Here is an 89625-nt window from a genome sequence, read left to right on the forward strand (position 1 = left end):
GGCTGTGCCGGGCTGGCCCGAAGGCGCTGTCAGGACGGTGAAAATCGACGGATCCGGGTGGTCGAACAAGATTGCGCCGACCGGGCAATAGGTGCGCAGGTCGTATTTGTAGGGCGCATAGTTGCCGTGCCAGGCCACCACGTCCAGCGGGCTATGACCGATCTGAGTGACGTGGAACTGCCCGCACCATTTGATCGTCACGGTCGAGGGCACCTCTCGGTCCTCGAACGCAGCAACCGGCGCTTTGAAGTCGCGCGGATTGGCCATGCAATTGGCACCAATCGGGCCGCGACCCGGCAGTTCGAACTTCTGGCCGTAATTCTCGCAGACAAATCCGCGTGCCGGACCTTCCAGCACTTCAACACGGTAGAGCAACCCGCGCGGCAGGATCGCGATTTCCTGCGGCTCCAGATCAATGATCCCCAGCTCTGTCACAAAGCGCAGGCGGCCGTCTTGCGGCACCACCAGCAGCTCGGAATCGGCCGAGAAGAAATAGTCGTCCACCATCGAGTCGGTGACCAGATAGACATGGCTGGCCATGCCGACCTGCGTGTTCACATCCCCCGCCGTCGTCATGGTGCGCATGCCGGTCAGCCAGGTCAAAGAGGTGTCAGAATGCGGAACCGGGTCCCAGCGATACTGACCAAGGCTGATCACATCCGGGTCGATACAGGGCGCGGACTTCCAGTAGGGCAGGTCAATTTTCTCATAGCGATGCGAATGCTTGACTGACGGGCGAATTCGGTAGCACCACGTCCGCTCGGGTGGATTCGCGGTGAAGGCCGTGCCGCTGAGCTGTTCGCCATAGAGGCCATAGTTGCAGCGCTGCGGGCTGTTCATGCCCTGCGGTAGCGCGCCAGGCAAAGCCTCGGTCTCAAAATCATTGCCGAAGCCAGGCATATAGCCGGGACGCGTTCCTACAGGTGTGACAGCCTGCGTCAGGCCATGCGGTTCAGCCTTGTTGGTCATCTTGAACTCCTCGGTTTTCTGCTTGTGAATTATTAGTTGTTTTTGTAACTAACAAGCATGTCCCAAGAAAAAGATGATTTTGATCTGCAGAATTTTTTGCCGTTTCTATTGAATCAGGCAGCCGAGGCAGCCTCATTGGAGTTTCAGCGCCTCTACAAGGAACGCTATGGCATGCTGCGCAGCGAATGGCGGGTGCTGTTTCATCTGGGTGTCTTCGGCACTCTGACCGCGAAAGAGATTGGCAAGCGCGCGAAACTGCACAAAACCAAGATCAGCCGCGCGGTTCACAAGCTGGAACAAAGCCGCTACCTCAAACGCACAAGGGATGAGGATGACCGAAGGGTCGAATGGCTGACGCTGACGCCCGCCGGTCAGGCCGTCTATCTAGAACTGAGCGGTATCGCTGAGCGTTATGACGCGAAACTGGCGGGCGCATTCTCGGAAGAAGAGGCCGCCATGCTGAGGAAAATGCTGCGGCGACTGGCAGGTATGGCCTAAGGTCTGGTAATTTCCATCATGCAGCCCACATTCAGGGCAGTACTTTGACGGACAGTTCCATGACCTCTTCAGATCCCATCTTTGACCTTATCGACTGGCTTGTTTCCAAAGGGCTTGAAGGGGCTGGACAGGAAGAATTGCTGGACGGCTTTTGCAACCGCCTGATTGATCTGGGCCTTCCGCTGATGCGATTCCACGCGGCGCAGTCGACGCTGCATCCGCTTTATGGCGGCACTGGCTATAGCTGGTATCGGGATTCCGGCGGGGAATCTGAGCGGTTCGCAAACACCGACACCCCCAGCGAAGTCTGGCAAAGCAGCCCTCTCTATGCGCTTTTGCATGAGGACATGGATGACCTTCGTGTGCGGTTGGTGGACCAGAACGAACCAAGCCGTTTTCCTCTGCTGAATGACCTGCGAGAGATCGGAGCGACGGATTACTATGCAACGGGCGTGTCGTTTGAACGCTCCGAACAGGTGCGCCCGGCGGGTGAGAAAAAGATCGGTGATGGAGTGCTGATGTCCTGGACCAGTGACGCTCCGACCGGTTTTGATGACAGCGATCTGGGGAAAATTCACATAGCTCTGCCGCATCTGGGGCTTGCGTTGAAATCGGCCAAGAACCAGACCATGGCCAAGGATCTGATGCGCGTCTACCTGGGGCGCGATGCGGGGCGGCGTGTCCTGTCTGGCGAAATCCGTCGCGGTTCGTTGCAGCAGATTGATGCGGTGATCTGGAATTTCGATCTCGAAGGCTTCACCACCCTTTCCGAGGATATGCCGGGTCACGAGATCATCGACATGCTGAACGACTATCTTGCCGTTGCCGTGGGCGTGGTACACGACAATGGTGGCAACATCCTAAAATTCATGGGTGACGGGCTGATGGCCATGTTTGATGTGGGAGAGAGCGACGCTGATGCCCGCGCGGCTCTGGCCGCTGTCGCCATGCTGCAAAGCCGGATGGAAGAGTTGAACGCGCAACGACTGGCAGATGGGCAGAGGGCGGCGAATTTCACCCTGGCGCTGCATTCGGGTGAGATCCTCTATGGCAATATCGGCTCGGAAACCCGGCTGGATTTCACGGTGATTGGCCCTGCGGTCAATCAGGCAGCCCGGATTGCCGGGATGCACCGGTCGTTGGGCCAGAGGATTCTCGTTTCCGACGACGTCGCCCGCGCCGCACAACCCTGCAGCCAAGAATTAATTTCGGTCGGGCGCTACATGTTGCGCGGTGTGAACGAACCGAAAGAGCTTTTTACGATCTACAGCCCCACGCAGGACTCGGACGAGACAGAGACCAAGAACGCAACGTAACGGTGGCGTGGCTCGTGCCGTGGTGAAACCCTCTGGTCAAATGGAAAAAAGGGGCGGGCCGCTTAGGTCCGAAAGGGGCGCATGTTCAGGAAGGTTCTAAAATACGCGGTTGGGACGTTGGCATTGGCTGTTGTCGCAGCAGGCGGCTACCTGTGGATCGCGCCACCGGATCTGTTGAAAGTGGGCACCAACTATTCGGCCAAGATCGTCTGTTCGAACGTGTTCCTGGCCGGGCGCGATGCAGAGACTGTGTTGCAAAGCGATGTGCAGGCGCCGGGGCATCCGTTGCTGAAGCAGGTCTCGGTCAGCATCGACGAACAGGGCCAATTGGTCGAGACGCGTATGTTTGGCTTCCTCGCTCCGGCCACATCGCAGTATCGCCCCGGTTTGGGGTGCACCAACGTTCATGCGGCAAAACTGTCAGATCACACGCTACCCGAACCCGCGCCCGTACCCAACGGTCTTTGGCCGCATGGAAATGAGGTGGTTCTGTCCGAGAACCCCGCTCTGAGCGATATTTTGTCAGACCCGTCCTTGCTGGGAGAAGGCTACCGCGCTGTCGTGGTCGTCAAGGACGGGCGCATCATTGCCGAGGCCTATGCTGATGGCTTTGACGCAGAAACACCCTTGCTGGGATGGTCGATGACCAAGACGATCACTGCGGGGCTGATTGGTACGCTGATCCAATCGGGCGACATGGCGTTGGGCGATGATCTGACGGGTGTTTTCCCCGATTGGGCCCGAGACTCGCGCCGCGACATCACGGTCGAGGACATGTTGGCCATGTCCAGTGGTTTGCAATGGGATGAGGAATATGGCGACGTCTCGGACGTAACGCGGATGCTGTATCTCAAGGATGACATGGTCGATTTCGCCGCCGGACGCCCCGCTGCCCATCCCACCGCGACCGAGTTCAGCTATTCCTCAGGAACGTCTACAGTTCTGTCGCGTGTGTGGCAGGACCAGCTTGAAGAAGGCGACCTCGGCTACCCCCGCACGGCATTGTTCGACCCTCTGGGAATGCACTCAGCTGTGATGGAGACTGATGGGGCGGATACATTCGTGGGTTCAAGCTACATGTACGCCACCGCGCGCGACTGGGCGCGTTTTGGGCAGTTTCTGCTGCAGGGCGGTGTTTGGAAAGGCCAACAGATCTTGCCCGAAGGCTACACCGATTGGATGTTCGAACCCGTCGCGACCTCAGACGGGGCCTATGCCAAAGGACATATGTGGCTGGACGGCCCACGTGGTGAGCCTCAATTTGAGGACACCGTCTGGCTGCAGGGCCATGACGGCCAATCCGTAGGCATTTTTCCTTCGCAAAATATGGTCGTGGTGCGCTTGGGGCTGACGCCGTCACGGTTGGGATATTCGCCACTGCCTTTGGCCAAAGCTCTGATCGCGGCTGTGGGTGACGGCTGAAGTGCTGCAGCGTACAGACGGCGGTCACAGATTTTCCTCTTGCTCAGACCTGTTGGGTCGATCTCTGAAAAGAGATTCCAGAGCGGATTGGCCAAATTCGGGTTTCTATCCTGAAATAGAAACACCTGCTCGCAGGCATATCGGTCCAAACGCACTCCTTCTAGCCCTCGATGCTGACCAGTCCCGAAAACTCATTTCTGGCGACACTTAGAATAATCTCCGAAAGGAAGGCGAACGTCTTGTGGTGACCGCTGGACTTTCGCCAAACCAGACCGATGGACCTGTTCAACCGTCCCGGGCGATAGGGCACCAGAACCACATCTCCGCCGACCTCCGGAATTTCAGATGCGGCGTAGAGCGAGGGAAGAAAGGAAACGCCGATATTCACCGCTGTCATCTGCCGAATTGCGTCAAGACTTGTGCCCTCGTAGTCGTGGAGGAGGTTTGCCCCCAAAGTACTGGCGAGGTCCGCTACTTGGTTGTGAAGCGTGAAACGACGAGAGAGCGCCAGAATGCTCTCACCCTTCAGATCTTCGTCATTAGCTATTTCTTTTTGGGCTAGACGGTGATTTCGGGCCACGGCAAGCTTCAGAGGTTCCCGAAGCAGGCGCAGGATCGTGACGTCTGAAGAGTTCACGGGCAATTGCGTTAGAATGAAATCATGTACCCCGCTTAGAAGCTCCTGCATCAGTTCGGATGGCGCTCCGTCTCGAACTGTCAGTTTTAGGTTCGGGTGGTTTTCATGCAGGTGGTGAAAAACACGCGGCAAAAGGTACGGACCTAGGGTTGGTGATGATCCCAGTCGGAACGTGCCCGCAAGCTCGGATTTCATCCGGCCGGAAGTTTCTTGCAGCAAAGCGACCTCTGACAAGATGCTCCGGGTTTTTTCCAGTACTTCGCGCCCCTCTGGTGTCAGCACTGCTCCGGCTCTGCCGCGCTCGACCAGTTTCAGTTCAAGCGCTGCTTCGAGATTGGCAATCTGCAGGCTGAGAGATGGCTGGCTGATACCTATCCGCTCAGCGGCTTTTCTGTAGTGACCAGTTTCGGCCAGCGCTCGGAAGTAAGTCAGTTGTTTTAGTGTCAGCTGCAATTCCATTGATAGGTTTTTCCAATCAAAGTTTCTAACACAATAGGCTATTATATTGGGCCGAAACAACCATCATTACCATGTGGCCTATTTTAGAGCGCTTGTTTTTGGTGCGTTTGCTCGGAGGATTTCATGAATATTCAAAACGAATTTGCCAAAACGGACGATGTCCGCGCATTTCTAGCCTCAGTCCACTTGCCAACTTCGCGATCGCAGGGTGTCCTTTCACGGGACGAAATTGACTGGTGCAAGATGCGTGGCATCGAATTGGCATATGATCCTGTGCAAATCGGATGGGTACCTCTGCTTTGTGAGGACGACATATCTGAAACCTCCAGCCGGCCTCAATCTCGGCAAATTCAGTTGCGTCCTTGGCGGGCGCGGGATGCAGCTGACTATGCCGCCATGCTGTCGTCAGAACGCTTGTGGAAATATTTGCCCGATCGATACCCGGGTCCAATCAGCGAGGATGACGCGCGCCAGTTGATCGAGTTGACAGGTGAAGACCATCACGAAGTCTTGGCCGCCACGGAAGACGACATTGTCATCGGGCAAGCCAGAATGTTGAGGGTGGGACAAGACAGCGCCGAAATTAGCTATTGGATCGGCGAGCAGCATTGGGGCAAAGGGTATGCCAGCTCCATCGTAGCGCAATTCTGCACACAGTGCTTGCGTCTAAACCCTGAGATTAGTCGGCTTTTTGCGGTTGTGCACGAGAGCAATATTGCGTCTCAATCGATCCTCAAGAAGTGCCGCTTTACCGAGATCTCTCGTGACACTGTCTGGATAACATTCGAACGCTACCGCCGCGCGTCTTAGGCTGTAGTGCCCGATTGGGGTTGCCAGGTCTGGCGAGTAAGCGCTTCAAATAGCGCTTAGAAGTCGATCTCGACGCCGGGCAAGTTCAGCTCGCGCATCATGTCGCGCAGCTCCTGACGCGCAGCGATGTTCGAGATGTTCAGCTGTTTGACGCCAATATCTTTGAGGTCCAGCAAAGTAAGGCCGCGGGGAAATAGCTCGCGGAAGATAACCCGCTCGGAAAAGCCCGAAGCGACGCGGAACCCAATGCGTTGAGACAGCATCTCGATCGCGCGTTGCATCTTTTCCTTGTTGACCATGCGCTGAGTACCCACGCGGTTGCGTACGACGACCCAGTCAATCGGTTTCAAGCCAGCCTGCGCCCGCAATTGCCGCGCATTCCACACCATTTCGGAATAGACCGAAGGGCCGAGGATCTTCTCACCTTTGGAGTCAATCCGGGCCAGGAGATCGAAATCAATGAAACTGTCATTCAGCGGTGTGATAAGCGTATCAGCTAGGGAATGCGCCACTTGGCTGAGGCGGGTGTGTGAGCCGGGGCAGTCGATCAGGATAAAATCGCTGTCATTCTCAAGCTGCGAAACAGCCGCCGACAGACGATGGTCATAGATATTCTCGCCCGGTTTCAGGGTGCTGGCGTCGATCTCGGGCAGGTCGTGGTGGCGCGGGCTGGGCAGTGTCGCCTCAGCGTTTTTTAAGAAATTCGCCCGGTTCTCGAAATAGCGTCCCAAGCTTCGCTGGCGCAGGTCCAGATCCAGCGTGCTGACCTTGCGGCCCAGACGCGCCAGAGCGGTGGCCACATGCATGGAAACGGTCGATTTGCCTGCGCCGCCCTTTTCGTTCCCCACTACGATGATATGTGCCATGCCGTCGTTCCCAAGCCCTGCCGTGTTTGTCCACACGTTGTTATGAGCCACTATATGTTGTGTCAGCGGGGAAGAAAAGAACCTCGGAGCGTTGTTTCGACCAATATCAGGCTCTAATTTGGAAAACCCAATCGCTTTCGCAGTTTAGAACGCCATGCTTGCCAAAACCGGGTCCGTGATTCACTGTTCAATCGGGGATCGGACAGGAGGATACCGGTTGGAGCAGCTGTTCCTGAGCGTTCTGAATGTGGTTTTACCGGTCCTGATTTGCGTGGGCATCGGGTATGGGCTGGCGCTTACCAAGTCTCCGTTTGACAATAAGGTGGTCGGAGGGATCGTCTCGCGGGTCGGCTATCCGACCCTGATCCTGTCGCATCTTGCGGGCACCAAGCTGAATCTGGGCACGTTTCTGGATATGATGAGCGCCGCCGCGCTGGCTGTGGCCAGTTTTGGCGTTCTGGGCTTTGTGTCGCTGCGGTTTCTGCGCCTGCCTGTAAGGGCGTTTCTGACCCCTCTGATGCATGGGAATGTGGGCAATATTGGCCTACCGATCACTCTGCTTGCGCTGGGCGATGCGGGGATGGCCTACACAATGGCCTTTGTCGTCGTTGTGCTGATCAGCATCTTTACCGTTGGCATGTGGATCCCGGCGGGAGTGTTCTCGGTCAGAAAGCTGGTCACATCGCCGATCATTTATTCCGTGGCCCTGTCGCTGATCCTGATGGCTACAGGGACCAGCCTGCCGCAACCGATTGCCAAGTCCTTCGATATTCTCGGCGGGTTGTCGATCCCTCTGATGTTGCTAACACTGGGCCACACGCTGGCGACGCTAAGGATTGCCAGTCTGGGGCGTGCCGTCTTGCTGACCGGACTGCATCTGGTCATGGCTGTGGGCATCGCCATGGGTCTGGTCTGGCTCTTCGGCTTCACAGGTGCCGAGCGTGGCGCCCTGATCCTGTGCTGCCTGATGCCGTCCTCGGTGGCGACATACCTGTTCATCGACCAGCACGTGCCGGAATACGGCCCGGATGTCGCCGGGTTCATCCTAGTCTCCACCCTGACCACCATACTCGTCCTACCGCTGGCACTGACCTACTGGATTTGACGTGAACGCTATGCGTAGCTGCAAAAATCGCTAGTCTACTGATAAATTGCGGTTAAGAGCCATAAGCTCAGGGTGAAACGATGAACGGAAAGACGCCGACAGACGTAACCCCACAAGCCCGCGCCCGCGTGGTGCTGGCGATGACGGCAATCTGCATGATGGTTGTGGGATTCAACACCACCGCCGTCGCGACGATCCTACCTAACCTGAAGGCCGAATTCGACCTGACACCGTCCGGCCTGCAATGGGTAATGGCGATCTATACCGTCGCAAGCGCCTCACTTGTTACCATCGTCAGTCGTCTGGGCGATATCACCGGCAAGATGGGGGTTTTCTTCTTTGGTATGGTCGTCTTTGCCTTCGGATCTGGCTCGGTCCTGATTGCGCAAGACGCAACCATGCTGTTAATCGGGCGCGGTGCGCAAGGCGCGGGGGCGGCGGCGTTGTTCGGAACCTCTCTTTCCCTGCTGACAGCGGCGACTCCTGAGGAGCAGAGGGCAGGTGTCACCGGATTCTGGGGCGCTATCGTCGGGCTGGCTATCGGAGTTGGTCCCATCGTAGGCGGTGCCTTTGGGCATTACATTAGCTGGCGCGCGGTGTTTGCCGCCGATCTGGTTCTGCTGGTCGTGGCCTTCACCATTGGATTGCATGTCAGCAAACGGAAGTACGTGCCTGACACACGCCTTGCCGGGGCACGATTCGACTATCCTGGAGCAGTTGCCATTCTGTTGTTTCTCGGGCCGCTGTCCTTTGCGCTTAGCAATGGGGAAAGCGGCGGGTGGAGCACACCACTGACGCTAATACCGCTGGCTGTGGCGGCCCTGGCGACCGTCCTGCTGGTCATTGTCTCGCGTCGCAGTGATGACCCGTTGATCGAACTGCGGTATTTCCGCCATCCGCGTTACTTCATGGCCGCCGCGGGAATGTTCTTTACCGGTTTCACGCTTTTCTGTTTCTTTGTCTATTTCAACACATTTGTGCAATCGCCAGATGCCTTTGGCTATACCTCCATCGGAGCTGGTTTGGCGATCATGCCGCTAAGCCTCAGCATGTTTGTCATATCTGTCACCGCGCCCCGCTTTCTGGCACCCTACAGTTTTCAGTGGCCGGTTGCGATCGGACTGGGTGCAATGGCTTGTGGGTTCCTGTTGCTGACGACAGTTTCGAATACCACGCAATATTCCGAGATTTGGTGGAAGCTGCTGATCGTCGGCATCGGGTTGGGTATCTGTTTCTCGCTCCTGCCGCGTCTCGGCCTTCGCTTGCTGCCCGAAGAGCATGTTGGGCAGGGCTCAGGCGTGATCAACGCCTGTCTCTATTTCGGAGCCACCTTGGGGGCAGTGGTCGGTGGGTTGGCAGAGTCCATCACCATTCGTCGGGGCCTGTCCGAAGTGATTGACGCACTACCCGCTGGATCAACGCAGCGTACTGATCTGGCACATGCGCTAACCCACGGCAAACCCGGCCAGGTTCAGCAGTTACTCACCAGCTTGGAGCCGACAGCAGGAACTGCTCTGGCTGAGGCTCTAAGGGACTTGCAGGACAACGCCTTTGACAGCGCGATGGTGGTCGCCGCGATTGCCGCTCTGATCGGGATGGTTTTGGCGCTGCTGCTTCTGCGCGGACCAGTGCCGCCGCTACACAGTGCTGTGGAACTGACGAAGTAAGAAAGTCATCGATACGATCTTCTTTTGGAAACAGGTCCGCGTGGCGTGCATCACGCATTTGGTCGGAAACAAAAAAGGCCGCCCCCAAGGGACGGCCTTTCGAAATCGAACGGGGTGAGGCTTAGAAGCCCAGACCTTCGTATTTCTTTTTGAACTTCGACACGCGGCCGCCGGCGTCCATCAGGCGCGACGAGCCACCGGTCCATGCGGGGTGCACGGAGGGGTCGATTTCCAGAGCCAGCTGATCGCCTTCGCTGCCCCAGGTGGACTTCATTTGAACAACGGTGCCATCGGTCATTTTGACGTCGATGACGTGATAATCGGGATGGATGTCTTTTTTCATCTTTCCGTTCCTTACGCTTCGGCGCCAGCTTTGGGCTTGTAGTTGGTGACCTCTGCGATACGTGCGGATTTACCACGACGGGTGCGCAGGTAGTACAGTTTGGCGCGACGAACGCGGCCACGGCGAACAACGGTGATGCTGTCGATGTTGGTCGAATGCAGCGGGAATACACGCTCCACGCCTTCGCCGAACGAGATTTTGCGGACGGTGAACGAACCGGCGATGCCGTTGCCACCTTTACGCGCGATGCAGACACCTTCGTAGTTCTGCACACGGGTACGCGACCCTTCGGTCACTTTAAAGCCGACACGAACGGTGTCACCGGCTTTGAAATCGGGGATGTCTTTCCCCAGGGCGGCAATCTGTTCCGCCTCAAGCTGTGCGATCAGGTCCATCGCATTCACTCCTATCTGCTCGTGGTTGGTCCACGAAGTTTGGGCACGGCCTGAGAGCTCTTGGTCTTCACCGGGTCCTGCGCACAGCCCGCCAGAGGTCAGATCGAATGTTCCTTAAGTCCGGTCTGCCCTGACACGCGGTGGCCGAAGAAAGCCAAGCGGTGCGCCGTAAAACAAACCAAAACACCGGAGTCGCATCACGCGGCACCGGATTGCGCTGCTTTAGGGGGTTTGCGGACAGGGATCAAGCCCAAATCGCAGGCACCGGCGGTGGGATTTTGCCAATTCCCGAATGCGCCGTTGCTTTGTGCGTTGGATCAGGCATTCTGAGGTCAATTACAAGAGCAGTTATTTCAGGCTGAAACAATGACCCGATTTGCAATCATGCTGGCCCTGGCGGCTGCAGTTTTGATGTCCTGCGGACGCAGAGGACCTCCGCCGCAGGTCGTAGAGGCCACGCCGGGCGTGGACCGGACCGCGCCCGCAGTGATCTACCCCGATTTTGGCGATGCCGATCCACATGACTGGGATGGGCGACATCCCGGGCTGTACCCGGTTCACGGATTGGATGTGTCGCGTTGGCAAGGGCCGATTGACTGGCGTCAGGCCAAGGCCTCGGGCGTCAGCTTTGTGTTCATGAAAGCGACCGAGGGGGGTGATTTTACCGACCCGATGTTCGACGAACATCGCCGCGGCGCGCAGGCGGCGGGTGTGCCGTGGGGGGCGTATCACTATTACTATTTCTGCCGACCGGCCCGCGAACAGGCGCAGTGGTTCATTCAGAATGTCCCGAAAGGTGCGGACCTGCCGCATGTGTTGGACATGGAATGGACGCCGCATTCGAAAACCTGCACCCTGCGCCCTGATGGCAAAATCGTCCGGGCCGAGGCGCAAAAGTTCCTCGATATCCTCGAACGGCACTATGGTCGCCGACCCATCGTCTACACGACTGTGGATTTCTACCAGGATACCGACATCGGACGGCTGTCAAAGACCGAGTTCTGGTTGCGCTCGGTCGCGGGACATCCTCGCCAGGTCTATCCCGGCGCGGTCTGGAGGTTCTGGCAGTACACTGGCACCGGGCTGGTGCCGGGTGTTCAGGGCAAGGTGGACATCAACGTCTTCAGCGGTCCGCCCGAGATCTGGGCGCAGTGGAAAGGGTAGACGCCTTAGGATTGAGGCGCAGCGTAGCTTTCCACGGTGCCGCCCGCGACAAGGTGATCGAGCCTGCGCAAACGTTCCTTACCGTAGGCGTTGCGCAGCCAGAATGCTTCTCCTTGGGTCAGCACGCGGCGGTCAAAGCCGCGCTCGCTCAGGCAGCGGTCTACCTGATCCATCTCGCCTTGCGCTCTGAGTTCGTGTCGGCTGCCATATGCTAGCACGGAACCGACCAAAGGTGACGACATCAGGATGAAAGCTGGATAGGCTCCAATCACTGCGGCATTCCCGCCGATGTCTGCTTCGTTCGAGCAAGACAAAACCGCGTTTCTGGCGGAAGCCATATTATGTCCGGCCTGAGTTGGCACGGAGTTTTCCAAAGCACTGGTCGCGCATGCCGAGACAAGTGCGCAGCCCAAAAGTATTAGCTTTTTCATGAATTGCCGTTCTTTCAAATATGCGAATCTTTTGAGTCCATCGCAAAACTCAAGGATGAGTAGGTCACGATTTTCTCAACTTCAATTAGCATCGGCTTTATCTGTGGACCTGCGGTTTGCGGGCCACAGTCGCCTGTGTCATTTGAAAGATTTCTGCTTGGCGCGAAGGTAGTTGTCCCACACATCAGGCCGCCGTTCCCGCGTTATGTCCTCGGCCATTTGTTGGCGCCATTCGGCGATGCGGCCGTGGTGGCCGGACATCAGGACCTCGGGGATCGGGCGGCCGTTCCATTCTGCGGGGCGCGTGTATTGCGGGTGTTCCAGCAGGCCCGAGGAAAAGCTCTCTTCCTCGGTCGAGGCCTGATTGCCCAGCACGCCGGGGATCAGCCGCACGGTGGCGTCGATCAGAGCTTGCGCCGCGATCTCGCCGCCGGTCATGACGAAATCGCCGAGGCTGACCTCTTGCACGCCGTAATGCTCCAACACGCGCTCGTCCACGCCCTCGAACCGACCGCAGAGCAAGGTCATCCCATCGCAGCGCGCCAGGTTCTGCATCATCCGCTGGTCCATACGCTTGCCGCGCGGGCTGAGATAGATAAGTGGCCAGTTGCCTCGGATACCGGCCATGGTCTGTTCGATGGCAGGCCCCAGCACATCGGCCCGTAGCACCATACCCGCGCCGCCGCCTGCGGGTGTGTCATCCACATTGCGGTGTTTGCCGATCCCGAACTGGCGCAGATCAACTGTTTCCAGCTGCCAAAGCCCCTCTTGCAAGGCCTTACCTGTCAGGCTTTCGCCCAGAACACCGGGGAAGGCGCTGGGAAACAAGGTGATGATCTTGGCCTTCCACACGCCGTGCAGATCCGGCGTTGGAGTCATCAACTCGCGCGGTTGCAGAGTGGGTCGGATGGCCTTGCGACCGTGGGATTTGCTTGGTTTATCTGTCATGACTGGGAAACCAGATCGTCCTTGGCGCGTTTGATGAGGGCCTTCTTTTGCGCCATCAAGTCCGCATCGTCCAGCGCGGAACGGTTCAATTCCAGCAGTTCCAGCAGAACATCATCAGCCGGACGGGTCTTGTGTGGCTCCGGCGCGACCAATTTGAACATCTTGTCGCGCGGCAGGTTCAGAAATGCCGCAAACGGAGCGCCCGGACCAAAGCGCCGCTTGCGCAGGTCCTCCATCCACTCGGTCTGGACCTTGACCAGCGGCAGCCGGTCCTGAAGCATATCCGCCGTCTCTTTCGGGGAGGGCAGGTGGTTCAGCGCCTCCCGGAATTCGTCATAGTCCTGCACCAGCCGTGTCCGCCGCAGATCATGTGCCCAGAGGCTGCGCATCCAATCCTCTCGCTGTCGTAAGGACAAATAAATCGTAAGCTCGACCGGCCCCAGCCGTTCTGTCACCCGCTCAACCAGCGTTGTCGCCAATTCTGGGGTCGCCCCGTAGCCTTCGGCGCTGTTGCGACTGGGGCGCAGGCCGGCGAAGTTTTCCTCGCTGAGGATCAGGCCGCGACTGGTGCCAAAATCGATCGGGTCCAGAAGCGCGCGGACACCTGTTTCGAACTCGGCCAGTGTGCTGTTCATCCGATAGACCGAATGCCGCGTGGCGATGTCTGCAAGTCCGGTTTTGCGGGTCTTGTAGGGTAGGATCAGCGAAAAATGGGGCCAGATCAGCTGACGGTTCTTGTAGAGAAACGACTGCGCAACGGTGGTGCCGGTCTTGTGCAAACCCAGATGCAGCAGAACGCGCCGCATCAGATCAGGCCTTCAGGCGGATCGGCAACGATGCGACCGGCCTCCAGATCAACCGTCGGAACAGCTTCCAGCGTGAACGGCAGCAGGACAGTCGATTTCAGACCCGGCCCGTGCAATTCCAACAAATCCGCCGCGCCGTGATTTTGCACGGACTTCACCTTTCCCAGAAGGGTGCCGCCAGTGTCATATACCTCCAGCCCTATGAGATCGGTGTGATAGAACTCGTCATCCGGCAGAGAAGGCAGTTGATCCCGCCGGGCATACAGGCGCAGGCCGTTCAGGGCGTCCGCCTCTTCCTTGGTTTCAACCCCGCCCAGACGCGCCGCAAATCCGTTTTTGATCGCGCGGGTGAGTACCACGGGAAATCGCTCTTTGCCGTCTTCGTCGGTCAGTGGCGAATAGGCTTCGATGTCTTCCGGCACGGCGCAAAAGCTTTTCAGCCGCACCTCGCCGCGCACACCGTATGAGCCCGCAATGCTGCCGACGCAGATCAGATCACTCATTTGAGCCTTCCGTTATACATAATCCGTTTCGCCATTGCCCGATCACGTCGCAGGCTTCGCGCTGGTTGTTGCGTTCAAAGAACACGCCAACAATAAATGCGATCAGCAACAGGATGGGAAGCCGTAACAATCCGAACATCGGCCTATCGCACCTCGATCGGCAGAGTCTCGTCGCGGTCTTCCCAACCGGCCCTTTCCAACTCGGGCGTGTCGGTTTCTTCTTCCGGCCAGCCGACGCAGAAATAGCCGATAAGCCGCCAGTTGTCTGGCACGTTCAGGTCGGTGTTCATTTGGTCGGGGTCCAGGATTGAGACCCAGCCCAGCCCCAGCCCCTGCGCGCGCAGGGCCAGCCAGACCAGGGTGATGGCCGAGACAACCGAATAGCGCCGCATCTCGGGCATGGTGCCTGCACCCAGACCCTGACCTTTGCTGGTGGTGTCATCGCAGAACACCGCCAATTGCACCGGTGCCTCTTGCATACCCGAAAGTTTGAGGCCGCTATACAGCTGTGCTTTCTCACCGGAATACCCGGCCAGAGCGTCCGCATTGGCGGTTTGGAAATTCTTGAGCGCCGCGTCGCGCGCGGCCTTACTTTCGACGCGGATCACGCGCCAGGGTTCACTGAGCCCCACCGAAGGGGCCAGCAGAAACGCGTCGAGGCAGCGCGTCAGCACTGCCTCGTCCACAGGGTCGGTGCGGAACCGACGCACATCGCGCCGGAGCCGCATCAACAGATCGAACTGCGTGCGAAAATCCTCGGTGAAAGCCTGATCCTGCACGCGTCGGCCTGCTTATTCTTCTGCTGCAGCTTCTTCAGCCGGTGCAGCAGCTGCTTCGGCAGCTTCAGCAGCCTTTGCAGCTTTCTCTTCCGCGCGCTCTTGGGCTTTCTTGCCCGGAGTACCCTTGTTCGGGTTGTTGCGCTCGGCTTTGTCACGGGTGCCAGCAGCTTCGAGCATACGTGCGATACGGTCGGTGGGCTGAGCGCCCTGATCCAGCCAGTACTGGATGCGTTCCATGTTCATTTTCACGCGCTCTTCGCTGTCTTTCGGCAGCAGCGGGTTGTAGGTGCCCAGTTTCTCGATGAAACGGCCATCGCGAGGCATACGGCTGTCAGCCGCAACGATGCGATAGAAAGGACGTTTTTTCGAGCCGCCGCGGGCGAGACGAATTTTCATTGCCATGGTGTTATCTCCTTAAGATGGCGTGTGCCGGGAATTGCCCGGTCAATTCTGGTGTTTGTTGAACCGGAGGTTCACTCTTGATGTTTCCGGTGGTGACGGATGACTTCCTGAATGATGAAATTCAGAAAAGCCTTGGCGAAATCGGGGTCCAGATCGGCCTCTTTCGCCAGGTCTTCTAGCCGTGCGATCTGCGCGGCTTCGCGCGTGGGATCGGACGGGGGAAGGTCGTGTGTCGCTTTCAGCTTGCCAACGGCCTGCGTGTGCTTGAACCGCTCGCCCAGCGTATAGACAAGGATCGCGTCCAGCCGGTCGATGCTTTCGCGATGCTCTTTCAGCAGCGACGCAGCCTGTGTCACGGGGTTGGTCATTGGCCGATCCTTTCGGAGGTCAAAGCAGTGTCAGAAACGGTGATACGCGGGTGACGCCACATCTGGGCTTTCTTGCCCAGCAGCTCGGCCTCGCGCTCATAGGTGGCGCCAAGACGCTCGGCCAAAGCGCGCGAGCGGTCATTTGCGTGGGCGATATAGGACATAACGCCGTTCAGGCCTTGATGCTGGGCAGCGTAGTGGCGCGCGGCTTGTGCGGCCTCAAAGCCCAGACCTTTGCCTTCGGCCTGCTCCATCAGGGTCCAGCCCAGTTCTGGCTCATCCCAGCCCGGAGCAAAGATCATACCCACCCAGCCGACGAACGCGCCGCTCGATTTTTCGGTTAGATGCCACAGTCCATAGCCGTTGAGCGCCCAATGACCCAACCGTTTAACCAGAGAGTCCCAGCTGCCCAGCTCATCCTTCGGACCTCCGACCATATAGCTGCGTTCTGTTTCGAAGAACGCAGTCATCGCGGGCAGGTCGTCCTGATGCGGTGCGCGCAGGATTAGACGTTCGGTTTCGACAGTGGGGATCGTGAAAGAGGTCATGCGTAGGCCTCCATTCCACCGTTCACCAGATCCGCCGGGGCAGGGTGCCGCCAGATTTCCGAGGTCCCATACTTGGGATGCTCGTAGATGTATTCAAACTGTGCGCCCAGACGTTTGGCAACGGCGATGCTGGCGTGATTTTCAGGGTCGATCAGCGAGATCGCAGTATCCCAACCCAGAACATCATAGGCATAGCTGCGCGCTGCAAACCCGGCCTCAGTCGCGTATCCCTTGCCAGTGGCGTGGTTCAACAGCGTCCAGCCAACCTCGGGTTCAGGCCAGCCTTCGGGGCACCATAGACCGACACGACCAAGATAGTCGCCGGTGTCTTTTTCATCGACGCTCCAGTATCCGTAGCCGCGCAGCGACCAATGGCCCAGCAGAGCCGCGATCACACGCCACACCTCGTCCCGACGCATCTGACCGCCGACATACTTCGCAGCTTCGCTGGCGAAGAACGCAGTGTCTGCGTCCAGATCCGCGTCGGACGGCGCGCGCAGGATCAGGCGCTCGGTCTCAAGCTGGGGGATATGAGGCGTGAGGGCAGTCATCTACTTCTTCTTGCCAAACCCGCTGAGGCCTTGGGGCAGGCCCATGCCCCCGCCCAGTCCGGGCAGGCCACCGGGCATCTTGCCACCCATCGCCTTGGCCGCCTGTTCCAGTGCTTTGGGGTCCATACCTGCGGCCATTTCTTCTGGCGAGGGACCGCCTTTACCAAACATGCCCTTCATGGCCTGTTTCAGCATCTTGCCTTTGCCCATCTTGCCCATCTTCTTCATCATGTCCGACATCTGCCGGTGCATCTTGAGCAGCTTGTTGAGGTCGCTAACCTCCATCCCCGAACCCGCTGCAATCCGTTTCTTGCGGCTGGCCTGCAGCAGCTGCGGGTTGGCGCGCTCGCGTTTGGTCATCGACTGGATCATGGCGATCTGCTGACGCAGGATTTTGTCGTCGAGACCAGCTTGATCCATCTGCTTGGCCATTTTGCCCATGCCCGGCATCATGCCCATCATGCCCTGCATACCGCCCATCTGGATCATCTGTTCCAGCTGCATTTTCAGGTCGTTCATATTGAACTGACCTTTGACCATGCGCTTCATCATGCGCTCGGTCTGTTCCATCTCCATCGTTTCCTGGGCCTTTTCGACCAGAGCAACGATGTCGCCCATGCCCAAAATACGACCAGCGATCCGGTCCGGCTCGAAGGTTTCGAGCGCGTCCATCTTCTCGCCCAGACCAACAAAACGGATCGGCTTGCCAGTAACCGCGCGCATCGACAGCGCCGCACCGCCGCGCCCGTCACCGTCCATCCGGGTCAGAACCACGCCCGAGATGCCGACCTTGGCGTCGAACTCCTCGGCGACTTCAACTGCGACTTGACCGGTCAGGCCGTCAACGACCAGCAGGGTCTCGCGCGGGTCAACAACATTGCGGACCTGTTCCACCTCGTCCATCAGGACTTCGTCGATATGCAGACGGCCCGCGGTGTCGAGCATGTAGACGTCGTAGCCGCCCAACGTTGCCTGCTGCTTAGCGCGTTTGGCGATATCGACCGGCGATTGGCCCGGCACGATCGGCAGCGTATCGACGCCGACCTGTGTACCCAAAACGGCCAGCTGGTCCATCGCGGCTGGGCGATAGACGTCAAGCGAGGCCATTAGGACCTTCTTGCCCTCTTTCTCTTTCAGGCGCTTGGCGAGCTTACCGGTGGTCGTGGTCTTGCCCGAGCCCTGCAGGCCGACCATCAGGATAGGGGCAGGCGGGTTGTCGATCTTCAGCTTGCCGGGGTCTTCCTCGCCACGCAGGGTTTCGACCAGCGCGTCGTGCACGATCTTGACGACCTGCTGGCCGGGCGTGATCGACTTGGTCACCGCCTGTCCTGTCGCCTGTTCCTGCACCTTCTTGACGAATGCGCGTGCCACGGGCAGCGAGACGTCGGCCTCAAGCAGAGCAACACGAACCTCGCGCAAGGCTGTCTTGACGTCTTCCTCGGACAGCGCACCTTGTTTTGTCAGCCGATCAAAGACGCCAGAAAGGCGTTCGGATAGATTTTCAAACATGCCTTCGGCCTCCTATGCCGGTTTAGATGTGGCATCCCCTAAGTAGGAAACGCCGGTTAAATGCACAATTGCCCCCACGGGCGAAACTCGCTGGTGGGGGGCGATCCCTGAACTACTAAAGGGACCGGAAGATCATACGCTTCCGGATGTTTGGGAGGGGCTTTAGGCGGATTGGCTGTCAGAGTCAACCTTGCGCGCCGGAAGCCAGGCATTGACCGCATCGACCATCCTCTGCGCGCCGCCTCCGCTGATGTAAGCTTCGACAATCGGGTGACGACCGGCACTCATGCCCTTTTCCAGAATCAAAACGGGGCGATGCATCTTGGACGAGTTTCCTTTGCGGCTCGAGGTGGTGGTCTCCACCTCGGCATGGGACAGGTTCGACAGTTCATGTTCCACGGTGTCATATCCAAAGATCGATTGGCGGCGGATCAGGATGCTGTTTGTGCGACGGTCCAGTATGACCTGCACGCGTCGCACAAAGACACAGAAGGCGCCAAAGCCCAAACCGCCACCGACTAGGGCAAAGAAAATACCGAAGAAGATGCCCTCACCCCCTTCGGTGGCCATGAAGAGGCCTGCGCCGACGAAACAGAGGATGAAGACAACCAACATGATGCCCATCAGCCAGGGTGTATTGGACAGGATCAATTGGTCGGGGGTGTTGCGCGAGACTTTCATGGCGGCACGCTAGCATCGAATTCGAGGGCTGTCGTGGCTTGAATTCGCCCGCATGTTGCGCGATTAGCGCGTCAAACAGGAGGGTCTCATGGACGCATCATCCGCTTTTCAGGACACATTGCCGCTCAGTTCCGATGCGTTGTTGGCGCAGCTGGATGATTGGGGGTTGGAGTATCGGCTGCATTCTCATGTGCCGCTGCGCACAGTTGAGGATGCAAAGGCCGTTGAGGACCAGTTTATGGTGCCGGGTGAGAATGCCTTGCGGTCGAAGAACCTGTACCTGCGCGACAAGAAAAAGCGCAACTATCTGGTGACGCTTGAACAGAGCCGTGAGATTGACCTCAAAGCGCTGGGCGCTGAACTGGGGATCGGCAATCTGTCTTTCGGCTCGGCGGATCGGTTGTTGCAGAACCTTGGCATCCGACCGGGTGCAGTCAGCCCGCTGGCGATGATCAACGGGGTTCAGAATAACGTGCGGTTCTTCATGGATGCATCGGCACAGCAGGCCGACGTGATCTACATGCACCCGCTGGTCAATGACCGAACCGTCGCAATGACGCAGTCCGATTTGATGGCGTTCTTCGACCGGATCGGATGCGACGTGACCTGGCTGCCTTAGTCAGTCCTCCAACGCTTGTTTCAGCGCGGCGGCTACATGGGCCGCCGACGGGTTGATGAACAAATGTCCGTCGGCTTCGAACACAGGGTCGTCCAGATGGTTGGGGAAGGCCAGCGGCAGTTCCGTACAAGCCAGCAGGATGGCCGTGCCCGGCTCTGCATGCTTGTTACAAAAAGCCAACAGCTGGTCATGAGCGGATTCTGACGCACCGCCGTAACACTCGCTGTCGATCATGGCCTGCATCTCGGCGATTTCGACTTCGGGCAGACGATCATTCGCGGCGATGCCCTCATCGGCCAACCTGTCTGCGTAGTTGGTCGCCTGCATCGTCACGGTTGTACCCAAAACCAGCGCCCGTGACGCGCCTGTTGACGCGGTGACTTCGGCCGTCGCGTCGAAGATGCTGAGAATGGGCATCGACACGCCCTGCCGGATCGCATGAAGACGTGCGTGTGGAGTGTTTGAGGCGATGATCCCAAAATCACATCCCCCATTCTCCAAGGTCAGAAGCGCTTCGCGAAACACTGCGTCGAATGCGGCCCAACTGGCCTCATCGCCGGCCACACCCCGCAAGGCCCGTGTTTTGGCTTGCGTGACAGACTCGATTGTCATTGGCGGGATGGGTAGGGGGGACCCGTGTCCGCGCGCGGCGAAATATCGCCCGGCCCCTTCGGAAATCGCGCGGTAATAATCCACGGTCGAGGCCCAGCCGACGCCCCCAAGAATTCCGATCTTTTTCATGATAAACGCCCAATCCGCAGAAAGCTACTGCTGCGCAGATTGGACGTTTCGATCTTCTTTGACCAGAGCCTGATTAGGCGGCCAGTTCACCAATGGCTTTGTGGGCATTTTTGACCGACGAGTCGGCATCAATGGCCAATTGATCTGCAGCTACGACGTCGACGTCAGTGATGCCGATGAAGCCTAGAACATGCTTGGCGTAATTGGTTGCAAAGTCGATTTCAGACCCGACTGCCGTGCCACCTGATGCGATTGCCAGAACGGCGCGTTTGCCTTCAAGGAGACCTTTGGGACCGTTTTCGGTGTAGGAGAATGTCAGACCCGCCCGGGCAACAAGATCAATCCACGCCTTGAACGCCGCCGGGACCGAGAAGTTGTAGATGGGCAATCCGATCACGATGGTATCGGCGCGTTGCAGTTCGTTCACCAGCTCGTCGGACAGGGCCAGTTGATCGCGCTGAACGGCATCGCGTTGGTCTGCCGGGGTGAAGTTGGCGGCGATCCAGTCCTCGGTCAGCAGGGGCAGGGGGCTGGCCAGATCGCGGCGGATGATGCGTTCCGCGCCAAGATGCTGGACGATGCGATGCGACAGGTCTCGGGTTGCTGATCCGGTGCGACGGGCCGAGGCGTCGATATGCAGGATTGTTTTGGTCATGATGTCCTCATTGGGGAAATTTCGCTCTGCTCCCAATATGAGCGTTGCGCTGGCGAACAAAACTCGGCTAAGTCAACATTGAGTGTTTGAAATTGCACATTATGAGGTCGTGATGGACAATTGGGACGAAGTCAGAACCGCGTATCAGGTGGCCCGCATGGGAACGGTCAGCGGCGCGGCCGAGGTTCTTGGCGTGCATCATGCGACGGTCATTCGCCATATCGACGCCATCGAGGCGCGTCTGGGCGTGAAGCTGTTCCAGCGTCATGCGCGGGGGTACACCCCGACCGAAGCGGGTGAGGACCTGTTGCGCGTGGCCCAAGCCACAGAAGATCAGTTCAACCAATTGGTTGGTCGCATGAAAGGGCGCGGCGATGACGTCTCGGGCGAGTTGGTCGTAACCTCTCTGGCGTCGCTGGCCCCTCTGGTCGTGCCGACATTGACCGAGTTTCAGAAGTCACATCCGGGCCTGATCGTGCGCTATCTGACCGGGGATCGTCTGTTCCGACTGGAATATGGTGAGGCACATGTGGCCATTCGTGCCGGTGCCGCACCCGATCAACCAGACAACGTGGTACAGCCCTTTGTCGCGCAGGAAGTCGGGCTCTACGCTAGCAAGGATTATATCGCGAGGCGCGGCAAACCTTCGGGCGTCGAGGATTTTGGCAACCACGCCTTTGTCGGAAATGACGACGAAAACAGCCGCGCGCCGTTTTCTCGCTGGCTGCGTGCGAATGCACCGGTTGAGGCAATGACCTTCCTGTGTTCCAACAACTTCACCTGCGGCGAAGCGGTTCTGGCCGGGGCAGGGATAGGCTTCATGGCCCGGTGGGAGGCCGCGCGCCATCCCGAACTCGAAGAGGTCATGGAGCCCCTGCCGGAATGGTCCGGCAAGCTGTGGCTGGTGACCCATGTGGACCTGCATCGCACGACCAAGGTGCAGTCCTTCCTGCAATTCCTGAAGGACCAGTCCAAGGGCTGGCTGCCATGAGCCCACAAGCGCGTGGCCATCTGGCCATGCTGGTCTTCTCGGCCCTGGTCGCGGGCAGTTTCTCGTTGGGGTCGATCATCGCCAATGAGATCGCCCCGGCGGCGCTGAACGCGGTGAGGTTCGGGATAGCAGCAGGTGTGATCGGCCTTGCCGCATTGGCCACCACCGGTTTGCCACGCAGCGCGGCGCAGGCGCCTTGGCGGTATCTTGTGCTCGGCGGGCTGTTTGCCACCTATTTCGTGCTGATGTTCTACGGCCTGCAAACCGCCCCTCCGGTCAGCGCGGCTGCGGTTTTCACCTTGACGCCCGTGATTGCCGCCTTCGCCGGGTGGACGCTGTTGCGTCAGGTCACGACGCCCCGGATGGCACTGGCCTTGGTGGTCGGTGCGACGGGCGCACTTTGGGTGATCTTTCGCGCTGATTGGCAGGCGTTCCGGGCGTTCTCGATCGGCGGGGGCGAGATCATCTATTTCTGGGGCTGCGTTGCCCATGCGATCTACACCCCGATGGTGCGCAAATTGAACCGGGGTGAGCCAGCTGTTGTCTTTACCTTCGGCACGCTCGTCGCCGGGTGCCTGTTGCTTACCGGCTTTGGCTGGCGCGATATCCTTGCGACCGACTGGGCCAACCTTCCGGGTATCGTCTGGCTGGGCCTGCTCTACCTGTCCTTCTTTGCGACAGCTGTCAGTTTCGTGCTGGTGCAGTTCGCCGCTTTGCGCCTGCCCTCGGCCAAGGTGATGGCCTATACCTATCTTGTCCCAAGCTGGGTGATCTTGTGGGAGATCGCGCTGGGCAACGGCATCCCGACGGGCCTTATTCTGGGTGGGGTCGGGCTGACCATCCTCGCACTTCTCATGCTCTTGAAAGACGAAGCGCCCGCTCCGCAAACAGCGCCGGAGTGACTCTTGTGCTTGAACCCAGCTGTGGCAGAATTCGACCATTGCACGAAAGGAACGCAAAAATGACCCGAGTTTTCGTGATTGGAACGGCCCTTTTCCTCTGTGCCTGTGCCCCGAGCGGCGCTGACCAGAAGGAATCAGATCTGCAGGCCAGTTGTGAGGCGCTGGTCTCGGCGGAAACTGGGGTGGCATCTGGTGATGTCCAAGCGACCTCAACGCAGTCAGAGGCAACAGGAACGGTCGTGAGCGTCTCTGTGGCGGGTGCTGAAGCGCCCTGGATTTGCCGGGCCGATGCGACCGGTGTGATCACCGGTGTAGGATACAGTCAGGAGGGGTAAACCGGCCCTTTTTTAAAGGGGTTGAGCCAGATCAAGGCCCCAAATTGCGTTGTCCTCTAACCTCAAACCTGGAGAGAGGAGGAATTCATGTACAATCACATCATGATCCCTGTCGACTTGCATATGCCGCCTGAGGTCCAGAAGGCAACTGCAGTCGCGGCTGAAATCGCCAAATGGCAGAGCGCCAAGGTTACCCTCGTCAGCGTGACGGGTATGCAGCCTGGCGAGGCCTTGCAAACGGATGAGGCGATTGCCGAAAGCCTATCGGCGCTGGCAGACGAGATCGGCAAACTAAGTGGCACCGAGGTTGACACGCGCAATATCCACTCTGTCGATGTCGCCGCCGAGGTAGACGGGGATCTTGCGAAAGCCGCCGAAGAGATTGGCGCGGATCTGATCGTTGTTGGCACACACGCCCCGCGGATCACAGACTACATCTTCACGAGCCACGCCGGGAAACTGGCGCAGCATTCAAAAATGTCGGTCTTCGTGGTCAGATGACTTAGGGGTCGTCTCCCGACGGTAGCTCGACTTCCAAAAACCGTTCGAACGCGTCCAGATTGACGGGTTCGAACTGCCCGAAGCCCTGCATCCAGACCGAGGCTGTGCGCAGGGCGTCCGGCTCCAGCTTGCACCATTTCACCCGCCCGCGTTTTTCCTGGCTGATCAGCCCGGCCCGGGTCAGAATGACCAGATGTTTCGAGATCGCGGCCAGAGACATCTCGAACGGTTCGGCCACATCGGTGACGGCCATGTCATCCTCCAGCAGCATCGCAAGGATGGTGCGGCGGGTCGGATCGGCCAAAGCGGCAAAAACAGTATCGAGGTCGTTTGACATGTCACGTTCCTAATACGCAGGAACCGGTTTGACAATTTGCGGCCCATCGCGATGCTGCGCGTTGACTTGAAAATGGGTGTCTCAATGCCGCTGAAATACTGGCTGGTGATCTGTATCCTCGGCATAGGCTGGGGCATGTCTTTCATGTTCAACGCCATTTTGCTGCGCGAACTCGGGCCGCTGTCCGTGTCCATGGGGCGGGTTGGGTTTGGAGCACTGGGGTGCTGGATTTACGTCATTGGCGCCCGTCTGAACGTACGCCTGTCAGGCAACCGCGCGATTGCCTTACTGGGGTTTGGTGCGCTCAGCTATGCCGCGCCATTCGCGTTTTACGCGCTGGGCCAGCAGCATATTGGTGCCGGCGTGGCGGGTATCGTGAATGCAACGACGCCTGCCTTCGCGGTCATCGTCTCGCATTTCTGGCCGGGGGGTGAGCGGGCAACCTTCTTGAAGTCTATGGGCGTGGTCTGTGGGTTCGCGGGCATTGTCGTGCTGTCGCTGCCGGTTCTGTATTCCGGGGCCGGTTCCCAGTTCTGGGCCATACTGCTGATCCTGCTGGCTCCGGTCTGCTATGCCTTCTCGGTCAACTTCGCGCGCGCGTTCCAGGATATGCAGCCCGTGGTTCTGGTTGCCTTGGCTCTGACCGGAGCAACACTGGCAATCACTCCGCTGGCCCTCTGGCAAGAGGGGTTGCCCCATGTCACCCGGGTTGAGACCTGGGCGTCTCTGCTGATGATCGGATTTGTCCTGACCTCGGCGGCGTTCATCGTGTTTTATTGGCTGCTGCCCAAAGTGGGTCCGACGAACATTTCAACCGTTACCCTCATCGCGCCGGTCTCGGCGTTGGTGCTGGGAACGTGGGTGTTAAAAGAGGCCCTGCGCCCCGAGCATATGCTTGGTATGGCAGCGATCCTTGTCGGGCTTTTGCTGATCGATGGCCGCATTGTTCGGCGGATGCGCCAAGGCGCGGAAGTAAAAGATCAACCAAAGGGTTGAATATGGCATTTTAGGCGGATTGCTTGATTTTGGCCTTTGCCTGTGCAGTTGAGCGATTTTGAATAGGTGGTTTATTATTTTAAAATCAGTACTTTAACCTGCGTCAATTCGGGCGCGCAAGCCCGTTGACTCTGCGCCCCTTGCCCCTTAGCACCTAGCCTCAAGACTGTACGAGGGAAACGCCCGTGACCGATGACGACCAAAAGCAGCGTATGGCGCAGCTTGAGGCCAAGATCGACGCGGCGAAAAAGGCGAAACAGCCAAAACCCCGTGCAGATGCTGACGTATCCGGAGGCGAGCTTGCCTGGAGGATGGTCATCGAAATGGTATCCGGTCTGGGGATCGGATTTGGCATCGGATACGGGCTGGACAGCCTGCTCGGGACAATCCCGATCTTTCTGGTGCTGTTCACATTGCTGGGCCTTGTCGCGGGCGTGAAGGTTATGCTCCGCAGCGCGAAAGAGGCCCAAGAGAAACAAATGGCGGCGACGGCCGCCGAGAAGGACGAGAGGGACTGAACGTGGCAACTGAGACCACCGCAGCAGAAGGCAGCAGCCTGGTATTCCACCCAATGGATCAGTTCATCGTCAAACCGCTGTTTGGCGACGGCGCGGTTGGCATGTTCACCATCACCAACGTGACCCTGTGGCTGTTCTTTGCAATCGTCGCGGTTGTTCTGCTTCTGGTTCTGCCCACATCGAAGCGCGCAATCGTTCCGACACGTATGCAGTCGGTCGCAGAGCTGACCTACGGTTTCGTCTACAAGATGCTGGAAGACATCTGCGGTAAGGAAGGCGTTAAGTTCTTCCCCTATGTCATGACCCTGTTCATGTTCATTGTCTGCGCCAACTTCTTGGGCCTGATCCCGACCTCGTTCACAACAACCTCGCATTTCGCGGTCACCATCCCGCTGGCGCTGGCTGTGTTCCTGACCGTGACCGTTCTGGGCTTCGTCAAAAACGGTGCCGCGTTCCTGGGCCTGTTCTGGGTCTCCAGCGCGCCTCTGGCTCTGCGCCCGATCCTGGCGATCATCGAGCTGATCTCGTACTTCGTACGCCCCGTCAGCCACTCCATTCGTCTTGCCGGTAACGTCATGGCTGGTCACGCGGTTATCAAGGTTTTCGCAGGCTTCGCTGCGGTTGCCGTGATCTCGCCCGTGTCCGTTCTGGCGATCACCGCAATGTATGGTCTTGAGGTCCTGGTGGCCTTCATTCAGGCCTACGTATTCACCATTCTGACCTGTGTTTATCTGAAAGATGCCCTGCATCCGTCGCACTAAGGTCCGAACACCCAACATCGAAACTTCCAATTCGTAAGGAGATACATCATGGAAGGCGATCTCGCACACATCGGCGCAGGCCTGGCAGCAATCGGTTCCGGCGCAGCCGCAATCGGGGTGGGCAACGTAGCAGGCAACTTCCTGGCCGGCGCTCTGCGCAACCCTTCGGCGGCTGCTTCGCAGACCGCAACCCTCTTCATCGGTATCGCGTTCGCAGAGGCCCTGGGGATCTTCGCATTCCTGGTCTCGCTGCTGCTGATGTTCGCCGTATAATCTGCGGAACCTGATCCTTACGCGCAGGTGGGCCCAAGCCATAGCGGCCCACCTGTTGTAAAGACAAGTTTCCGACGGAGGATATCATGGCGACTGAACCCCTTACAAAAGAGGTAGCCGGCTCGTGCGTCGACTCCTATGGCTCTGCCATCGGGATGCCGCAGCTCTGCTTCGATTGGTTCCCCAACCAGATTTTCTGGCTGGTCATTACGCTGGTCGTCATCTTTCTGGTCCTGTCTCGCGTGGCTCTGCCTCGCATCGCGGCAATCCTGGCTGAACGTCAGGGGACCATTACAAATGACCTGGCTGCGGCCGAAGATCTGAAGGCCAAAGCGGTCGAGGCCGAAGAGGCCTATAACAAGGCGCTGGCCGATGCCCGTTCTGAGGCACAGCGTATCGCAGCGGAAGCCCGCGCCGAAATCCAGTCTGGTCTGGATGACGCGATTGCCAAGGCGGATGCGGAAATCGCTGCAAAGGCGGCTGAATCGGAGAAGGCTATTGCCGACATCCGTGCCGGTGCGCTGGAAAGCATTCAAGTGGTTGCCAAGGATACGGCGGCTGAACTGGTGACCGCACTGGGCGGCGAGGCGGATGCCAAAGCCATCGACAGTGCCGTTGACGCGCAGATGAAAGGATAAGTGACATGCGGAACACTCTTGCCCTTATCCTGACCTTCGGCGCAGCCAGCCCCGCATTGGCGGCCAAAGGCCCGTTCTTCTCGCTGGGCAACACCGACTTTGTCGTCCTTCTGGGCTTTATCGTCTTCATTGCGGTTCTGTTCTACTTCAAGGTCCCCGGCATGATCGGTGGCGCCCTGGACAACCGTGCCGAGGGCATCAAGTCCGAGCTGGACGAAGCCCGCGCCCTGCATGAAGAAGCGCGTAGCCTGCTGGCCTCGTACGAGCGCAAGCAGAGCGAAGTGCAGACGCAGGCAGATGCCATCGTGGCTGCGGCCAAGGACGATGCGGCTCTGGCAGCGGAACAGGCCAAGGTCGATCTGGAAAAATCCATCGCACGCCGTTTGGCGGCCGCGCAGGATCAGATCGCTTCGGCTGAAGCTTCGGCTGTGAAGGAAGTTCGCGATCAGGCGATCTCGGTTGCGGTATCCGCTGCAAACGCCGTTCTGGCGAAACAGATGACTGCGACGCAGGCGAACAAGCTGATCGACGCGGCCATTGCTGATGTCGGTGCTAAGTTGCACTAGAGCATGCAAGACCAATGTTTCAGGCGCCTGTTGAGGTGCCTGAAACATAACAACACCGAACGTTGCGGACGCCCTGTATTTCCAAAGAACAACACTTCTATAGTACCTGCTGGTTGCATTGAAACAGAGTGACTTAGGAGATTGATCTTGAACAAGTCAGTAAGCAGTACATGTACTGTTGTGGTTCCGGTCTATCGTGAACTTTGTTCGGCTGAGCTTCAGGTACTCAAGCACAATCTGGACGTGTTGGCGAGAAATAGAGTCGTGCTCATTGGTTCACGCTGTCAACGTGATTTGCTACGAAAAACGAGAGATGTCATATCACCAGCGGTCGGACAGGAAGTTTTCTTGGAGCTCTTTGAAGGCAATCACTTTGAAAGTGTAAAAGGTTACAACAGTCTACTAAAGAGCGAGACATTTTTTCGCCGCTTCTTGGACAGCGAGTACATTTTGATCTGTCAGCATGATGCGGTTGTTCTAAGGGATGAAGTTGAGGAGTGGGTGCAAAAAGGCTATGCATTTGTCGGAGCACCTATGTTTAAAGGGTATAGCGAGCCTCACAGGCCATTGAAGCTCTTGAAGACGTTGAATGGAGGGTTCAGTTTGCGCCACGTTCAATCTGCTTTGAGGGTGTTGCAATCGACGAAAATGATCAATCGAACCAAGTTTTTTAGTACGCTTTCTAAGCTTGGTTTCGTGCGTATTGCTGATTGGATTTGTCGAATTTTTCTAAATTCCAGGGTAATGGTTGTGAAATCCGGTGTAAACGAGGACATTTTTTGGTCCGGATTTGTGCCAGAAAGATTTCCAGAATTTCGGGTTCCACGGCCGAGAGACGCCGCTCAATTTGCCTTTGAAGCTTGTCCGTCAGAGTTATATGAACTGCTTGACAGAAAATTACCAATGGGCGGTCATGCTTATGAGCGGTATGAGCCTGACTTTTGGGTAAAACATGTGCCCGCCGAATTGAAGGCTGCGATAGGATATTTGGGAAAAACTGAATAGCGAAGCCCGGACTATTGCTTCTGCCGAAGTGTCAAACAAGGCAAACACTTGGTCGGCAGGTTTCATTGGACACCAGCCTGGCAGAGCTCAGTACAATCTTGCTTTGTGCAAACTGCGACGCATGTCGCGCGAGGAAACGGACGAAAAGAAATGAAAACGATACCGAAGGCGTCTGTCGTAACCAACAAGACCGGGTACGAGTTGGAGTTTTCGTTCTGTTCGTTGGTGTCCAGCGCTGATCAATACCAAAATATGATTGTTTCAATGCGAAATGCGGGTTTTGATGATACATTTTGCGAGTTTCTATATGTCGACAATCGCGCGGAAAATACTGGTGATGGATTTGCTGGTTTGAATGCGGCCCTAAACCAGGCTCGAGGGCGGTATGCGATTTTGTGCCATCAGGATATCCTTGCAATAGATGGACCCGCAAGGTTGCGAGAAGTAATTTCACAAGTTAGCGAGCTGGATCCAAATTGGGCGGTTTTAGGGAACGCAGGAGTTGGAGGCAAAGATCGTTATTACTATTTGACTGAAAGAAACACAGTTGTCGCAGGGACGAAAAGGAACCCAATAGCCAGGGTGAATTCTCTTGATGAGAACTTCATGGTGGTTCGCCAAAACACCCGCGTTGCATTCTCGAATGATCTCACGGGGTTTCATCTCTATGGAACAGACCTCGTTGCGCAGGCCGAAATGCGAGGATACTCTTGTTACGTCGTCGATTTCCGAGTGGAGCATTTGGGCCTAGGCAAGATTGACGATGCGTTCAAGGAATCTTGCAATAGGTTCGAAGAAAAATATGCTCGCGCATTCAAGCCGAAGACTGTAACCACGACATGTGCAACAGTCGACATTGGTACATTGGAAGGTAAGGGGCGAAAAGATCGCTACCTTGGATTTGAACGCGGACCAAACTTTGTTCGGCCGAGTAAAAAAGCGAAGAAGAAAATTCGTTCAAAACTGTCGGGGCACACCATTGAAATAGACGGAATGCGATTCAGCTACCCCGAAGATATTCCTTTTGCTGCGTACCACGCCCTCTACAAAGGGATTTATCAGCAACCAGAGCGCAATTTGATGCAGGACTATCTTCCTCCTGATCTCCCAGTCGTTGAACTTGGTGGATCCTATGGAATTGTCTCAGGACTTTTGAATCGAAAACTGAACGAGGACGCTCGCCAAGTTGTTGTCGAAGCTAACCCCGAACTCTTAGACCTATGCAGAGAAAACGCGCTCGCTATCAACCCTAGTCGAAAACTGGCGCTAGTTAATTGTGCGATAGACTATTCTGGAAGAGATAGTATCTCGTTTACGGTCACCTCCGGTACCCACGGTAGCCATGTCGCTGAAAACTGGCGGGACAACGGAACCGGTGGCGAAAGAATATCGGTGCAAGCCATAACATTGACGCAGCTACTGCAACAAGAGTGCATTGAAGGTGAGTATTCTTTGGTGTGTGATATTGAAGGCGCTGAGTTCGATCTGATTTCCCAAGATGCAGCGGCGCTTAGCAACTGTCGCGCAATGATCGTGGAATTGCATCCTGGAGTGTTTTACGATCGGGGGAAAACCGTTCAGCAATTACTAGAAAAGCTGGAGGCTTACGGTTTTGAAATTCAAAAAAGTGAAGCGACGGTTGTTGCTGCCGTACGACCAACCTAGGAATTGGTAAACCTACATCAATCGGGCCACATCATCGGTAGATGTTGAAGTCTTTGCTTTGCGATTTCGTCATTTCGTTTCGAGGTTTGTTGCTCAAAGAGACACTTTTCGACAAAACTCAAGTGTTTTTCAACAGCTTGCTTTGCCTTGAAAGGATCGCGCTGTTGCAGTGCCTGATTGATCGCTCGGTGTTGGTCGAGGATGGCTTCGCGGGTTGCGCGTTGCTGGAACATCATCTGGCGGTTGTAGAACACGCCCTGACGTAGCAGGTCATACATTGACCTCATCATATGCAGCATGATCACATTGTGGCTGGCCTCGATGATGGCCATGTGGAAATCCGCGTCCAGTTGCGCCTCATCTTGGGTGGCGTTGCGGGCATGGGCGGTCTCCATCCGGTCAAAGATCGCCTGAACGACCTTCAGATCACTTGTCGATCCCAGACGCGCGGCACGCTCGGCGGCCAGCCCCTCGAGGTCGCGGCGGAATGAGAGGTAGTCGAACACCGCTTCTTCATGGCTGCCAAACAATCGGATCAGCGCTGGCGAAAAGGCAGATCCTAACACCTCGGCCACGTAGATCCCTGACCCGGCTTTTGCGGTCAGCAAGCCTTGCTCCTGCAATTCGGCGATGGCGTCGCGCAGGGACGGGCGCGAGACTCCCATCCGCTCGGCCAGTTCTCGTTCTGACGGCAATCTCTCGCCGGGGCGCAGGATGCCACGCAGGATCAGCAGCTCAATCTGCCGAACCACAGCAATCGATAGCTTCTCAGTCTGAATTTTCTGAAAGGGCATAGGGTCGTCCGAAATTGGTCAAAACATATGACCACAGGGCGCGTGCGGGTTCAAGAACAGGGGCTTCACATCGTGTGAAACATTAGGTCAGCATTATTGACTTTACTTAGTGTCTGCATAGGCTGCGCGCATTGAGATCGGAGGAGTCCAATGACCACACATCCGCTATTCGCCACTCGGACGCAGAACATGAAGGCATCCGAGATCAGGGAGTTGCTTAAACTCCTGGATCAGCCGGATATCATCTCATTCGCCGGTGGTATCCCCGATCCTGCCCTGTTTCCGGCGGACGCGTTTGCGCAGGCCTTTCAGGCAGCTCTTGGTCCGGACCGGCAGGCGCAAGCGCTGCAATATTCGGTGAGCGAAGGATATGCTCCGCTGCGCGAATGGTTGGTCGACCATATGGCCTCAATCGGAGTCGCGTCTGACATGGACAACATCCTGATCACTTCGGGCTCGCAGCAGGCGCTGGACTATTTGGGCAAGCTGTTCTTGTCTCCCGGCGATACCGCCTTGGTCGGCTGGCCGACCTATCTGGGTGCAATCTCCGCGTTCAATGCCTATGAGCCGCGTTTCGACCAGCTCAGCATTCCCGGCAATCAAGGGGCCGAGGAATATCGAAAGGCCGCAGGCGAGGGACGGGTCAAATTCGCGTATCTCTCGCCGGACTTTTCCAATCCCACGGGTGAAACTGTCGATCTGCGTGGGCGCGAGGCGCTGCTGGATCTGGCCGAGGATCTGGACTGCGTGGTCATCGAAGATGGGGCCTATCAGGCGCTGCGCTATGACGGTGCGCCAATCCCTCCGATTCTGGCGCTGGAGCAAGCGCGGAAGGGGTCGATTGAGGGCTGTCGGACGATCTATTGCGGCAGCTTCTCGAAAACCCTGTCGCCGGGGTTGCGGGTTGGTTGGGTTGTGGCGGCCAAACCTATCATCTCGCAGCTGGTTCTGATGAAGCAGGCGGCGGATCTCCATTCGGCCACGATCAACCAAATGGCTGTGCATCAGGTGGCGCAGGCCTGTTTCGAAAGCCATATCCCAAAAGTGAGGCAGACCTATCGCGCGCGCCGCGATGCCATGTTGACGGCGTTGCAGGCCCAAATGCCCGACGGTGTCTCCTGGACCAAACCCGAGGGTGGGATGTTCGTGTGGCTGACGCTGCCCGCCGGGACCAGCGGTGCTGCGCTTTTGGCCCGAGCTCTGGACACGGTCAAAGTGGCCTTTGTTCCCGGTCAGGCGTTTTTCCCGGATGGCAGTGGTGAAAACACCCTTCGGCTGAGTTTCTCAAACTCCGATGAGGACACCATCCGCGAGGGCATTCGGCGCCTTGGGCAGGTGCTGCGTGCTGGCGGTCAGTAAGGCTTCGTTAACCATATCGTCGTTAGAACGGCAGCATGATGCGCTTACTTCCTATCCTGCTGCTGGCTGCCTGTTCGGGTGGCTCGCCTCATTTCCGCGATATGCCTGCAACGCGGGTTGCGGTGAATGGCAGTGTCTTTGACGTGCGTGTGCGCGGCCCATTGGTCGAGGCGGTGAGGGTGAACTCTCAATACGCGCCGCGCTTGGGGCCGGTTCGCGACCGGGCGGCGCTGGCTATGGCGCAGGTCTCGGGCTGTCCGTTGATGGATGTGCAGGGGGATGCGGCGGTGACGGTGGGCGTGTTGGGCTGTGATCAGGAACTTGGGGAAAAGCTGATCTTTGGTGCGCTGCTTTTGCGGTCTTATGAATGCGTCAACTATGGTTATTCCGGGGAATCCGGCTATCAGGTTTTTGAGTGTACGCCCTACTAGCGCGCGTCGCATTGCGCGTGAAACTGCCAAGATGTTGTGGATAACTCGGGTCCATTGCCCATATCCTGCGCATATCCGTTGACTCGGCCCCAATCCGTTGCGCAGACTTCCCTGTATTAGGAATCATGGGACAGGCCGCCTTTGCGCTTTAGCAAACTTAAACTGACCGGCTTCAAAAGCTTTGTTGATCCGACCGATCTGATCATTGCGGATGGGTTGACCGGTGTAGTGGGTCCCAATGGCTGCGGCAAATCCAATCTTCTTGAGGCTCTGCGCTGGGTGATGGGTGAAAACCGCCCCAAATCCATGCGCGGCGGCGCGATGGAGGATGTGATCTTCGCTGGGGCGGCTACGCGACCCGCGCGCAACTTTGCCGAGGTGGTCCTAACCATGGACAACTCGGAACGTCTGGCGCCTTCGGGCTTCAATGACAGCGACCAGTTGGAAATCGTCCGCCGCATCACCCGCGACGTGGGCAGCGCTTACAAGACCAATGGCAAGGATGTGCGTGCCCGCGATGTACAGATGCTGTTTGCCGATGCCTCGACCGGGGCGCATTCGCCCGCGCTGGTGGGGCAGAACCGCATTGCCGAGTTGATCAACGCCAAACCCCGTGCCCGTCGTCGCATTCTGGAAGAGGCTGCCGGGATCTCGGGCCTCTATCAGCGACGGCATGAGGCCGAGTTGAAGCTGAAGGGCACCGAGGCCAACCTGACCCGTGTCGATGACGTGCTGGAACAGTTGGGCGGCCAACTTGCGCAATTGGCTCGTCAGGTCCGTCAGGCGGCCCGCTACCGCGAGATTGGGGAACAGTTGCGGCAGGCTGAGGGGATGTTGCTCTATCGGCGCTGGAAAGAGGCCGATATCGCCCGCCAGGTTGCCGAAGACAAACTGCGCGACCGGATCACCGAAGCTTCACGCGCCGAGGCTGCCGCCCGGGAAGCCGCCGCCAAACGCGCCGAGATCGAGGAAACCTTACCTCCCCTGCGCGAAGAAGAGGCCATCGCCGCCGCCGTCCTGCAACGCCAGCAAGTGCAGCGCGATCAGCTCTCAGATCAGGAAACCCGCGCGCGCCAGACCATTGAGACACTGACCAACCGCATCCAGCAACTCGGCAACGATATCGAACGCGAAACGGGCCTAAACCGCGATGCAGGCGAAATGATCGAGCGCTTGGAATGGGAAGCCCGCGAGCTGATCAAGGCTGCGGAAGGTCATGATGAGAAGGTCGCTGAAGCAGCTGAGGTGGCTCGCGAAGCGGCCTCGATCCTGCAGGAACGCGAAGACCACCTGTCTCAACAGACCGAGGATATGGCTCGCTTGGTCGCGCGCCACCAGTCGGCGCAGCGCTTGGTTGAGGACAGCCGCAAGACCCTAGCCCGGTCCGAGGGCGAAGAGGAGAAAGCGCGGGTGGCGGTGGACGAAGCGAAGTCTGCCCTGACGCGCGCGGATGACGCTTTTGAAGCGGCGCAAGAGGGTGAAGAAGAGGCCCGGGAAGCCGCCGAAGCAGCCGAGGAAGCGCTGGCTGCCGCAGATGAGATGCGGACCGAAACGCAGGCGCGTGAGGCTGAGGCGCGGGCCCAACGGTCCGAGGCCGAGGGTGAGTTGGGGGCCATTCGGGCCGAAACTACCGCACTGGCCAAGCTGGTCGAACGGGACACCGCCGAAGGCGGGCAGGTGCTGGACCTGCTGCGCGTCGCGCCGGGCTTTGAAAAGGCTCTGGGCGCGGCTTTGGCCGATGATCTGCGCGCGCCATTGGTTGAGGGCGATGGGCCATCAGGTTGGGTTCAGGTCGCGGGGTATGACGCGGACCAGCCTCTGCCAGAAGGGGCCGAACCTTTGGCGCTGCATGTGTCAGGGCCGGATCGCCTCAGCCGCCGGATCGCGCAGATCGGCTTGGTGGATGCAGAGCTAGGCGCGCGGTTGCAGGCGTCCTTGAAACCGGGTCAGCGGCTGGTGTCGCGATCCGGTGATCTGTGGCGCTGGGACGGGTTCCGCGCCTGGGCCGAAGATGCCCCTAGCGCAGCCGCCTTGCGATTGGAGCAACTGAACAAGCTGGAAGCCCTAAAGCAGGAACTCGCCCGCACCGAGGCGCAGGCCGAAGGGGCTCGCGCCGCGCATGAGGCCCTGTCGCAGCAATTGGCCGATGTCACCGAAGCCGACCGTCGTGCGCGCGAAGCCCGCCGCGCTGCGGATCAGCGGATGGCCGAAACCGCCCGTGCCCTGTCGCGCGCTGAGGCGGATCGCAATCTGGCGCAGGGCAAGCTGGAAACTCTGACCTTGTCTGTGGATCGCCACAAGGACGACGCCATGTCCGCCCGCGCGCAACTCCGTGAGGCCGAGGCCGCGCTGGCCGAACTGGGCGACCTCGACAGTGCCCGCGCGCAGGTTGAAGACATCAAGCAAACGGTCGAAGCCGCGCGGATCACCATGCTGACCCACCGCTCGACCCATGATGAGTTGCGCCGCGAAGGTGAGGCCCGGACACGTCGTAGCCAGGAGGTGACGAAAGACCTCAGCGGGTGGAAGCACCGGTTGGAGACTGCCGAAAAGCGGATTTCCGAACTGGCCGACCGCAAGGAGGGGTCCGAGGAGGAACTCTCTGAGGCCATGGCCGCGCCCGCCGAGATCGCCGAAGCGCGGGAAGAGCTGAACGAGATGATCGAAGCCGCCGAAGCCCGCCGGGCTGAGGCCGCCGATAAGCTTGCCGAGGCCGAAACTCAGCAGCGTGAAGTTGTCGTGGCTGAGCGGGACGCGGAACGCTTGGCCTCAGAGGCGCGTGAAACCCGTGCGGCAGCCGAAGCGCGCTGCGATGCGGCGAAGGAAAGCGTCACGGCAACGGCCGAGCGGATTGCCGAAGATCAGCAGCTGACCCCGAACCAGTTGCTGAACCAGTTGGACGTGAACCCAGATCAGATGCCCGCCGCCGACACGCTTGAGGCCGAGGTCAATCGCCACAAACGTCAGCGCGATGCGATGGGCGCGGTGAACCTGCGGGCCGAAGAGGACAGCAAAGAAGTTCAGGACGAGTTCGACACGCTGAATGGCGAAAAGGCCGACCTGGAAGAGGCCATCAAGGCCCTGCGCAGCGGTATCGCCAGCCTCAATCGTGAGGGCCGCGAGCGTCTGCTGACCGCGTTCGAACAGGTGAATTCGAACTTCGCGATGCTATTCAAGCACCTGTTCGGCGGCGGCGAGGCCAATCTCGTCATGGTCGAAAGCGATGACCCGTTGGATGCCGGTCTGGAAATCATGTGCCAGCCCCCGGGCAAGAAACTCTCGACCCTGAGCCTGCTGTCCGGGGGTGAACAAACCCTGACCGCAACCGCGCTGATCTTTGGCGTCTTCCTCGCCAACCCGGCGCCGATCTGCGTGCTGGACGAGGTCGACGCGCCGCTCGACGACGCCAACGTCACCCGGTTCTGCGACCTGCTGGACGAGATGTGCCGCCAGACCGACACACGGTTCCTGATCATCACCCACCACGCAGTAACCATGGCGCGGATGGATCGGCTGTTCGGCGTGACCATGCAGGAACAGGGCGTCAGCCAGTTGGTCTCGGTCGATCTGAAAAAAGCCGAGCAGATGGTCGCCTGATCCCCTCACCGCAACGTTATGCCTGTTTCACGACGCTTCGGGCTAGGGTGGCGGTATGATACGTTTCTTCCTGCTTGCCCTGCTCTCCGCCACCCCGCTTTCTGCCGCCGAATGGGCCGTAAAGCCCGGAGACGTGCCTTTGACCTCTGAAGAGCTGAACGGTTTGGCAGGCCGAACCTTGACCTTTTTTGACGACGGTCAGTCCAAATACTCCGCCGGAGGGGCCTATTCCTACACCTACGCCAGCGGAGAATCCGCCTTTGGAACCTATTCCATTGCCGAGGATGGCAGCGTTTGTATCGCCTATCGCAACGGGTTCAGCCGGTGTGATCTCTATGTGCGCAGCGGCGATCGGTTGATTCTGATCGATCAAGAGGGCGATCGGTATCCAGTTAGACCCGAAGAGCAATAGCTGTCTGCCGCTACTCACGCGCGATCAGACAATCGGAATCCTCAACTCCTGACCGGGGAAAATCACATTCGGGTCGCTGATAAAATGCGCGTTTGCCCTTTGGATCACCGAGACCTGCCCAGCATTACCGTATTGCGATACAGAGATCGCGGTCAGAGTATCTCCGGGCGCGACGGTGTAGTTCCTATACCCGACATATCCCGGCAGAATGCGCGGACCGTAAAAGATCGGGACATGGACGGTCGGAATCCCGCCCTCACCACCGGCGCTGTCATCCTTGACCGTCAGGAACAGACGGTCGAGTTGGAAATTCGGATTGTCAGGGACTTCCAGCGTGGCCTGAAATTGGCGAAGCGCAATTGCCCCAGCCGTCGCGGCTCCAGTGAATTCCACATGACCTTCGGTGACCGAGATGGAAAGGTGTCCTTCAAAGCCAACGGCGTTGCCTGCGATCATGATTGTCTGGCCGACGATGTCGAAGGGTTGGGGCTGAAGTATTTCAATATTCATCAATGAACTCCTTCGCAATGGATAGGGAATCATACCCCGAACAGGTTCCCGCACAAAATCAGACCGGTGGAAAATGGCCCATCACGCGCCCCTGTTGACGTTCTGTTCAGCCAGTAGGGGGTGCTCCTTCTAGAGTCTGTTCAGTAAGTCAGGCGTAGGCCAGGCATCCGCAGGCAGGCCCAACCGCTTCTGTTCGGCCTGCACTGCCGCTCGGGTACCAGCCCCTAAAATCCCGTCGATTTTGCCCACGTCATAGCCACGCGCCTGCAGTTTGCTCTGCAATTGCTTCATCTGTGCGCCGTTCAGGCCTGCTGCCGGATTGCCCGCGTCATAGATCTGTGCGCCCTCTAGCCTTGTGCCGAAATAGGCTGCTGTCAGGACGTAGGTAAAACTTTGGTTCCATTCGAAATAGACGTCGAAATTTGGATAGGCCAGAAAGGCCGGCCCTTTGTGCCCCTGCGGCAGGATCAGCGAGGCAGGCAGGTTGGCCAGCGAGCCGCTACGGGCCTGCACACCCATTGCCTGCCAGTCAGACACTGCACGAGGTTTGCCCGGCCCGGACAGCGACCAGTCCATCTGCGCGGGCACTGTCACCTCTTGCAGCCAGGGCTGGCCCGGCTGCCAACCCAGATGGGATAGCATCTTGCCACCTGACATCAGCGCATCCGGGGCCGAGGTTTTCAGCGAGACCTTGCCGTCCCCATCCCCATCCACGCCGTTTTCCAGTATGTCGTGGGGCAGCATCTGGACCATGCCGATTTCTCCGGCCCAGGCGCCCGTGGTGCGGGCGGGGTCGAAATTGCCCTGACTATACAGCTCAATGGCAGCGAAGATCTGGGGTCGGAACAACTCGGGGCGGCGGCAGTCATGGGCCAGCGTGACCAGAGCATTGCGGGTGTTGAAATCGCCCTGAAACGCGCCGTAGTCGGTCTCGAACGCCCAGAAGGCCAGCAGGACCCCGCGTGAGATACCATATTCGCGTTCGATCCGGTCGAAGACCGCATCGTATTTCCGCGACATGGCCTTGCCCCGGTCGATCCGGTTCTGCGAGATCAGGCGGCGGGAAAACTCGATGAACGGTTTCTGGAACACGCCCTGCGCGCGGTCGGCTTTCAGAACCGCATTGTCCTGCTGCACCCCTTTGAAAAAGGCGTTGACGGTGGATTTGTCGAACCCTTGCTGGACCGCTTCGGCCTTCAGCCCTTTGACGAAGGCATTGAACCCTCCGCCACATTGCGCAAAGGCGGGCGAGGCGAACAGGGCGGCGGCGAAGAGGCCGGACAGAAAGCGCATGGGGCGTCCTTTAGAAGATCACGTTGATCCCAACCCACACTGAGACGAGGCCAAGCGCAAGCCCCCAGACACGCCAGAGCATGTCGCATGCGCGGAAAACCTCTTCCGCGCCGATTGGACGGCGCGCATCGCCATTGACCCAGGCCAGATCGCGCAACTGCCCGTCATAACTGCGCGGCCCGGCCAGTGCGACGTCCAACGCGCGGGCCATGGCGGCCTCGGGCCAGCCTGCATTGGGCGAGATATGGCGGCGAGCATCCTGCAGGATATCCCTCCAGCGCGCCCATTGGCCTGACAGCGCCAAGATCATCAGGCAGGTCAGGCGCGCCGGGATCAGGTTCAGCAGGTCGTCGAACCGGGCCGAGGCCCAGCCAAAATCGCGGTGTTTCTCGGTGCGGTAGCCGATCATGCTGTCAGCGGTATTCACGGCCTTGTAGACCAGTAGCCCCGGCAGGCCCGCCACCAGAAACCAGAAAGCGGGCGCGATAACGCCGTCGCTGAGGTTCTCTGCCGCGCTTTCGATCGCGGACCGGGCGACCTGTTCCTCGGCCATGTCGCGCGTATCGCGCGAGACGATCATGGCCACCTGTGCGCGCCCCTCGGAAAGCGAGGCGCTTAGCCCGTCGCCGACGGCGCGGACATGGGTCACAAGCGACTTCTGCGCCAACAGGATCGCACAGACCAGAATCTCCACAACTCCGCCCAGCTGTGCCAGTCCCCAGCCGACACCAAGGGCGACCACGACCAGCAGGATCAGCGTGCAGACGCCCTTGGCGTACCGCGCCGCCCCGTAGTTCAGCCGATTGTCCAGCCATCCAATGGCATTGCCGATCACCACCGCAGGGTGCCGGATGCGGGACCAGAGCCAGTCCGGCTCTCCCAACGCCGCGTCCAGACACATGGCGCAGACCAACAGAAAGGGAATGCTCACAGCGCGGCCTCCAGCCGATCCCACCCGTGTGCAGGAGGGAGGCCAAGGCGCAGATAGCGTTGTGAATAGGGGAAGATGCGGCTCCAGATATGTGCCTTCGCCAAACGGTCTTGCCAGAGGGCTGCATCATCGACCTCGTAGAGGCGGAACAGGCTTGTGCCTCCGACCAGCCGCGCGCCTTTATCAATAACCATGGCGTCCAGCCGGGTGGCCTCGTCTTCAAGACGCACGCGGGTCTCGTTTGCCCAATGCGTGTCCTGCAGGGCTTGTGTTCCGACCCGCAAAGCAGGCCCCGAGACAGACCAAGGGCCCGTCAGGTCGTTCAGTCTGGCAATCAGTTCCGATGCACCGATGGCAAAGCCCAGCCGCATCCCGGCCAGCCCCCAGAACTTACCAAAGCTTTTCAGAACGATCACGCCGGGCTGTCCGGCCAGATGGATCAGTGAGGCACCGGGCACCACGTCGCAAAAGCTTTCATCGATGATGGTCAAAGGCGCGGTGGCGTCGCTGGCCTGCCACACCCGGCCATCCGGGTTGTTCGGGTGTACGATCACGCGCGCATCAGCATGGCCGGTTTCCTGCACCGACCAGCCTTGAGCCCTAAAAGCGGCAGCATGTTCGTTATAGGTGGGCATCGTGATCAGCACCCGTCCTTGCGCCGCAAGTGCGGGAATGCGCGCGATCAGAGCCGAAGCTCCGGGCGCGGGCAGGATCGCTGCCTCAGCCGGGACATTCCAGAACTGGCGGGCGGCTGTGCTGAGCCGCTCGAACGCCCCATGATCGGGCAGTTCGGTCCAATCCGAGGGGTGCGACCCTGCGATCGGGTAGGGATGCGGGTTGATGCCGGTGGACAGATCGATCCAATCGCTGCGCGCGCCGCCATATTGCGCGATAGCTCCATCCAGACCGCCACCATGGTCGCGTTTCGCACGAGGATTCAATTCGCTATCGTTCATCCCACCGCATGTCCCAAATGACGTATTCGTCCCGCTTCAAGCGGATTTTCGCCGTTTTGACAAGCAAATCCGCGTGATCAGGGCGGTCAGCAGGCAGAGTTAACACTTTGTTAAGGAAATGACGTGATCACGGGTCTTGGGGGTCGGCACCACTCACCATACCAAGTGCCGAGGTTGTAGTATGAAAGTTTTGATTGTTGAGAGTAACCCCGATCTGGGTCGGGTTTGGAAAAGGCATCTTGAACGGCAAGGTGCCGAGGTGACGCTTGTGGCCGGGCAAGAGTCCGCGATACTGGCGCTCTATGGCTCTGAGTTCGAGATAATCGTGCTGGATCTGGTTCTGGAAACCGGCAGCGCGCTGGCCGTGGCCGATTTCGCCAGCTACCGCCGCCCCGATGCGCGGGTGATTTTTGTCACGAACACCACCTTCTTCTCGGACGGGTCGATCTTTGCCCACAGCCCCAATGCCTGTGCCTATGTGCAAAGCGGCACCCCGCCCGAGGATCTGGCGGCGATGGTAGAGCATTACGCAGCGGGGCGCTGATCCCGTCCGTGCGGTTCAAGATAGTCAAGCGTCGGGTTCACCGGGATGATCCGGTGCGGATTGATGCTGTCGTGGCTGTAGTGATAGTGCCGCACGATATGGTTCATGTTCACGGTCTGCGCGACGCCCGGCCATTGATATAGCTCACGCGTATAGGCCCAGAGGTTGGGGTAGTCGATCAACCGGCGTTTGTTGCACTTGAAGTGCAGGTGATAGACCGGATCGAACCGGATCAGAGTGGTGAACAGCCGCCAATCGGCCTCGGTCACGCGGTCGCCCATCAGGTAGCGGTTCCGGGCCAGACGATCCTCGAGCCAGTCCAGCGTGTCGAACAGGGGACGGATGGCGGCGTCATACGCCTGCTGTGAGGTGGCAAAGCCGGATTTGTAGACACCATTATTGACGTTCGAATAGATCCGCGCGTTGACCTCTTCGATCTCGTCGCGCATTTCCTCGGGCCAGTAGTCATCTCGGTTGCCCGTGATCTCGTTGAAGGCTGAGTTGAACATGCGGATGATTTCCGAGCTTTCGTTCGAGACGATCGTCTCCTGCTGTTTGTCCCACAGGATCGGCACCGTAACCCGCCCGGAATAGGCGGGGTCGGCCTTGGTGTAGATCTGATGGGCATAGTCCAGGCCATAAAGATCATCTCCGGTCGCGCCGTGATCGTCGGTTTCAAAACTCCAGCCCTTGTCCAGCATGTCCGGATGTACCACAGAGACTGAGATCAGATCGCTTAGGCCTTTGAGTTCCCGAAAGATCAGTGTGCGATGGGCCCAGGGACAGGCGTGGCTGACATAGAGGTGATAGCGCCCCGGTTCAGCCTTGAAGCCACCTTTGCCGGACGCGCCAGCGCTGCCATCGGCCGTCAGCCAATTGCGAAATTGAGCGGCGCTGCGCTTGAATGCGCCGCCGGTGGATTTGGTGTCATACCAGGTGTCGTGCCAGGTTCCGTCGACCAACAGGCCCATCTCGCGTCCTCCGTATCTGCGTTTCGGCAAAGATAGGGCGCAGAACCCGGCCTTCCTATGACAGCCCGCGCGCATTCAGCCTGCACCTGCGCACATCACCGGCCTGAGATGCGCGCGCAACATCTGCGTGCGCTTTGATGTTATGTGGTCGGCTTCACTGGATTTTTACAGTTTTGCCTCCACAATAAGAGATATCGAAGGGGGGAATTTGATGAGTACCTATGTTTCCAAGGAAATGAGCGCTGAGTTGGAGGCTGCGCGAATCGCCACTTTGAAAAAGACCAGCCGTTTGAGGGTGGAAATGGGCGACAATTACTTCAAAATTCTTAGATTGTGGAAGAACGGCTTTACAGTCGAGGCTGAGACCACGCCGCGTTTGCGCGGGTTAGTCGATATCCATGACGGCGCGAACCATTTGTATCAATGCCTGATCGTCGCGGACGAGGAAGAGGCGGGCGAAATGCGCTATGAGTTCAAGCGCAACACGGCTGCTTCCGACAAGGCGCCGCTGGATTTCTACCGAGCGCCAGATGCTCCGATTGCTTTGCTGGGGCACGAGGAATAAAGCGTTTGCCTGAGGCTAGACCACCGAAAGGCGCGTTCGTCTGCAAGGAAAGGCAGCGTATGGCGCCTCAAATCAAACGCATAGCGATCTAGGGTCGAATTTCGACGGTCGTTCCAGTCGGAGTCAGGCTCCAAAGCTTTGCCATCTCGTCATTGGACAAAGCGATACAGCCAAGCGTCCAGTCTCCGGGCAGGGTGAAGCCAACAACGCCATTTGGTTGTCCGTGAATGAAGATATCTCCGCCGGGGTCTATGCCCTGCTGCTGTGCGCGGGCGATGTCTTCGGGTTGCGGGTAGTCGATCCCAAGCGACAGGTGGAACGCACTGTTCGGGTTGCGCCGGTCGATGGTGAACATCCCAACAGGCGTCTTACCGTCGCCTTCCTGCTCCTTGTCTCCTTCCGGCGCGAAGCCCAGTGCGATCTCGGTTTGCAGTACGACGGCACCGTCCAACATTGCGGTCAGACGGCGGGCAGATTTCTCGATCAGGATGTGGTCGATCTGAGCGGCGTCAGACGCCATGGCAGGCGCGGGAGGGCGCGGCCCGTATCTCTGCCAGCCGATCCAGCCAAGGGCCGCGATCAGAAAGACCAGCGTGATCCGGGCCAGCAGGCGCATCTGCTATTGCAGATCCCCGAACGCCTGTTTGAGCCGCACGCAAGCTTCTTCGACGCGGGCGTGTTGGGTGGCAAGGTTGAAGCGTTCGAACGTCTCGCCGCCCGCACCAAAGCCGGGGCCTGACGAGGTCGCAATCCGCGCGTCCTGACGCAGGCGTCGAACAAACTCATCATGGCTCATCCCGGTGCCCGAGAAATCGACCCAGGCCAGATAGGTCGCCTGTAGGGGCATCGACCAAAGGCCGGGAATCTCGGCGATCGTGGTGTCAAATAGCCGGCGGTTTTTATCCAGATGCGCGACCTGAGCATCCACCCATTCCGCCCCTTCGGGCGTGTAGGCGGCGGTGATCATGGCCACGCCGAGGGCGCTTGGTTCATAGTCCAGTGTATCCAGCCGGTGGCGCATCGCCGCGCGCAGCTTCGGGTCGGGGATGATCATGTTGCCGGTGCGCTGTCCCGCAATGTTGAACGTCTTCGACGCTGCCGTAAGTGTCACGGTCCAAGGCCGCGCCTCGGGTGCTGCGAAATCCATCGGGACGAACTTCGCTCCCGGGTAAACCAGATCATGATGGATCTCATCCGAGACCAGAATCAGCCCGTTGCGCCCGGCGAATTCAGCCACCGAGCGCAGCTCCTCAGTCGTCCATACCCGGCCCGACGGGTTTTGCGGCGAACACCACAGCAGCAGCTTTTCCGACCCGTCCAAGCGCGATTGCGCGTCGTCCAGATCAATCGCGTAGCTATCGCCCTCGCGCACCAGCGGGCATTCGACCACGCGGCGTCCGGATTTGTTCACCTTATGGGCAAACTCATGGTAAACGGGCGTGAAGATCACAGCGCCATCGCCCGGTTCGCTCCAGACATCCAGACAGAGAGCGATTGCATTGCCCAAACCCTGCGAGGTCAGCACCCATTCGGTGTCGATTTGCCAGTCATGGCGGTTTTGCATCCACCACTGAACCGAAGCCAGATATTCGGGGTGTTTCCACGAATAGCCAAAGACCCCATGTTCAGCGGCGCGGCGCACCGCATCAATCACGCAAGGCGCGGTCTGATAGTCGGAATCAGCCGTCCACATCGCCAGCCCATCATCGGGGGATACGCCGTAGAGTTGCTCCATCTTGTCCCATTTTGAACTGTGGGTGCCGCGGCGGTCGGTTGGGGTATTGAAAGTCATGTTTGCTCCATCTGTCGAGGCGAAAGCTAACTACAAATCGGACGGGTGCAAGGGGGGCGTTGCGGCGACGGGCGGGATGCCCTAAATCAGCCTCATGAAACGCACTATTCTGATCCATCCCGATCCTCGCCTGAAAAAGGTCTGCGCCCCGGTTGCCGATCTGACAGATGATCTGCGCAAGCTGGCCGATGACATGCTTGAGACCATGTATGACGCACCCGGCATTGGTCTGGCCGCGCCGCAGATCGGTGTGTTGGATCGCCTGATCGTTCTCGATTGCGTCAAGGAAGAAGGCGAGGCCCCCCGTCCGCTGGTCATGTTCAACCCCGAGATCATTGCGTCCTCGGACGAGACCAACGTCTACGAGGAAGGCTGCCTGTCGATCCCCGAGCAATATGCCGAGGTGACGCGCCCCAAGGTCGTGGATGTGTCTTGGATGGATCGCGACGGCAACCTGCAACAGGAAACGTTCGATGGGCTCTGGGCCACCTGTGTGCAGCATGAGATCGACCACTTGGATGGCAAGCTTTTCATCGACTACCTCAAGCCGCTGAAACGGCAGATGATCACACGCAAGATGCAAAAGCTCAAGCGCGAGAAGGCCCGCACATGACCGTCCGCACCTGCCTGCCATGGCCGGACAAACGCCTGCGGACTAAGGCCGAGGATGTGTCTGAGATCACCGATGAGATCCGCGCCATCTGGGACGATATGATCGACACGATGGAGGCGATGCCTGGTGTAGGCTTGGCCGCGCCCCAGATCGGGGTGATGCTGCGTCTGGCCGTTGTCGATGGCTCGGCCGAGCGAGGCCGGGTGGTGCGACTGGCGAACCCGGAAATCCTGCACAGCTCGATCGAGTTGCGCGAACATGATGAGGCCAGCCCGAATCTGCCGGGCGTGTCGGCCAAGGTAAAGCGCTCTCGGGCCGTGACGGTCAAATTCCTGAACGAACAGGGCATCATTGACCGCCGCGATTTTGTGGGGATCGAGGCCACCAGTGTGCAACACCAGATCGACCATCTGAACGGCCGGATGTATTTCGACCGCCTCAGCAAGGTCAAACGCGACATGCTGTTGCGCAAAGCCAAGAAACAGGGGTAGGTCGGGCTTCAGCCCGGCACCCGGAAACCGTACCGGAGCGGAACATGCGACTAATTTTCATGGGCACGCCCGATTTCTCGGTCCCGGTATTGGATGCTCTGGTAGATGCAGGGCATGAGATTGCCGCCGTCTATTGCCAGCCTCCGCGCCCTGCTGGCCGGGGCAAGAAAGACCGCCCGACACCCGTGCATGCGCGCGCCGAGGCGTTGGGGCTAGAGGTCCGGCACCCAGTCTCGCTGAAATCGCCCGAAGAACAGGCCGCGTTTGCCGCCTTAAACGCGGATGTGGCGGTAGTCGTCGCCTACGGCCTGCTTCTTCCGCAAGCCATTCTGGACGCACCTGCACAGGGTTGCCTAAATATCCATGCCAGCCTGCTACCACGCTGGCGCGGGGCCGCGCCGATCCATCGCGCGATCATGTCGGGCGACGCGGAAACCGGCATCTGCATCATGCAGATGGAGGCGGGTCTGGACACGGGTCCCGTCCTGATGCGTCGGGCCACGCCGATTGAACCTGAGGAAACCACCGCGCTGCTGCACGACCGGCTCTCGACCATGGGGGCCGCGTTGATCACCGAGGCGCTGGCTCAATTGCCGGACCTCACCCCCCAGCCACAACCCGAAGAGGGCGTCACCTACGCCTCAAAAATCGACAAATCCGAGGCGCGGATCGACTGGACCCGCCCCGCGCTTGAGGTCGACCGCCAGATCCGGGGCCTGTCGCCCTTTCCCGGCGCGTGGACCGAGATGGAGGGCGCGCGCCTCAAGCTGCTGGCTTCGCGCGTGGCCGAGGGGCAGGGCATTCCGGGAGAGGTCCTGACACCCGAATTGCATGTCGCCTGCGGGCAGGGCGCGGTTGAACTGTTGCGCTTGCAACGGGCAGGCAAAGGCGCGCAGGATAGGGAAACCTTTCTACGGGGCTGGCCCATCCCGGTCGGCACTCGCCTGACGTCGGAGTAGAGACAGATGTTCATGGTCCTGATGGGCACCGTCGTGATTGCCGGGATAGTCGGCTACCTCTCTGAGAAGACGGAATTCACCCATAATGGTTACCTGCAGTCCATCATCATCTGTGTTGGCGGAGCATTCCTGTTCTACTTCGTGCGCATCATGTTCGGTATCAGCTTTGGCCCGCCTGGGCTGGACGCGGTTCTATCCTCAATCGGTGCGCTGATCATCGTGCCGACCCATTGGAGGCGATGACATGCCCGTTGTCGCCCTGATCGTGATCGGAGCCGCCGCAGGGTTCCTCGCCACCCGTCTGATGCGGATCGAGGCTGACATCCCCACCACCATGCTGATCGGTATCGTCGGTGCCCTGGTCGGCGGGTTCCTGTTGCGTGCACTTATCACCGTTTCAGGCTGGCTGTCCGGTTTTGTGGGGGCCGTGCTGGGCGCGTTGCTGGTGATCTGGATCTGGCAGAGCTTAAAGCGCCGTTAAGGCTTGACCTTTTCCTTCGGTCACCGCCTGATCAAGCCGAGTTTTCAAGCAGGTGACCCATGTCTTATGATCTGAACGCTGGTGATGTTGCCCTGATGGGCGTTCCACTGGATTTGCATTCCTCATTTCTGCAGGGTCCGGCCTTCGCGCCCGGTCGCATTCGCGAGGCGTTGCATTCCGGTGCGGCCAACCTGACGGCCGAGGATGGCACTGATCTGGGGGCCACGGATCGGTTCAAAGATACCGGTGATCTGAATGTGTTCGAGATGCGCGGGCAAGAGCCGATCGACCGGATCGAGGCCGGTGCTGCCGCACGGATTGAAACTGGCGCGCGGCTGTTGTCCCTAGGCGGCGATCACTCGGTCGCTTTCCCGCTGATCAAGGCCCATGCCGAGCGGTATGAGGGGCTGAACATCCTGCATATCGACTCGCATCCCGACCTGTATGACACGCAGGATATCGGCCCTCTGGGCCATGGCTGCCCTTTCGCGCGGGTGATGGAGACCGGCAAGGTCAAACGACTGGTGCAGGTCGGTATCCGTACCATGAACAAGCACCAACAGGAGCAGGCGGACAAGTTCGGGGTCGAGGTGATCGACATGCGCAATTGGCGTCCCGATCTGGAGATCAGCTTTGATGGACCCGTCTACCTGTCTCTGGATCTCGACGCGTTGGACCCGGCCTTTGCGCCGGGTGTGTCACATCACGAACCCGGCGGACTCAGCACGCGCGAGGTGATTAACCTGATCCATCGGTTCGAAGGGGAGTTGGTCGGCGCGGATATTGTCGAACTGAACCCCCATCGCGACCCGTATGGCATGACCGCGATGGTGGCTGCGAAATTCGTCAAAGAGATCGGCGCGCGGCTGTTGTCGCGCTGAATTCAGCGCGCGTCGCAGGTGGCGGGGGATCCCAGTCGCGTCGCGCGCGTGGTGGCCATGTCGTAGCTGTTGGCCTCGGCGGCTGTCATCCAGTGCATTTCGTCTTCCGAGGCGACCTCTAGCGTGTACCAATAGAAATCTTCGGACACGCCGATATCGTCATAATAGTCCAGATATCGGTCGTGTTCGGGGTCGTCCTCGGGCAGTTCGGTGGCGATGATGCCACCTCCGCCCCAGCTATGAACGCCGACGCAGGCGCCCGGCTGCAAGGTGCGCCTGTTGCCCGCCAGAAACAGGTCGGTCCCCCCCGAGGCGACCATGCCGTCGGACGGCACCACCGTGTCAAAACCCCGGTTGCGCACCTCGCGCGAGAAGATCACGTTAGCATCGTCATCCACCGATCCTTCGATGTTTTGCAGGACAAGCGTTTTGATTTGCGGGTTGTCGGCTGCCACCTCTCGGAACGCATCCAAAGTGGTGTGGTCGATGGCTCCGGTTACGACGATCTGATCGCCCTGGGCTACGAATTGCGTCGGGCTGTAGGGTTCCGCGCAAGCGGCGAGGCAAAGCGCACTGACGGCGAGCAAAGACAGGGGAGATTTCACAAGCGGGCCTTAGGTTTGTTTCGGTGTTATACGCCCTATTGGCGCGGCGGGCGGGCTTTGTAGACAGGAAGCCTCCAACCAAAGATAAGCGATCCGGCGCGCAAGGCCCAGCAGATCGCGGCACATAGCGCCAGCGCGGGCAGGCCTTCGAGCCCAAGTCGTGTCGCGACCACCGCCGTCAACGCACCTGCAAACGCGCATGAGACGTAAAGCTCACCCTGTTTAAGCACCAGAGGGACTTCATTACAGACCACATCGCGCATCAATCCGCCCAGACATCCGGTGGTTACGCCCATCAGCACCACGACGATGCCGGATTGATCCAGCGAAAGCGCTGCTCCAGTTCCCGCAGCAACGGCAATGGACAAAGCGAAACTGTCCAGCCAGATCAGCCAGCTATAGCGGCTTTCGACCAGATGCGCGGTGAAGAACACCAGAACGGCGGCCCCGACCGCGATCAGGATGTAGTCCGGCTGGCCTACCCAGAAGACGGGATGGCGATCCAGCAGCAGGTCGCGCACGGTGCCGCCTCCGACCGCAGTCAGGCAGGCGATGAAGGCAAACCCGACCAGATCAAGCTGTGCCCGGCTGGCCACCAGCGCCCCGGTCAGCGCAAAGACCAGAACCGAGGCATAGTCCAGCAGGGCAAGCGCGCTCACTCCTGCGCCTTTGCGGGTTTGAAAGGAGCCATGCCCGCGCGGGCCAGCTCATCCGCTTTTTCGTTTTCGGGATGGCCCGCATGGCCTTTGACCCATTCCCATGTCACATCATGACGACCCTGCGCTTTGTCCAACCGCTGCCATAGGTCCACATTCTTAACGGGTTTCTTATTAGAGGTTTTCCACCCGTTCCGCTTCCACCCGAAAATCCAGCCCGTCACGCCGTTTTTCACATAGGCGCTATCGGTCACAACGGTGATCTTGGACGCGCGCTCCAGCGCCTCCAGCGCGCTGATGGCGGCCAGCAACTCCATCCGGTTGTTGGTGGTCTCGGCCTCACCGCCCTTTAGTTCCCGTTCTTTCAGGACCGAGTCCCCCTGCATCGCGCGCAGCAGCACGCCCCAACCACCGGGGCCGGGATTGCCGGAACAGGCACCATCGGTATAGGCAAATAGCTCAGGCATGGGCGGCAAGCCCAATCCAGTCCGAGACCGAGCCATCCAGCCCGGTTCCGCTGCCAAGTCGTCGTGCGGTGACGGTAAAGCCCGCCTTTTGCAGATAAGTTTTCAAGTCTTCCTCGGAATAATAGCTGTAGAAGCGCCCCAAACGATCCGGCCCTTCACCTTGTCCCAGCTTCATGGCGATATAGAAGACGCCCTTGGGTTTCAACGCCTGGTGAATGGCGGCCAAATGGTTCGGGAAATCCGCGCGTTTGGCGTGTAGAAGGCTGAAATTGGCCCAGATGCCGTCATAGGTGCCCTTGGCCTTTAGGTCCGAGAACGCCGCTTGGCGGGCGGAAACGCCAGGATAGGCCGAGGCCAGCCGGACCATCTCGGCCGAGGCATCCATGGCCTCAACCTGTAGCCCCGCCTGCGCCATGATCACCGCCGAGGCACCGGGGCCGCAGCCCAAATCCAACACCTTTCCGCCTGTTGGTACCGCCTGAATGAAACGGGTCAGTTGCGGGTCCTCGGTGTTGGCCTCATCGGTCAGGTCGGCATAGCACGCGGCCTGTTCGTCGTAGACCGAGATCGTCTCACGATCGCTCATAGATACACTCCGACGGCCAAGCACAGCAGCACGATGGCTGACAGCAGGATACGCAATCGCATCCACCAGCGTGGCGCGAGACCCCAATACCAGAACAGGGCGTCCAGCACCAAAAGCCCGGCAAAGCCGATCATCAGATTGGTGCCCGCGCTGATCGGCCCGCCACCTGTCATGAAGAAGGCCCAAAGGGCGGGAAGGACCGACAGGGTATAGCCCACAGTCGCCTTGCTGCCCGAGGTCTTGGTGGCAAAGCCCCACAATACACCGGACATGAAGCTCAGGATAACCGAGCCATAGAACAGCTGGATGTAAGGCCCCACGAAACGAGAGCCTAGCTCTCGCGTGCCAAGATCGTGCAGGTCCGAGTTCAGATAGGTCAGCGCCCCCCAAATGAACGGGATCAGCCCCGCCAACCCCAGATAGAGCGCGGATTTGGGGACGCCGTTCATGCCGGTTGCCTCAACACGCGGGGGACTTTGAATTCTACGTTTTCGACGGCGGTTTCCACGAGGTCGACGGTTACGTCGTAGTGATCGCTGAACGCGTCGATGACTTCATTCACCAGTACCTCAGGGGCTGAGGCCCCGGCAGTGATGGCAATGCTCGAAATCCCCTCAAGCGCGCGCCAGTCAATATCGGAGGCACGTTGCACCAACTGCGCATAGTTGCATCCAGCGCGCGAGGCGACCTCGACCAATCGCCGTGAGTTGGACGAGTTCGGAGCGCCCACCACCAGCAGCGCATCCGCCTTCGGCGCTACGGCTTTCACGGCCTCTTGCCGGTTGGTTGTGGCGTAGCAGATGTCTTCCTTGTGCGGGCCGACGATCTTGGGGAACCGCTCTTCAAGCGCTGCGATGATATCCTTGGTGTCATCAACCGACAGGGTGGTCTGGGTGACAAAGGCCAGCTGATCCGGGTCTCGGACCTGAACGGTGGCGACATCTTCGACGGTTTCGACCAGCAGCACCTCACCTTCTGGCAGTTGTCCCATGGTGCCGATGGTCTCGGGGTGTCCATTGTGGCCGATCATGATCATCTGAAGGCCGTTGTCCGAATGGCGCTGCGCCTCGACATGGACCTTCGAGACCAGAGGGCAAGTGGCATCGACATAGATCATCTCGCGCCGGGCGGCGGTGGCAGGCACGGATTTGGGAACCCCATGAGCCGAGAAGATCACCGGCCGATCATCGGGGCATTCATCAAGTTCCTCGACAAACACGGCCCCCTTGGCTCGCAACCCGTCGACCACGAATTTGTTGTGGACAATCTCGTGCCGGACATAGACCGGCGCGCCCCATTTCTGCAGTGCGATCTCGACGATCTTGATGGCGCGATCCACGCCCGCGCAGAAACCGCGCGGCGCAGCAAGGTACAAAGTCAATGGCGGCTTGGTCATGTCGCTGTCTCCTTGCGCCACAGGTAGGTCTTTTCACGGCCTTGGTCCAGACAGGGCGGCGTCATTGATCTGACATGAATCACTGATAGCCGTTAGGTGTTTCAGTACCAAACCTTAGTTAAAGAAGCGCGGCCAGGGTTTCATACCCTGACCGCGCTAATCTCATCCCCAATTGTGACGCCGAGGGCTAGTGCCCGCCGGCGGCAGCTACACTGCGTGGTTCGGTCGGCATTTCCCGAGGCGGGCGGCCGATCACGTCGCGCAGATCTTCCAGTTCGATGAAGTTGTCGGCCTGGCGGCGCAGCTCGTCCGAGATCATCGGCGGCTGGCTGCGGATGGTCGACACGACCGAAACCCGCACGCCCTGACGTTGCAGGCTGGCAATTAGCGGGCGGAAATCCCCATCGCCCGAGAACAGCACAATGTGATCAACGCGTGGCGCCAGTTCCATAGCATCGACGGTGAGTTCGATATCCATGTTACCCTTCACCTTCCGACGCCCCATGCTGTCGGTGTATTCCTTGGCCGGTTTGGTCACCATGGTGAAGCCATTGTAGTGCAGCCAGTCAACCAGTGGTCGGATCGGAGAGTACTCGTCATTCTCCAGCAGCGCTGTGTAGTAGAAAGCACGCAGGAGCTTACCGCGGCGCATGAATTCCTGCCGCAGAAGCTTGTAGTCGATGTCGAAGCCAAGTGCTTTTGCGGCGGCATAAAGATTCGAGCCGTCGATGAACAGCGCTAGCCGTTCGTCTTTATAAAACATAAATAGGTCCTTCCGGTATAATCCAGCCCGCTGCGCGTTTAAGAGTGAGTGGTGTAAAATTAAGCGTGCTGGTGTGCCTATAATTAGGGCTTTTAATGCGCATCGCAAGTATGCATTTGGCCGAATATGGGGGTATTAATGGGCAAAACCACTTCAAATGCAGTTGTTGCGATGGGCGCAAATCTCAATCTGAGCGGACTAGGGCCCAAGGTGACACTTCGCAACGCAATAATAGCGCTTGCGGACCGTGGTGTGGTGATTCGCGCCGAAAGCCGGTTTTTTGCAACCCCCTGTTTCCCTCCGGGTGCGGGCCCCGACTACGTCAATGCAGCCCTTTTGATCGAGACTGACCTTACACCTGCGCAGCTGCTGGAGGTTCTGCATGAGGTCGAACACAAGTTCGGTCGCGAACGGGTGCAGCGCTGGGGGATGCGGACGCTGGACCTGGATCTGGTGGCCTACGAGGATCAGTTACTGCCCGATCCCGCCACCTTCGATCACTGGCTGACCCTGTCAGCGGATGTGCAGCGTCAAGAGGCCCCAGATCAGCTGATTTTGCCCCATCCCCGCCTGCAGGACCGGGCCTTTGTGCTTGTCCCCATGGCCGACGTAGCCCCGGATTGGCGCCATCCGGTTCTAGGCCAGACCGTCCAACAAATGCTCGAGGCACTGCCAGCTGAAGATATAGCAGCGGTCACACCTTTGTAGATTGGTGGATTTGCGCTATTTCCTGCTTGTCAAGGCGTCCAATCGGTCTTAGATACAACGCTTCCTGATATGGACTCAGCAACGGAGTAGCGTTCCATGGCCCGCGTGACGGTTGAAGACTGCGTAGACAAGGTTCCCAACCGGTTTGAACTGGTGATGCTTGCCGCCCATCGTGCGCGTGAGATTTCCGCCGGTGGACCGATCACTGTGGACCGTGACAACGACAAGAACCCCGTTGTCTCGCTGCGTGAAATCGCCGACGAAACCCAGAGCGCGGACGAACTGCGCGAGCGTCTGATCGAGGCCAACCAAACCCAGATCGAGGTTGATGAGCCGGAAGAAGATCAGATGGCCCTACTGATGGGTGCCGAATCGGACAAGCCTGCCGAAGATGACATGTCGGAAGAAAAACTCCTGCGTGCTCTGATGGAGGCTCAAGGGCAGGGGTAAGCCCTCAAAACGAAGGTGCGGACCGGATGATTTCTGCTGACGACCTGATTGCGCTGGTCCGCAATTATAACCCAAAGACAAACGCTGAACGCATCGCCAAGGCCTATGAATTCGGCCAGCAGATGCACGAAGGGCAGTTCCGGCATTCCGGCGAGCCCTATTTTACCCATCCTGTTGCCGTTGCCGCCATCCTGACCGAACAGCGTCTGGATGATGCGACCATTATCACGGCGCTTTTGCACGACACGATCGAAGACACCAAAGCCAGCTATGGCAAAGTGGCGGAGCTGTTCGGGGATGAGGTCGCCAAACTGGTCGATGGCGTCACCAAACTGACCAACCTGCAACTCTCAAGCCGCGAAACCAAACAGGCCGAGAATTTCCGCAAGCTGTTCATGGCCATGTCCAAGGACTTGCGGGTCATTCTGGTCAAGCTCGCCGACCGTTTGCACAACATGCGAACCATCAAGGCGATGCGCCCCGAAAAGCAGATCGTCAAAGCACGCGAGACGATGGATATCTACGCGCCGCTTGCGGGCCGGATGGGCATGCAGTGGATGCGCGAGGAGCTCGAAGACCTCGCCTTCCGTGTGCTGAACCCCGAAGGGCGCCAGTCGATCATCCGCCGCTTTATCACCCTGCAGCGCGAAACCGGAGATGTGATCCACCGGATCACCGGTGACATGCGCCATGAGCTGGAGAAAGCGGGCATCGAGGCAGAAGTCTTTGGTCGCGCCAAGAAACCCTATTCGATCTGGCGAAAGATGCAGGAAAAGGATCAGGGCTTCTCGCGCCTGTCCGATATCTACGGGTTTCGCATCATCACCGAAACCGAGGAAGATTGCTACCGCACCCTTGGCGCAATCCACCAGCGCTGGCGCGCGGTGCCCGGCAGGTTCAAAGACTATATTTCTCAGCCGAAATCGAACGGCTACCGCTCGATCCACACCACTGTTTCGGGGCGTGACGGCAAACGGGTCGAAGTTCAGATCCGTACTCGCCAGATGCACGATGTGGCTGAAACCGGCGTGGCCGCGCACTGGTCTTATCGCGACGGTGTCCGGACCGAGAACCCATTTGCGGTCGACCCCGCCAAGTGGATTTCGAACCTGACCGAGCAATTCGACAATGAGGAAGATCACGAAGATTTCCTCGAAGCCGTCAAGCTTGAGATGTACTCGGACCAGGTATTCTGCTTCACGCCGAAAGGCGATGTCGTGAAGCTACCGCGTGGGGCGACCCCGATTGATTTTGCCTACGCCATCCACACCCGTATCGGCCACGCTTGTGTAGGGGCAAAGGTCGATGCGATCCGCGTGCCGCTCTGGACCCGGCTGAAGAACGGGCAGTCGGTCGATATCATCACCGCCGATGGCCAGACCCCTCAGGTCACTTGGCTTGAGATAGCGGTGACAGGCAAAGCCCGCACCGCGATCCGCCGCGCCCTGCGCGAAGTTGACCGCGAACGGTTCATCAAGCTGGGCAAAGAGCTTGCGCGCTCAGGGTTCGAACATGTCGGCCGCAAATCCACCGATAAGGCGCTTGATACAGCCGCCAAGCACCTGCGTCTGAAAGACCGGCATGAGTTGCTAGCACGCTTGGGCAGTGCCGAATTGACAGCCCATGATGTGGTCAGCGCCGTTTATCCGGAACTGACGCAGGACGACGGCGATGCGATCCCGCTGCGGCGCGCCGTGATTGGTCTTGAACCAGGTCAGAAATTCGACCGCGCCCCCTGCTGTCAGCCCCTGCCGGGCGAGCGGATTGTCGGCATCACGCATCGTGGCAAGGGTGTTGAAGTTCACGCCATCGATTGTAACCGCCTGGGCGCATATGAGAATGAGCCCGAGCGGTGGGTCGATCTTCACTGGCATTCCGGCACCCACCCGGCGGTCTATGGCGCGACACTTGACCTCACCATCGGCAACGATGCGGGCGTGCTGGGGCGTATTTGCACATTGATCGGCGAGAAAAAGGCCAATATCTCAAACCTTGAGTTCGTCGACCGCAAACCGGATTTTTACCGACTGCTGATCAATGTCGAACTGCGAGACCTTGAACAGTTGCATTCGCTGATGCTGATGCTCGAGGCAGAAAGTGACGTGGCCGCTGTCGAACGGTACCGAGAGCGTGAAAATGCCGCCCTGCCGGCTGGTTGAGATGAGGTGATCAGGAGTGGTTTTCAAGCGCCGAGATCGACGCTCTCCCATTCAGGCCGCATCTGAGTTTGTCTATCCACGTGGCGGATGGACCCGCGCCTTTCACTATGTCAAACATCGCGTTCGCCGCTTGCCGGACTCGCCCGAGCGTATTGCACGCGGTATCGGGGCAGGGGTATTTGCAGCATTTACCCCCTTCTATGGCCTGCATTTTCTGGTCGCCGCCATCGGCGCGCGCCTGCTCAACGGCAATATCGTGGCCGCTCTCAGCGGCACGTTCTTCGGCAATCCGCTGACTTATGTTCCGATTGGCGTCATCTGCCTGCAAACAGGGCATTTCCTTCTGGGTACCGAATTCGAGAAAAGCGAAACACGCGGCCTGATGGGGAAATTTGCAGATGCGATGGGCGATCTGAAGAACAACTTCCTCGCCATGTTCACTGACCGCGTCGCAGATTGGCACGGCCTGGGTCTTTTCTACCGCGAGGTATTCTACCCCTATATGATCGGCGGCATTCTTCCCGGTCTGCTGGCGGGGGTAATCTGCTTTTACCTCAGCCTGCCGCTGATCCGTACCTATCAACAGCGCCGCCGCGCGCGGATTAAAGCCAAATTCGAAGAAATCAAACGTCTGGCCGAAACCGAGGCTGACACTTCGGTGGAAAAGGCACTAGCTTCAGCTCAAACCGTGAAAAAGGAATCGCGCGATGTCTGACACTTATCTGCGTCTTGGTGTGAATATCGACCACGTCGCCACCGTGCGTAACGCACGCGGTGGGGCTTACCCCGACCCGCTGCGCGCCGCTAAACTGGCTGAAGAGGCCGGGGCCGACGGCATCACGGCGCATCTGCGCGAAGACCGCCGTCACATTTCGGACGCCGATATCGATGGTCTGATGGAGGTCCTCTCGGTCCCTCTGAATTTTGAGATGGCCGCCACCGATGAGATGCAGAAGATCGCCCTGCGGCACAAACCTCATGCGGTCTGTATTGTGCCGGAAAAGCGCGAGGAACGCACCACCGAAGGCGGGCTGGAAGTCGCACGCGAGGAAAACAAGTTGGCCCATTTCATTGCGCCGTTGCGCGATGTCGGCTGTCGCGTGTCGATCTTCATCGCCGCTGACCAACGCCAGATCGAGGCCGCCCACCGCATCGGCGCCGAGGTGATCGAACTGCACACAGGCGCCTATTGTGACGCCTTCGCCGAAGGCCGCATGGAAGATGCCGAGCGTGAGCTGGAAAGCCTGCGCCAGATGTCGACCTTTGCGCATTCGCTGGGCCTCGAAGTCCATGCAGGCCATGGGTTGACCTATGAGACGGTGAAACCCGTCGCGGCCTTCCCCGAGGTGCGTGAGTTGAACATCGGCCACTTCCTGATCGGCGAGTCGATCTTTCTGGGCCTCACCCCCGCCATTCAGGAAATGCGCCGCCTGATGGATGAGGCGCGGGCGTGATCACGCCGACTTTCATAGCGATCTGGTTTGCCTGGTTGATGGCCGGTGGCTCACCCGGTCCGGCCACGATGGGCATTGCCGGTACCGCTATGACTGAAGGTCGCCGCGCAGGGCTGGTCTTTGCACTTGGCATATGCGCGGGCTCCGCTGCTTGGGGGATCGCCGCAGCGCTGGGCTTGTCGGCGATCATGCTGGCCAATGTCTGGGTCTTCGAAGTGATCCGTTACTTTGGTGTCGCCTATCTGGGCTGGCTGGCCCTGAAGGCTCTGCGCCGCGCGGTGACCGCCGGTGAGGTACCATTGGGCAAACCAGTCACCGGGTCGCTGTGCACAATCCTTGCGAAAGGTGCAGCCATTCACCTGACGAACCCCAAGGCGATCCTCAGCTGGGGATCGATCTATGCGATCGTGGCGCCAAATGACGCCAGCCTATTGGTCTTGTTGGGGTATTTCAGCCTACTCTATGCAGGGTCTTTGCTGATTTTCATTGGGTACGCCTTTCTGTTTTCCTCGGCGCGTATGGTCAGCGCCTACCGGCGTGCTCGACGTTGGTTCGATTTTGCCTTTGCGGGGTTCTTCGGCGTCGCCAGCTATAAGATTTTGACGGTGCGGTTGTCTTGATCCTTGGCGTTGGCACAGATCTCGCGAATATCGAGCGTATCCAGCGCACGCTCGACCGTTTTGGCGACCGTTTCCGCAATCGCGTTTTCACCGAGACCGAGCAGCGCAAGGCCGAACGTCGCCACGACACCGCAGGCACTTATGCCAAACGCTGGGCCGCGAAAGAGGCGTGTTCCAAGGCGCTGGGCACCGGCCTTCGCATGGGCATTGCCTGGAAGGACATGGCGGTCAGCAACCTGCACACGGGTCAGCCCGTGATGCATGTGACTGGCTGGGCCGCCGACCGGCTGCGCCAGATGACGCCAGAGGGTCATGAGGCGATCATCCACGTCACCCTGACGGATGACCACCCCTGGGCGCAGGCCTTTGTGGTGATCGAGGCGCGCCCGCTTCAAGAACCCGGTACGCAGCCTTGACTTGCCCCCGCATGGCCCGCATGTAGCACCCAACACACCAAGGAGCGAAAGAGCAGTATGGCCGAGGACGTCAAAACCGGAAATCCCATCTGGGAGACGATCAAAACCATCGTCTACGCCCTGTTGATCGCAGGCGTATTCCGCACCCTGTTCTTCCAGCCCTTCTGGATCCCCTCCGGCTCGATGAAGCAGACCCTGCTGATCGGCGATTTCCTGTTCGTCAACAAGATGGCCTACGGTTACTCCTACGCCTCCTGCCCCAGCCTGATCATCCCCAGCGTCGGTCTGAATATTGACGCCGAGGATATCTGCGGCTGGCTTCCGGGTGACGACAATACCCGCATTTGGAGCGGAGAGCCCGAGCGCGGCGATGTGATCGTCTTCCGTCACCCTGTGACGGGGCGTGACTACATCAAGCGCCTCATCGGTCTGCCGGGCGACCGCGTTCAGGTTCGCCAAGGGCAGATCATTCTGAACGGCACGCCCGTCCCGCAACAAGCCGATGGCGTGTTCACCGAAGTGGCTGCCCCGCAAGGCCCGCAACGTCTGCGTCCGCGCTGCTCCAACGGTCCGGTCGGTATTGGTGGCGTTTGTGAGAAGGAGCGCTTTGTCGAAACCCTGCCCAATGGTGTGTCCTATGACGTGCTGAGTATCGGCAATCAAGGGTCCGACAACACCGGCATCTACACGGTGCCCGAAGGCCACTATTTCTTCATGGGCGACAACCGCGACAACTCTGCTGATAGCCGTCTGCCGCAATCTGCTGGCGGGGTAGGCTATGTTCCTTACGAAAACCTTATCGGTCGCGCCGACCGGATTATGTTCTCTTCTGCTGGCCGGTCAATGCTGTTCTTCTGGACATGGCGCAGCGACCGCTTCTTTAAGGCGGTCAATTGAAGGTATCGGCCGACATAAAGGCATTTCAACACCGCTTGGGGTACGAATTCTCGAACCCCGAGCTGTTGGTGCGGGCACTGACCCATGGCTCGGTTTCGTCCGCCACCCGGCCCGATAACCAACGGCTCGAATTCCTGGGCGACCGCGTTCTTGGTCTCGTTATGGCGACAGCCTTGCTCGAGGCGGACAAGAAAGCCTCCGAAGGCCAGCTGGCCCCTCGTTTCAACGCGCTGGTGCGTAAAGAGGCCTGCGCCGATGTCGCCCGTCAGATTGATCTGGGCGCCGTGCTCAAGCTTGGCCGGTCCGAGATGCTGTCCGGTGGCCGCCGCAAACAGGCGCTTCTGGGCGACGCGATGGAGGCAGTAATCGCCGCCATCTACCGCGACGCCGGTTTCGAGGCCGCTCGCGATGTCATCCTCGCCCTCTGGGGGGATCGCATCCACACCGTCGAAGCTGACGCTCGCGACGCCAAAACCTCGCTCCAGGAATGGGCACAGGCCCGCGGCCAAAAGCCCCCCAGCTATATCGAAGTCAAACGCAGTGGCCCCGACCACGCCCCGGTTTTCACCATCGCCGCCCGCCTGCAGGACGGGACCGAGGCACAGGCCACCGCCGGATCAAAGCGCCAGGCCGAACAGGCGGCGGCAAAGGCACTTCTGGACGCGCTGCCAAAATAGCTCCCGCCCCTCTTCCAAAACCCGATCCGCTCTTCATCTGGCTAAAAATATCCCGGGGGTGAGGCCGGATGAAATCCGGACGAGGGGGCTGGCCGCCTCCCGGTCGGATTGGCGCAGCCAATCCGATGCCTATACCACCCGGATATACCCGGTTAGACCGGTTTTCTGATGCTCGATCACATGGCAATGAAAGGCCCAGTCACCGGGATTGTCCGCGACAAGCGCGATTTCAACGACCTCATCTTTCAGCAGCAACATGGTATCGGTCAGCAAAGGCGGCAGCTTGCGCAGGTTAGATTTCAACGGCGTGAACACAAGCCCATGCAAATGGATCGGGTGCAAGTTCGGCGATTCGTTGCGCAGCCGCAGAACGTAGCTTTTGCCCATCTCCAAAACGGCCAGAGGGCCAATGCCCTCGGCGGCATCGCCCGCCCAAGGGGTCCGGTTGATCGACCAGAAATTATACCCCAGAGAGCCACAGAACCCGTTATTCGGCTCTCCTCCTTCGGGCGTCCAGCCAAAGACGAACTCATGCAGTTCGGCCTTTGCCAGATCAGGCCGTGCAACCGGGTTCGGGGGCAGTTGTTTCAACTCCCGCAAGTCCCGCGCAACATCCGCGCCTACGGCCCGAAGACGTGCCATCGGGCGATGCGGCTGACCTGGCAGTTTCGCGACCAGATCCACCATCTGCCCCTCGCCTGAGGGCATCGCCACCGCGAAATCCACCCGTTGGCCCGGTCCAACCAGCAGAGGGTCCTCGGCGCTTGGCAGGGGGAGCTCGACAGCAACCGGATGCCCGTCCCAGGCGATGATCCGGGTCTTGCCGCCCGCAAGATGTAGCCGATAGATCCGGGTCGTATCCGTGTTCACCACCCGCAGCCGCACCAACCCGCCCGAGATGTGGTCATAGACAGGCGTATCCAGCCAATTCGCGGTTTGCAGATTGCCGAACGTTCCAGCCCGTGCCGCGCCGCGCTGGGTATAGGCGGGCAAGAACTGGTCTTCGTCATCCAGACGGAAATCGCGCAGGTTAATGACCTGTTCGCTGTCAAACCCGGGATCTTCGGCCTCGGAAATAACCATCACGCCGGTCAGACCATGGGCCATCTGCTCCATCGTCATGCAATGAGGGTGGTACCAATAGGTTCCGGCATCGGGGGGCGTGAACTCATAGTCGAACAGTTCATTCGGCCCCATTGGCATCTGGGTCAGATAGGGAACGCCGTCCATTGCGTTCGGAATGCGCAGGCCGTGCCAATGCATCGCTGTGTAGTCCAGTGTCGAGTTGCGCACCGGCAGGCGCATCGCCTCGCCCTGACGGCCCCGCAGTACCGGCGGAGGCGCATCGGAGGACAGGCTGACCATCCCGGTCGTCACCTGATCGCGCAGTGCAAAACTGGCCGATTGGATGATCAATTCAGGCGCGGCCGAGGCCAGACCGAACCCTCCCAATCCGATTGCCCCAGCGGCGGCGCTGCTGCCCAAAAGGAACTCGCGACGTTTCATGATTTGCCTCTTTGATGAAATCTTCGCCTGGCTGTCATCGGCGTGGCGTGTGGCTACAGTTTCACTGCACACGACGGATCGCAATGCGACAAATCCCTCTGGCCCGCGCGGGCTTTCTGCTATAGGGGTGCGCACTTGCAAACAGGATCGCAACACACATGACCACACGCGCCGGATTTATCGCCCTGATCGGAGAGCCCAACGCAGGCAAATCCACCCTTTTGAACCGCATGGTCGGGGCCAAGGTCTCGATCGTGACGCATAAGGTGCAGACCACCCGCGCCCGCATCCGTGGCGTGGCGATGGAGCGCGACGCGCAGCTGGTCTTTGTTGACACGCCGGGCCTGTTCAAACCTCGTCGCCGTTTGGACCGTGCGATGGTTGCCGCTGCGTGGGGTGGGGCGGCTGATGCGGATGTTGTTGTCCTGATGATCGAGGCCCATCGCGGCATCACCGAAGGGGTCGAGCGCATCCTTGAAGGGCTCGAAGAGATCGGACAGGGCCGTACGATTGCGCTGGCCATCAACAAGATCGACAAGGTGCCCTCCGAGAAGCTGCTGGCGCTGACCAGTGACCTGAACGCTCGCTACCCTTTTGCTGAGACCTTCATGATCTCGGCCGAGAAAGGCCACGGCGTCAACGACCTGCGCAAATGGCTGGCGGGTGAGCTGCCCGAAGGCCCGTGGCTTTACCCCGAGGATCAGATCGCCGATCTGCCCCTGCGCATGATCGCCGCCGAGATGACGCGTGAAAAGTTGACCCTGCGCCTGCATCAGGAGCTGCCCTATCAGCTGACCGTCGAAACCGAGAGCTGGGAAGAGCGCAAAGACGGCTCGGCCCGGATTGATCAGATCATCTATGTCATGCGCGACGGCCACAAAGGCATCGTGCTGGGCAAAAAGGGCGAGACGATCAAGGCCGTCAGCCAGGCCGCGCGGGCGGAATTGGAAGAGTTCCTCGACCGCAAGATTCACCTGTTCCTGCAGGTCAAAGTCCGGCCCAACTGGTTGGAGGAATCCGAGCGGTACTCGGAAATGGGTCTGGATTTCAAAGACGGCAACGCATGACCCGTCTGACCGCAGACTTCTGGGTCCATGCCTATCTGGCGCGGCTGCGGTTTCAGGAAATCCCGGCCTTTGTGGTGGCGCATGGCGATGACATGGCGGGCGCGGTTCTGGTCAAGCTCAACACGCTTGATGGGCAGGCGGTGGCCTTCCAACGCAGCTTTGACCTGATGAGCGGCGCGCGCAAATGGGTAGAACTCTCTAGCGGCGCCGAGGGTGATGTGGACGAGGCCATCCAGCGCCAGCGCAGCTTTGACCCCGATCTCTGGGTGATTGAGGTCGAAGACCGGCAGGGACGGCATTTGCTGGATGAAGAGGGGCTGGAATAGACCCACCCACAGGGACTTGGACAGTTGGCCCAAAGCGTCTAGTTTGAAGAGCAGATCGGCAAAGGCTGATCGTTGAGAAAACCGCAAAAAGGTCAGGTGGTGGCGTGGCTGAAACACTCGCTGAGAAACTTGAAAAATCGAACCTGGGTCATTGGATGCAGCGATTCGAAGGCTTCATGGTCTTCATTGGTGTCGTCGGCCCCTTTGCCACGCTGCCGCAGCTGATCAAGCTGTTTTTCACCCACTCGCAACACGCCACCGGCCAATCGCTTTTGTCCTGGTCGCTTTATGCTGCGCTGTCCTTCCTGTGGTTTGCCTATGGGTTGGTGGTCGGAAAGCTGCCGATTTATGTGGGCAACGGGATCTCGATGATCCTCAACATGTTGATGGTGCTTGGTATCCTGATGCACGCGGGCCTAACGTTCTGAGTGGGCATTAGCCTAGCAACAGCGGCTCCAGCGACACCCGTAGTGATACGGCGGCGAAGAACAGAACACTACCTGCCAGAACGAAAACATGCCAGATCGTGTTGTGATAGGGCATCCAGTCGGACAGGTAGAAGATGACGCCTGCGGTATAGACTACCCCTCCGGCAATCATCAGGGCCAGAACTGAGGGTGGCAGCTCGTCCAGCAAGGCATGCCCGCTCCAGACGGCAGCCCAGCCCATTCCCAGATACAAGACCAGCCCGATCCAGCGAAAGCGATGCGGGTCCACCATTTTCAGCACCGACCCCAGCGTGGCCGAGGACCAAAGGCCGATCATCAGCCCCGGGGCTTGCGCTCCGGACAGCAGCAGGAAAGGCGTGTAGGTGCCTGCGATCTTCACATAGATGCCCGAGTGATCCAGCCTGCGAAGAACTTCGGACCATCGATCGCTAACGACCATGTTGTAGAGCGCAGAAAAGCTGAGCATCAGGATCAGCGTCATTCCGTAGATCGACGCGCCCATGACCGCGTCCGGGTCGGCGCGATAGTACATCGTCATGACAATCAGAATGGGAACCGCGATGAGGGCTAGAAACAGGCCCAGAACATGTACAACTCCGTCACTGATGCGCTCGGCCCGGCTGTAGGCTGGCCGGATATGTGCAAAAGATCGCATGGTAAAAGGGTAGGGCCGCTGTCGCGTTTGGGCAAGTCTGCCGGGCTGAACTTATCGTGTGGGTGTCACAGCTGGCGGCGCTGGCGGGTGTTTTTCATCCCCTCTTCATCAAACCGCAATGCTCAGGTCGGATCTTCGCCGGGCTTTGGGTCTTTGTACCGGTTGAGGTCCAGAATGCCCGCCTGGATTGGGTTATCCTTCAAAAAACGGGTGTGGATCTGATCGCTGATGGCCCAGAAATCTTCGCTGGTCCGACGCACGCCGAAATCGGCAACCAGCTGCATCCAGTCCTCTTGCGTGGCGACCGCTTTCACAGCCTGAACAAAGTCGGGCAATTGCGCTTCAGGCAGTTTGAAGAAGAAGTTTGGGTAGCTTCCGATCATCTCAGGCAGAATGGTCAAAGTGTCTTTGTCAGGCTCTCGCCGGGCGGATTCGTCAAACAGGAAGGCTATGTTGGTGTGGGCCTTGTCGTGGATCAGCGTGAAAATCTCAGCCTTCTTGTCGCTTGTCTCGACCACCAGCAAGGACAGGTCGGGTAGAAACTTGACCCACGGCCCGGTCTTGCTAGCCAGCGAAGTCAGCGCATCCTGCGCGCAATCCGCGCCATCGCATCGGTTGATCGGGTCTGAGCGCGACCATAGACCATTGCCGCGCGCCAGAAGCTGCAAAAGAAACTCCTGCTTGGGGGTGTTCGTTTCGAACGTGACCCCCGTGGGCATCGTGTCGTCGATGCGGCGGGTGTGCCAGAATGTGTGCAACCTGGCCAGAACGCCTCGGTACCAGTTTTCGTGCATCCCCGGCCGCAGATTGCGCGGCATGAAGGTCAGGAAGTTATCCTCACTCTCCATGCGCAATTCGTCCATGTAGATACGGGTCGCCAGTTGGTGTTCGACACGTCCGAACACGTCGTATCCGGCAACCAGATTATAGTAGATCCGTTCAAACACCGGATAATCGATGACCCAGGCGGTTTCCGGGATATCACCATGAAACCCAGTCAGGGCCGAGGCGTTGTCGAAATGCCGAAACACGGTGATCAGGGCGTTCGGGTTGGTTCCTTCACCATCCCAAATCGCGTCATAGCCCCAGCCAGTTTGATGCGCGGGACTGTTGCGATAGCGGGTATCGCGGAACTCAAGGTACTCGGCCTGGTTCTGATGCGAGAACATGTGCAAGTCACCAAGGTTTTGATCCGTCTGCGCGACGGGCAGCTCAAGAAGCGCAGCGCCTTCGGCCAGAAAGCTTGGGTCGGTGATCGAGAGGTCGGCGTCGGGGTCAAGGAAACTGACCCAGAACCGGTCCTCGATGACGTCAACGGCAGTCTCTCCGTGACAGACGGGGCCGCGGATGAAGCTGCGGACAAAGAACAGTGCGTCGTCCAACAGGAATTGATAGCGGCTGCGCGCGGGGATCCCCGCGAAGGTCGAGAACGGGTCTCCGCCCTCGGCATCGCCATAGGAGGGCAGGTCGGTCAGTGCCCAGTTGGGCTGCAGGAACAGCGCCTGAAACCGCGCCATGCGATCAGGGCTTAAGGTATAGACCAGGTGTTCCTTGTGGACGATGGTCTCTTCGACCTGTTGCAAACGGTAGTAGAACGGCCCTTCGCCGGGATCATCAAACGGACGGCGGGTGGCGATGATGCCGATCTCTTCTCCGCTGGGCGTTCTGGACCGGACCATTTGAAAGAACCGTCGTGGGTCATCGCCTTCGAAATGCAGGCGGGCCAGAAACAGATGTTCAAACAGATACCGGTTCATCAATTGAGCGCGCGGGTCGGGGGCGTTCAGGAACGCCTCCCACGCGGTGACCTGTTCTTGGATATCGTCCGGCAAGGGCGTAGCCGCCTCAGGCAAGGCTACTCCGCTCTGCACCCAATCCATCAACAGCGCATGCTCTGAGGCCGTCAGCGGAGCAGTCCCATAGGGCATTCCGGCCATGGGATGACTTTCGCGGAAGGCGTCGAACTCCTTATCGGTTGGGCAGACCAAGGGGCGGTCAAGCGCCAGCCCCAACGAGTCCGGCAGGGGCGCGTTTGTGGGCAGAGGGTTCTCGGCGCCCAGGGCCAGATAGCGTTCAAGCAGGCTGGTTTCGCCTTGTGCCTGCGGAAGAACCGGATGGAACCCTAAATCCCGCCACCCCTCAACCGTTGTTGCATCCTGTGCCAAACGGGTGGGCTGGGCATCTTCCAGGCGCTGCGAATGATAAACCGCCAGCTTGCTGCCGCCGCGCAGCAGTCCTTCGGGCGAGGTCAGCTTGACCTGACAGGGCGCATCGTAGCAGCCGTGGCAAACCACGCATCGCTTGTCGAGAACTGGCTTGACCTGTGACCAGTCTGCCTGAGCGAATGCGGAAAGGGGTGCGATGATCCATGCGATCAGCGTCACCCAGAATTTGGCTGGCCGTAGCGTCCTCTGTCCCATTGCTCCACTCTTGGTTCTCTCATCCGGTTTGTCGAGTCCCCCATCCCGCTTGCGCCCGCCGCGCAGTTGCGCTCTTGTGAGGCGACCGATTTCCAACCCCGACCGGAGCTTGCCTTGGACTGGCGCGATCACGGCATCTTACTGACCACGCGCCGCCACGGTGAAACGGCCGCGATTATCGAGGTCTTCACCGAGGCTCATGGCCGTCATGCGGGAGTGGTGCGCGGGGGAACCAGCCGCAAGATCGCGCCGATCCTGCAGCCCGGCGCACAGCTGGACGTGCTGTGGCGGGCGCGGCTTGAGGAACATATCGGCACTTTCCAGGTCGAACCTCTGCGCTCGCGCGCGGCAGCGGCGTTCTCTGGTCGGCTGGCGCTGGCGGGGCTGAACGCGGTGGTGTCGCTGTTGTCCTTTTGCCTGCCCGAGCGCGAACCGCATCCCGCTATCTACACCCAGACCGAGCAGTTGATGGATCTGCTAGGGCAAGATGAGATCTGGCCGCTCGCTTATCTGCGTTGGGAACTTGCGCTGCTTGAGGAGCTGGGCTTTGGCCTCGATCTGTCCTCCTGCGCTGTGACCGGCGCGACCGAGGGGCTGGTCTATGTCTCGCCCAAAACGGGTCGGGCCGTCAGTGTTGAGGGTGCCGGAGAGTGGGCCGATCGCCTATTGTCCCTGCCGCCCTGTCTGCGAGGCGAAGGGACGGCCCCGGATGCCGAGATCGTGCAGGGACTGAACACGACGGGGTATTTCATGGAACACCGCGTTGCGCCCGCGCTGGGCCATCATCCACTGCCCGAGGCGCGGGCGAGGTTCATCGAGAGGCTTACTCGGCGGCTTTGAACACCATCTCGTGCCCGTCCTCATTGCGCAGAATAAGAACATCGCCCGAAACCTCGGATTGGGTCATCGCCAACAGTGCTGCGAAATACATGCCCTCGGCCTCAAGTGCGGCACAGGCGGCGCGGGTGGCGGCAAGGTCCTTGATCTCGAACCATGGATAGGGCGCGTTCAGCGTGCCATTGTAGCTATTGCAGGGGGCATTGCCCGCGATCTTGCCCTCTTCGGGGAATTGCAGCAGGGCGCTGGCTTGAAAGGGCTGCCCGTCAATCTCTTGCAGCACCCAGGACCGGTCAGACGCGCCGTAGGCCGTCACGGTTTCGTCGCGGTCGCATTGAAACAGCGCCATCAAGGGCAGAACGAGGGTCAAGCGTAACATGCGCACAATCTATCGCGACTTCGGTTTGGGCTGAACCGGAATCTCAGCTGCCCGCGCTGGCCGAGATCAGCTCTTCGCGCACCTCCAGCCGGGGCCGCCAGTTGTAGCGGTCGTCTTCCGAGATCTCGCCCCAGAACAGATCACCGCTCTGACGCCAGGGATCAAGGATCACGCCGTCCTTCAGGCTGTCCCCACGCGCGCTGATCGCCGCCGAATGGTGGATGATGCGGAACGTGGTCGGAGGGGAGGTGGCCCAATGCACATCCAGCGTTCGAAAGTTCTCTTGCTGCAAGCGCCGGGTCATGGCCTGCGCCCAGTCATTGCACAGGCCATAGTCACGAAAGCCGTTGATGACCTTGGCGTTGTGAACGATCGGCGAATCCGTCACGTTCCAGTCGCGCTTCAATTGTTGCGAATAGCTGTACGAGATTTCCGCGGCGCGGCGGGCCTCGGCCGGATCGACATTGGGGCCGAGATTGCGGATTTCAAGCGCCAGCCCATCGACATCCGCCCGTGTAACAGTCGAAGACGGAGCGCAAGCCCCGAGGGTTAGCATCACCAAGGCAGCAAGCAGCGCGGTCAGGCGTATCACGTTCGTCTCTCCGTCCGGGTTTCGAGAGGTCGTGTAAGTGATCTGCGCGGGATCGGGAAGGGGGAAGTTGCAGTGAGGAGTGTTCAGAATTGGTTCTGTGCGCGTTGTGGGACGCGCGGATAGCGCCGCGCACAAAATAAGCAATTCAAGAAAAAAACCCGGCGCGGGCGCCGGGTTCAGTTGGGGAAATGAAGTTGCCGAATTTCGGTCAGCCCAGCAGACGCCGTGCAATGACCTGTGCCTGAATTTCGGCAGCCCCTTCGAAAATGTTCAGGATGCGCGCGTCGCACAGGACACGGCTGATCTTGTATTCCAGCGCGAAGCCGTTACCGCCGTGAATCTGCAGCCCGTTATCGGCCGCGGCCCAGGCCACACGTGCGCCCAGCAGCTTGGCCATACCGGCCTCAAGATCGCAGCGCTGGCCGTGGTCTTTTTCCCAGGCCGAGAAATAGGTCAACTGCCGCGCGATCATGATCTCAACCGCCATCATCGCCAGCTTGCCGGACACGCGCGGGAAGTTGATCAGCGACTTGCCAAACTGCTTGCGGTCCTGCGCATATTGCATCGCGATATCCAGTGCACTTTGCGCCACGCCAATGGCGCGGGCGGCAGTTTGGATACGGGCGGACTCAAAAGTCTCCATCAACTGCTTGAAGCCTTTGCCTTCTTCGCCGCCAAGAAGGTTCTCACCCGTCACGTGGAAGCCGTCAAAGCCCAGCTCGTATTCTTTCATGCCGCGATACCCCAGCACCTCGATCTCACCACCGGTCATGCCGGGGGTGGGGAAGGGGGCTTCGTCCGTGCCCGGTGTCTTTTCGGCCAGGAACATCGACAGGCCACGGTGATCAGTGCTGTCAGGATTGGTGCGTGCCAGCAGGGTCATCACATGGGTGCGGGCCGCGTGAGTTATCCACGTTTTGTTGCCCGTGATCTCATAGTCGCCATCGGCGTTCTTGACCGCGCGTGTGCGCAGGCTGCCCAGATCCGAGCCGGTGTTGGGTTCGGTGAACACAGCCGTCGGCAAGATTTCAGCGCTGGCCAGCTTCGGCAGCCAGTTCGCTTTTTGCTCATCCGTACCGCCTGCGATGATCAACTCAGCCGCAATCTCGGAGCGCGTGCCCAGAGAGCCAACACCGATATAGCCACGCGAAAGCTCCTCGGACACCACGCACATCGAAGCTTTGGACAGGCCGAATCCGCCGAACTCTTCGGGGATGGTCAGGCCGAAAACGCCCATCTCGGCCAGTTCTTCGATGACTTCGATCGGGATCAGTTCGTCCTTGAGGTGCCAGTCATGGGCGTGCGGTTCGACCTTTTCGACGGCATAACGGCGGAATTGGTCACGGATCATCTCAAGTTCTTCGTCCAGACCCGACGCGCCGAACATGGTGGCTCCCGCCTGGTCTTCCATCAGGGCGACAAGGCGAGACCGCGCGGCTTGCGTATTGGCCCGCGCCATCAGCGTCTGGATCTCAGAAGTCTGGAACCCGGACAGAGCGTCCCAGCCCAGCCCCAGATCCTGCAGGCGTACAACTTCGCCTTGGTTCATGGGGATACCGCCAGCGACCTGATGCAGATACTCACCAAAGGCGATCTGGTGCAGCAGTTGCTCAATCTCGCCAAACTTGCCGTCCGCCTCAAGCGCTTCGGCCCAGCGTTGCATCTGTGCAAGGGACTGATGATAGGTCGCCAGCCATGCCAGCCCGTGAGCAGCTGTCTGGTTCGCCTCGATCAACGCACCCGAGATGCGACCGTCAGCCTCGACCATGGACCGCACCGAATCGCGCGCGCGCTCAAATACAGCTTCAACCGCTGGTACAGCGGCCTTTGTCAGGGCCAGAAGGTCCGGCAAAATCGCAGCTGTCGTCATCTGGGTCATATCCTGTCCGTCATGGGCCATGAATCACGTCCTCTTTTGCGTCGTCTGGTCATATCATGCTGCACGTGCAGCGCAACAAAAATACTTATTACGTAGCGAAAAAGTTCAAATATTACCTTGGCATTTTTGCAGTGCAGAGAGCGCACAGGGTGATATCTAGACGGCATGACACTGTTTTCCATACTCTCTCCGACCGATCTTGCTCTGGCTGCTGCGATTGCGTGTCTTGCCGGATGGGTCAAAGGCATGGTCGGTTTCGCGATGCCGATGGTTCTTGTTTCTGGGCTGAGCATGTTTCTGCCACCCGAGCTTGCTGTTGCCGGTCTGATCTTCTCGACCGTTGTGACCAACGGCGTTCAGGCGCTGCAGGAAGGGGGGCGGGCGGCTATTGCCTCGATCCGACGGTTCCGGGTCTTTCTCAGCGTCGGTTTGATCTTTCTGCTGCTCGGGGCACAACTTGTGACGCTGGTTCCAGCTTCGACCTTCCTGATGTTGATCGGCATTCCGGTGACGGCTTTTGCATTGCTGCAGATCCTCGGGGTCACCTTTTCCCTCAAGGAAGCATCAGCGCGAATAGAAGCGATCTTCGGCGTAATTGCGGGCTTTGTAGGTGGGATATCGGGCGTGTGGGGCCCTCCGACCGTGGCGTATCTGACGGCCCTGAACACCCCAAAGCAAGAGCAGTTGAGAGTGCAGGGTGTGATCTATGGTTTGGGCGCTGTTGCTTTGACAGTGGCACATATCGGGTCAGGGATACTGAACCGAGAGACAGCGCCGTTCTCGGCCGTTTTGGTCTTGCCAGCCCTTGCAGGGTTGTGGCTGGGAATGCGGTTGCAGAACCGCATTGATCAGGCCCTGTTTCGGAAAATCACCCTGTTGGTGCTTCTGGTTGCTGGGCTAAACCTTGTCCGTCGTGGATTGTTCGGTTAGCGGATCACGCCCTCTTGTCCGCTAAGCGAAACGCGAAATAGAGGCCGAGCATAAGGAAGAACAGGCCCGAGACGTCTCCGATCAGAAAGGCTATGTACTCAGCGGTCGCACTGCCGAAGGCCAGGTTCGTCAGCCCCGAGACCAGGAATGAGGTCACAACGCCGACGCCCATGATGCAGATCCAGCAGGGCTTGTGGTCGGCGCGCGGGAACAAATCCCATCCGAGCCACTTGCAGAGATAGAAGACCGCGGGAACCGTTGTTACGGCGATTGCCATCGCCATAATACGACTGGGTAAGAACACATCGCTGCCGCCGAGTGCTGCGAAAACGATGAAAACACCGGGAAGAAGGGCAAAGATCGCTCTCCAGCCCAAGAGCCACGCGGATAAAACACGCACACCATGTGGCAGAAACAGCAGACTTGCCCGGCTTGGATATTCGGGAAAGAACAAGTTCTGCAAAGGCATCAGGACCTCAAAAGTGAGGAAGGATGCGATCACATAGGCCAAAGAGGCAAAAAATGTTTCCGAGGCCCACTTGCGCACGTCGATCAGCCGTTGATCTGCCGGGGCGCGGCGTCACCGTGGTGCATGTACGATATACCGTCCGCGATTGGCTGTGCCGCTTTGCGACAGATAACCTTTTTCGACCAGCGACTTCAGCGCGCGAAAAAAGGTGGGCCGCGAAACGCTCTGGACCAGAGTGTGTTCGATCAAGCCGAATGTCCGGACTTCCTGATCGGCTTTCGATAGCTCTTCGGCTGCGTAATAAATGTCGCGCTCGACCGGAGAAAGCTGTTCAAGGCCTAGTGTGCGCTCCATGCTTTGCATAAGCTTGCGAAGTTCGGTGAGTTTCGAGATTTCGGTCATATCTTACCTGTCTTTTTCGTGCCAACGCGGCCAAAGCCGAAACCTGGAAATATGTCCAAACACCGTGGTGTCTGGTTGGTTTCATATTGACACTTTACCCCATCTACTTAGACTAGCGTCGTGATTAGGTTGCCCAATTCGCTGGTGTGAGTGTCCGCGCATGAGCTGCCCAAAGGTTATTTTAAGATTCGGCCCGGTGCAAAAGCTCCGGGCCAATTTAATGTATCGACTGTAGCGTATCGGAAACTTCGGAACAACGCATTTGTATATGCTGTTTCCGCGCGGTAACCGGAAGGTGAACGCTCTGGCATAGAAAAGGGCGCCGAAGCGCCCTTGATTCAGGTCAGCCGATGGCAACAGCCTTGATGTCTTCGTCGATGAACGGAATGTACTGTTCAAAGTTCTCCGCAAACATCTGCACCAGCTTCTCTGCCTGCTTGTCGAACGCAACCTGATCATCCCAGGTGCGGCGCGGATCCAGCAGAACCTCAGGCACTCCGGGAACCGAGACAGGCACGTCGAAGCCGAAATTGGCATCCTTGCGGTACTCGGCATCGGCCAGCGAACCGTCCAGCGCAGCAGTCAGCAGGGCGCGGGTTGCCTTGATCGGCATCCGGCTGCCAATCCCGTAGGCGCCACCGGTCCAGCCGGTGTTGACCAGCCAGCAGGTCGCGCCATGCTGGGCGATCTTGTCACGCAGCAGGTTGCCATAGGCCTCAGGGCGGCGCGGCATGAACGGCGCGCCAAAGCAGGTCGAGAAGGTCGGTTGCGGCTCGGTCACGCCACGTTCGGTACCTGCCACCTTAGAGGTGAAGCCCGACAGGAAGTGATACATCGCCTGCGCCGGTGTCAGCCGTGCGATCGGAGGCAGAACGCCAAATGCGTCACAGGTCAGCATGATGATGTTCTTCGGGTGACCACCCAGAGCGCTGCTGGATGCGTTCGAGATATAATCCAGCGGGTAGGCACAGCGCATGTTCGCTGTCAGCGAGTCATCGTCGAAATCAAGTTCCTTGGTTTCGGGATCGAAGACCATGTTCTCGATCACGGTTCCGAATTTCGACGTCGTCGCGTAGATCTCGGGCTCAGCCTCGGCGTTCAGGTTGATGGTCTTGGCATAGCAGCCGCCTTCAAAGTTGAAGGTGCCACGATCCGACCAGCCATGTTCGTCGTCACCAATCAGAATGCGTGCTGGATCGGCGGACAAGGTGGTCTTGCCGGTGCCGGACAGGCCGAAGAAGACGGCAGTGTCGACCGGGTTGCCAACGGCGTGGTTGGCCGAGCAGTGCATTGGCATCACGCCTTTTTCCGGCAGCATGTAGTTCAGAAGGGTGAAGACGGATTTCTTGTTCTCACCCGCGTATTCGGTGCCGCCGATCAGGATCAGCTTGCGGTCGAAGTTCAGTGCAATCACAGTCTCGCTACGGCAATTGTGCTTCGCGGGATCCGCCTTGAAGCTGGGGCAGTTGATGATGGTGAAGTCAGCCGTGAAATAATCCAGATCTTCGCGATCCGGGCGGCGCAGCAGATGGCGGATGAACAGGTTGTGCCAGGCCAGCTCGGTTACCATGCGCACGTTGATCGAGTATGTAGGATCGGCCCCGCCAACGAGGTCCTGCACGAAGTAGTCGCGGCCTTTCATATGGGCCAGCATGTCTTCGTACAGTGCGTCAAAGCCTTCGGGGCTCATGGCGGCGTTGTTTTCCCACCAAATGCTGTCGGCGACGCTGTCGGTTTTGACGACATGCTTGTCTTTTGGCGAACGGCCAGTGAACTTGCCGGTGGTGACCAGAAAGGCCCCGCCATTGCCAAGAGTGCCTTCGCCGCGCTTCAGCGCTTCTTCGATCAGCGCCGGTTCCATGAAGTTGTAATAGACATTGCCCAGACCCTCGATGCCCTGATCTTCGAGGCGGAATTGCGGGTTAACCCGTCCAGATGTCATGTGTGTCTTCTCCTGTGGCGGCGCGGAGGCAGTTCGGCCCGGTGCGCTCTTGGGGCAATCATGCCGGACGACTCCGGCGGACAGGCGTCCTCTTATCATGGTCGTTTGGGGCATGAACAGGAGGCTTTGACGCAGTTAGCGCAACCAAGTTCAGGTTTAGCGCCATCACAAATTTCCTGTCGGAAAACCGGGCAGCATTTTGCGGTCAGCAAGGCATTTTTGCCGCAGAACTGCCGCAAGAAAGGCTTGATTCGTGGTTACGGATTGATTCGGCGCCTTAAAACCGCCAACAATATCCTACAAAAAAGCGTATTATTGCGTATATGAGCAGGAATAGGGGTGACCCCAATGTCAAAGATTGCACTAGTGGATGACGATAGAAACATTCTGACGTCGGTATCCATGACGCTCGAAGCCGAGGGTTTCGAGGTTGAAACGTATAATGACGGTCAGGCTGCGCTGGATGCTTTCAATAAAAAGCTGCCCGATATGGCTGTTCTGGATATCAAGATGCCGCGGATGGACGGGATGGATCTGTTGCAGCGGCTGCGCCAGAAAACCCAGATGCCGGTTATCTTTCTAACCTCCAAGGATGATGAGATCGACGAGGTTCTGGGTCTGCGCATGGGCGCGGATGACTATGTGAAGAAGCCGTTTTCGCAACGCCTTTTGGTCGAACGTATTCGCGCCTTGCTGCGTCGTCAGGAAGCCACCGAGGGCGATAGCGCTGCGGTTAGCACAGGTGATGCGAAGGTCATGGAACGTGGTGAGTTGCGGATGGACCCGCTGCGCCATGCGGTGACCTGGAAGGGCAATGATGTCTCGTTGACCGTGACCGAGTTTCTGCTTCTGCAGGCCCTGGCGCAACGCCCTGGCTTCGTCAAAAGCCGCGACCAGCTGATGGATGTGGCCTATGACGATCAGGTCTATGTCGACGACCGCACCATCGACAGCCACATCAAACGCCTTCGCAAGAAGATGCGCGCCGCTGATCCTGAGTTCTCGGCCATCGAGACGCTCTATGGCATCGGCTACCGCTACAACGAAGAATAGGCACGCGCCCCGTTTGAAGGTATTGTGGTCCCGTGCGTGACACTGACCAATTTGACGAGCTGCACGACGGTGATGTCGTCATCGGGGATGACTGGGTTATCCCACAAGACCCCGAGTCTGCTGAACTGCGAGAAAAGCGGTCGCGGAGGAACCTGTTTTCTCTGCGTGGCTCGCCTTTGGCGCGCAAGATCGTCACCTTCAACCTGATCGCTTTGGTCATTCTGGTGACCGGGCTTTTGTATCTGGACGATTCTCGGAAGGAACAGGTTCAGCAAACCGCGCGCAACCTGATGGGTGATGCGCAGCTGGTCAGCAACGTGTTCGAGGCTCAGATCCGTCAGAACGCAGCCGCGGGCGCTCAGAATCCGCGGGTGCTGGATGTGGGTGACACGCTGGCAGGGTTAAGCCTACCAGAAGGTGGCGAAGTTTTCGTCTACGACGCCAGCGGCACGTTGATCGGCTGGACGCGGGGTGCCTCAGTTGCGGTGGATCTGTCAACCATCCTGCAATCAGAGGCGGACATCCAAACCGGAAGCACCGTTATCAGTGACGCTTTGAATGCGGTATGGACCGGGGTGTCCCGGGTATTCAACTGGTCAACGACTGACGAGGCCCCGACACTGGCCCAACGGGTGCAATCCATCATCCCTGATACGCTTGGCGGCAGAACACAGGTGCAAGCTGTGCAGGACGAGATGGAAGAGACGGTGATCGTTGCCGCCGCTCCCATCGTGTTCAACGACACGACGGTTGGAGCTGTTGCCATAACCGGACCGGCAGGTGAGATCGACGCGCTGGCCCGGCGAGAGCAGGAGCGGATCCTGCAAATGTTTGTTGTGGCTCTGCTGGTCTCGGTCGGTCTCAGCCTTGTTCTGGCGTCGACCATTGCCAATCCGCTGGCCGATCTGGCCGCCGCGGCCGAGATGGGCAAGGACCGGGGTACAGGCGTTAATCCGGGCCGCATTCGTATCCCGGACCTCAGCGCGCGTCCCGATGAGATTGGTCGCCTTAGCCTGGCGCTGCGGGGCATGGTCACGGCACTCTACAACCGGATTGACGCAAATGAACAGTTCGCGGCCGACGTGGCGCATGAGATCAAGAACCCGCTGGCCAGTCTTCAATCCGCCGTGGGAACGCTGCGGATGGTCAAGCGCGACGATCAGCGCGAAAAGCTGATGGGAGTCATCGAACATGACGTGCGGCGTCTCGACCGTCTGGTCAGCGACATCTCTAACGCCTCGCGGCTGGATGCGGAGCTTGTGAAAGAGGCTGAGCAGCCCTTTGACCTGCTGAAACTGCTGGACAATTTGGGTCAGTTTCTGGGCGAAGATGCCAAGTCTAAGGGCATTGAATACGCCACCGATCTACCCGCCGACCCGATCGTGATCAATGGGCTTGAGGCGCGCTTGGCCCAGGTTTTCGTCAATCTGATCACCAATGCGATCTCCTTCTGCGAGGAGGGCGATGCGATCCGCGTTTGGGTACGTCAACGCGACCACCGTGTGCTTGTCGTTGTCGAAGACACAGGCCCCGGCATACCAGAACAGGCTCTGACCAAGGTCTTCAAACGCTTCTACTCTGAGCGCCCCGAGGAGCATTTTGGCAATAACTCGGGCCTCGGGTTGGCGATCTCGAAACAGATTGTCGAGGCACATGGTGGCGTGATCTGGGCCGAGAATATCCGACCGACCGAAGCCGATGTCACCTCGGAGCCGTTGGGCGCGCGTTTCGTCGTAGGGCTTCCTGTCTAGGACATGTGCAGTCAGACGCTTTCAGACATTGCGGATAAAGACAGCGCCTGTATTCACGCTACCAGTGTCGCGGTTCAGGGGCGGGGGCTTCTTATCATTGGGGCTTCTGGATCGGGTAAATCCTCACTCGCCCTTCGCATGATGGCCCTTGGGGCTGATCTGGTTGCCGACGACCGGGTCGATCTGCGCCGGGACGAGGGCGCGGTTATTGCTGCCGCACCAAAGCGGATTGCGGGTTTGATCGAGGCGCGTGGCATCGGGCTATTGCGCGCCGCCCCTTGCGGCCCGGTGGCTTTGGATTATGTGCTCGACATGGACCAGACGCAGCCCGCCCGCCTGCCAGAACCCGTTACTTTGCAGTTGCTGGGGCACTATGTACCCTTGTTGTTTGGTGCCGGCGTGCCCAATTTGGCCGAAGCACTGATGCAATTGCTTAAAATGGGGCGCGTAGACCCGGAATGGACCAGCACATGACAGCGCAACGGCGGATCGTTCTGGTGACTGGCCCGTCCGGGGCAGGACGATCGACAGCCATTCACGTGCTTGAGGATTTGGGGTTCGAGGCGATAGACAATCTGCCCATGGGCCTGCTGACGCGCCTGTTGGAAGGCGCGAGGGATGATCGACCCATGGCGTTGGGGATTGATGCGCGTAACCGGGATTTCTCGACCATCGGCTTCATCGAACTGGCCGCCAAGCTGGGCCGTATGGAACAGGTTGACCTGACCGTCCTCTATCTGGATTGCAGTGATGAGGTTCTTCTGCGCCGCTTCTCGGAAACCCGCAGGCGTCACCCTGTGGCGAAGGACGCGGGCCCTGAAACCGGCGTGCGCCAAGAAAAAGAACTGCTGGCCCCAATTCGCGAAATCGCCGATACCCTGATCGACACCAGCGCCCTGAATGTTCACCAACTGCGCGAAGAGGTCGAACACTGGTTCGCCCCACAAGGTGGCCGCCATCTTGCGGTCTCGATCGAGTCCTTCTCGTATAAGCGCGGCCTGCCGCGCGGCCTCGACATGGTGTTTGATTGCCGTTTTCTGGCCAATCCTTACTGGCGCCCCGAATTGCGTGCTGCTGATGGTCGAAACGCTGACGTGGCGCGCTATGTCCAAAATGACAAGAACTACGCTCCGTTCTTTGACCGGGTGATGGGAATGCTGGACCTTCTGCTGCCTGCCTTTCGCGCCGAGGGTAAAGCGCACCTGTCGGTTGCTTTCGGGTGTACCGGCGGCCAGCACAGATCTGTCGCTTTGGCCGAGGCGATTGCGAAAGCCCTTGCAGACAGGGGGCAGCAGGTGGCAATTAGGCACCGCGAGATGGAACGACGCGCATTGAATGTGAGGCCGGATTGATCGGGATAGTGATCGTAGCGCATGGAGGGTTGGCCAAAGAGTATCTGGCCGCCATGCAGCATGTTGTCGGGCCTCAGCCCGGCCTGGTCGCGATTGCGATCGAAGCCGATCATGACCGCGATGAAAAGCAGGCCGAAATCTGCCGCGCCGCAAATGACGTTGATATGGGTGGCGGTGTGGTGATTGTCACAGACCTGTTCGGTGGCAGCCCGTCGAACCTTAGCCTCCGGGCCTGTGCGCCGCAGGATCGGCGCATTTTGTATGGCGCGAACCTTCCCATGCTAATCAAACTGGCCAAAAGTCGCCACTTGCCCGTAGCCGATGCCGTGCGTCACGCGATGGAGGCTGGACGCAAGTACATCAATGCGCAAAATGTGACATTGGATTAGGACCGGACGTATTGAAATGACCAATCGAAGCTTGAAAATCATCAATGAAAAGGGCCTGCACGCCCGCGCCTCGGCCAAGCTGGTTGAGGTAGTAGAAGGTTTCGATGCAAGTGCCGAAGTCTCCAAGGACGGACTTTCTGCATCAGGCGACAGTATCATGGGCCTTTTGATGTTGGCAGCCTCGCGCGGAACCACTATTGACGTCGAGACCTCCGGGCCGGATGCTGAGGCATTGGCAGAAGCCTTGGAAACGCTTGTGAACGACAAGTTCGGCGAGGGGTTCTAAAGCCACCCCGCCGGGACAGGAAGAACGGGAAGACCAAGAATTGGCGGAAACAACGCACGACACCAAGACAGGCCCCGTTGTCAACGGGACCGAAGATCAGGGCGAGGTCTACGACCGTAGAACCCTGACCTATGCCAATTCGTTCGACGATGCCTGGACAGCGACGGCAATCCGCGCCATCGAATGGTGTACTGGCAAGCTGACCATTCTTCGGATGGTCAATAAATTCGAAAAGAAAAACGAGCAGTATCGTGGCCAGCGGTTCTGGGGTGGGGCGCTCAAGACGATGGGGATCACCCTCACCACACCCGAGGAACAGATCGCACGTATTCCCAAAACCGGCCCCGTTGTCGTTGTCGCCAACCATCCTCATGGCATGGTGGACGGCATGATTTTCGCTGAACTGATTGGACGTGTCCGTAGCGACTACCGTATTCTGACCCGCTCGGTTCTGACTGGCCTGGATGAGGCCGCGACCTCGTTTATGATCCCGGTTCCCTTCCCGCATGATCCTGAAGCGCAAACCAAAATGCTGGAAATGCGGACCAAGGCGATGGACCACCTGAAAGAGGGCGGCGTGGTCGCCCTGTTCCCCTCGGGTGTAGTGATGTCCTCGGATGATTGGTTCGGGCCGGCGATTGAACGCGAATGGAACGTCTTCACCGCCAAGATGATACGCCGTTCAGGCGCGACCGTGGTGCCGATCTACTTCCCCGGCCGCAACTCGCGCGCCTATCAGATCGCCAACAAACTCTCGCCGATCCTGCGGCAGGGCTTGTTGCTGCATGAGATCGTCCGCTCCTGCAACAAGCCCCAATCCCCGGTGATCGGAGAGCCGATCTCGGGCGAAGACATGCAGCTGCTCGAACGCGACCCGCGCGGTTTCATGGCGTGGCTGCGAAACCACACGATGTCTTTGGGCGGCATAGCAAAGCGCTGATCCGCTCCTTCATCTGGCTAAAATATCCCGGGCGTGAGACCGGATGAAATCCGGGCGAGGGGGCTGGCCCCCTCTTAGCGGGTCGGAACCGGCACGTCGCCGCGATAGTCGTAGAATCCACGCTGGGTCTTACGCCCCAGCCAACCGGCCTCGACATATTTCGTCAGCAGCGGGCAGGGGCGATACTTGGTATCCGCCAGCCCATCATGCAGCACGTTCATGATGGCCAGACAGGTGTCGAGCCCAATGAAGTCGGCCAGTTCCAGCGGCCCCATCGGGTGATTGGCGCCCAGCTTCATCGATTGGTCGATGGATTGAACGCTCCCCACACCTTCATAGAGCGTATAGACCGCCTCGTTGATCATCGGCATCAGAATACGGTTCACGATAAAGGCCGGGAAATCCTCGGCGCTAGCAGCGGTTTTGCCAAGCTTGTCGACCACGGCCTTGCAGGCGTTATAGGTCTCTTCGTCTGTGGCAATCCCTCGGATCAGCTCGACCAGTTGCATGACGGGCACCGGGTTCATGAAATGGAACCCCATGAACCGCTCTGGTCGGTCGGTCCGGCTGGCCAGACGTGTGATCGAGATCGAAGACGTATTCGAGGTCAGGATTGTATGCGGCAGCAAATGCGGTTGCAGATCCTCAAAGATCGCCTGTTTTATCGTCTCACGCTCGGTCGCGGCCTCGATCACCAGATCGGTCTGGCCCAGACGTGGCAATTCCAGCGTGGTGGTGATCCGCCCCAAAGCGGCTTGCACAGCCTCGTCCGAGATCTTCCCGCGTGAAGCCTGACGCGCCAGATTGCCCTCAATCGTCTTAACGGCATTGTCCAGGGCGTCCTTGTTGACGTCATTGACCAGAACGTCATAGCCGGCCAAGGCCAGAACATGCGCGATCCCGTTGCCCATCTGGCCTGCGCCAATCACTCCGACCGATTTGATTTCCATGCTCTGGTGCCTCTGCTCTCAGCTCGCCGCGACATTACCGGCAGTTTGGGGCGGGCGGCAAGAGGCATCAGAGGTCTGCGGACCGGTCAAACTTGCCTCAAATCCGCGCATTAGCAATTTCGCAAGACTTGCGACGGCAAGATGGCAACCGGGTGAAAAATTGGGTGAGTGATATGAGCTATCATCAAACGGGCGCAGCAGTGCCCGAAGACAGCATCTGTCAGTATGGGGAGTCAAAACTACGGTTCCGGGGGCCGTCGCGCGCATTGGACGGCTCCTATCTGGCATGTATCGGAGGGGATGAGACCTTTGGGAGGTTCGTTGAGCACCCCTATGCCGCGATTCTCGAAGGCTTGCTGGACCGCAAATGCGTCAATTTTGGCAGTCTTCTTTGTGGCGTTGAGGCGCTGTGCGGCGATTCCACCTTGGTTGAGCTGGCGAATGATTCCGATCTTTGCGTGCTGCAATTGCCGGGGGCGCTGGGGCAATCGAATCGCTTTTACCGGGTGCATCCGCGCCGCAATGACCGGTTTCTGTCTCCTACACCGGACCTGCTGACGCTTTACCCTGAGGTGGATTTTACGGACGTCCATTTTGTGCGTCACTTGCTGGGGCTGTTGCATTCCTATTCGGACGCACGCTTCGAAATCGTCACCCACGAGTTGCGCAAAAAGTGGGTCGAGACGCTTGGCGCTTTTCTACAGGAGGTCCGGCCTCCGGTCGTTTTGCTGAACCTGCAGGTCGATGGCGAAATCGCCCATGAGGTTGCCGGGCCGCTGGGCTGTGAACCCGTCTTTGTTGATACCGAGATGATGGACGCACTGAGGCCGTACAGTGCGGATGTCGTTTTGATGTCAGTCCGGATCTCCGGCGAATCGGATGAGTTGGAGGATATGCTGTTCGGGACCCTTCAGCAGCCTATGGCCGAACATATGATCGGCCCGGCGACCCATCGTCGGATCGCAGAAGCGCTTTCCCGATCGATCCGTGATTTGCATTGAAAAAGGCCCGCCGAGGGGGCGGGCCTTACAATGGTTTTCCAAGCGACCGCTTGGTTCGATCAGCCGAGTTTCTCGGTCAGTTCGGGTACGGCCTGGAACAGGTCAGCAACCAGACCGAAGTCAGCAACCTGGAAGATCGGTGCTTCTTCGTCTTTGTTGATCGCAACGATGACCTTCGAGTCCTTCATACCAGCCAAGTGCTGGATCGCGCCCGAGATGCCGACGGCGACATACAGGTCCGGTGCAACAACCTTACCGGTCTGACCCACCTGCCAATCGTTCGGGGCATAGCCCGAGTCCACGGCGGCACGCGACGCGCCAACAGCGGCGCCGAGCTTGTCAGCCAGAGTCTCGATCAATTTGAAGTCTTCTTCCGAGCCAACACCACGGCCGCCCGAAACAACAACACCAGCCGAGGTCAACTCGGGACGGTCGCTCTCGGCAACCTTGTCCTCAACCCAGGACGACAGGCCGGGGTTTTCGCCAACCGAGATGGTCTCAACCGCAGCCGAACCGCCTTCGCCTGCCGCATCAAAGGAAGCGGTTCGGAAGGTGACGACTTTCTTGGCGTCGTTCGACTTGACGGTCTGGATAGCGTTGCCCGCATAGATCGGACGCTCGAAGGTCGAGCCGTCAACCACGCCGGACGCATCCGAGATCACCATCACGTCCAGCAGCGCAGCAACGCGCGGCATGACGTTCTTGGCGTCGGTGGTGGCAGGGGCAACGATGTGCTCATAGCCATCGGCCAGACCTACGATCAGTGCTGCGGTCGATTCGGCCAGGCGGTGGCCCAGCGACTCGTCTTCAGCAACCAGAACCTTGGACACGCCGTCGATCTTGGCAGCAGCCTCGCCGGCAGCAGCGGCAGAACCACCCGCGGCCAGAACGGTCACATCACCCAGCGATTTCGCAGCGGACACGGCCTTGGCGGTGGCGTCCAGCGACAGTTCGCCATTGTTGACTTCGGCAAGCAGAAGTACAGCCATTACACAGCCCCCGCTTCTTTGAGTTTCGAGACCAGCTCATCAACCGAGCCGACGACGATACCAGCGGCACGCGCCGGCGGCTCATCGGTTTTGACGATTTCCAGACGCGGAGTGACGTCGACGCCGTAATCGGCAGCGGTTTTCTCATCCAGCGGCTTTTTCTTCGCCTTCATGATGTTCGGCAGCGAAGCATAGCGCGGCTCGTTCAGGCGCAGGTCAACGGTCACGATGGTCGGCATCTTGACGTTGATGGTCTGCAGACCGCCGTCAACCTCACGGGTGATTTTGGCGGTGTCGCCTTCGATGTCCAGCTCGGAGGCGAAGGTGCCCTGGCTCCAGCCCAATAGGGCCGACAGCATCTGGCCGGTGGCGTTCATGTCATTGTCGATCGCCTGCTTGCCCGCCAGAACGATACCCGGCTGCTCTTCCTCGACCACTTTGGCCAGGATTTTCGCAACGGCCAGAGGCTCGATATCCGTGTGGACGTCATCCGCGGCAACAACCAGAATGGCGCGATCCGCACCCATGGCCAGAGCAGTCCGCAGCGTTTCCTGCGCCTGCTTCACGCCGATCGAAACAGCAACGACTTCGTCAGCCTTGCCTGCTTCTTTCAGGCGGATCGCCTCTTCAACCGCAATCTCGTCGAACGGGTTCATCGACATTTTTACATTGGCGAGATCAACACCGCTGCCATCCGCCTTAACACGGACCTTAACGTTGTAGTCAATCACGCGCTTGACAGGCACAAGTACCTTCATTTTTGCGTTCGCTCCTTACAAAAACGGCAAGCCGCGTCGCGACTCCACCAATGCTCTCGCGGGACTAGATAGCGCCTCAATCTCATCGACAACAGAGCAAAATCGTCACGTCATGGGCTTGAGACGTCGCGTTTTGTGTTTTTTGACGAATAGGGAGCAGAGTTTTTTGGCGGTTAGCCGTCGATGGTGGGATTTGGTTGCCGGTGGCTAACCTGACCAGCCGAAACCAGTAGGTTGATTGTTCTGGTCAGCGGGACACCGAGTAAATGACACTTAGCAACCGTTCTTTGGGCCGGGGCTCCGACCTTCCGGTCGCCGGGACGTCCACTGGACGTCCCGCCGCTTTCAGCGGTTCGCTCCCGGAACCCACAAGACATCATCCTTGCCGCTGTTGTTGGCGCAGCGGGCGGCGACGAAGAACCAATCGCTCAGACGGTTCAGGTATTTGACCGCGACCTCGTTGACAGGCTCCATATTGGTCAGCTCAACCGCCAAACGCTCGGCTCGGCGCGAGACGGTGCGGCAGACATGCAGATGCGCCGCCAGAGCCGAGCCGCCGGGCAGGATGAAGCTGCGTAGCGGTTCCAGATCAGCATTCATAGCGTCGATTTCAGCCTCTAGCCGGTCGATCTGGGCAGGCGCGATGCGCAACGGCGGGTAGTCGGCCTCGGCGTCTTTTTCCATGTCGGGGCGGCAAAAATCAGCCCCCAGATCGAACAGGTCGTTTTGAATGCGGGCCAGCGCGGCGTCAGTTTCGCCCTCGGCTTCGGTCCGGGCAACACCGACAAAGGCGTTCAGCTCATCAACCGTGCCATATGCGGCCACGCGGCCCGAGTATTTCGCAACCCGTTCGCCATTGCCCAAAGCGGTTTTTCCGTCATCGCCCGTGCGCGTGTAGATTTTGTTCAGAACGACCATCTTCAAACTCCTTGTCCGCGCAAGAAGACGTAAAGCACAATCAGCAATACGGCAATGAATTGAAAGAGGATGCGCAGGCGCATCATTTTATTGCTTTTCTTGGCGGCATCCATGCCGCTTTTACCGAAATTTGCGATTCCAAGGGTTAGCACGACGACAACCGCCGCCATCGCCAAGAGCAAAACGACCATCAAAGGGTCCATCGTCAGTCACCGTCCGCTTTTTCTTTGGGTGCGCCTGATCTAGCGCCTGCCAGGCCAAAAGCGAACGGGAAATTTTGCCTCAGATGTCTGACAGGATGCGGTCGATGGCTTTTGTTGGCAGAATTCGCCGCAAATAGCCCGCAATATAGGTCGGAGTCGTCACGTAATAGCGCGCCTTGGGCCGTTTCGCTTCGACCGCATGGGCCAGCTTGCTGGTCACGGCCGAGGCGGGCAGTTCGAACGAGTCAGGCCCCGAGCCTTCGTAGAGCCGTTTCAGCAAAGATGCCTCATACCTGTCACGCAAGACCGAGTTCTCCCAATCCACGAAGCGCTCGAACACCGGAATCGCCTTTTCGCGGATTTTCGACGTGATCGGACCGGGTTCAATCAGGATGACCTTGACGCCACTGCCGCGCAGTTCCAGGCGCATCGTGTCGGTCAGACCTTCGATCGCATATTTGGTGGCGACATAGGCGCCGCGCCAGGGGAATGCGACCAGCCCCAGAACTGAGGAGTTCTGGACAATGCGCCCATGACCCTGTTCGCGCATGACGGGAATGACCTGCCGCGTCAGCTCGTGCCAGCCGAAGACATTCGACTCGAAGATGAACCGCAAACCGTCGGTCGGCACATCTTCGACCGCGCCGGGCAGTCCGTGCGCCCCGTTGTTGAACAGGGCGTCCAAAGTGCCTCCGGTGGCCTCAAGAACCTCGGCCAGTCCGGCTTTGATGCTGTCCGTGTCCTGATAGTCGATTCGTGGGCTTTCAAATCCCTGCGCGCGCAGCCTGTCGCAATCACGCTGCTGGCGGCACGAGGCAAAGACGCGCCAACCGCGTGCACGCATACCGTGTGCTGCATCCAGGCCGATGCCGGACGAGCAGCCGGTAATAAGAATTGATTTCTGCATGATGGCCCCGAACCTCAACGTCCCCAACACCTAGGCTGCGAGAGGAAACAGGGCAATGACGCCCGGACGTCAGTTTGTGGTTTTGCGGACCAGTGATGCCGAAATCCATCCGACCTGTTGCCCGGGAAACACGCGTGTGCGCAACCAACCCGTGCCGGAATCGCTCAGGACCTCGACCCGTTGCCCGATCGTGGCCTTGCCGATGATGGGATAGATCGTGCCCGGACCGTCACGCATGTTCACGCGGGTGCCAGAGATTTCGCGGATGTCCTTTTCGGGTTCCGGGACAGGGGTCACGGCGGGTTCCGCGTCGGTTGTGACTTGCTGCATCGCCGTCACGCCGCCTTCCAGTGAGGCCAGCGTAAGCGTGACATCCTGATCTTCGAACAGAGACGGATTCGCCTGCAGTCCGGCTGCAACCTGAGACAGAAGCGCCTTGGTTTCTTCCTCGCCCAGAACAGGTTCGGGTTCTGCAATAAACTCAATAACGGGGATGGGTTGAACTGCGGCGCGGGTCACCAATTCCGCAACCGGAGCGGCTGCCAGAGGCGTCGCCTTCGGTGCAGGTTCGAACGTGGCAGCCATGCGCTGCGGATTGTCACTGCGCAGGCCGCGCGGCTCAAAGTCGGGGCCACCGCTCATGACGTAGAAGGCCCATCCCAGGGCGGCGAAAGTAACAAGTATCAGGCGCGTCATGACGCTTCCCCCCGAAGAAATCGTAAATACAAGAATTGGCAGCAGTTTAATTCATGAGAGCATAGCATAGTTCGAGGCGGGAGTCGAAAAATGGGGGAAATCCGTGGGTTGCCTCCCCCTGTTGCAAAAAGCGCGACTTGTCCCCAGTAAAATAAGTCTTGGTTGCTTTACCAAGCCGCGCTTGCGTCGTATCACATCATATATGAACGATACGATCGACGACCCCAACATGGAGGCCCCTGACAATGGGGGCGAGGTAGCCGAACCGCTACGCCGCGCAATTGGTGAGCGCTATCTGACCTATGCGCTGTCCACCATCATGCACCGCGCCCTGCCGGATGCGCGTGATGGTTTGAAACCGGTTCACAGGCGAATCCTCTATGCGATGAGGGAACTGCGACTCAGTGCAACCGGAGGTTTCCGGAAGTCCGCGAAGATCTCGGGCGATGTGATGGGTAACTATCACCCGCATGGTGACGCCGCGATCTACGACGCGATGGCGCGTCTGGCGCAGGACTTCAACGTCCGCTACCCGCTGGTCGACGGGCAGGGGAACTTTGGCAATATCGACGGCGATAACCCGGCGGCCTCGCGATACACCGAAGCCCGGATGACCATCGTGGCCGAGGCGCTGCTTGAGGGTCTAAACGAGGACGCCGTTGGTTTCCGTGACAACTATGATGGCACGCTGACCGAGCCGGTCGTGCTGCCCGCTCAGTTCCCGAACCTGCTGGCAAACGGTGCCAGCGGCATTGCGGTGGGTATGGCGACGAATATCCCGCCGCACAATATCTCTGAGCTATGTGACGCCTGTCTGCATCTGATCAAAACGCCGGATGCGCGTGACGATACGCTGTTGAACTATGTGCCCGGCCCGGATTTCCCGACCGGCGGCGTCATCGTTGAGCCGCCCGAGAATATCGCGCAAGCCTATCGCACCGGGCGCGGGTCCTTCCGGCTGCGGTGCAAGTTCGAAGTCGAGGATCTGGGCCGTGGCCAATGGCAGATCGTCGTCACCGAGATCCCGTATCAGGTCCAGAAGTCCAAGCTGATCGAGAAGATCGCGGAACTGATCCAGACCAAGAAAATCCCGATCCTCGCCGATGTACGGGACGAATCCGCCGATGACATCCGCCTGATCCTTGAGCCGCGTTCCAAAAACGTCGACCCCGAGGTGCTGATGGGCATGCTTTATCGCAACTCGGACCTTGAGGTGCGGTTCAGCCTGAACATGAACGTGCTGATCGACGGTGTGACGCCCAAGGTCTGCTCGATGAAGGAAGTGCTGCGCGCTTTCCTTGATCACCGGCAAGAGGTCCTGATCCGCCGCTCGCGTCACCGCATGGCGAAGATCGACCATCGGTTGGAGGTATTGGAGGGCTTTATCGTCGCCTTCCTCAACCTTGATCGGGTGATCGACATCATTCGTTACGACGATGACCCCAAAGCCGCGCTGATGCGCGAGGATTGGGGTGTTGATCACGTCCGCGCCACGGACGAATCCGACTACATCACACCCAAACCGGGTGAGGGTGAGTTGTCTGAAGTTCAGGTCGACGCGATTCTCAATATGCGCCTGCGCAGTCTGCGCCGTCTGGAAGAGATGGAACTGGTCCGCGAACGCGACGAGTTGATGCTGGAGCGCGCCAATCTCGAAGACCTACTGGCCGATCCCGCTCTGCAATGGGCCAAGATCGCCGAGCAGTTGAAAGAGACCAAGAAGACCTTCGGCAAAGACTACGAAGGCGGCGCGCGCCGTACCCGGTTCGCCGAGGCCGGACAGGTCGAGGAAGTGCCGCTTGAGGCGATGATCGATAAGGAACCGATCACGGTGGTCTGCTCTCAGATGGGCTGGATTCGGGCCATGACCGGTCACATCGACCTCAAGCGTGAATTAAAGTTCAAAGACGGTGACGGCCCCCGGTTCATCTTCCATGCGGAAACCACGGATCGGTTGCTGGTCTTTGCCTCGAACGGACGCTTCTACACCGTCAGTGCCGCCAACCTGCCCGGCGGGCGGGGCATGGGTGAGCCGCTCCGCCTGATGGTCGATCTTCCGAACGAGGCGCAGATCATCGACATCCTGATCCACAAACCGGGGCGCAAGCTGCTGGTGGCCTCGGACGCTGGCAACGGTTTCATGGTGCCCGAGGATGACGTGCTGGCGCAGACCCGCAACGGGAAACAGGTACTCAACGTCAAGGGCGACGAGACGGCGATGATCTGTAAACCCGTCGCAGGCGATCACGTCGCAGTAGTCTCGCAGAATGGCAAGTTCCTGGTTTTCCCGACCGAAGAGCTGCCCGAGATGACCCGAGGCAAAGGCGTGCGTTTGCAGAAATACAATATGGCGCGCGGCCGGCAGGGCACGTTGGAGCTGGATGGCGGCCTGTCCGACATCACCACCTTTAACTGGGAAGAAGGGCTCAAGTGGTCCATGGGCGGCGACAAAACCCGACACGAGGCGGATATGTCCCAATGGCTGGCCAAACGCGCCAGCGTCGGGAAAAAACCCCCTTATGGTTTCCCGCGTGACTATAAATTCTCGTGATCTGTCGAGGGTTTCGGGCGAAATCCGCCGATACGGCTTGGCACATGCCGTATCGGTGCGCTAGATCAAAGAAAAACAGGCCTATCGAGACGAGATCATGCTGCGCATTTTGACCCTGATTACTGGACTGGCCCTCATGGGCGCCTGCACGCAGACGCAAGTGTATGAAGAACCCGAGTCGTTGGGGGAGTTCAAGCTGCGCGTAAACTACGCTTTCGCTGAGAAAGCCCGCCAAGGACCGGTCTCGCGCGATGCGACTCCAAAAGAGTGGGAAAACGCCATTCAGAACGCGGTTGATATCCGTCTCGGCCGTTATGAAGGCGCACAGGAATACGATATCGGTATCAGCCTCGAAGGCTACATGCTGGCGCCTCCGGGCATTCCCGTCATCTACAATCCCAAAAGCACGGCGATTGTTCTGGTCAACGTTTATGACGTGAAAAAGAAAGAGTTTCTCGCCAAGGGCAAGCAGTTCCAGGTTTTGGAAGACACGACCGGAGAGAGCGCTCTGACAGGATCGGGCAATACTCGCACAAAAGAAGAGCAGATGAGCGGCCTTGCCCTGAAAGTTGCCGACCGAGTCGAAGAGTGGCTGGCCGAAGAACATAAGGACAATGGTTGGTTTGATCGGCGTCCGGACCTGATCCAGCCGCTGGAAACGAGTGAGCTCACGCAAAATCCGGCGTGATCGGCGCATTTCCCTCAGGATGTGCTTGATTTTCCCCTTTGAACCAAATATCTCGCGCGCGCAGATGTAACCACGGGACCAAGGGTCCCCCAAATCGCAAAAGGGCGCCTGAGGAATGGCAAAGGAAAAGTTTGAGCGTACAAAACCGCACGTCAACATCGGCACGATTGGCCACGTTGACCACGGCAAGACGACGCTGACCGCAGCGATCACCAAATATTTTGGT

Annotated in this window: 108 protein-coding genes; 58 read left to right on the forward strand and 50 right to left on the reverse strand. The window is 58.9% G+C overall.

Going from position 1 to position 89625, the window contains the following annotated elements; genetic code table 11:
- A partial coding sequence (locus ACR0NO_RS19445) for a homogentisate 1,2-dioxygenase (protein WP_480725157.1) occupies positions 1 to 969 on the reverse strand: 969 nt, incomplete at its 3' end.
- Between the two features lie 57 nt (positions 970 to 1026).
- Here ACR0NO_RS19445 and ACR0NO_RS19450 point away from each other — a divergent pair.
- From ACR0NO_RS19450 to ACR0NO_RS19460, 3 genes are all read left to right on the forward strand, one after another.
- On the forward strand, positions 1027 to 1467 hold the full coding sequence (locus tag ACR0NO_RS19450; RefSeq protein WP_480725158.1) for a MarR family winged helix-turn-helix transcriptional regulator: 441 nt from the start codon (positions 1027 to 1029) through the stop codon (positions 1465 to 1467).
- Positions 1468 to 1526: 59 nt separating this feature from the next.
- Positions 1527 to 2783, forward strand: coding sequence for an adenylate/guanylate cyclase domain-containing protein (locus ACR0NO_RS19455; RefSeq protein ID WP_480725160.1), 1257 nt, complete (start codon positions 1527 to 1529; stop codon positions 2781 to 2783).
- Between the two features lie 81 nt (positions 2784 to 2864).
- Positions 2865 to 4205 carry a serine hydrolase domain-containing protein gene (locus tag ACR0NO_RS19460; protein ID WP_480725162.1) on the forward strand — a complete coding sequence of 447 codons (1341 nt, stop codon included), beginning with the start codon at positions 2865 to 2867 and terminating at the stop codon, positions 4203 to 4205.
- Positions 4206 to 4365: 160 nt separating this feature from the next.
- Here ACR0NO_RS19460 and ACR0NO_RS19465 read toward each other — a convergent pair whose 3' ends face one another.
- Complete coding sequence (locus tag ACR0NO_RS19465) at positions 4366 to 5301, reverse strand: hydrogen peroxide-inducible genes activator (protein ID WP_480725163.1); 936 nt, start codon at positions 5299 to 5301, stop codon at positions 4366 to 4368.
- Between the two features lie 123 nt (positions 5302 to 5424).
- Between ACR0NO_RS19465 and ACR0NO_RS19470 the strand changes: the two genes are divergently transcribed.
- Positions 5425 to 6111, forward strand: coding sequence for a GNAT family N-acetyltransferase (locus tag ACR0NO_RS19470; protein WP_480725165.1), 687 nt, complete (start codon positions 5425 to 5427; stop codon positions 6109 to 6111).
- A gap of 56 nt (positions 6112 to 6167) precedes the next feature.
- Here the strand turns inward: ACR0NO_RS19470 and ACR0NO_RS19475 are convergent, their stop codons facing one another.
- On the reverse strand, positions 6168 to 6977 hold the full coding sequence (locus ACR0NO_RS19475; RefSeq protein ID WP_170463159.1) for a division plane positioning ATPase MipZ: 810 nt from the start codon (positions 6975 to 6977) through the stop codon (positions 6168 to 6170).
- A gap of 154 nt (positions 6978 to 7131) precedes the next feature.
- Between ACR0NO_RS19475 and ACR0NO_RS19480 the strand changes: the two genes are divergently transcribed.
- Positions 7132 to 8082, forward strand: a complete 951-nt coding sequence (locus ACR0NO_RS19480) for an AEC family transporter (RefSeq protein ID WP_480725166.1) — start codon at positions 7132 to 7134, stop codon at positions 8080 to 8082.
- A gap of 80 nt (positions 8083 to 8162) precedes the next feature.
- Positions 8163 to 9749 (forward strand): MFS transporter, encoded by a 1587-nt coding sequence (locus tag ACR0NO_RS19485; protein WP_480725167.1) that lies wholly within the window; start codon positions 8163 to 8165, stop codon positions 9747 to 9749.
- Positions 9750 to 9870: 121 nt separating this feature from the next.
- Here the strand turns inward: ACR0NO_RS19485 and rpmE are convergent, their stop codons facing one another.
- Both rpmE and rplS read right to left on the reverse strand, forming a co-directional pair.
- Positions 9871 to 10092, reverse strand: a complete 222-nt coding sequence (gene rpmE / locus ACR0NO_RS19490) for a 50S ribosomal protein L31 (protein WP_170380502.1) — start codon at positions 10090 to 10092, stop codon at positions 9871 to 9873.
- An 11-nt stretch (positions 10093 to 10103) separates the two neighbouring features.
- Positions 10104 to 10487: a 50S ribosomal protein L19 gene (rplS, locus tag ACR0NO_RS19495; RefSeq protein WP_170380501.1), complete on the reverse strand. Its 384-nt coding sequence runs from the start codon at positions 10485 to 10487 to the stop codon at positions 10104 to 10106.
- A gap of 366 nt (positions 10488 to 10853) precedes the next feature.
- Here rplS and ACR0NO_RS19500 point away from each other — a divergent pair, with 366 nt between their 5' ends.
- Positions 10854 to 11651 carry a glycoside hydrolase family 25 protein gene (locus ACR0NO_RS19500; RefSeq protein WP_170474278.1) on the forward strand — a complete coding sequence of 266 codons (798 nt, stop codon included), beginning with the start codon at positions 10854 to 10856 and terminating at the stop codon, positions 11649 to 11651.
- 5 nt (positions 11652 to 11656) lie between these two features.
- Here ACR0NO_RS19500 and ACR0NO_RS19505 read toward each other — a convergent pair whose 3' ends face one another.
- The 11 genes from ACR0NO_RS19505 to ACR0NO_RS19555 all read right to left on the reverse strand — a co-directional run bounded on the left by ACR0NO_RS19505 (position 11657) and on the right by ACR0NO_RS19555 (position 19177).
- Positions 11657 to 11989 carry a hypothetical protein gene (locus ACR0NO_RS19505; protein WP_475218975.1) on the reverse strand — a complete coding sequence of 111 codons (333 nt, stop codon included), beginning with the start codon at positions 11987 to 11989 and terminating at the stop codon, positions 11657 to 11659.
- Between the two features lie 231 nt (positions 11990 to 12220).
- Positions 12221 to 13030: a tRNA (guanosine(37)-N1)-methyltransferase TrmD gene (gene trmD, locus ACR0NO_RS19510; protein WP_480725169.1), complete on the reverse strand. Its 810-nt coding sequence runs from the start codon at positions 13028 to 13030 to the stop codon at positions 12221 to 12223.
- Positions 13027 to 13836, reverse strand: coding sequence for a hypothetical protein (locus ACR0NO_RS19515; RefSeq protein WP_480725170.1), 810 nt, complete (start codon positions 13834 to 13836; stop codon positions 13027 to 13029). The genes trmD and ACR0NO_RS19515 overlap by 4 nt, the downstream gene beginning before the upstream one ends.
- Positions 13836 to 14339, reverse strand: coding sequence for a ribosome maturation factor RimM (gene rimM, locus ACR0NO_RS19520; protein WP_170474267.1), 504 nt, complete (start codon positions 14337 to 14339; stop codon positions 13836 to 13838). The genes ACR0NO_RS19515 and rimM overlap by 1 nt, the downstream gene beginning before the upstream one ends.
- Before the next feature lie 143 nt (positions 14340 to 14482).
- Positions 14483 to 15118: a 5,6-dimethylbenzimidazole synthase gene (bluB, locus tag ACR0NO_RS19525; RefSeq protein WP_480725172.1), complete on the reverse strand. Its 636-nt coding sequence runs from the start codon at positions 15116 to 15118 to the stop codon at positions 14483 to 14485.
- A 12-nt stretch (positions 15119 to 15130) separates the two neighbouring features.
- Entirely contained in the window at positions 15131 to 15520 is a 390-nt protein-coding gene (gene rpsP, locus ACR0NO_RS19530; protein ID WP_170350323.1) for a 30S ribosomal protein S16, read from the reverse strand.
- Positions 15521 to 15591: 71 nt separating this feature from the next.
- Positions 15592 to 15888, reverse strand: a complete 297-nt coding sequence (locus tag ACR0NO_RS19535; protein ID WP_480725174.1) for a chorismate mutase — start codon at positions 15886 to 15888, stop codon at positions 15592 to 15594.
- Entirely contained in the window at positions 15885 to 16436 is a 552-nt protein-coding gene (locus tag ACR0NO_RS19540) for a GNAT family N-acetyltransferase (protein ID WP_480725176.1), read from the reverse strand. Before ACR0NO_RS19540 ends, ACR0NO_RS19535 begins: the two co-directional genes overlap by 4 nt.
- A complete protein-coding gene (locus tag ACR0NO_RS19545) occupies positions 16433 to 16987 on the reverse strand; it encodes a GNAT family N-acetyltransferase (protein WP_480725178.1) in 555 nt (184 codons plus the stop codon). The genes ACR0NO_RS19540 and ACR0NO_RS19545 overlap by 4 nt, the downstream gene beginning before the upstream one ends.
- A complete protein-coding gene (gene ffh / locus ACR0NO_RS19550) occupies positions 16988 to 18496 on the reverse strand; it encodes a signal recognition particle protein (RefSeq protein ID WP_170641482.1) in 1509 nt (502 codons plus the stop codon).
- A 162-nt stretch (positions 18497 to 18658) separates the two neighbouring features.
- Positions 18659 to 19177 (reverse strand): hypothetical protein, encoded by a 519-nt coding sequence (locus tag ACR0NO_RS19555; protein WP_480725179.1) that lies wholly within the window; start codon positions 19175 to 19177, stop codon positions 18659 to 18661.
- An 88-nt stretch (positions 19178 to 19265) separates the two neighbouring features.
- Between ACR0NO_RS19555 and ACR0NO_RS19560 the strand changes: the two genes are divergently transcribed.
- Positions 19266 to 19796 carry a prolyl-tRNA synthetase associated domain-containing protein gene (locus ACR0NO_RS19560; protein WP_480725180.1) on the forward strand — a complete coding sequence of 177 codons (531 nt, stop codon included), beginning with the start codon at positions 19266 to 19268 and terminating at the stop codon, positions 19794 to 19796.
- Here ACR0NO_RS19560 and ACR0NO_RS19565 read toward each other — a convergent pair whose 3' ends face one another.
- Positions 19797 to 20537 carry an aspartate/glutamate racemase family protein gene (locus ACR0NO_RS19565; RefSeq protein WP_480725182.1) on the reverse strand — a complete coding sequence of 247 codons (741 nt, stop codon included), beginning with the start codon at positions 20535 to 20537 and terminating at the stop codon, positions 19797 to 19799.
- 73 nt (positions 20538 to 20610) lie between these two features.
- Complete coding sequence (locus tag ACR0NO_RS19570; protein ID WP_480725184.1) at positions 20611 to 21192, reverse strand: FMN-dependent NADH-azoreductase; 582 nt, start codon at positions 21190 to 21192, stop codon at positions 20611 to 20613.
- Between the two features lie 112 nt (positions 21193 to 21304).
- On the opposite strand from ACR0NO_RS19570, the gene ACR0NO_RS19575 reads away from it, so the two are divergent.
- From ACR0NO_RS19575 to ACR0NO_RS19590, 4 genes are all read left to right on the forward strand, one after another.
- A complete protein-coding gene (locus ACR0NO_RS19575; RefSeq protein WP_170692901.1) occupies positions 21305 to 22183 on the forward strand; it encodes a LysR family transcriptional regulator in 879 nt (292 codons plus the stop codon).
- Complete coding sequence (locus ACR0NO_RS19580) at positions 22180 to 23085, forward strand: DMT family transporter (RefSeq protein ID WP_480725186.1); 906 nt, start codon at positions 22180 to 22182, stop codon at positions 23083 to 23085. The genes ACR0NO_RS19575 and ACR0NO_RS19580 overlap by 4 nt, the downstream gene beginning before the upstream one ends.
- A gap of 59 nt (positions 23086 to 23144) precedes the next feature.
- A complete protein-coding gene (locus ACR0NO_RS19585) occupies positions 23145 to 23420 on the forward strand; it encodes a hypothetical protein (RefSeq protein WP_480725187.1) in 276 nt (91 codons plus the stop codon).
- 87 nt (positions 23421 to 23507) lie between these two features.
- Entirely contained in the window at positions 23508 to 23921 is a 414-nt protein-coding gene (locus ACR0NO_RS19590; protein ID WP_480725188.1) for a universal stress protein, read from the forward strand.
- Position 23922: 1 nt separating this feature from the next.
- Here ACR0NO_RS19590 and ACR0NO_RS19595 read toward each other — a convergent pair whose 3' ends face one another.
- Complete coding sequence (locus tag ACR0NO_RS19595) at positions 23923 to 24258, reverse strand: metalloregulator ArsR/SmtB family transcription factor (RefSeq protein ID WP_170681306.1); 336 nt, start codon at positions 24256 to 24258, stop codon at positions 23923 to 23925.
- An 84-nt stretch (positions 24259 to 24342) separates the two neighbouring features.
- Here ACR0NO_RS19595 and ACR0NO_RS19600 point away from each other — a divergent pair, with 84 nt between their 5' ends.
- The 8 genes from ACR0NO_RS19600 to ACR0NO_RS19635 all read left to right on the forward strand — a co-directional run bounded on the left by ACR0NO_RS19600 (position 24343) and on the right by ACR0NO_RS19635 (position 30680).
- Positions 24343 to 25254, forward strand: a complete 912-nt coding sequence (locus ACR0NO_RS19600) for a DMT family transporter (protein WP_170668029.1) — start codon at positions 24343 to 24345, stop codon at positions 25252 to 25254.
- Positions 25255 to 25439: 185 nt separating this feature from the next.
- Entirely contained in the window at positions 25440 to 25772 is a 333-nt protein-coding gene (locus tag ACR0NO_RS19605) for an AtpZ/AtpI family protein (RefSeq protein ID WP_170380482.1), read from the forward strand.
- Between the two features lie 2 nt (positions 25773 to 25774).
- Positions 25775 to 26533, forward strand: coding sequence for a F0F1 ATP synthase subunit A (locus ACR0NO_RS19610; RefSeq protein WP_170641464.1), 759 nt, complete (start codon positions 25775 to 25777; stop codon positions 26531 to 26533).
- 48 nt (positions 26534 to 26581) lie between these two features.
- On the forward strand, positions 26582 to 26806 hold the full coding sequence (locus tag ACR0NO_RS19615; protein WP_005981269.1) for a F0F1 ATP synthase subunit C: 225 nt from the start codon (positions 26582 to 26584) through the stop codon (positions 26804 to 26806).
- An 86-nt stretch (positions 26807 to 26892) separates the two neighbouring features.
- Positions 26893 to 27444, forward strand: a complete 552-nt coding sequence (locus tag ACR0NO_RS19620; RefSeq protein WP_170463175.1) for a F0F1 ATP synthase subunit B' — start codon at positions 26893 to 26895, stop codon at positions 27442 to 27444.
- Between the two features lie 5 nt (positions 27445 to 27449).
- Entirely contained in the window at positions 27450 to 28010 is a 561-nt protein-coding gene (locus ACR0NO_RS19625) for a F0F1 ATP synthase subunit B (RefSeq protein WP_170556362.1), read from the forward strand.
- Positions 28011 to 28157: 147 nt separating this feature from the next.
- Positions 28158 to 29015, forward strand: coding sequence for a DUF5672 family protein (locus ACR0NO_RS19630; protein WP_480725190.1), 858 nt, complete (start codon positions 28158 to 28160; stop codon positions 29013 to 29015).
- A 150-nt stretch (positions 29016 to 29165) separates the two neighbouring features.
- Complete coding sequence (locus ACR0NO_RS19635; protein ID WP_480725192.1) at positions 29166 to 30680, forward strand: FkbM family methyltransferase; 1515 nt, start codon at positions 29166 to 29168, stop codon at positions 30678 to 30680.
- A gap of 17 nt (positions 30681 to 30697) precedes the next feature.
- On the opposite strand, the gene ACR0NO_RS19640 is transcribed toward ACR0NO_RS19635, so the two are convergent.
- Positions 30698 to 31474, reverse strand: a complete 777-nt coding sequence (locus ACR0NO_RS19640) for an FCD domain-containing protein (RefSeq protein WP_170641456.1) — start codon at positions 31472 to 31474, stop codon at positions 30698 to 30700.
- A gap of 150 nt (positions 31475 to 31624) precedes the next feature.
- Here ACR0NO_RS19640 and ACR0NO_RS19645 point away from each other — a divergent pair, with 150 nt between their 5' ends.
- From ACR0NO_RS19645 to ACR0NO_RS19660, 4 genes are all read left to right on the forward strand, one after another.
- On the forward strand, positions 31625 to 32833 hold the full coding sequence (locus ACR0NO_RS19645) for an aminotransferase-like domain-containing protein (RefSeq protein ID WP_480725194.1): 1209 nt from the start codon (positions 31625 to 31627) through the stop codon (positions 32831 to 32833).
- Between the two features lie 35 nt (positions 32834 to 32868).
- Positions 32869 to 33264 carry a hypothetical protein gene (locus ACR0NO_RS19650; protein WP_480565753.1) on the forward strand — a complete coding sequence of 132 codons (396 nt, stop codon included), beginning with the start codon at positions 32869 to 32871 and terminating at the stop codon, positions 33262 to 33264.
- A gap of 141 nt (positions 33265 to 33405) precedes the next feature.
- The gene (locus tag ACR0NO_RS19655) at positions 33406 to 36861 is read left to right on the forward strand and encodes a chromosome segregation SMC family protein (protein ID WP_480725196.1); all 3456 of its coding nucleotides are present in this window, start codon (positions 33406 to 33408) and stop codon (positions 36859 to 36861) included.
- A 55-nt stretch (positions 36862 to 36916) separates the two neighbouring features.
- A complete protein-coding gene (locus ACR0NO_RS19660) occupies positions 36917 to 37273 on the forward strand; it encodes a hypothetical protein (RefSeq protein ID WP_480725197.1) in 357 nt (118 codons plus the stop codon).
- Between the two features lie 24 nt (positions 37274 to 37297).
- Here ACR0NO_RS19660 and ACR0NO_RS19665 read toward each other — a convergent pair whose 3' ends face one another.
- From ACR0NO_RS19665 to cobD, 4 genes are all read right to left on the reverse strand, one after another.
- A complete protein-coding gene (locus ACR0NO_RS19665) occupies positions 37298 to 37783 on the reverse strand; it encodes a LysM peptidoglycan-binding domain-containing protein (RefSeq protein ID WP_170556370.1) in 486 nt (161 codons plus the stop codon).
- A 129-nt stretch (positions 37784 to 37912) separates the two neighbouring features.
- Positions 37913 to 39076 carry a lytic murein transglycosylase gene (locus tag ACR0NO_RS19670; protein ID WP_480725199.1) on the reverse strand — a complete coding sequence of 388 codons (1164 nt, stop codon included), beginning with the start codon at positions 39074 to 39076 and terminating at the stop codon, positions 37913 to 37915.
- Positions 39077 to 39086: 10 nt separating this feature from the next.
- Positions 39087 to 40007, reverse strand: coding sequence for an adenosylcobinamide-phosphate synthase CbiB (gene cbiB, locus ACR0NO_RS19675; RefSeq protein WP_480725201.1), 921 nt, complete (start codon positions 40005 to 40007; stop codon positions 39087 to 39089).
- A complete protein-coding gene (gene cobD / locus ACR0NO_RS19680) occupies positions 40004 to 40963 on the reverse strand; it encodes a threonine-phosphate decarboxylase CobD (RefSeq protein ID WP_480725203.1) in 960 nt (319 codons plus the stop codon). The genes cbiB and cobD overlap by 4 nt, the downstream gene beginning before the upstream one ends.
- Positions 40964 to 41144: 181 nt before the next feature.
- On the opposite strand from cobD, the gene ACR0NO_RS19685 reads away from it, so the two are divergent.
- Positions 41145 to 41507 (forward strand): response regulator transcription factor, encoded by a 363-nt coding sequence (locus tag ACR0NO_RS19685; protein ID WP_480725204.1) that lies wholly within the window; start codon positions 41145 to 41147, stop codon positions 41505 to 41507.
- On the opposite strand, the gene ACR0NO_RS19690 is transcribed toward ACR0NO_RS19685, so the two are convergent.
- The gene (locus tag ACR0NO_RS19690; protein WP_170463189.1) at positions 41489 to 42478 is read right to left on the reverse strand and encodes a glutathione S-transferase family protein; all 990 of its coding nucleotides are present in this window, start codon (positions 42476 to 42478) and stop codon (positions 41489 to 41491) included. The genes ACR0NO_RS19685 and ACR0NO_RS19690 overlap by 19 nt on opposite strands.
- A gap of 211 nt (positions 42479 to 42689) precedes the next feature.
- Here ACR0NO_RS19690 and ACR0NO_RS19695 point away from each other — a divergent pair, with 211 nt between their 5' ends.
- Complete coding sequence (locus ACR0NO_RS19695) at positions 42690 to 43043, forward strand: hypothetical protein (protein WP_170463190.1); 354 nt, start codon at positions 42690 to 42692, stop codon at positions 43041 to 43043.
- 88 nt (positions 43044 to 43131) lie between these two features.
- Here ACR0NO_RS19695 and ACR0NO_RS19700 read toward each other — a convergent pair whose 3' ends face one another.
- Complete coding sequence (locus ACR0NO_RS19700) at positions 43132 to 43659, reverse strand: L,D-transpeptidase family protein (RefSeq protein WP_170463191.1); 528 nt, start codon at positions 43657 to 43659, stop codon at positions 43132 to 43134.
- 3 nt (positions 43660 to 43662) lie between these two features.
- Positions 43663 to 44835, reverse strand: a complete 1173-nt coding sequence (locus tag ACR0NO_RS19705) for a MalY/PatB family protein (protein WP_480725206.1) — start codon at positions 44833 to 44835, stop codon at positions 43663 to 43665.
- Positions 44836 to 44929: 94 nt separating this feature from the next.
- On the opposite strand from ACR0NO_RS19705, the gene def (ACR0NO_RS19710) reads away from it, so the two are divergent.
- From def (ACR0NO_RS19710) to speB, 6 genes are read left to right on the forward strand one after another with little or no spacing between them, the layout of a single operon-like run.
- Positions 44930 to 45448, forward strand: a complete 519-nt coding sequence (def, locus tag ACR0NO_RS19710; RefSeq protein ID WP_170722613.1) for a peptide deformylase — start codon at positions 44930 to 44932, stop codon at positions 45446 to 45448.
- Positions 45445 to 45939, forward strand: coding sequence for a peptide deformylase (gene def, locus ACR0NO_RS19715; protein WP_480725207.1), 495 nt, complete (start codon positions 45445 to 45447; stop codon positions 45937 to 45939). Before def (ACR0NO_RS19710) ends, def (ACR0NO_RS19715) begins: the two co-directional genes overlap by 4 nt.
- A 44-nt stretch (positions 45940 to 45983) precedes the next feature.
- Positions 45984 to 46898 carry a methionyl-tRNA formyltransferase gene (gene fmt / locus ACR0NO_RS19720; protein WP_480725208.1) on the forward strand — a complete coding sequence of 305 codons (915 nt, stop codon included), beginning with the start codon at positions 45984 to 45986 and terminating at the stop codon, positions 46896 to 46898.
- Positions 46899 to 46904: 6 nt separating this feature from the next.
- Positions 46905 to 47141, forward strand: a complete 237-nt coding sequence (locus tag ACR0NO_RS19725) for a hypothetical protein (protein WP_170380460.1) — start codon at positions 46905 to 46907, stop codon at positions 47139 to 47141.
- 1 nt (position 47142) lies between these two features.
- Positions 47143 to 47379, forward strand: a complete 237-nt coding sequence (locus ACR0NO_RS19730) for a GlsB/YeaQ/YmgE family stress response membrane protein (RefSeq protein WP_170380459.1) — start codon at positions 47143 to 47145, stop codon at positions 47377 to 47379.
- 59 nt (positions 47380 to 47438) lie between these two features.
- On the forward strand, positions 47439 to 48260 hold the full coding sequence (gene speB / locus ACR0NO_RS19735) for an agmatinase (protein ID WP_480725209.1): 822 nt from the start codon (positions 47439 to 47441) through the stop codon (positions 48258 to 48260).
- Positions 48261 to 48262: 2 nt separating this feature from the next.
- Here speB and ACR0NO_RS19740 read toward each other — a convergent pair whose 3' ends face one another.
- The 7 genes from ACR0NO_RS19740 to ACR0NO_RS19770 all read right to left on the reverse strand — a co-directional run bounded on the left by ACR0NO_RS19740 (position 48263) and on the right by ACR0NO_RS19770 (position 52733).
- Positions 48263 to 48865, reverse strand: a complete 603-nt coding sequence (locus tag ACR0NO_RS19740) for a COG3904 family protein (protein WP_480725210.1) — start codon at positions 48863 to 48865, stop codon at positions 48263 to 48265.
- A 35-nt stretch (positions 48866 to 48900) separates the two neighbouring features.
- Positions 48901 to 49524 (reverse strand): trimeric intracellular cation channel family protein, encoded by a 624-nt coding sequence (locus ACR0NO_RS19745; protein WP_480725212.1) that lies wholly within the window; start codon positions 49522 to 49524, stop codon positions 48901 to 48903.
- The gene (gene rnhA, locus ACR0NO_RS19750; protein ID WP_480725214.1) at positions 49521 to 49988 is read right to left on the reverse strand and encodes a ribonuclease HI; all 468 of its coding nucleotides are present in this window, start codon (positions 49986 to 49988) and stop codon (positions 49521 to 49523) included. The genes ACR0NO_RS19745 and rnhA overlap by 4 nt, the downstream gene beginning before the upstream one ends.
- On the reverse strand, positions 49981 to 50574 hold the full coding sequence (locus ACR0NO_RS19755) for a class I SAM-dependent methyltransferase (protein WP_425085630.1): 594 nt from the start codon (positions 50572 to 50574) through the stop codon (positions 49981 to 49983). Before ACR0NO_RS19755 ends, rnhA begins: the two co-directional genes overlap by 8 nt.
- Positions 50571 to 51023, reverse strand: a complete 453-nt coding sequence (locus ACR0NO_RS19760; protein WP_480725215.1) for a DUF3429 domain-containing protein — start codon at positions 51021 to 51023, stop codon at positions 50571 to 50573. Before ACR0NO_RS19760 ends, ACR0NO_RS19755 begins: the two co-directional genes overlap by 4 nt.
- Complete coding sequence (ispH, locus tag ACR0NO_RS19765; protein WP_480725217.1) at positions 51020 to 51970, reverse strand: 4-hydroxy-3-methylbut-2-enyl diphosphate reductase; 951 nt, start codon at positions 51968 to 51970, stop codon at positions 51020 to 51022. Before ispH ends, ACR0NO_RS19760 begins: the two co-directional genes overlap by 4 nt.
- 187 nt (positions 51971 to 52157) lie before the next feature.
- Positions 52158 to 52733 carry a LabA-like NYN domain-containing protein gene (locus ACR0NO_RS19770; RefSeq protein WP_039541714.1) on the reverse strand — a complete coding sequence of 192 codons (576 nt, stop codon included), beginning with the start codon at positions 52731 to 52733 and terminating at the stop codon, positions 52158 to 52160.
- Between the two features lie 138 nt (positions 52734 to 52871).
- Between ACR0NO_RS19770 and folK the strand changes: the two genes are divergently transcribed.
- From folK to rnc, 9 genes are all read left to right on the forward strand, one after another.
- A complete protein-coding gene (gene folK / locus ACR0NO_RS19775; protein ID WP_480725219.1) occupies positions 52872 to 53441 on the forward strand; it encodes a 2-amino-4-hydroxy-6-hydroxymethyldihydropteridine diphosphokinase in 570 nt (189 codons plus the stop codon).
- Between the two features lie 96 nt (positions 53442 to 53537).
- Positions 53538 to 53891 carry a DNA-directed RNA polymerase subunit omega gene (gene rpoZ, locus ACR0NO_RS19780; protein ID WP_170380450.1) on the forward strand — a complete coding sequence of 118 codons (354 nt, stop codon included), beginning with the start codon at positions 53538 to 53540 and terminating at the stop codon, positions 53889 to 53891.
- 26 nt (positions 53892 to 53917) lie between these two features.
- Entirely contained in the window at positions 53918 to 56050 is a 2133-nt protein-coding gene (locus tag ACR0NO_RS19785; RefSeq protein ID WP_170556386.1) for a RelA/SpoT family protein, read from the forward strand.
- Positions 56051 to 56066: 16 nt separating this feature from the next.
- Positions 56067 to 56765 (forward strand): DUF2062 domain-containing protein, encoded by a 699-nt coding sequence (locus tag ACR0NO_RS19790; protein ID WP_170641414.1) that lies wholly within the window; start codon positions 56067 to 56069, stop codon positions 56763 to 56765.
- Positions 56758 to 57504 carry a pyridoxine 5'-phosphate synthase gene (locus ACR0NO_RS19795; protein ID WP_419737757.1) on the forward strand — a complete coding sequence of 249 codons (747 nt, stop codon included), beginning with the start codon at positions 56758 to 56760 and terminating at the stop codon, positions 57502 to 57504. Before ACR0NO_RS19790 ends, ACR0NO_RS19795 begins: the two co-directional genes overlap by 8 nt.
- Positions 57501 to 58124: a LysE family translocator gene (locus ACR0NO_RS19800; protein WP_480725221.1), complete on the forward strand. Its 624-nt coding sequence runs from the start codon at positions 57501 to 57503 to the stop codon at positions 58122 to 58124. Before ACR0NO_RS19795 ends, ACR0NO_RS19800 begins: the two co-directional genes overlap by 4 nt.
- A complete protein-coding gene (gene acpS, locus ACR0NO_RS19805) occupies positions 58121 to 58540 on the forward strand; it encodes a holo-ACP synthase (protein WP_170494066.1) in 420 nt (139 codons plus the stop codon). The genes ACR0NO_RS19800 and acpS overlap by 4 nt, the downstream gene beginning before the upstream one ends.
- A gap of 57 nt (positions 58541 to 58597) precedes the next feature.
- Positions 58598 to 59437, forward strand: a complete 840-nt coding sequence (lepB, locus tag ACR0NO_RS19810) for a signal peptidase I (RefSeq protein ID WP_480725223.1) — start codon at positions 58598 to 58600, stop codon at positions 59435 to 59437.
- Positions 59434 to 60114, forward strand: a complete 681-nt coding sequence (gene rnc / locus ACR0NO_RS19815; protein ID WP_480725224.1) for a ribonuclease III — start codon at positions 59434 to 59436, stop codon at positions 60112 to 60114. The genes lepB and rnc overlap by 4 nt, the downstream gene beginning before the upstream one ends.
- A gap of 129 nt (positions 60115 to 60243) precedes the next feature.
- Here rnc and ACR0NO_RS19820 read toward each other — a convergent pair whose 3' ends face one another.
- On the reverse strand, positions 60244 to 61620 hold the full coding sequence (locus tag ACR0NO_RS19820; protein WP_480725226.1) for a multicopper oxidase family protein: 1377 nt from the start codon (positions 61618 to 61620) through the stop codon (positions 60244 to 60246).
- A 158-nt stretch (positions 61621 to 61778) separates the two neighbouring features.
- On the opposite strand from ACR0NO_RS19820, the gene era reads away from it, so the two are divergent.
- The 3 genes from era (at position 61779) to ACR0NO_RS19835 (ending at position 63441) form a co-directional block, all read left to right on the forward strand.
- Positions 61779 to 62687, forward strand: coding sequence for a GTPase Era (gene era, locus ACR0NO_RS19825; RefSeq protein ID WP_480725227.1), 909 nt, complete (start codon positions 61779 to 61781; stop codon positions 62685 to 62687).
- Positions 62684 to 63013, forward strand: a complete 330-nt coding sequence (locus ACR0NO_RS19830; protein WP_480725229.1) for a DUF1491 family protein — start codon at positions 62684 to 62686, stop codon at positions 63011 to 63013. Before era ends, ACR0NO_RS19830 begins: the two co-directional genes overlap by 4 nt.
- A gap of 104 nt (positions 63014 to 63117) precedes the next feature.
- Positions 63118 to 63441: a SemiSWEET transporter gene (locus ACR0NO_RS19835; protein ID WP_170380439.1), complete on the forward strand. Its 324-nt coding sequence runs from the start codon at positions 63118 to 63120 to the stop codon at positions 63439 to 63441.
- Between the two features lie 7 nt (positions 63442 to 63448).
- Here the strand turns inward: ACR0NO_RS19835 and trhA are convergent, their stop codons facing one another.
- Complete coding sequence (trhA, locus tag ACR0NO_RS19840) at positions 63449 to 64117, reverse strand: PAQR family membrane homeostasis protein TrhA (RefSeq protein WP_170380438.1); 669 nt, start codon at positions 64115 to 64117, stop codon at positions 63449 to 63451.
- Positions 64118 to 64239: 122 nt separating this feature from the next.
- Positions 64240 to 66537 carry a fatty acid cis/trans isomerase gene (locus ACR0NO_RS19845; RefSeq protein ID WP_480725231.1) on the reverse strand — a complete coding sequence of 766 codons (2298 nt, stop codon included), beginning with the start codon at positions 66535 to 66537 and terminating at the stop codon, positions 64240 to 64242.
- A gap of 114 nt (positions 66538 to 66651) precedes the next feature.
- Here ACR0NO_RS19845 and recO point away from each other — a divergent pair, with 114 nt between their 5' ends.
- On the forward strand, positions 66652 to 67377 hold the full coding sequence (gene recO, locus ACR0NO_RS19850; protein WP_480725233.1) for a DNA repair protein RecO: 726 nt from the start codon (positions 66652 to 66654) through the stop codon (positions 67375 to 67377).
- Here the strand turns inward: recO and ACR0NO_RS19855 are convergent.
- The 3 genes from ACR0NO_RS19855 to ACR0NO_RS19865 all read right to left on the reverse strand — a co-directional run bounded on the left by ACR0NO_RS19855 (position 67361) and on the right by ACR0NO_RS19865 (position 70245).
- Positions 67361 to 67753 carry an META domain-containing protein gene (locus ACR0NO_RS19855; protein WP_480725234.1) on the reverse strand — a complete coding sequence of 131 codons (393 nt, stop codon included), beginning with the start codon at positions 67751 to 67753 and terminating at the stop codon, positions 67361 to 67363. The two genes, recO and ACR0NO_RS19855, sit on opposite strands and share 17 nt — an antisense overlap.
- A 43-nt stretch (positions 67754 to 67796) precedes the next feature.
- On the reverse strand, positions 67797 to 68345 hold the full coding sequence (locus ACR0NO_RS19860; protein WP_480725236.1) for a hypothetical protein: 549 nt from the start codon (positions 68343 to 68345) through the stop codon (positions 67797 to 67799).
- Positions 68346 to 68553: 208 nt separating this feature from the next.
- Entirely contained in the window at positions 68554 to 70245 is a 1692-nt protein-coding gene (locus ACR0NO_RS19865) for an acyl-CoA dehydrogenase family protein (RefSeq protein WP_480725237.1), read from the reverse strand.
- Positions 70246 to 70389: 144 nt separating this feature from the next.
- Here ACR0NO_RS19865 and ACR0NO_RS19870 point away from each other — a divergent pair, with 144 nt between their 5' ends.
- Positions 70390 to 71154, forward strand: a complete 765-nt coding sequence (locus ACR0NO_RS19870; protein WP_480725238.1) for a sulfite exporter TauE/SafE family protein — start codon at positions 70390 to 70392, stop codon at positions 71152 to 71154.
- A gap of 4 nt (positions 71155 to 71158) precedes the next feature.
- Here ACR0NO_RS19870 and ACR0NO_RS19875 read toward each other — a convergent pair whose 3' ends face one another.
- The 3 genes from ACR0NO_RS19875 to ACR0NO_RS19885 form a co-directional block, all read right to left on the reverse strand.
- Positions 71159 to 71656 carry a hypothetical protein gene (locus tag ACR0NO_RS19875; protein WP_480725252.1) on the reverse strand — a complete coding sequence of 166 codons (498 nt, stop codon included), beginning with the start codon at positions 71654 to 71656 and terminating at the stop codon, positions 71159 to 71161.
- 78 nt (positions 71657 to 71734) lie between these two features.
- Complete coding sequence (locus tag ACR0NO_RS19880) at positions 71735 to 72025, reverse strand: hypothetical protein (protein ID WP_170380432.1); 291 nt, start codon at positions 72023 to 72025, stop codon at positions 71735 to 71737.
- A 343-nt stretch (positions 72026 to 72368) separates the two neighbouring features.
- Positions 72369 to 73967: a phosphoenolpyruvate carboxykinase gene (locus tag ACR0NO_RS19885; protein ID WP_480725240.1), complete on the reverse strand. Its 1599-nt coding sequence runs from the start codon at positions 73965 to 73967 to the stop codon at positions 72369 to 72371.
- A 60-nt stretch (positions 73968 to 74027) separates the two neighbouring features.
- On the opposite strand from ACR0NO_RS19885, the gene ACR0NO_RS19890 reads away from it, so the two are divergent.
- Genes ACR0NO_RS19890 through ACR0NO_RS19925 form a run of 8 tightly spaced genes read left to right on the forward strand, consistent with a single transcriptional unit; the run spans position 74028 to position 79738 of the window.
- Positions 74028 to 74294 carry a hypothetical protein gene (locus ACR0NO_RS19890; RefSeq protein WP_170667983.1) on the forward strand — a complete coding sequence of 89 codons (267 nt, stop codon included), beginning with the start codon at positions 74028 to 74030 and terminating at the stop codon, positions 74292 to 74294.
- 21 nt (positions 74295 to 74315) lie between these two features.
- Entirely contained in the window at positions 74316 to 75020 is a 705-nt protein-coding gene (locus ACR0NO_RS19895) for a response regulator transcription factor (RefSeq protein ID WP_170380430.1), read from the forward strand.
- A 32-nt stretch (positions 75021 to 75052) separates the two neighbouring features.
- On the forward strand, positions 75053 to 76771 hold the full coding sequence (locus tag ACR0NO_RS19900) for a sensor histidine kinase (protein ID WP_170641374.1): 1719 nt from the start codon (positions 75053 to 75055) through the stop codon (positions 76769 to 76771).
- Positions 76772 to 76774: 3 nt separating this feature from the next.
- Positions 76775 to 77245 (forward strand): HPr kinase/phosphorylase, encoded by a 471-nt coding sequence (locus ACR0NO_RS19905; protein WP_480725242.1) that lies wholly within the window; start codon positions 76775 to 76777, stop codon positions 77243 to 77245.
- Positions 77242 to 78123 carry an RNase adapter RapZ gene (gene rapZ, locus ACR0NO_RS19910; RefSeq protein ID WP_480725244.1) on the forward strand — a complete coding sequence of 294 codons (882 nt, stop codon included), beginning with the start codon at positions 77242 to 77244 and terminating at the stop codon, positions 78121 to 78123. Before ACR0NO_RS19905 ends, rapZ begins: the two co-directional genes overlap by 4 nt.
- Positions 78120 to 78512, forward strand: coding sequence for a PTS sugar transporter subunit IIA (locus ACR0NO_RS19915; protein ID WP_170474049.1), 393 nt, complete (start codon positions 78120 to 78122; stop codon positions 78510 to 78512). Before rapZ ends, ACR0NO_RS19915 begins: the two co-directional genes overlap by 4 nt.
- A gap of 16 nt (positions 78513 to 78528) precedes the next feature.
- Positions 78529 to 78798: an HPr family phosphocarrier protein gene (locus ACR0NO_RS19920; RefSeq protein ID WP_170380425.1), complete on the forward strand. Its 270-nt coding sequence runs from the start codon at positions 78529 to 78531 to the stop codon at positions 78796 to 78798.
- Between the two features lie 40 nt (positions 78799 to 78838).
- Positions 78839 to 79738: a lysophospholipid acyltransferase family protein gene (locus ACR0NO_RS19925; protein WP_170662571.1), complete on the forward strand. Its 900-nt coding sequence runs from the start codon at positions 78839 to 78841 to the stop codon at positions 79736 to 79738.
- A 74-nt stretch (positions 79739 to 79812) separates the two neighbouring features.
- Here ACR0NO_RS19925 and ACR0NO_RS19930 read toward each other — a convergent pair whose 3' ends face one another.
- Complete coding sequence (locus tag ACR0NO_RS19930; RefSeq protein ID WP_170474043.1) at positions 79813 to 80688, reverse strand: 3-hydroxybutyryl-CoA dehydrogenase; 876 nt, start codon at positions 80686 to 80688, stop codon at positions 79813 to 79815.
- 173 nt (positions 80689 to 80861) lie between these two features.
- Here ACR0NO_RS19930 and ACR0NO_RS19935 point away from each other — a divergent pair, with 173 nt between their 5' ends.
- Complete coding sequence (locus tag ACR0NO_RS19935) at positions 80862 to 81689, forward strand: DUF6473 family protein (RefSeq protein WP_480725246.1); 828 nt, start codon at positions 80862 to 80864, stop codon at positions 81687 to 81689.
- Positions 81690 to 81748: 59 nt separating this feature from the next.
- Here the strand turns inward: ACR0NO_RS19935 and ACR0NO_RS19940 are convergent, their stop codons facing one another.
- The 6 genes from ACR0NO_RS19940 to ACR0NO_RS19965 all read right to left on the reverse strand — a co-directional run bounded on the left by ACR0NO_RS19940 (position 81749) and on the right by ACR0NO_RS19965 (position 86160).
- On the reverse strand, positions 81749 to 82678 hold the full coding sequence (locus ACR0NO_RS19940) for an electron transfer flavoprotein subunit alpha/FixB family protein (RefSeq protein WP_170380422.1): 930 nt from the start codon (positions 82676 to 82678) through the stop codon (positions 81749 to 81751).
- On the reverse strand, positions 82678 to 83436 hold the full coding sequence (locus tag ACR0NO_RS19945; RefSeq protein ID WP_170463230.1) for an electron transfer flavoprotein subunit beta/FixA family protein: 759 nt from the start codon (positions 83434 to 83436) through the stop codon (positions 82678 to 82680). Before ACR0NO_RS19945 ends, ACR0NO_RS19940 begins: the two co-directional genes overlap by 1 nt.
- A gap of 345 nt (positions 83437 to 83781) precedes the next feature.
- Complete coding sequence (locus ACR0NO_RS19950) at positions 83782 to 84354, reverse strand: cob(I)yrinic acid a,c-diamide adenosyltransferase (protein ID WP_170380420.1); 573 nt, start codon at positions 84352 to 84354, stop codon at positions 83782 to 83784.
- Between the two features lie 2 nt (positions 84355 to 84356).
- Positions 84357 to 84557: a twin transmembrane helix small protein gene (locus tag ACR0NO_RS19955; RefSeq protein WP_170380419.1), complete on the reverse strand. Its 201-nt coding sequence runs from the start codon at positions 84555 to 84557 to the stop codon at positions 84357 to 84359.
- A gap of 79 nt (positions 84558 to 84636) precedes the next feature.
- The gene (locus tag ACR0NO_RS19960) at positions 84637 to 85464 is read right to left on the reverse strand and encodes an SDR family NAD(P)-dependent oxidoreductase (protein WP_480725248.1); all 828 of its coding nucleotides are present in this window, start codon (positions 85462 to 85464) and stop codon (positions 84637 to 84639) included.
- A gap of 69 nt (positions 85465 to 85533) precedes the next feature.
- On the reverse strand, positions 85534 to 86160 hold the full coding sequence (locus tag ACR0NO_RS19965; RefSeq protein WP_480725249.1) for an SH3 domain-containing protein: 627 nt from the start codon (positions 86158 to 86160) through the stop codon (positions 85534 to 85536).
- Between the two features lie 202 nt (positions 86161 to 86362).
- Here ACR0NO_RS19965 and parC point away from each other — a divergent pair, with 202 nt between their 5' ends.
- The 3 genes from parC to ACR0NO_RS19980 form a co-directional block, all read left to right on the forward strand.
- Positions 86363 to 88711 (forward strand): DNA topoisomerase IV subunit A, encoded by a 2349-nt coding sequence (gene parC, locus ACR0NO_RS19970; RefSeq protein ID WP_480725251.1) that lies wholly within the window; start codon positions 86363 to 86365, stop codon positions 88709 to 88711.
- A 97-nt stretch (positions 88712 to 88808) separates the two neighbouring features.
- The gene (locus ACR0NO_RS19975; RefSeq protein ID WP_170380416.1) at positions 88809 to 89399 is read left to right on the forward strand and encodes a hypothetical protein; all 591 of its coding nucleotides are present in this window, start codon (positions 88809 to 88811) and stop codon (positions 89397 to 89399) included.
- Positions 89400 to 89514: 115 nt separating this feature from the next.
- Positions 89515 to 89625: GTP-binding protein (locus ACR0NO_RS19980; RefSeq protein WP_170744588.1), on the forward strand; the 111-nt coding region annotated here is incomplete at its 3' end.

It is taken from the genome of Ruegeria sp. CL3, assembly GCF_056536505.1.

Excerpts from the sequence above, each read along its gene's own strand:
- ACR0NO_RS19450 (WP_480725158.1), top strand. The coding sequence starts at position 1,027 with ATGTCCCAAGAAAAAGATGATTTTGATCTGCAGAATTTTTTGCCGTTT.
- ACR0NO_RS19455 (WP_480725160.1), top strand. The coding sequence starts at position 1,527 with ATGACCTCTTCAGATCCCATCTTTGACCTTATCGACTGGCTTGTTTCC.
- ACR0NO_RS19460 (WP_480725162.1), top strand. The coding sequence starts at position 2,865 with ATGTTCAGGAAGGTTCTAAAATACGCGGTTGGGACGTTGGCATTGGCT.
- ACR0NO_RS19465 (WP_480725163.1), bottom strand. The coding sequence starts at position 5,301 with ATGGAATTGCAGCTGACACTAAAACAACTGACTTACTTCCGAGCGCTG.
- ACR0NO_RS19470 (WP_480725165.1), top strand. The coding sequence starts at position 5,425 with ATGAATATTCAAAACGAATTTGCCAAAACGGACGATGTCCGCGCATTT.
- ACR0NO_RS19475 (WP_170463159.1), bottom strand. The coding sequence starts at position 6,977 with ATGGCACATATCATCGTAGTGGGGAACGAAAAGGGCGGCGCAGGCAAA.
- ACR0NO_RS19480 (WP_480725166.1), top strand. The coding sequence starts at position 7,132 with ATGCTTGCCAAAACCGGGTCCGTGATTCACTGTTCAATCGGGGATCGG.
- ACR0NO_RS19485 (WP_480725167.1), top strand. The coding sequence starts at position 8,163 with ATGAACGGAAAGACGCCGACAGACGTAACCCCACAAGCCCGCGCCCGC.
- rpmE (WP_170380502.1), bottom strand. The coding sequence starts at position 10,092 with ATGAAAAAAGACATCCATCCCGATTATCACGTCATCGACGTCAAAATG.
- rplS (WP_170380501.1), bottom strand. The coding sequence starts at position 10,487 with ATGGACCTGATCGCACAGCTTGAGGCGGAACAGATTGCCGCCCTGGGG.
- ACR0NO_RS19500 (WP_170474278.1), top strand. The coding sequence starts at position 10,854 with ATGACCCGATTTGCAATCATGCTGGCCCTGGCGGCTGCAGTTTTGATG.
- ACR0NO_RS19505 (WP_475218975.1), bottom strand. The coding sequence starts at position 11,989 with ATGGCTTCCGCCAGAAACGCGGTTTTGTCTTGCTCGAACGAAGCAGAC.
- trmD (WP_480725169.1), bottom strand. The coding sequence starts at position 13,030 with ATGACAGATAAACCAAGCAAATCCCACGGTCGCAAGGCCATCCGACCC.
- ACR0NO_RS19515 (WP_480725170.1), bottom strand. The coding sequence starts at position 13,836 with ATGCGGCGCGTTCTGCTGCATCTGGGTTTGCACAAGACCGGCACCACC.
- rimM (WP_170474267.1), bottom strand. The coding sequence starts at position 14,339 with ATGAGTGATCTGATCTGCGTCGGCAGCATTGCGGGCTCATACGGTGTG.
- rpsP (WP_170350323.1), bottom strand. The coding sequence starts at position 15,520 with ATGGCAATGAAAATTCGTCTCGCCCGCGGCGGCTCGAAAAAACGTCCT.
- ACR0NO_RS19535 (WP_480725174.1), bottom strand. The coding sequence starts at position 15,888 with ATGACCAACCCCGTGACACAGGCTGCGTCGCTGCTGAAAGAGCATCGC.
- ACR0NO_RS19540 (WP_480725176.1), bottom strand. The coding sequence starts at position 16,436 with ATGACCTCTTTCACGATCCCCACTGTCGAAACCGAACGTCTAATCCTG.
- ACR0NO_RS19545 (WP_480725178.1), bottom strand. The coding sequence starts at position 16,987 with ATGACTGCCCTCACGCCTCATATCCCCCAGCTTGAGACCGAGCGCCTG.
- ffh (WP_170641482.1), bottom strand. The coding sequence starts at position 18,496 with ATGTTTGAAAATCTATCCGAACGCCTTTCTGGCGTCTTTGATCGGCTG.
- ACR0NO_RS19555 (WP_480725179.1), bottom strand. The coding sequence starts at position 19,177 with ATGAAAGTCTCGCGCAACACCCCCGACCAATTGATCCTGTCCAATACA.
- ACR0NO_RS19560 (WP_480725180.1), top strand. The coding sequence starts at position 19,266 with ATGGACGCATCATCCGCTTTTCAGGACACATTGCCGCTCAGTTCCGAT.
- ACR0NO_RS19565 (WP_480725182.1), bottom strand. The coding sequence starts at position 20,537 with ATGAAAAAGATCGGAATTCTTGGGGGCGTCGGCTGGGCCTCGACCGTG.
- ACR0NO_RS19570 (WP_480725184.1), bottom strand. The coding sequence starts at position 21,192 with ATGACCAAAACAATCCTGCATATCGACGCCTCGGCCCGTCGCACCGGA.
- ACR0NO_RS19575 (WP_170692901.1), top strand. The coding sequence starts at position 21,305 with ATGGACAATTGGGACGAAGTCAGAACCGCGTATCAGGTGGCCCGCATG.
- ACR0NO_RS19580 (WP_480725186.1), top strand. The coding sequence starts at position 22,180 with ATGAGCCCACAAGCGCGTGGCCATCTGGCCATGCTGGTCTTCTCGGCC.
- ACR0NO_RS19585 (WP_480725187.1), top strand. The coding sequence starts at position 23,145 with ATGACCCGAGTTTTCGTGATTGGAACGGCCCTTTTCCTCTGTGCCTGT.
- ACR0NO_RS19590 (WP_480725188.1), top strand. The coding sequence starts at position 23,508 with ATGTACAATCACATCATGATCCCTGTCGACTTGCATATGCCGCCTGAG.
- ACR0NO_RS19595 (WP_170681306.1), bottom strand. The coding sequence starts at position 24,258 with ATGTCAAACGACCTCGATACTGTTTTTGCCGCTTTGGCCGATCCGACC.
- ACR0NO_RS19600 (WP_170668029.1), top strand. The coding sequence starts at position 24,343 with ATGCCGCTGAAATACTGGCTGGTGATCTGTATCCTCGGCATAGGCTGG.
- ACR0NO_RS19615 (WP_005981269.1), top strand. The coding sequence starts at position 26,582 with ATGGAAGGCGATCTCGCACACATCGGCGCAGGCCTGGCAGCAATCGGT.
- ACR0NO_RS19620 (WP_170463175.1), top strand. The coding sequence starts at position 26,893 with ATGGCGACTGAACCCCTTACAAAAGAGGTAGCCGGCTCGTGCGTCGAC.
- ACR0NO_RS19625 (WP_170556362.1), top strand. The coding sequence starts at position 27,450 with ATGCGGAACACTCTTGCCCTTATCCTGACCTTCGGCGCAGCCAGCCCC.
- ACR0NO_RS19635 (WP_480725192.1), top strand. The coding sequence starts at position 29,166 with ATGAAAACGATACCGAAGGCGTCTGTCGTAACCAACAAGACCGGGTAC.
- ACR0NO_RS19640 (WP_170641456.1), bottom strand. The coding sequence starts at position 31,474 with ATGCCCTTTCAGAAAATTCAGACTGAGAAGCTATCGATTGCTGTGGTT.
- ACR0NO_RS19645 (WP_480725194.1), top strand. The coding sequence starts at position 31,625 with ATGACCACACATCCGCTATTCGCCACTCGGACGCAGAACATGAAGGCA.
- ACR0NO_RS19650 (WP_480565753.1), top strand. The coding sequence starts at position 32,869 with ATGATGCGCTTACTTCCTATCCTGCTGCTGGCTGCCTGTTCGGGTGGC.
- ACR0NO_RS19660 (WP_480725197.1), top strand. The coding sequence starts at position 36,917 with ATGATACGTTTCTTCCTGCTTGCCCTGCTCTCCGCCACCCCGCTTTCT.
- ACR0NO_RS19665 (WP_170556370.1), bottom strand. The coding sequence starts at position 37,783 with ATGAATATTGAAATACTTCAGCCCCAACCCTTCGACATCGTCGGCCAG.
- ACR0NO_RS19670 (WP_480725199.1), bottom strand. The coding sequence starts at position 39,076 with ATGCGCTTTCTGTCCGGCCTCTTCGCCGCCGCCCTGTTCGCCTCGCCC.
- cobD (WP_480725203.1), bottom strand. The coding sequence starts at position 40,963 with ATGAACGATAGCGAATTGAATCCTCGTGCGAAACGCGACCATGGTGGC.
- ACR0NO_RS19685 (WP_480725204.1), top strand. The coding sequence starts at position 41,145 with ATGAAAGTTTTGATTGTTGAGAGTAACCCCGATCTGGGTCGGGTTTGG.
- ACR0NO_RS19690 (WP_170463189.1), bottom strand. The coding sequence starts at position 42,478 with ATGGGCCTGTTGGTCGACGGAACCTGGCACGACACCTGGTATGACACC.
- ACR0NO_RS19695 (WP_170463190.1), top strand. The coding sequence starts at position 42,690 with ATGAGTACCTATGTTTCCAAGGAAATGAGCGCTGAGTTGGAGGCTGCG.
- ACR0NO_RS19700 (WP_170463191.1), bottom strand. The coding sequence starts at position 43,659 with ATGCGCCTGCTGGCCCGGATCACGCTGGTCTTTCTGATCGCGGCCCTT.
- ACR0NO_RS19705 (WP_480725206.1), bottom strand. The coding sequence starts at position 44,835 with ATGACTTTCAATACCCCAACCGACCGCCGCGGCACCCACAGTTCAAAA.
- def (WP_170722613.1), top strand. The coding sequence starts at position 44,930 with ATGAAACGCACTATTCTGATCCATCCCGATCCTCGCCTGAAAAAGGTC.
- def (WP_480725207.1), top strand. The coding sequence starts at position 45,445 with ATGACCGTCCGCACCTGCCTGCCATGGCCGGACAAACGCCTGCGGACT.
- fmt (WP_480725208.1), top strand. The coding sequence starts at position 45,984 with ATGCGACTAATTTTCATGGGCACGCCCGATTTCTCGGTCCCGGTATTG.
- ACR0NO_RS19725 (WP_170380460.1), top strand. The coding sequence starts at position 46,905 with ATGTTCATGGTCCTGATGGGCACCGTCGTGATTGCCGGGATAGTCGGC.
- ACR0NO_RS19730 (WP_170380459.1), top strand. The coding sequence starts at position 47,143 with ATGCCCGTTGTCGCCCTGATCGTGATCGGAGCCGCCGCAGGGTTCCTC.
- speB (WP_480725209.1), top strand. The coding sequence starts at position 47,439 with ATGTCTTATGATCTGAACGCTGGTGATGTTGCCCTGATGGGCGTTCCA.
- rnhA (WP_480725214.1), bottom strand. The coding sequence starts at position 49,988 with ATGCCTGAGCTATTTGCCTATACCGATGGTGCCTGTTCCGGCAATCCC.
- ACR0NO_RS19755 (WP_425085630.1), bottom strand. The coding sequence starts at position 50,574 with ATGAGCGATCGTGAGACGATCTCGGTCTACGACGAACAGGCCGCGTGC.
- ACR0NO_RS19760 (WP_480725215.1), bottom strand. The coding sequence starts at position 51,023 with ATGAACGGCGTCCCCAAATCCGCGCTCTATCTGGGGTTGGCGGGGCTG.
- ispH (WP_480725217.1), bottom strand. The coding sequence starts at position 51,970 with ATGACCAAGCCGCCATTGACTTTGTACCTTGCTGCGCCGCGCGGTTTC.
- ACR0NO_RS19770 (WP_039541714.1), bottom strand. The coding sequence starts at position 52,733 with ATGTTTTATAAAGACGAACGGCTAGCGCTGTTCATCGACGGCTCGAAT.
- folK (WP_480725219.1), top strand. The coding sequence starts at position 52,872 with ATGGGCAAAACCACTTCAAATGCAGTTGTTGCGATGGGCGCAAATCTC.
- rpoZ (WP_170380450.1), top strand. The coding sequence starts at position 53,538 with ATGGCCCGCGTGACGGTTGAAGACTGCGTAGACAAGGTTCCCAACCGG.
- ACR0NO_RS19785 (WP_170556386.1), top strand. The coding sequence starts at position 53,918 with ATGATTTCTGCTGACGACCTGATTGCGCTGGTCCGCAATTATAACCCA.
- ACR0NO_RS19795 (WP_419737757.1), top strand. The coding sequence starts at position 56,758 with ATGTCTGACACTTATCTGCGTCTTGGTGTGAATATCGACCACGTCGCC.
- lepB (WP_480725223.1), top strand. The coding sequence starts at position 58,598 with ATGGCCGAGGACGTCAAAACCGGAAATCCCATCTGGGAGACGATCAAA.
- ACR0NO_RS19820 (WP_480725226.1), bottom strand. The coding sequence starts at position 61,620 with ATGAAACGTCGCGAGTTCCTTTTGGGCAGCAGCGCCGCCGCTGGGGCA.
- era (WP_480725227.1), top strand. The coding sequence starts at position 61,779 with ATGACCACACGCGCCGGATTTATCGCCCTGATCGGAGAGCCCAACGCA.
- ACR0NO_RS19830 (WP_480725229.1), top strand. The coding sequence starts at position 62,684 with ATGACCCGTCTGACCGCAGACTTCTGGGTCCATGCCTATCTGGCGCGG.
- trhA (WP_170380438.1), bottom strand. The coding sequence starts at position 64,117 with ATGCGATCTTTTGCACATATCCGGCCAGCCTACAGCCGGGCCGAGCGC.
- ACR0NO_RS19845 (WP_480725231.1), bottom strand. The coding sequence starts at position 66,537 with ATGGGACAGAGGACGCTACGGCCAGCCAAATTCTGGGTGACGCTGATC.
- ACR0NO_RS19855 (WP_480725234.1), bottom strand. The coding sequence starts at position 67,753 with ATGTTACGCTTGACCCTCGTTCTGCCCTTGATGGCGCTGTTTCAATGC.
- ACR0NO_RS19865 (WP_480725237.1), bottom strand. The coding sequence starts at position 70,245 with ATGGCCCATGACGGACAGGATATGACCCAGATGACGACAGCTGCGATT.
- ACR0NO_RS19870 (WP_480725238.1), top strand. The coding sequence starts at position 70,390 with ATGACACTGTTTTCCATACTCTCTCCGACCGATCTTGCTCTGGCTGCT.
- ACR0NO_RS19880 (WP_170380432.1), bottom strand. The coding sequence starts at position 72,025 with ATGACCGAAATCTCGAAACTCACCGAACTTCGCAAGCTTATGCAAAGC.
- ACR0NO_RS19885 (WP_480725240.1), bottom strand. The coding sequence starts at position 73,967 with ATGACATCTGGACGGGTTAACCCGCAATTCCGCCTCGAAGATCAGGGC.
- ACR0NO_RS19890 (WP_170667983.1), top strand. The coding sequence starts at position 74,028 with ATGCCGGACGACTCCGGCGGACAGGCGTCCTCTTATCATGGTCGTTTG.
- ACR0NO_RS19895 (WP_170380430.1), top strand. The coding sequence starts at position 74,316 with ATGTCAAAGATTGCACTAGTGGATGACGATAGAAACATTCTGACGTCG.
- ACR0NO_RS19905 (WP_480725242.1), top strand. The coding sequence starts at position 76,775 with ATGTGCAGTCAGACGCTTTCAGACATTGCGGATAAAGACAGCGCCTGT.
- rapZ (WP_480725244.1), top strand. The coding sequence starts at position 77,242 with ATGACAGCGCAACGGCGGATCGTTCTGGTGACTGGCCCGTCCGGGGCA.
- ACR0NO_RS19920 (WP_170380425.1), top strand. The coding sequence starts at position 78,529 with ATGACCAATCGAAGCTTGAAAATCATCAATGAAAAGGGCCTGCACGCC.
- ACR0NO_RS19930 (WP_170474043.1), bottom strand. The coding sequence starts at position 80,688 with ATGGAAATCAAATCGGTCGGAGTGATTGGCGCAGGCCAGATGGGCAAC.
- ACR0NO_RS19935 (WP_480725246.1), top strand. The coding sequence starts at position 80,862 with ATGAGCTATCATCAAACGGGCGCAGCAGTGCCCGAAGACAGCATCTGT.
- ACR0NO_RS19940 (WP_170380422.1), bottom strand. The coding sequence starts at position 82,678 with ATGGCTGTACTTCTGCTTGCCGAAGTCAACAATGGCGAACTGTCGCTG.
- ACR0NO_RS19945 (WP_170463230.1), bottom strand. The coding sequence starts at position 83,436 with ATGAAGGTACTTGTGCCTGTCAAGCGCGTGATTGACTACAACGTTAAG.
- ACR0NO_RS19950 (WP_170380420.1), bottom strand. The coding sequence starts at position 84,354 with ATGGTCGTTCTGAACAAAATCTACACGCGCACGGGCGATGACGGAAAA.
- ACR0NO_RS19955 (WP_170380419.1), bottom strand. The coding sequence starts at position 84,557 with ATGGACCCTTTGATGGTCGTTTTGCTCTTGGCGATGGCGGCGGTTGTC.
- ACR0NO_RS19960 (WP_480725248.1), bottom strand. The coding sequence starts at position 85,464 with ATGCAGAAATCAATTCTTATTACCGGCTGCTCGTCCGGCATCGGCCTG.
- ACR0NO_RS19965 (WP_480725249.1), bottom strand. The coding sequence starts at position 86,160 with ATGACGCGCCTGATACTTGTTACTTTCGCCGCCCTGGGATGGGCCTTC.
- parC (WP_480725251.1), top strand. The coding sequence starts at position 86,363 with ATGAACGATACGATCGACGACCCCAACATGGAGGCCCCTGACAATGGG.
- ACR0NO_RS19975 (WP_170380416.1), top strand. The coding sequence starts at position 88,809 with ATGCTGCGCATTTTGACCCTGATTACTGGACTGGCCCTCATGGGCGCC.